Raw genomic sequence first — 112,178 nt, 5'->3', positions numbered from 1 at the left:
GACCCGGCGAGCGGCCGCCATGTCGATGTCGCAGATCGCCAGACGCGCGCCCTCGCGGGCGAAACTCAAGGCGATCTGCCTGCCGATCCCCGATCCGGCGCCCGTGACGACCGCGACATTGCCCTGCATCTGCATGTGATCTCTCCACCGTTGTCGCGGCAGTTAAGAGAGGCAACGCGTGCAGTGCAACACAAACGATCGAACCGTCTTCGGGAAACGTCTCCGACGCCTGAACGCCAGAGCCCGAAGCAGTCTCCTGCTCCGGGCTCCGTCTGCTCGTTTTATGCCGTTCGCATCCGCCCCGGCGCGAAATTCCGCCGGGCCTCGTCGGGTCAGGCTGCTCGGCGGGGCGAAGCCGGGCGGCCCGCATGATGCGTGCGGTCGTCCCACCGGGCGCCGGCATTGCCGGCACTGGTGCGGAACTTCGCCATGGCATGGGCCAGTTCGTCGGTCTCGTTGGCCAGCGTCTGGCTGGCCGCGGTGGCTTCTTCCACCATGGCGGCGTTCTGCTGGGTCACCTTGTCCATCTGGTCGGCAGCGCCCGAGACTTCGCGCAGGCTCGTCGCCTGTTCGCGGGCCGAGGAGGCAATGGTCGAGATGACCTCCGCCATGGCGCTGACTTCGGTCACGATCTCCTCCAGCGACTTGCCGGATGCCGTGACCAGCTCGACGCCGGTGCCGACCTGTTCGCGGGACGTGGCGATCAGGGTCTTGATCTCCTTGGCGGCTTCCGCCGAACGCTGGGCGAGGCCGCGCACTTCCTGGGCGACGACCGCAAAGCCCTTGCCCGCCTCGCCGGCCCGTGCCGCCTCGACGCCGGCATTCAGGGCCAGGAGGTTGGTCTGGAAGGCGATCTCGTCGATGACCGAGATGATCGAGTTGATCTTCTCCGAAGACTGCTCGATCTGGCCCATGGCCGCAACCGCCTTGCCGACGACCTCGCCGCCCTTCTGAGCCTTTTCGCGGGCCCCTGAGGCCACCTGCTGCGCCTTGCCGGCACCCTCGGCGGTCTCGTTGACCGCCTGGGTGACTTCGCCCAATGCCGCGACGGTTTCCTCGAGGCTCGCCGCCTGCTGCTCGGTGCGATGGGCGAGATCGTTCGAGGCCGTGTTGATCTCGCCGAGACCGGTGCGGATCGAGGCGATCGAGGTCACCACGTGGCCGATGGCTTCTTCCAGCGAGGCGACGCTGGCGTTGAACTTGGCGCGGATCGGCTCGAATTCCTCGGCCACTTTGTCCTGCATGCGCACGGTCAGGTCACCGGCCGACAGCCGCTCGAAGCCCACTTCGACGACGCCGACAAAGGCGCGCAGATCCTCGGCCTTGGCGTTGTCGAGCGCGGCGCGCCGGGCTTCCTTCTGGGCGTCGGCGTCGCGCAGTTCGGCCGCCTGCCGGTTCAGCCGCTCGGCTCGTTCCTGCTCCTCGCGGGCCGCGATGCTTGCTGCGGAGACCGCGGCGAACATGCCGCTCACCTTGATCGCCAGCCAGGTGAGGACACCGGCCTCGACCAGGAGGATCACCGCATGCAGGCTGACCCGGCCGAGATCGGTGCCGCCGGGATAGATCGCCGCGGGAAGAAGGAAGTTCAGAAGGATGTGATGCAGTGCCGTCGCCACGGTCGCGCCGGCGATGACCCGCCAGTCGAACAAGGCACCGATCACCGCAAGCCCGGCGAAATAGGCCATGTGCATGTCGACCTGCAGGTAGCTGCCCGACATGGTCGCCACGACGATGGAGATGTTGGCGACCAGCGCCACCGCGACCGCCATGCGGGCGGCTGCCGCAAATTCCGGCCGGGCCGACAGGACGAGGCAGACGATGCCGAGACCCGCCGACGTCAGCGCCGGCATGAAGGCCACACCGCTGCCCGAGGCCAGCGAGATCAGCAGTAGCAGCGGCGCAACCGCCATCTGCACCAGCGCCAGGAGACGGACGAGACGGCTACGATGACGGTCGAGATCGACGAGGGCATCCATCAAAAACTCCTGTTGGGCGGGGGCGCGCAGCCGATCGTGGCGGCGTCGACGAGAAGGATCGCGCCGGCATTTCGCAGGCGGCGCGCAAGATCGGGGTCGGAAAAGGCGAACACGGCGACGGACGACCATCCGCCGACGTCGAGCAGGCTGCCGGCGGAGGCGGCCGTGCGGATGACTCGCGCCTGCGACCACCAGGGCGGGAAGAAGGCCGCAACGCTCCGTGAGCCGGCGAAGCTCGGCTCCGGCAGGCTCGCCACGATGCCGGCCAGCGCGATGACCATCGCCCCGATCCAGACAGTGAGCTGAGAGTTGAGGACCACGACAATGCCCGATCAGGTGCGCGAGGGGCCGTGGCGCGTTCGCCGATGACCGTTGCCGGGACTATGGTGGTGGTCGTTTACGAGACGGTTAAACTACGTGAACCATAGGGTTCACAGGGGCGTGAGACGGTCGCTTCCCGCGACCGGATCGGGCCCCGGCGCGCTGCCGTATCGTCTCGATCCGGCCCCGATCGCGGGCACCCGGACGAACGTCACCCTCAAACAGACATGCCGGCCCGAAGGCCGGCATGATGCATTTTCAGCGTTGGAAGCCGGGATCAGAACTCTTCCCAGCTCTCCTCCTGGGCGCGCGGGGCGCGGGCCGCACCGCCCGCACCGGTCGGGCGAAGCTGGGTCACTGCGGCACTGCGACGCGGCGCCTGCGCAGGGCGGGCCGGGCTGCGATTCAGGTTACCGGCACTGGTGCGGAACTGCGCCATGGCATGGGCGAGTTCGTCGGTCTCGTTGGCCAGCGTCTGGCTGGCCGCCGTCGCCTCTTCCACCATCGCGGCGTTCTGCTGGGTGATCTTGTCCATCTGGTCGGCCGCACCCGACACTTCCCGCAGGCTCGTCGCCTGTTCGCGAGCCGAGGAGGCAATGGTCGAGATGACCTCCGCCATGGCGCTGACTTCCGTGACGATCTCTTCCAGCGACTTGCCGGAGGCGGTGACCAGCTCGACGCCGGTGCCGACCTGCTCGCGGGACGTCGCGATCAGCGTCTTGATCTCCTTGGCGGCTTCCGCCGAGCGCTGGGCGAGGCCGCGCACTTCCTGGGCGACGACCGCAAAGCCCTTGCCTGCCTCGCCGGCCCGTGCCGCCTCGACACCGGCATTCAGCGCCAGCAGGTTGGTCTGGAAGGCGATCTCGTCGATGACCGAGATGATCGAGTTGATCTTCTCCGAAGACTGCTCGATCTGGCCCATGGCCGCAACCGCCTTGCCGACGACCTCGCCGCCCTTCTGGGCCTTCTCACGGGCCCCCGAGGCCACCTGCTGGGCCTTGCCGGCGCCCTCGGCGGTCTCGTTGACGGCCTGGGTCACTTCGCCAAGGGCTGCGACGGTCTCTTCGAGGCTCGCCGCCTGCTGTTCGGTGCGGTGGGCGAGGTCGTTCGACGCCGTGTTGATCTCGCCGAGACCGGTGCGGATCGAGGCGATCGAGGTCACGACATGGCCGATGGCCTCTTCCAGCGAGGCGACGCTGGCGTTGAACTTCGCCCGGATCGGCTCGAATTCCTCGGCCACCTTGTCCTGCATGCGCACGGTGAGGTCACCGGCCGACAGCCGCTCGAAGCCCACTTCGACGACGCCGACAAAGGCGCGCAGATCCTCGGCCTTGGCGTTGTCGAGGGCGGCCTGACGCTTCTTGGCGTCTTCCTGGCTGATACGGGTGGCCTCGGCTTCCTGAGCCAGCTCATCGCGCTCGATCGCGGCCTTCTTGAAGGCCTCGACGGCACCGGCCATCTCGCCGATCTCGTCCTGGCGTCCGGCGCCCGGGATCGCCACGGTCTTGTCGCCGGCGGCGAGCGAACGCATGGCTGCGGTCATCTGGGTCAGCGGACGGGAAATGCTGCGGGCCAGCGGCCAGGCGCAGGCGATCAACAGGCCGAGCAGCGGCAGCGACCAGGCCAGCGACTTGGCGACCTCGCTCATGAAGATCGCGTTGAGATCGTCGACATAGACGCCGGTACCGATCACCCAGCCCCACTGCGGCACGGACGCCGAATAGCTCAGCTTGGCGATCGGCTCCTCGCCCTTGGTGCGCGGCCACAGATAGGGGGTGATGCCGCCGCCCTGGGCGGCCTTGGCGATGATTTCCTGGAACAGCGGGAAGCCGCTCGGGTCGCGGCTGTCCCAGAAGTTCTTGCCGACCAGCGCCGTGTTCGGGTGGACCAGCATGTTGGCCTTGGTATCGGTGACGAAGAAATAGTCGTCCTTGCCGTAACGCATGGACTCGACCACTGCCGCCGCCTGGGCGCGTGCCGCATCCTCGGTGAGGGCGCCATCGGCGACCATCGTCTGGTAGCGCTCGACGATCGCGACGGCCGATTCCACCTGCGTCTTGATGAGTTCGCCGCGTTGGGCTTCCACGACGTTGCGCAGCGACAGGAGCTGCGCGCCGGTAACGACGAGGCAGATGACGATCGACAGCGCGATCAGCGCGGCCAGTTTCTTCGATATGGTCAGAGGCATGTGAACGATCCCAAAAACGTGATCGTTCGAATTGACACGAAATCCTTTAACGGAACCTATCCGTGTGCCGCACGTTCGCGATTTCGCGACATACGCGACCGATATACTTCCATTCCCCTGGCGGAGTTCCCGCCGCCGGCCCGGCGATCGTGAGGACCGGGCCGACGGCGATGGCGATTGCCGCGTAACGACCGCGGCTTAGGGCCGGCCGTAGCCGCCCGGCGTCGGCGTCGTGACGATCACCGCCTCGCCGGCCTGCAGCACGGTCTGGTCGCAGCCTTCGAGCCGTTCGACGCTGCCATCCGCGCGGCGGATCTCGGTCTTGCCCATCTGGCCGTCCTCGCCGCCGGCGATGCCGCGCGGCGGCAGGGTCCGGTGCGAGGACAAGATGGCGCAGTCCATCTCCTGCAGGAAGCGGATGGTGCGTTCGGTGCCGTCGCCGCCGGCCTTCTCGCCGCCGCCGCCGGAGCCGGCCCGGATATGGAAGTCCTCCAGCACGACCGGATAGCGCATCTCCAGGATCTCCGGATCGGTGAGGCGCGAATTGGTCATGTGGACATGCACGCCCGACGTGCCGGCGAAGCTTGTGCCGTCGTTCATGCGACCGGCCGGCGAGCCCGAGCAGATGGTCTCGTAATACTGGTAGCGCGCATCCCCGAAGGTCAGATTGTTCATCGTGCCTTCCGAGTTCGACAGCGCGCCGAAAGCGCCGAACAGCGCATTGGTGACATGCTGCGAGGTCTCGACATTGCCGGCGACGACGGCGGCCGGATAGACCGGCTTGAGCATCGAACCGTCCGGCACGACGATGCGGATCGGGCGCAGGCACCCGGCATTCATCGGGATCGGCTTTTCCACCATCACGCGGAAGACGTAGAGAACCGCGGCCCGCGTCACCGGCTCGGGCGCGTTGAAATTGTTGGCCATGGACGGCGACGTGCCGGTGAAGTCGACGGTCGCCTCGCGGGCCTCCCGGTCGATGGTGATCGCGACCTTGATGATCTGGCCGGAATCGGTCGGATATTCGTAGGAACAATCCTCCAGCCCGTCGATGAGCTGGCGCACCGCCTCGGCGGCGTTGTCCTGGACGAAGCCCATATAGGCGCGGGCCGTGTCGAGGCCGAAGGTCTCGACCATCTTGCGCAGTTCGGCGACGCCCTTCTCGTTGGCCGCGATCTGCGCCTTCAGGTCGGCGACGTTCTGGTCGGGATTGCGGGCCGGATAGGGATGGTCGGTCAGGACCCGGCGCAGTTCCTCCTCCTGGAAGATTCCGCCATCGACGAGGCGCAGATTGTCGATGAGGACGCCCTCCTCGTCGACCCTCGTGGCGCGCGGGGTCATCGAGCCCGGTGCGATGCCGCCGACATCGGCATGGTGGCCGCGCGAGGCGACATAGAAGAGGATCGTCCGCTTCGCGTCGTCGAAGACCGGGGTGACCACGGTGATGTCCGGCAGATGGGTGCCGCCATTATAGGGCGCGTTCAGCGCGAAGACGTCGCCTGGCCGGATCGCGTCCTTGTTCTGGGCGATGATCGTCTCGACCGAGCGGTCCATGGAGCCCAGATGCACCGGCATGTGCGGCGCGTTGGCGACGAGCGCACCAGTGGCGTCGAAGACGGCGCAGGAGAAGTCGAGCCGCTCCTTGATGTTCACCGAGGAGGCGGTGTTCTGCAGCGTCACGCCCATCTGCTCGGCGATCGACATGAACAGGTTGTTGAACACCTCCAGGAGCACCGGATCGGCGCCAGCCTCGCCGGAGCCGGCCCTGGCCGTGCCGAGTGCGGCATGGCGGGCCTTCTTCTCGGTGCGGGTCAGGAGGACGTCGTTGTGAACGGTGATCCCCGCCGACCAGCCGGGCTCGACGACGATGGTCTGGTTCGGCTCGACGATCAGCGCCGGTCCGGCAATGCGGGCGCCCAGTTCCAGCGCCTCGCGGCGGAAGATACCGGCCTCACGCTCGGCCCCGCCGGTGTAGATGCGGCCGGTCTCGGAGGCTTCGGCGTCATAAGCCGCGACATTGCCCTCGCTCGCGTCGACGACCGTCTCGCGGCGCTCGGCGCCCTCGACCGAAACGTTCTCGACGACGATCGGGCGATCCTCGTAGACGAAGCCGAACTGCGCCCGGTGGGCGTCCTCGAAGGCCGTGCGCGCGGCCGCGAAATCGCCGTTATGGACGACCGGCAGCGTCGTGTCGGTGCCGTCATAGCGCAGTTGCAGCAGCAGCGTCGTGTCGACGCTCTCGTCGGCGACGCCCTGGGCGGCGAGTTCGGCGGCCACGGCCTTTCCGAGCTCCGCCGCCAGCGCGTCGATGGCATCGCGGGACGCCTCTTCCAGCGGTGCGACCAGCGCCTGGCTGCGCGAGGAGAACAGCGAGGACAGGCCGATGCCGTAGGCCGACAGGAGGCCGGACATGGGGTGGATCAGCACCCGTTCCATCGACAGGGCGTCGGCGACGAGGCAGGCATGCTGGCCGCCGGCCCCGCCGAAGGAATTCAGAAGGTAGCGCGAGACGTCGTAGCCGCGCTGCACCGAGATCTTCTTGATGGCATTGGCCATGTTCTCGACGGCGATGGTCAGGAAGCCCTCGGCCATCTGCCGCGGATCGCGATCCTCGCCGAGCGTCGCCGCCATGGCCTTGAACTTCTCGGCGACGATACCGGCGTCCAGCGGCTGGTCGCGGCCCGGCCCGAACACCGCCGGGAACAGCTCCGGCTTCAGCTTGCCGAGCATGACATTGGCGTCGGTCACCGTCAGCGGCCCGCCCTTGCCGTAGGCCGCCGGCCCCGGATGCGCGCCGGCCGAATCCGGGCCGACCTGGAAGCGGCCCTGGTCGAGATGCAGGATCGAGCCGCCGCCGGCAGCCACCGTGTGGATGCGCATCATCGGCGCGCGAATGCGCACGCCCGCGACTTCCGAATCCAGCGCCCGCTCATAGGAGCCGGCATAGTGGGTGACATCGGTCGAGGTGCCGCCCATGTCGAAGCCGATGACCTTCTCCTCGCCGGCCAGGCGCGCGGTTTCGGCCATGCCGACGACGCCGCCGGCGGGGCCCGACAGGATCGCGTCCTTGCCCTGGAAGAGATCGGCGGCAGTCAGTCCGCCCGACGACATCATGAACTGCAGGGACGGCGCGGCGGCATCCTCTGTGCTGGCGCCGAGCGCGCCGGCGACGCGGCTGACATAGCGCGAGAGGATCGGCGTCAGATAGGCGTCGACGACCGTGGTGTCGCCGCGCCCGACGATCTTGACCAGCGGCGAGACCTCGTGGCTGACCGAGATCTGCGAGAAACCGGCTTCTTCCGCCAGGGCGCGGGCGCGCTGCTCGTGGGCCGGATAGCGCCAGGAATGCATGAAGACGATGGCGACGGCGTCGATGCCGTCGGCCCTGGCGGCCGCCAGCGCGTCGCGGGTGCCGGCCTCGTCCAGTTCGCGCTCCAGCGTGCCGTCGGCCAGCACCCGCTCGCCGACCTCCGCCACCCGCTCGTAGAGCTGCTCGGGCAGGATGATCTCCTTGGCGAAGATGTCGGGCCGGGCCTGATAGGCGATCTTCAATGCGTCGCGGAAACCGCTTGTGATGAGCAGCAGCGTGCGGTCGCCCTTGCGCTCGAGCAGCGCATTGGTGGCCACCGTCGTACCCATGCGCACCGTGCCGACGCGGTCCGAGACGATCGGCGCGTCGCTGGCCAGGCCAAGAAGGTCGCGGATGCCTTCGAGGGCGGCGTCCTCGTAGACGCCGGGATTTTCGGAGAGCAGCTTGCGCGGATGCAGGCCCCCGTCGGGATCGCGGCCGATGATGTCGGTGAAGGTGCCGCCCCGGTCGATCCAGAAGTCCCACTTGCCGCTGTTGACTGCACTCATCTTCGGCACTCCGCTCAAGAATTCATCTTTATCGGCGATTTATCGACAGATTATCAGTGTGTTTGACGGAGGGCAATTTTCGTGGAAGTCTTTCTTCCGGAAACAGCCATGGAGACTGCGATGAAGCATCTGTCGACGATTACGCTTGCCGCCACTCTGGTTCTGCCGGGCGCGGCCCTTGCCCAGACGGCCTGGGACATGCCGACCCCCTATGCGGAAGGCAATTTCCACGAAAAGAACATCGCCACCTTCATCGAGGAGGTGAACGGCGCCGCCGGCGAGGCGGTCCAGATCACCCAGCACCCGAACCAGTCGCTGATCAAGCATCCGGACATCAAGAACTCGGTCCGCGACGGCATTGTGCCGATCGGCGAGCTGCTGGTCTCGCGGCTCGAGAACGAGAACCCGATCTACGGGGCCGATTCCGTGCCGTTCCTGGCCACCAGCTACGACGAGGCGAAGAAACTCTACGACGCCCAGAAGCCGATGATGGAAGAGGCGCTGGCCAAGGACGGCCTGAAGCTTCTGTTCTCGGTGCCTTGGCCGCCGCAGGGCCTCTACACCAAGCAGGCGGTGGATTCCGTCGCCGAGCTCGGCGGCAAGTCGTTCCGTGCCTACAACACCTCGACCGAGGCGATCGCCAACGAGGCCGGCATGGTGCCGACCCAGATCGAGGCCTCGGACGTGCCGACGGCATTCTCGACCGGCCGCGTCGAGGCGATGATGACCTCGCCCTCCACCGGTGTCGACACCAAGGCCTGGGACTTCCTGTCGAACTACTACGTCCTCAACGCCTGGCTGCCGCGCAACATGGTGATCGTCAACCAGGCCGCCTTCGACGCCCTGCCGCCGGAGGCCCAGACCGCCATCACCGAGGCGGCGGCGGCCGCCGAGACCCGCGGCTGGGAGGCCTCGGTGGCCGAGACCGAAAGCGCCACCAAGACGCTGTCGGAGAACGGCATCACGGTCGAAGAGCCGTCCGAGCAGATGAAGGCGGACTTCCAGAAGATCGGCGAGACGCTGACCGAATCCTGGAAGCAGTCGGCGGGCGAGGCCGGCGCGGCCCTGATCGAGGCCTATCGCAACTGATCATCGCTCCCATGAGACGGGCGGCGGCCATCGCCGCCCGTCGTCTGCCCCGAGCCTGCCCGTCAACCCGCCCGGAGCACCGATGCGTCGCGTTCTCGATACGATCTACAGCGTGGCCGGCGGCATCGCCGCCCTCTGCCTCGTCGCCATTCTTGTCCTCGTCGCACTGCAGGTGGGCGCCCGGCTCCTCGATTTCGTGCTGATCAGCCTCGGTGCGACGCCGACCCGCTTCGCGGTGCCCTCGCTCGCCGAGATCGCCGGCTTCCTCCTGGCGGGCGCCACCTTCCTGGCTCTGGCCGACACGCTGGCCCGGAACGTCCACATCCGCGTCGACCTCGTCACCCAGCGGCTGCCCGAGCGGGCGCGCCAGAATATCGACGGCATCGTCGCGCTGCTCGGCGCCGGGATCGCCCTGTTCGGCGCCTATGCCACCGGCGGACTGGCACTGAAGAGCTTCAGCTACGGCGACGTCTCCTACGGCATGATCGCCGTGCCGCTCGCCTTGCCCCAGGCGACGCTGGCGCTGGGCCTGTTCATCCTCGCCATCGCCCTTGTCGACGAGGCCGTGCTGGCCTTCCGCGGCATGGATCGCATCGCCGGCAGCGGAGGCAGCGTCTGATGGGCGTGTTCGAAGTCTCGCTGCTGCTCGTCGTCGTCCTCTTCGGCGCACTCGCGTCGGGTCTGTGGGTCGCGCTTGCGCTGACGCTGACGGCGCTCGCGGCGCTGCTCACCCGGCCGGCGCTGCCCGACGCACAAATCCTTGCCACCTCCTTCTGGTCGGCGTCGACCTCCTGGGACCTCACCGCCCTGCCGATGTTCATCTGGATGGGCGAGATCCTGTTCCGCTCGAAACTGTCGGAGGACCTCTTTGCCGGGCTCGCGCCGCTGATGCGGCGGCTGCCGGGCCGGCTGATCCACGTCAACATCGTCGGCTGCGCCATCTTCGCTGCGATCTCCGGCTCCTCGGCCGCCACCACCCAGACCATCGGCAAGATTTCGCTGCCGGAACTGAAGGAGCGCGGCTATGACGAGCGCATCGCCATGGGCTCGCTGGCCGGCTCGGGCACTCTGGGCCTGCTGATCCCGCCCTCGATCATCCTCATCGTCTATGGCGCGGCGGTGGAGGAATCCATCGCCCGGCTGTTCATCGCAGGCGTCGTGCCGGGCATCGTGCTGGCGCTGTTGTTCATGGGCTATGTGGCGCTCATCACCACGCTGAAGCCCTCGCTGATCCCGGCCGCGGCCGACGTCATCGTCGAGGAAAGCGCCTTCCGCTCGCTCGGCCGCATCCTGCCGACCATCCTGCTGATCGCCGGCGTCATCGGCTCGATCTATGGCGGCATCGCCTCGCCGACCGAGGCGGCGGTGATCGGCGTCATCCTGGCGCTGGTCATCGCAAGGGCCCAGAACGCGCTGAACTGGCAGAGTTTCCGCGAGGGCCTGATGGCGGCGACGCGGGTGTCGGCGATGATCGCCTTCATCCTCGCCGGCGCGGCGGTGGTCACCACCGCCATGGGCTTCACCGGCCTGCCGCGGGAACTGGCCACCTGGATCGGCTCGCTCGACCTGTCCCCCTTCGCGCTGCTGGCGGCGCTGACGGTGTTCTTCATGGTGCTCGGCTGCTTCCTCGACGGCATCTCCATGGTGGTGCTGACCACTTCGGTGATTATGCCGCTGGTAACCCAGGCCGGCTTCGACCTCGTCTGGTTCGGCATTTATCTCGTCATCGTCGTGGAAATGGCGCAAATCACGCCGCCGGTCGGCTTCAACCTCTTCGTCATCCAGGGCCTGACGGGACAGAACATCTTCAGGATCGCCGCCGCCACGGCGCCCTTCTTCGGGCTCCTGGCGCTGATGGTGGTGCTGCTGGCGGTGTTCCCCGATCTCGCCCTCTACCTGCCCCGCACGATGTTCTCCGGAGGCTGACCATGGCCGGCGGGACCGACGACACCAAACCCGAAGCCCCACTGCCCGCAGGACCGGCAGGATTCGGCCCCATCGTCTCCTCGGCGCATCTGGCCGATGGCGCCATGCCGGCCCTGTCGGAGGTCGAGTTCGGGATGATCCTCGCCAACCATGCCTTCGAGCGCTGGATGATCCGCTGCATGACGGCGGCCGGCCAGCCCGGCCTGACGGCGACGGAGATCCTCGTCCTCCATACGGTGACCCATCGCGGCAAGCCCAAGCGCCTCGCCGACATCTGCCTCGTGCTGGGCATCGAGGACACGCATCTGGCGACCTATGCGATCCGCAAGCTGGAGGCGAAGGGGCTGGTGGCGCGTGAGAAATCCGGCAAGGAACGGCTGATCGCGATCACCCCCGAGGGCGAGACCGCCTGTCGCCTCTACAAGGACCTGCGCGAACGCATCCTCGTCTCCGGCGCCGAGGAACTCGGCATATCGCCTGAGGCCATGACCAACGTCGCCCGCCTCCTGCGCGTCCTGTCGGGCCATTACGACCAGGCCGCCCGCACCGCGGCAAGTTTGTAAGGGACCGAAGACCGGCCTCGGCTCGGCGTTCACCGCTTGCCGATGCGATAGACATCGCCGCCAGACTGGACTGCTCGCGCCGCACCGCGGGACGCGTGCAGCGATGGGGGCCTTTTCCCATCGCTGCCTTCTGCCATAAGAGACCCTGACGGCACCGCGGACAGGAAGGATACGGCACCATGGCCGAAGCACGGCGGATCGACGGCAAGGCGCGCGCGGCGCGGATCATCGAGGAGGTCACTGCGGCAACGACGTCCCTGACCGCCGAGACGGGCCTTCAGCCCGGACTGGCCGTGGTGATCGTCGGCGAGGACCCGGCCAGCCAGGTCTATGTCGGCTCCAAGGCCAGGCGCGCGGTCGAATGCGGCTTCAAGTCGGTCAAGCACGTGCTCGACGCCGACACGTCCGAAGCGGCACTGCTCGAGCTGATCGCCGAGCTCAACGCCGATCCCGAGATCCACGGCATTCTCGTCCAGCTGCCGCTGCCGCAGCAGATCGACGAGGGCAAGGTGATCCAGGCCATCGACGCCGACAAGGACGTCGACGGCTTCCACCTCGTCAATGTCGGGCGGTTGTCCACCGGCGCGATCGACGAGGCTTTCGTGCCGTGCACGCCGGCCGGCTCGATGATCCTGATCCGCGACGTCCTCGGCGACGATCTGTCGGGCCGCAACGCGGTGATCGTCGGCCGCTCCAACATCGTCGGCAAGCCGATGGCGCAGCTTCTCCTCGCCGCCAACGCCACCGTCACCATCGCCCATTCGCGTACGAAGGACCTGCCCGCCCTCTGCCGGAATGCGGATATCCTGGTCGCCGCGGTCGGACGGCCGGAGATGATCGGCGCGGACTATGTGAAGGAGGGGGCCGTGGTCATCGATGTCGGCATCAACCGGATCGACGCCCCCGAGAAGGGTAACAATCCGGACGGCTCGGCGAAGACCCAGCTGGTGGGCGATGTGGCGTTCGAGGCCGCATCGCAGAAGGCCGCGGCGATCACGCCGGTGCCGGGCGGCGTCGGGCCTATGACCATCGCCATGCTGATGGCCAACACGCTGGTGGCGGCCTGCCGCGCCGCCGGTCGTACGCCGCCGCGCTTCTGAGCCGGGCCACCAGGATCAGGCGCGACGCTCTATCCTGTCCGAAATTGGTACGCGGTCAGCGGGGGCCGACAGCCTGATAGACGGTCGGACCGCCTTCGCCGCCGAAGCCGTAGACGTCGTAACGGGCATCCGGATCGTCGCCCATGCCGGGCGAGCCCATCGGCATGCCAGGCGCCGACAGGCCGGCCAGTGCGGGACGCTCGGCGAGGAGCCGGTCGATCGCATCCATGGGCACATGGCCCTCGATGACGTAGCCTTCGATCCTGGCCGTGTGGCAGCCTTCCATCGCCGCCGGCACCTTCGCCGCGCGCTTGATCGGCGTCAGTTCGTCGGTGTTCGTGACCGTGACGTCGAAGCCATGCGCGCGGGCAATGTCCGTCCAGGCCTCGCAGCAACCGCAGGTCGGCGACTTCCAGACCGACATGTGCCGGTCGGCGTGATCGGCCTTCACCGCCAGCGTGCCGAGCACGAGCAGTCCGGCTGAAACCGCGAACGGGAGGATGGTCTTCGTCATAAGTCGCCTGTCCTTGCCTGGCATCCGTATCGCGAACTGGTCCCCGCGATACGGAAAAGCGTCGGCGGGCTTTGTGGCGATCAGATGGTGTCGCCGGCATCCTGCGGGGCGGCGTCCGCCTCGGCCTTGGCGGCAGAGGCCTTCGGCCCGCCCTTGGAGACGCCGACCATGGCCGGGCGCAGCACGCGCTCGCCGATGGCATAGCCCGCCTGCACGACCTGCAGGACGGTGCCGTTCGGCACTTCGGTGTTCGGGATCTCGAACATCGCCTGGTGGAAGTTCGGATCGAAGCGCTGGCCTTCCGGGTCGAGCTTCTTGACGCCGTGCTTCTCCAGCGTGCTGATTAGCGACCGCTCGGTCACCTCGACGCCGTCGATGAGGCCGGCCAGACCACCCTCGCCATCGGCCTTGGCTTCGGCCGGCACCGCTTCCAGCGCGCGGCGCAGATTGTCGGCGACCGACAGGATCTCGCGGGCAAAGCCGGTCACCGCGTAGGTGCGCGCATCCTTGACCTCGCGCTCGGTCCGCCGGCGCAGGTTTTCCATGTCGGCGGCCAGCCGCAGCAGGCGATCCTTGACGTCGGCGTTCTCGGCTTCCAGCGCCGCGATGCGCTCGGCATCGGCGCTGGCCGCCGCATCGGCGTCGGCAAAGCCGCTGGCGGCGTCCGCATAGCCGCTGCCTTCGGCGTTGGCATTGGCCGCCGCGCGCCGCGCCTCGGCCTCGCTCGCCGGGTCGGCGCGATCGCGGGCGGCCGGGTCAGCCGCCCGGTTGCGGGCTTCGTCGTGTTCGCGCTTGCCGGTATCGCTCATGCGTCATCACCTCGTGTCGGGGCCTGGCTGCGCAAGTCCGGCGGTGGGGGTCCCCACGCGAACCGCGCAGCGCGGCGGAAAATCGTTGTCGCGCCGCATATCGAATTGACGGGACGGAAAATCAAGCCTCGCGGGCGGCCGCGCCGGAGGTCAGAAGCCGCGATACGATGCGCGCGGTGTAGTCCACCATCGGCACGATGCGCTTGTAGTTGAGCCGGGTCGGGCCGATCACCCCGACCGCGCCGATGACGCTCTCGCCGCCGCCCTGATAGGGCGCGACCACCAGCGAGGATCCGGACAGCGAGAACAGCTTGTTCTCCGACCCGATGAAGATCCGCACGCCATTGCCCTTCTCGGCAAGGCCCAGAAGCTCGATGATGCCGCTCTTGGTCTCCAGGTCGTCGAAGAGCAGGCGCAGCCGCTCGATGTCCTCGGAGGCGGTGACGTTCTCCAGAAGATTTGCGCGACCGCGCACGATCAGCCGCGCCGGCTGGTCGGCCGAGGCGCCGGACCAGACCGCCAGCCCCTTTTCGACGAGCTGGCGCGACAGGAGATCGAGGGCACTGGACGTGTCGTCCTTCAGCCGGGCGATCTCCTCGCTCGCCTCGCCCAGCGTGCGGCCGACGATATGGGCGTTGAGGAAGTTCCCTGCCTCGACGAGCTGCGAGGCGGTGACGCCGGCCGGCAGGTCGAGAATGCGGTTTTCCACCTCGCCATTGGCGCCGACCAGCACCGCCAGCGCGCGCGTCGGCTCCAGCCGGATGAATTCGATATGCTTGAGGCGCAGATCGGCCTTGGAGGTGAGCACGATGCCGGCGCCGCGCGACAGGCCGGACAAAAGCTGGCTCGCCTCGGTCAGAAGCGATTCGAACGGGCGACCGTCGCCCGACACCCGCACCTTCTCCTCGATCTCCTCGCGCTCGGAGGAGCCGAGATCGCCGACTTCCAGAAAGGCGTCGACGAAGAAGCGCAGGCCCAGTTCGGTCGGCATGCGTCCGGCGCTGACATGCGGCGCATAGATCAGGCCGAGTGCTTCCAGATCGCTCATCACGTTGCGGATCGAGGCCGGCGACAGCGCGTTGGTCAAAAGCCGCGACAGCATGCGCGAGCCCACCGGCTCGCCGATGTCGAGATAGCTTTCGACGATCAGCCGGAAGATTTCCCGCGAGCGCTCGTCCAGCGGCAGTGCTCCGGAAGCCAAATCGCTGACAGGCAAACGGAATTCAGTCATGGCGTCGCATCGTTTCCCGCATGACCGGACTATATCGTTTCCCGCATGACCGGACTATAGGGAATGCTCGGGCCCTCGCCAAGCCGTCCGGCCGCGATAGCCCTCCGCGCGGGCGCCTTTCCGAGCGATCTTCCGCCATCGCGCACCGCCCCGCCATGACAGCGACGCGAAAATCTTTGATCCGCCGGGTCATCGCCGATACAAGCCCGGCGCAACCCGAAGCATCTATTCCCTTCTCCAGGACCGATTGTCAGGACCTCATCATGCGGCCATCCAAACGCGCCTTCGACGAATTGCGGCCCGTCAGCCTCGAGCGGAACTACTCGCGTCATGCCGAGGGCTCGTGCCTCGTCCGGTTCGGCGACACCCATGTCCTGTGCACGGCGAGCCTTGAAGAGCGCGTGCCGGGCTGGCTGAAGAATTCCGGCAAGGGCTGGGTGACGGCCGAATACGGCATGCTGCCGCGCGCCACGGGCGACCGGATGCGCCGCGAGGCGGCGTCCGGCAAGCAGTCGGGCCGCACCCAGGAAATCCCGCGCCTCGTCGGTCGCAGCCTGCGCGCGGTCGTCGACCTGCAGGCGCTGGGCGAGCGCCAGATCACCGTGGATTGCGACGTCATCCAGGCCGATGGCGGCACCCGCACGGCGGCGATCACCGGCGGCTACGTCGCACTGGCCGACTGCCTCGCATGGATGGGCCAGCGCGCCATGGTCGATCCGGCCAAGGTGCTGAAGGACCACGTCGCGGCGATCTCCTGCGGCATCTACAAGGGCGAGCCGGTGCTCGACCTCGACTACCCGGAGGATTCCGCCGCCGAGACCGACGCCAATTTCGTCATGACCGGCTCCGGCGGCATCGTCGAGATCCAGGGCACCGCCGAGGGCACGCCGTTCTCGCAGGACGAGTTCCTCAAGCTCCTCGATCTCGCCCGCAAGGGGATCAACGATCTCGTCGGCATGCAGCGCCAGGCCATCGAGGCCGCGCAATGAAACGTCTCGACCCGAAGGACGGCCCGCTTCTCGTCGCCAGCCACAACATCGGAAAGATCTGGGAAATCCGCGAGCTGATGGAGCCCTTCGGCTTCGAGGTGACCTCGGCGAAGGAAAAGGGCCTCGAGGATCCCGAAGAGACCGGCACGACCTTCGAGGCCAATGCCGAGCTCAAGGCACTGGCCGCCATGCGCGCCACCGGTCTCGTGTCGCTGTCGGACGATTCCGGCATCGCCATCGACGCGCTGAACGGCGATCCCGGCATCTATTCGGCGCGATGGGGCGGCCCGGATCGCGATTTCGCCATGGCAATGCGCAATGTCGAGGAAAAGCTGCAGGCGGCCGGCGCCACGACGCCGGAGCAGCGCCGGGCGAAATTCGTCGCGGTTCTGTGCCTTGCGGATCCGGCCGGCGGCACGCATCTCTTCCGCGGCGAGGTCGAGGGGACCATCGTCTGGCCGCCGCGCGGCGAGCTCGGCTTCGGCTACGATCCGATCTTCCTGCCCGACGGCAGCGACCGGACCTTCGGCGAGATGATGTCGGCGGAAAAACACGCCTGGAAGCCCGGCCAGCCGACCGCCATGTCGCATCGGGCCCGGGCATTCCAGAAATTCGCGCGCGACGCACTCGGAGTCGAATGACGATCCATTCCCGCCCAGGCCGTGACGTTCTCGCCTTCGAGCCGCAATCGCGCGCGCCGGGGTTCGGCGTCTATGTGCATTGGCCGTTCTGCGCGGCCAAATGCCCGTATTGCGACTTCAACAGCCATGTCCGCCATAAGCCGGTGGATCAGGAGCGCTATGCGGCGGCGTTCGAGCGGGAACTGGCCGAGATGGCCCGCCGCTCGGCGGGTGAAACGGTCACCTCGGTCTTCCTCGGCGGTGGTACGCCATCGCTGATGGAGCCGGCGACGGTCGGCCGGATCCTCGATGCCGTGGCCGCCAACTGGACGATCGCCGACGGTGCCGAAATCACGCTGGAGGCCAATCCGTCGAGCGTCGAGGCGGAGCGGTTCCGCGGCTATCGCGAGGCCGGCGTCAACCGGGTGTCGCTCGGCGTGCAGGCCTTGAACGACCGCGACCTTCGGCTTCTCGGCCGGCTGCACAGCGTCGACCAGGCGCTGCACGCCATCGGCCTTGCCCGCGAGATCTTCCCGCGCCTGTCCTTCGACCTGATCTATGCCCGGCCCGACCAGACCGTCGCGGCCTGGGAAAGCGAGCTGAACCAGGCGATCGATCTGGCCGCCGATCATCTGTCGCTCTACCAGCTCACCATCGAGGAGGGCACGCCCTTCTACGCGCTGCACAAGGCGGGCAAGCTGATCGTGCCGGATGGCGACCTGTCGGCCGACCTTTACGAATCCACCCAGCGGATCACCGCCGAACGCGGCCTGCCGGCCTACGAGATCTCCAACCACGCCGTCCCGGGCGCCGAATCCCGCCACAACCTGACCTACTGGCGCTACGGGCTTTATGCCGGTGTCGGCCCCGGCGCCCATGGCCGGCTGATGGGGCCGGGCGGGCGCCACGCCATCTCCAACGAACCATTGCCGGAAACCTGGCTGAAGATGGTCGAATCCTGGGACAGCGGGGCGGTGGTCGACGAATTGCTGAGCCCGACCGAACAGGCCGACGAATTGCTACTGATGGGCCTGCGCCTGACCGAGGGCATCGACCTGAAGCGCTGGCGCAAGCTGACCGGCCGCGACCTCGATCCGGTCAGCGAGGCCGACCTGATGGCCCACGGCATGGTGGAACGCCTCGGCCCCGACCGGCTGCGGGCGACGCCCGCCGGCATGCTCGTCCTCGACGCGGTGGTCGCCGACCTCGCCTGATGCGGATTTCGTTGACGCTCCGGTGCCCTATATAGTGGATGGCGACCGTCACGTGCCGGAGCCGTCGCGCATTGGATTTCGACCCCGCCAAGGATGCCGCGAATATCGCGAAGCACAGCGTCTCTCTGGCAAGAGCGGCAGATATGGATCTGCGGCTGGTCATCAGGGATGACCGCCACGACTATGGCGAGGCGCGGTTCCGTGGTTTCGGATTGATCGACGGCCAGCCTTTCTGTGTTGCCTTCACCGTCCGCGCTGGCGCGGTGCGTCCGATCAGCCTCCGCCGCGCCCATCGAAAGGAGTTCGAACGCTATGTCGGACAATAGCCAAGAGCCCATCATCGATAGCGACAACCCGGAGTGGACCGAGGCGGATTTCCGCCGCGCAAGCGTGCCCGCTTCGAAGCTTCCTGCCGAAATCCTCGCGCAGTTCGCAGGCACCGGTCGCTCGTCGGAAGGGCCCGGCGCTGGAAAAGTGTCGATTTCACTGGAACTGAGCGCCGAAGTGGTCACCCATTTCAAGGCGACCGGGCCGGGCTGGCAAGCGCGGATCGACGAAGCGCTGAAGCGGTCGATCGCCAAGTGATGTCCGAAGAGTTGCAGGCGCACAAAGACGAGCAGGCCACCGCCCGCCGCTATCGCATCCGGGATGTGGCGCACACGGCGCCGAAGCCGGAGCCGGGCCTCTATCTGGTGGCGACGCCGATCGGCAATCTCGGCGACGTGACCCTGCGCGGGCTGGAACTCATCGCCGGGGCCGACCGCCTTGCCTGCGAGGATACGCGCGTCACCGCCAAGCTGCTGCATCGCTTCGGCATCGAGCGGCGGATGTTCGCCTATCACGAGCACAATGCCGAAGACGCCGGCGCCGCGCTCCTCGCCGATTTGCAGGCTGGCCTGTCGGTGGCGCTGGTCTCGGACGCCGGGACGCCGCTGGTGTCGGACCCCGGCTACCGGATCGTGCAGGAGGCGATCGCAGCCGGGATTCCAGTGGTGCCGATCCCCGGCGCCTCGGCGGCCCTTGCCGCGCTGCTCGCCTCGGGCCTCCCGTCGGACGCCTTCTTCTTTGCCGGCTTCCTGCCGCAGAAGGAGCAGGCCCGCGCGCAGCGGCTGGAAGAACTCGCCCGCATTCCCGGCACGCTGGTCTTCTTCGAAGCCCCGCACCGGATCGCCGACAGTCTCGCGGCCATGGACCAGGCCCTCGGCGCACGCCAGGCAGCCGTCTGCCGCGAGCTCACCAAGGCCTACGAGACCATCTATCGCGGCACGCTGGGCGAACTCGCCGCCCAGTTCGCGGCCATGGAACGGGTGCGCGGCGAGATCGTCGTCTGCATCGCACCGCCCGACGCGCCGCCGGTGGCGAGCGGGGCCGACGCCGACGCGATCCTGTCGGGCTTGCTGGCGGAGATGAAGCCGACCAAAGCAGCGCAGGAAGCCGCCAGGCTGACCGGCCTCGGGAGACGCGACCTCTACCAGCGCGCCCTCGCCCTCAAGGACCGGCAGTGACCTCTGCGGACGCGGCCCGCGCCCGGCGACGGCAGGGCTTTCGCAAGGGCCATCGCGGCGAGTGGCTGGCGGCCATGGCGCTGCGGCTGAAGGGCTATCGCATCCTCGCCGTCCGGCACCGCACGAAAGCCGGCGAGATCGACCTGATCGCCCGGCGCGGCGATCTCGTCGCTTTCGTCGAGGTGAAGGCCCGCGCGACGCTTGCCGAGGCGATGGACGCAGTCGGCCCGCAGACCCAGCGCCGGATCGAGGCCGCGGCCGATCTGTGGATTGGGCGCCGGGCCGATTTCGCCCGGCTCTCGCGCCGTTTCGACATCGTCGCCGTGCTGCCGTGGCGCTGGCCGGTCCATGTCACCGGCGCGTGGCAGGGTCGCGGCTAGGCTTCCAGTCATCCGGACCGTTGCCGATCGGCCAGTGCCGACGGATTTCCGACGCGGCGCCCGCCCGGTCCCGATAGGCACCGGGCGCATGAGCCTCTATAGGACGTCGCGATGAGCAAGAAAACGACAGCCGGGCAGGCCGCCGGCGCGACGACGAAGAAGCGGATCTCCCTGAAGGAGCCGGGCGAGCGCGGTCTCGTGCTGCGGCTCCTGAAGCGGATCATCCAGGAGAACGGCCGGCAGTTCCTGCGCCAGTACGTGATGGCGATCGTCTGTCTCGTGCTGGTCGCGGCCTCCACGGCGTTTCTCGCCTGGATCATGCGCAGCGTGATCGACGACATCTTCGTCAACCAGAACCGCGCCGCCATCGTCACGCTGCCGATCGTCGTCTTCCTGGCCTTCGCCACGCGTGGCCTTGCCACCTACGGCCAGGGCGTGATCCTCGCCCGCATCGGCAACCACATCGTGGCGCGCTACCAGCGCCGGCTGTTCGCCCATCTGATGGCTCTGTCGGTGGACTTCTTCGGCGAGAACCGCTCGGCGCATCTCGCCGCCCGGATCAACCAGAATGTCGCCGGCATCCGCGACACGCTGAACCTGACGGTCACCTCGATCGCCCGCGATCTCCTGACGCTGATCTTCCTCGTCTTCGTGATGATCTACCAGGACCCGCTGCTGTCGATGATCGCGCTGATCGCAGGACCGCCGATCGCCCTGATGATCGGCATCCTCGCCCGCAAGCTGCGGGTGGTCACCCGCCAGTCGATCGACCTCAATGCGCGGGTGCTCGGCTCGATCCAGGAAGCGGCGCAGGGCATCACCGTGGTGAAGGCCTTCACCATGGAAAAGCCGCTGCGCGCACGCATCGAGACGCTGATCCTCGGCGCCGAGGAGCGCTCCAACCGCATCGCCGTCATCACCGAGCGCACCACGCCGGTCACCGAGATCGTCGCCGGCCTCGCGATCGCCGGGGTGATCGCCTATTCGGGCTACCGCGCCATCGTCTACGGCTATTCGCCGGGCGCCATGTTCGCCTTCATCACGGCGCTGCTGCTCGCCTATGATCCGGCCCGCCGTCTCGCCAAGTTGCAGGTGCAACTCGAGCGGGCGCTGGTCAACGCCCAGATGATCTACGAGATCCTCGATCTGGAGCCGGGCCAAGCCGACAAGCCGGGCGCGCCGGCGCTGAAGGTCGACCGGGCCGAGATCGTCTTCGAGAATGTCGGCTTCGGCTATCATCCGGGCGAACCCGTCCTGAAGGGCATGAGCTTCACCGCCCGGCCCGGCCGCACCACCGCCCTGATCGGCGCGTCCGGCGGCGGCAAGTCCACCGTGATCTCGCTGCTGCAACGCTTCTACGACGTCTCCGAGGGTGCCATCCGCATCGACGGCCAGGACATCCGCGACGTGGCGACCGCCTCGCTGCGCGCCCAGATCGCCTACGTTCCGCAGACGCCGTATCTCTTCGAGGGCACGATCCGCGAGAACATCCGTCTCGGCCGCCCCGATGCGACCGACGACGAGATCGCCGAGGCCGCGCGGCAGGCGCAGGCCGAGGAATTCATCCTCGCCCAGCCGCAGGGCTACGACACGCCGCTCGGCGAAAACGGCATCTCGCTGTCGGGCGGCCAGCGCCAGCGGCTGTCGATCGCCCGGGCGCTGGTGCGCAACGCCCCGATCCTGCTTCTCGACGAGGCCACATCGGCCCTCGACACGCGCTCCGAGACCCTGGTGCAGGCGGCGCTGGACGAGGCGATGAAGAACCGCACCGTCCTCGTCGTCGCGCACCGCCTGTCGACCATCGTCGGGGCCGACCAGATTCTCGTCGTCGATGGCGGCGAGATCGTCGAGCGCGGCAGCCACGAGGAACTTGTCGGACGCCGCGACGGCCTCTATGCCCGGTTCCACGGCCTGCAGTCGAGCGATCGCCGCAGCGGCACGGCAACGCGGCCCGAGGAAATCGCCGCATCCGTGCGGAGCTGACGCGCCAGGCCGCGCAACGAGGGAGAGACGCGATGGCACCGATGAAGCTGGTCGTCCTGGGCGCTGCCGGTCGCATGGGCCGCACGCTGGTCACCGTGATCGGCGAAACCGAAGGCGCCGTCCTGTCCGGCGCGGTCGAACGCGAGGGCTCGGAGGCGATCGGCCAGGATGCGGGCCTCCTCGCCGGCATCGGGACCTCGGGCGTCATCATCACCGACGATATCGACGGGGCGCTCGCCGGCGCCGACGGCATCATCGACTTCACCGCACCGGCGGCCTCCGTCGCCATGGCCGAACGCGCTGCGAGCGGCTCGCTGGTCCATGTCGTTGGCACCACCGGCTGCTCGCCCGATCAGGACGCGGCGATCGCAGCCAGTGCCGAGCGCACGCCGATCGTCAAATCCGGCAATATGAGCCTCGGCGTCAATCTTCTCGCCGGCCTCGTCGAGAAGGCCGCCCGGGCGCTCGGCCCCGACGCCTTCGACATCGAGATCCTGGAAATGCACCACAAGCACAAGGTGGATGCGCCGTCCGGCACCGCGCTGCTTCTCGGCGAGGCCGCCGCGAAGGGTCGCGGCATTTCGCTCGCCGACAACAGCGTGCGGGTGCGCGACGGCCATACCGGGCCACGCCCTGAGGGCACGATCGGCTTCGCCACGCTGCGCGGCGGTTCGGTGACCGGCGAGCATTCGGTGATCCTGGCCGGCGAAGGCGAGCGCATCGAGATCTCGCATCTGGCGACCGACCGGGCGATCTTCGCCCGCGGCGCCGTCCGCGCCGCCCTCTGGGCGAAGGACCGTGCGCCCGGCCTCTACACCATGGCCAACGTCCTCGGTCTCTGACGGCTGGCCCCCCGCCCGCCCCACACGCTTCATCCGACCCACATGAAAGGTCCGCCGCGATGTCCAGAACCCTCGTCCTCGTCCGCCACGGCCAGAGCGACTGGAACCTTAAGAACCTCTTCACCGGCGGGAAGGACCCCGACCTGACCGAGAAGGGTGTCGAGGAAGCCAAGGATGCGGGGCGCCGCCTGAAGGCCGCGGGCCTGACCTTCGACATCGCCTTCACCAGCGAACTCTCCCGTGCCCAGCGCACGCTGACCCTGGCGCTCGACGAACTCGGCCAGCCGGACCTTCAGACGATCCGCAACGTCGCCCTCAACGAGCGCGACTATGGCGACCTGTCCGGCCTCAACAAGGACGACGCCCGCGCCAAATGGGGCGAGGAGCAGGTACATATCTGGCGCCGCTCCTACGACGTGCCCCCGCCGGGCGGCGAGAGCCTGAAGGACACCGGCGCCCGCGTCTGGCCCTATTACATCCATGATATCCTGCCGAAGGTGATGAACGACGGCACGGTGCTGGTCGCCGCCCACGGCAATTCGCTGCGCGCCATGGTGATGGCGCTGGACGGGCTGACCGGCGAGGAGATCGTCGGCCAGGAGATCGCCACCGGCGTGCCGATCGTCTACCGGCTCAACGCCGATACCAGCGTCGCCGAAAAGACCATCCTCGAAGGCTGACGGCGCTCCGGTTTCGCTTATGCCCGCGCCGGCTTGGCGCGGGTTTGAGTGCGCCGGCGGAAGCTGCTAGGCCGCAGCGGGCGCCGGAAACCAGCGAGAGAATGCCATCATGACCGACCGTATCGTCCTGTGCAGCGGCGAAGCCCTTGTCGCCGGCGGCCCTCCGGGCACCGCCGCCGAACCGGAAGTCGTCATCGGCGAGCTCGACGGGCCGGTCGGCACCGCGCTCGCCACCCTCACCGGCGACCAGGTGAAGGGCCATAGCCGCGTCTTTGCCCTGCTCAACACCGACATCATGGTCCGCCCGGTCACGCTCTGCGTGTCGAAGGTCACCGTCGACGATCCGAAATACACCAATATCCTGATGGGCACGGTGCAGTTCGCCATCGCCAATGGCGTGCTCGACGCCGTGCGCGAGGGCATCCTGCCGAAGGACCGGGTCAACGATCTCGGCATCATCTGCTCGGTGTGGCTCGCCCCGACCATCGTCGACGTGCCGGATCTCGACCACAAGGTGCTCTTCGACATCCATCGCAAGGGCATGACCCAGGCGATCCGCAAGGCGATGGCGAACGAGCCCTCGATCGACTGGCTCCTGGAGAACCAGGACAACATCGTCCACAAATACTACCAGATGGGCCTCGACGGTAAGATCTGAGGCCGACGGGCCGTCGTCGCTTCAGGAGCCGGCGGCGTCCCGGTTGGCGGCGAACCAGAGGCAGAGATCGGTGAGCATGCAGGCCTCGCAGCGGGGCCTGCGCGCCACGCAGACCGCCTTGCCGAACTGGATCAGCCAGAAATGCCCGTCGCCCTGCGCCCAGTCCGGGGCGCGGGCGGCGAGCTGGTCGGCTGTGGCCTCGGCCCCGCGTGCCGCCGTCAGGCCGATGCGGTTGGCAACCCGGTGAACATGGGTGTCGACGGCGATGACGTCCTGTCCGAAGGTGAAGCTGAGGACGATGTCGGCGCATTTGCGCCCGACGCCCGGCAACGCCATCAGCCCGGCCCGATCCTGCGGGACGAGCCCGCCATGGCTCTCCAGCAGCGTGTGGCACAGCCGCGTGAGATTGCGCGCCTTCATGTTGTAGAGGCCGCAGGGTTTGATCGCTCGGGCAATAGCCTCCTCACCCAGCATCAGCATCGCCTGCGGGGTCGTGGCCAGCGCAAACAGCGCCTCGGCCGCCGCGGCCGTGTTGCGGTCGAGGCTCTGGGCCGAGAGGACGCAGGAGACCAGCGAGCGGAACGGGTCGGGCTGATCCTTCGGCCCCTTGGCCGTCGCCGTGCGCCCCGGCATCTCGGCGGCAAGGCGGCGAAACACCGTCTCCACTGCCGCCTCCGGCAGAACCGCCATGTCGCTCATCCGTCCGGCCACCGGCCTCGTCCTCCCCGATCGGGGATTTCAGATAGGTCGGCGTGCGATCCTGCGAATGCGACCGCTTGCCCCGGCACGGGTCATCGCCAGGACAGCGCATGTCATCCGTTGTCGCGGGCCAGAAGTCCGCTTTCCCAGCCCAGCATCGCCCGCTTGCGGGTGATGCCCCAGTGATAGCCGGTGAGCGCCCCGGACTTGCCGACCACCCGGTGGCAGGGCACGACGAAGGAGATCGGGTTGCGCCCGACTGCCGCCCCGACGGCGCGCGCCGCCTTCGGCGCGCCGATGCGCCCGGCGACGCTGGCATAGGTGGTCGCCTGTCCCACCGGGATCGTCAGCAGCGTTTCCCAGACCCGGATCTCGAAATCCGTGCCGATCAGCACCACCCGCAACGGCCGTTCGCTCTCCCAGTGGCCGGGCTCGAAGATGCGCCGGGCGAGCGGGGCGGTCCGGTCGGGCGCCGGCCGGAAGCTCGCCTTCGGCCAGCGCCGGCGCATGTCGTCCAGCGCCGCCGCCTCGCCGCCGTCGCCGGGTTCCGCGAAGCCGATGCCGGCGAGGCCCCGTTCGGTGGCCACGACCAGCGCCAGGCCGAAGGGCGTCGCGTGGAAGCCGTAGTCGAAGGCGATGCCCGCGCCCTTGGCCTTGTAGGCGCCCGGCGACTGGGCCTCGTGCTTGACGAAGAGATCGTGCAGCCGCGAGGGGCCGGAGAGGCCAACCTCGAAGGCGGCATCCAGCAGCGACGCCCCGCCGTCGAGCAGGCGGCGGGCATGGTCCATGGTGACGGCCTGCAGGAACGCCTTCGGCGTCAGCCCGGCCCAGCGGCGGAATACGGCGGTCAGTGCCTCTTCCGAGCGGCCGAGTGCCGCGGCGATCTCGCCGAGGCTCGGCTGCTCGCTGTAATGGGTCGAGATGAACTCGATGGCGCGGCGGACCGTCTCGTAATCGCCAAGGCTCTCCTGGCCGGCGGATGGCGTGATCACGGCGGGGTCGGTTCGGACCGTGTCGGGTACGATCGACAACATGGCAATTCTCCCTTGCTGGCCGATCATCGCCTCCGCGGGCGGCGTCCGCCACCCGTTTTCCGACAATCAGCCCGACGGAGACGCCAGCCGGTCAGCGGCCCTTGGCGGTCAGCAGCGCGCGGTTGAATTCGCGGGCAAAGCTCTCGCGGTCGTCGGGATTGAGAAACCCGCCGATCTCGGTCGAAGCGGCCTTGGAATCGACGCTCATCCGGGTGATGCCGATCTCGTCGTGCCGGTCGACCTTGAACCGCGCCCAGAACGGGTTGTGATGGGTCTCGCGAACCTCGCCGCGCGGCGAGATCTTGCGGATGGCCAGGTCGGTCCGGGACACGGTGACCAGTTCGCGTGCCTTGGCCGAGCGGTAGCTGGCGCGAAACGCCCACCAGATCAGCAGCACGTCGACGCCGAAGAAGCCGAAGACCGGCCAGGCGCCCTTGGCGACGAAGGCGATGCCGGTGACAAGGCTGACCCCGCCGACAAAGGCCATGAGGATGTTGAAGCCGCGCCGGCCGAGCGAGCGGTAGGGCGTCAGCAAGGCCTCGAAGATCGGCCGTTCCGACGCGGCGTCGGCCTGACCTGTGCCATCGCGATTGTCAGTCACGGCGTCGTCTCGCTATAGGGCAACGATGAGCGACAAGATTGGACCATCCGGCCAAGGGGTCAAGCGCGGCAAAAGCGACGCATCGCCTCGCGCGGCCAGTGCCAAGCGTCCGGCCAGGGCGGCGACGCGGCGCCCGGCCCGGCCGCGCCGCGTGAAGATCCCCTATTCGGAAGAGGAGATCACCGAGATCTTCCGGCGCTTCTCGGTGCAGCGGCCGGAGCCCGTGTCAGAGCTCGCCTACACCAATCCGTTCACCCTGCTCGTCGCCGTCGTCCTGTCGGCGCAGGCGACCGATGCCGGCGTCAACAAGGCGACGCGCGAACTGTTTCGCGTCGCCGACAATGCAGCGGCCATGGCGGCGCTGGGCGAGGATGCGATCCGCGAGCATATCCGCACGATCGGGCTCTATCGCAACAAGGCCAAGAACGTCGCCGCCCTCGCCGAAACGCTGGTGGCGCAGCATGGCGGCCAAGTGCCCGGCGAGCGCGCCGCGCTGGAGGCCCTGCCCGGCGTCGGCCGCAAGACCGCCAGCGTCGTTCTCAACGTCGCCTTCGGCGAGGAGACGCTGGCCGTCGACACCCACATCTTCCGGATCGGCAACCGGCTGAAGCTGGCGCCCGGCGCAACGCCCGAGGCGGTGGAGCAGGGACTGTTGCGGATCATTCCGCAGCCCTATCGCCGCCATGCCCATCACTGGCTGATCCTGCACGGCCGCTATGTCTGCAAGGCACGCAAGCCGGACTGCGAGGCCTGCGTCATCGCCGATCTCTGCAAGGCCGAGATCAAGACGAACGACGTTCCGGCGCCGCTGCATCCGATCCCCTGACACGGGGCGCGGTCCGGTCCGCCTGGACCGGCAGGCCGCCGGTCTTCGCCGCGATGCGCTGGTGCAGATGCACCATCAGCGCCGCCGCAAAGAGCGGCGTCAGCAGATTGACGATCGGGATCGCCAGGAAGCCGGCGATCAAAAGGCCCGCCACGAATACCGTGCCGCCATGGCGCGAACGGATCGCCTTGGCCTCGTCCTCCGAACGGTAGCGCATGGCCGCGAACTCGAAATATTCGCGGCCGAGGAGATAGCCGTTGACCAGGAAGAAGGCTGCGATGTTGACGCCGGGCACGAGCAGCAGCACCAGCGCCAGCAGATTGCCGAGGATGACCACGCCGAAGAACTTCACCGACAGGACGAGCCCCGGCAGGAAGGCCATCGCCGTGCCGGTCGGGGCATCCGGGTAGCTCTCGCGCTCGACCACCACCGCCACGTCGTCGAGGAACAGGCTGGCGATGACCGCGCTGATCGGGCCGATCAGGAAGGCCAGGAGCACCGCCAGAAGCAGGCCGGCGGCCCAGCCGGCCAGCGTGCCGGCCTGATCGAGCCAGCTCAGATCGTCCGGAAAGAGGTTGGAGAGGAACGGCACGGCGAAGATCTCGGCGATGGCGCCGATGCCGAACCAGAGCGCCACGAGCACCACGGCCGTCAGCCCCAGGGTCTTCCAGAGGGCGGCCCGGAAGGGCGGCGAGAAGATGTCGGCGAGCGCAAGCCGGGCGGCGGTGAAGATCATCGGGCGTCCTTTCCGTGCAGCCGAGATAGGCACGCCGACGCGCGCCCGCAACGCGGGCCGCGCTTGCCCCGCTGGCCATTTCGGCCTCCGCGGGTTAACCAGACGGCACGCTTCAACGACAGGATGGACCATGGCAGAATACGACGTTCTGACGATCGGCAATGCGATCGTCGACATCATCGCGCGGGCCGACGACGCCTTTCTGGAACGCGAAGGCGTGCAGAAGGCCGGCATGACGCTGATCGACGCCGAACGCGCCGAGCATCTCTACGACGCCATGGGTCCGGGCACTGAGACCTCGGGCGGCAGCGCCGGCAACACCATCGCCGGGCTGGTCAGCCTCGGCGGCACGGGTGCCTATATCGGCAAGGTCGCCAACGACCAGCTCGGCCGGATCTTCACCCACGACATCCGCGCGCTTGGCGTCAAGTTCGACACCACGCCGCTGGACACCACGCCGCCGACGGCGCGCTGCATGGTGCTGGTCACGCCGGATGGCGAGCGCTCGATGAGCACCTTCCTCGGCGCCTGCACCGAGCTCGGGCCGCAGGACATCGACGCTTCGCTCGTGGCCGCCGCCAAGGTCACCTATTTCGAAGGCTATCTGTGGGATCCGCCCCGCGCCAAGGAGGCCATCGTCGCCGCGGCGAAGATCGCCCATGAGAACGGCCGCGAGGTCGCCATGACCCTGTCGGATTCCTTCTGCGTGCATCGCTACCGCGCCGAATTCCTCGACCTGATCCGCTCGGGCACGGTCGACATCGTCTTTGCCAACGAGGCCGAGGCCAAGGCGCTCTACGAGACCGAGGACATGGACGCGGCGATCGACGCGCTGGCCAAGGACGTCAAGCGCTTCGCCGCGGTCACCCGCAGCGAGAAGGGCTGCATCGTGGCCGAAGGCGAGCAGCGGATCACGGTGCCGGCGACGGCGGTCGACAAGGTGGTCGATGCGACCGGTGCGGGCGACCTCTTCGCCGCCGGTTTCCTGCGCGGCTATACGATGGGCCTCGACCACGAGAAATCGGCCCGGCTCGGCGTCGCCTCGGCCGGCCACATCATCGGCCAGATCGGCCCGCGGCCGCAGCTGCCGCTGACCGAGCTGGACGCCGTGAAGGCCGTCCTGAACGGCTGACGGGACCTGCGACCGGCTGTGGCGAGGGGCGGCCGGTCGCGGCAAGGACAATGACGACGAACGACCACAAGGGGGGAACCGGCATGCTGAGATGGGGAATTCTGTCCACCGCCAAGATCGGGCGGGAACATGTGATGCCCGCGATCGCCAAGGCGACCAATGGCCGGCTGGCGGCGATCGCCAGCCGTGACGTGGAGCGGGCGCGCGAAGTCGCCGAGATGTTCAGCATCCCGCGCGCCTATGGCAGCTACAACGAGCTCCTGGCCTCCGACGAGGTCGACGTGATCTACATCCCGCTGCCGACGTCCCAGCACGCCGAATGGACGCTGAAGGCGATCGAGGCCGGCAAGCACGTCCTGTGCGAAAAGCCGATGGGCATGACCGCCGCGGAGATCGCGACGATCGCGGATGCGGCGAAGGCGGCCGGCGTCACGGTGTCCGAGGCCTTCATGGTCACCTACCACCCGCAATGGGCCAAGGTGCAGCAGCTGATCGCCGACGGCGCCATCGGCCGGCTGATGCATATCGAGGCGGCCTTCAGCTACTACAATGTCGACGCCGCCAACATGCGCAACCGGCCCGAGCTGGGCGGCGGCGCGCTGCGCGACATCGGCGTCTATCCCATGGTCACCAGCCGCTTCGCGACCGGCATGGAGCCGGTGCGGGTGCGCGCGAAAGTCGTCACGGATGCCGAGTTCGGCACCGATTCTTTCGTCACCGGCACGGTGGATTTCGGCGACTTCGAGATGAGCCTGTATCTGGGCACCCGTATGGCCAACCGGCAGAGCATCGTCTTCCACGGCCAGGACGGCTTCATCGAGATCGCCGCGCCGTTCAACGCCAGCCTCTATGACGGCGACAAGGTGTTCCTGCACGACCGCACGCACCGCCATACCGAGACCTTCCGCTTTCCCGGCATCGACCAGTACCGGCTGCAGGTGGAGAGCTTCGCCGACGCGATCGCCGGCAAGGGCGCCGAACTGTTCTCGCTGGAATCCAGCCGCCGCAACCAGGCGGCGATCGACGCCCTGTTCGAGGCCGGCCGGACCGGCGACTGGGTCGAGGTTTCCGGCTGACGGCCACGAAAACGGCATAAGCCTGCGGCAGTCTTCGCATGATGATCCGGGCCGGCGTCTCGCCGCGCCCGGACGCCTTCCCGCAAGCCTCGGCCCAACTGCGCCCGATAGGCTCGCGGACGCGACGACGGGGGACGACGAGGCTGATGACGGCAACGGGCAAGACGCGGACACGCACGGCAGCGGGCGCGCTTCTGGTCGCGGCGATGATGGCATGCACGGCCGTCGCGGCCGAGCCGACCGCCAAGCAGATCTTCGGCAGCCAGCATGCGGCGGCGGCCCTGCCCTCGGCGAGCCACGGCTTCTACTCCAAGGGCTGCCTTGCCGGCGCGGCGCAGCTGCCCGCCGACGGCCCGGCATGGCAGGCGATGCGCCTGTCGCGCGATCGCCGCTACGGCCACCCCAACACCATTTCCTTCCTCGAGCGCCTCTCCCGTGAGGCGGCGGCGCGCGGCGTCTGGCCCGGCCTTCTCGTCGGCGACATCTCGCAGGCCCGCGGTGGCCCGATGCCGTCCGGCCATGCCTCGCACCAGATCGGCCTCGACGCCGACATCTGGCTGCAGCCGATGCCGGCCGGCCGGCTGACGCCGGAAGCCCGCGAGAATTTTCCGTTCCGCTCGGTGCTGAAGCCCGGCACCTTCCAGGTCGACGACCGGGTCTGGACCTCGAACTATCGCGACCTCATCCGCATGGCCGCCGAGGACCCCAAGGTGCAGCGCATCTTCGTCCATCCGGGCATCAAGAAGAAGCTGTGCGAGACCTCGGGGCGCGAACGCGCCTGGCTGAACAAGGTCCGCCCCTATTACGGCCATCACGAACATTTTCACGTGCGGCTGTTCTGCCAGCCCGGCTCGCCCGGCTGCACCGCGCAGCGCTCCACCGGCAGCGGCGACGGCTGCGGCGATCTCGACTGGTGGTTCGACGTGGCGTTGCAGCCGCCCAAGCCCGGCGGCAAGCCGGCCAAGCCCAAGCCGCCGATGATGCTCGCCGACATGCCCGACGCCTGCCGTCAGGTCGCCAACGCACCGGCCCGCTTCGACGGCGGCGGCGTGGTGGCCGCCAGCATGGCCGCCCCGGCCGGGGCGCTGGGCTATGCGCCCGAAGTGCGGGTTCCGATCCCGACCAACCGCCCGATCCGCTGACCCGCATCGATCCGTCCTGCGGGCCGCTGCCGGCCCCGCAGGAGGGGGCGGAGCCGGCGCGCGCGGCGGATCGGCGTTTTGCCTTCGTCACGGCAATGGCCTATGTGGCAGTCATACGAATCGATTGAAGCGGGCACTCCCATGGCAGGCAAGCGCGACGAAAACGACGCGTTGAAGTTTCCGGTCCTGATCGGCGATATCGGCGGCACCAATGCGCGCTTTTCCCTGCTGGTCGACGCCTTCGCCGATCCCAAGCCGTTCCCGGTGATCCAGACCGCGGATTTCGAGACCATCGACGATGCGATCCAGGCGACGGTTCTGGACAAGACCTCCATCCAGCCGAAATCGGCGGTCCTGGCGGTCGCCGGCCCGGTGGACGGCGACGAGATCGACCTGACCAACTGTCCCTGGGTGGTGCGGCCCCGCAAGATGCTGGCCGAGCTGGGGATCGAGGAGGTCATCGTCCTCAACGATTTCGAGGCGCAGGCGCTGGCGATCTCCGCACTGGGCGATGCCTCGCGCTCGCAGATCGGTGGCGGCACCGTCCATGAAGGCGCCAGCCGCGCCGTGCTCGGCCCCGGCACCGGCCTCGGCGTCGCCGGGCTGGTGCGCGCCCGCAGCATGTGGATCCCGGTCGCCGGCGAAGGCGGCCATATCGATCTCGGCCCGCGCACGCCCCGCGACTACGCGATCTGGCCGCATCTGAAGACCATCGAGGGACGGGTGTCGGGCGAACAGGTGCTGTGCGGCCGCGGCCTCGTCAATCTCTACGAGGCGATCTGCGCCGCCGACGGCGTCGATCCGGTCCACAGCTCGCCCGCCGAGATCACCGAGGCGGCGGTCAACCGCAAGGACGCGCCGTCGAGCGAGGCCGTCGACCTCTTCGCCACCTATCTCGGCCGCGTCGCCGGCGACATCGCGCTTCTCTTCATGGCCCGCGGCGGCGTCTACATCGCCGGCGGCATCTTCCAGCGCATCATCCCGATCCTGAAGGCCGACCAGGTCCGCGCCGCGTTCGAGGACAAGGCGCCGCACAGCGCGCTGATGCGCGAGATCCCGCTCTTCGTGGTGACCGAGCCGCTGGCCGCGCTGGCCGGCCTCGCCGCCTTTGCCCGCACGCCGCGCTTCTTCGGGCTGGAGACCACCGGACGCCGCTGGGTCGCCTGACCAGGGCCCCGCCCCGGGGCCTTGCCGGCGACGATCCGTCCATTGCCATTGCGCATGCCGCCGCTCGGCGCTACGTCGCAGCGCGGTCGTAACCGTTCCCAGGCGAAGGAAACCCCATGGCGCTCAAAGTCGCGGTCCAGATGGACCATGTCTCCTCGATCTCGATCAAGGGCGATTCCACCTTCGCCCTCTGCCTGGAAGCGCAGAACCGCGGCCACAGCCTGTTCCACTACACGCCCGACCGGCTGTCGCTGCGCGACGGCCGCGCCACGGCCCGCGGCGAGGTGCTGGAACTGCGCGAGGAAGAGGGCAACCATTTCAGCCTCGGGCCCCAGGAAAAGGTCGATCTGGCCGAGATGGACGTCGTCCTTCTGCGCCAGGACCCGCCCTTCGACATGGCCTACATCACCTCGACCCACATTCTCGACCGCATCCATCCGAAGACGCTGGTCGTCAACGACCCGACCTCGGTGCGCAACGCGCCGGAAAAGATCTTCGTCACCGAATTCGCCGATCTGATGCCGGAGACGCTGATCACCAAGGATCCGGAAGAGGTCATGGCCTTCCGCGCCGAATTCGGCGACATTGTCATGAAGCCGCTCTACGGCAATGGCGGCGCCGGCGTCTTCCACATCACCCCGGACGACCGCAACCTGACCTCCTTCCTGGAGACCTTCGGCCTTCTGTTCCGCGAGCCGTTCATCGTGCAGCGCTATCTGAAGGACGTGCGCAAGGGCGACAAGCGGATCATCCTGGTCGATGGCGAGTTCGCCGGTGCGATCAACCGCGTGCCGGCCGAGACCGACACCCGCTCCAACATGCATGTCGGCGGCCAGGCGACCCCGACCGAGCTGACGCCGCGCGAACGCGAGATCTGCGAGCGCATCGGACCGGCGCTGCGCGAGCGCGGCCTGATCTTCGTCGGCATCGACGTGATCGGCGATCTCCTGACCGAGATCAACGTCACCTCCCCGACCGGCATTCGCGAGGTGAAGCGCTTCGGCGGCGCCGATATCGCCGCGGTCCTGTGGGACGCGATCGAGGCGAAGCGCTGACCTTCCTGCCGTTGCGGAAGATGAACGCTGGATAACAGGTGCGTTCGGGAACCGTTCGGACTGACTGTGGCTTACTGCAGCAAGAGAACCGGAGAGGTTCCGGCTCAGTCCGAGGGAACGCCATGAACAAGATGCTCTTTGCAGCGCTCGCGGTCGCGAGCGCCTTCACGCTGCCGGCGAGCGCACAGGCGCAGTCGCGTGCGATCGCCACCACCGACGTCAATCTGCGCGCCGGCCCGTCCACCTCCTATCCCGCCGTCAACGTCGTCGGCGCCGGCGACCGGGTCCGCGTCTTCGGCTGCCTCGACACCCGCGCCTGGTGCGATGTCGGCTATGACGGCCAGCGCGGCTGGATGTCGTCCAACTATCTCGCCGACGCCCGCGAGCGCCGCTATACCGGCCCGCGCTATGTCGACCGGATGGACGCGCCGGTCATCTCCTTCTCGATCGGCCGCTACTGGGACGACCATTATCGCGGCCGCAATTTCTATCGCGACCGGGACCGCTACGACGACCGCCGGGGCCGCGACCGCCGCGACTTCGATCGCCGCGACGACCGGCGTGATGCCCGTCGCGATGCCCGCCGGGACTTCCGCGAAGACCGGCGTGACGACCGGCGCGAATTCCGCGAGGACCGGCGGGACGATCGTCGCAACTATCGCGAGGAGCGCCGCGACGAACGGCCGGTGCCCCTCTACCGGGTGGACTGAGGCCTCCCCACATTGAACGATGATCGAGGCGCGGGCGCCCCCCGCGCCTCGATGCTTTTGCGGCCCGCAGTTCCCGGCCGCCGTGCCGCCGAGGACCGCCTTGCCACCGATCGATCCCACCACCAGCGCCCCTGCCCTGCCGGAGAACGGTGTCGCCATCTGGCTGACCTTCCTGGCCGATATCGGCGACAGCGAGCGCGCTGCCTATCGCAAGCTCCTCGACCCGCATGAGACCGAGCGCCACGACCGCTACAAGGTGGCCGGCGCCCGCGACGAGTTCCTGGTCGGCCGGGCGCTGGTCCGCACCACCCTGTCGCGCTACCGCGACATCGCGCCCGCCGACTGGCGCTTCGAGACCAACCGCCATGGCCGGCCGGCGATCGTCGGCGAGGCGGCGGGCGGCCTCGTGTTCAACCTCTCCCATACCCGCGGCCTCGTCGCGCTGGCCGTCTCCAGGGGCTGCGAGATCGGCGTCGACGTGGAGGCGGTCGGCCGGGAAAGCGCCACCTTCGATCTGGCCGGGCGCTATTTCTCGCCGTCCGAAGCCGAATGGGTGCGCGCGGCGACCGGCCCGGCGCTGGCCGAGCGGTTCTTCGCGGTCTGGACCCTGAAGGAGGCCTATATCAAGGCCCGCGGCATGGGGCTGGCCCTGCCGCTGGACGGCTTCTCCTTCACGCTCGACGACGCCACCGACCGGCCGACCATTGCCTTCCATGAAGGCTGCCCGGACGATCCGGCCCGCTGGGCCTTCCTGCGCCGGAGCGTCTCGGACGACCATCGCCTGGCCTTCGCGGCCTCGCCGCCGGACCGGATCGACAGCGTGCGCTTCCTGCGCACCGTTCCGCTGTCGGACTCCGTCAACGACATCGATGCCACGGACGGCGCATCGTGAAGCTCTTCGCCGTCGCCGACTTGCATCTCGGCCACCCGGCCAATCGCGAGGCGATCCACGAGATTGCCGCGCATCCGGACGACTGGCTGATCCTCGCCGGTGACGTTGGCGAAACCGAGCGCCATCTGGACCTGGCCCTCGACGTCCTGCAGCCGAAATATCGGCAGGTCGTCTGGGTGCCGGGCAATCACGAACTCTGGGCCGTGGCCTCGGAGGGCGTGCCGCTGCGCGGCGAGGCGCGCTATCACCACTTCGTGGAACGCTGCCGGGCCCGCGGCGTGCTGACGCCGGAGGATGATTATCCGGTCGTTGCCATCGACGGACAGGACGTGCGCATCGTGCCGATGTTCCTGCTCTACGACTATTCCTTCCGGCCCTTCGATGTCGCCCATGAGGACGCCGTCGCCTGGGCCCGCGAGGGCGGGCCGGTCTGCTCCGACGAGCAGTTCCTGCCGGCCGATCCCCATGCCAGCCGCAGCGCCTGGTGCGCGGCGCGCGTGTCGGCGACCGCGGCCCGCCTCGACGGGCTCGACGACGGCGTGCCCAACATCCTCGTCAACCACTGGCCGCTACGCCGCGATCTGGCCCGCCTGCCGCGTATTCCGCGCTTCTCGATCTGGTGCGGCACCACCCGCACCGAGGACTGGCACACCCGCTACAACGCCCGGGCCGTGATCTCCGGCCATCTGCACATGCCCTCGTCCAAGACTATCGACGGCGTCGCCTTCGAGGAGGTCTCCTTCGGCTATCCCAAGCAATGGCGCGGTCGCCGCGAACCGGCCGACGCGCTGCGCCGCATCCGGATGTAGCCGGCTCACGAAAGCCTCACGGCGCCCGAGATGATGCGCTTGGCGCGGATCGGCCCTTGCGGGGAACAATCTTCGCCTCCTGCTGCCCGGCGGAGCATGCTGTGCGTCGTCGGTCCCGCAGCCCGACCCTATCTGTCGTCGCAACAGCTTGCATTTCCACGGAGACATCCATGTCGCAGATCACCATGGCGGGCCGCGCCCCCGGCAGCGGCGCCGTGAGCCCGGCCGCCTGGGTCGCGCTCGGCCTCGCCCTCATCGGCGCGCTGGGTCTCGCCTTCGGCCAGAGCCCGCGCATTGCCGCGCTCTTCGTCGTCGGCGGCGCCTTCGGCCTCGTCCTCTACCATGCCGCCTTCGGCTTCACCTCGGCCTGGCGCAACTTCATCCGCGACGGTCGCGGCCGGGGCCTGCGCGCCCAGATGGTGATGCTCGCCATCGCCGTCGCGCTGTTCTTCCCGGCGCTGGCCGCCGGCAGCCTGTTCGGCCAGGAAGTCTCGGGATTCGTCTCGCCGGTCGGCACCTCGGTGCTGGTCGGGGCGTTCATCTTCGGCATCGGCATGCAGCTGGGAGGCGGCTGCGCCTCCGGCACGCTCTACACCGCCGGCGGCGGCAATGCCCGCATGCTGATCACGCTGGCCTTCTTCATCATCGGCTCGCTGCTGGCGACGATCCATTTCGACTGGTGGATGGCGCTGCCGGCCTTCGAACCGGTCTCGGTCGTCGACAGTGTCGGCGCGCCGCTGGGCATCGTTCTGTCCTTCGCCATCTTCGCGGCCATCGCGGTGGTGACGATCCTCGTTGAAAAGCGCCGCCATGGCGGGCTGGAGCAGGCCGACGCCCCGAAGCGCCACGGTCTGGCGCGCTTTGCCCGCGGGCCGTGGCCGCTGGTCGCCGGCGCCATCGCGCTGGCGCTGCTCAACTTCGTCACGCTGGCGCTGGCCGGGCGCCCCTGGGGCATCACCTCGGCCTTCGCCCTGTGGGGCGCCAAGCTGTCGGAACTCGGCGGCGTCGATCCCTCCGCCTGGTCCTACTGGCAGCAGCCGGGCAATGCGACGGCGCTATCCTCCAGCATCTTCGCCGACATCACCTCGGTGATGAATTTCGGCATCATTCTCGGCGCCCTCCTTGCCGCGGCCCTTGCCGGCCGGCTGGCGCCGAACTTCGCCATTCCGCTGCGCTCCATCCTGGCCGCGGCGATCGGCGGACTGATGCTGGGCTATGGCGCGCGAATCGCCTTCGGCTGCAATATCGGCGCCTATTTCGGCGGCATCGCCTCGGGCAGCCTGCATGGCTGGCTGTGGCTGGTCGCGGCCTATGCCGGCTCGGTTCTCGGCGTGCGCCTGCGGCCGTTCTTCTTCGTCGGCGAACGGCCGCACGTCACCAAGGGCGCCTGACCGCACCCACCATCCACAGACCTTTCGAAAGGCCGCCGCGACACCCTCGCGGCGGCCTTTTTGCGTGGTTGTCGCAAGCCAGAGGATTAGGAATCCTGCCCTTTCCGGAAACGGCGCTCGGGCCCTGAGCAGACTCGGCTTGACTCTCCAGGGCCGCTCTGGAATCCATAGGAACATATCAGGAACAAACCTCTTGGTGAGGCGGAGCGATCGCGAATCCCTTGTGATCGAAGGAGAATCCTATGGCCTCGACCGATCCCGCCGCGCTGACCGCCCCCCGGCGCGCGGCCCCGCCCGCGCCCGTTCGCCTGTATGGCACGGACCGGGACTTTGCTAGGAATCGTGCCCTGTCGGAGCTGCGCGAGCGCATCGCGCAGATCGAGGGCGAGCCGGTCTGCCGGCTGGAAAACACCGCTGCGGACACCCGCCGCCAGGGCGACGCGGCAGCCGTGCGGCGCGCGGCGCCGAAGCTCCTGTCGCTCGGCGACGCGGCGGCCGATACGGCGCTCGGCGGCGGCTTTCCGGCGGCGGGACTGGCCGAAATCCATCTCGACGAGACCCGCGACGGCGGCTCGCTCGCCGGCTTCGCGCTGGCGCTGGCGATCCGCTTCGGCGCCCGCCCCGGCCGGCCGCTCCTGTGGATCGGCGACATGATGGCGTTTTCCGAGGCCGGGCTTCCCTATCTGCCGGGGCTCGCGAGCTTCGGCCTCGACCCCGCCGCGCTCTGCCTCGTCAAGACCCGCAAGCTCGACGAGGCGGCCTGGGCCGGCGAGGAGGCCGCCACCTCGCGGGCGCTGGCCATGGCGATCCTGGAAGTGCGCGGCAATCCCGCCCGGCTCGGCCTCGACGGCACCCGGCGACTGCATCTGCGCGCCCGCGACGCCGGCCTGCCCCTGCTGCTCCTGCGCCAGAGCGCCCGTCCCGAGGCCACCGCCGCGCCGCTGCGGCTGCGGATCCGACCGGGGCCGGCGAGCCGCGTCGCCGACCTGGCCGATCGCGACAAGCTCATCGGCCACCCGGTCTTCGACGTCACGGTGGAGAAATCCCGCGACGGTCGCCCGCAGCATGTAGTCCTGGAGTGGAATTCCCATGAGCGACGTTTCGGCCCCCCGGCCCGTTCCGAACCGCTATCTCGCCCTGTCGTTTCCACGGCTGTCGACGGACCGGATCCGGCGCGAGCGGATGGGACGGTCGTGGCGCTCCGACGCGCCTCGTAAGGGAGCGGCCGACGACGACGATGGCGAAAGCGGCCGCCCGGCGCCGCTGGCGCTCTACGAGACCGTCGGCAACGCCAACCGCATCGTGGCGACCTGCGAGGCGGCCGAGGCCATGGGTCTGGCGGCCGGCAGCGGTCTGGCCGAGGCAAAGGCGCGGTTTCCGGACATGGAGGTCATGCTTGCCGACCCGGCCGCCGACCGGCGGCTGCTGGAGGCGGTCGCCGACTGGTGCGACCGCTACACGCCGCTCGTCGCCCTCGACGCGCCGCACGGTCTCGTCCTCGACATTTCCGGCTGCGCCCATCTCTTCGGCGGCGAGAAGGCGCTGATGGACGATCTCCTGGTGCGGCTGTTCCATCAGGGCCTCGCCGCCCTAGCGGCGATCGCCAGCCATGCCGGCACGGCCCTGGCGCTGGTCGGCGGCGGCAGGGGGCGCGGCGGCGCCATCGTCGCCGAGAACGATGAGCTGGCCGCGGTTTCGCCGCTGCCCGTCGCCGCGCTGCGGCTGGAGCCGCCGGTCGCGGCGATGTTTCGCCGCCTCGGCCTGAAGACCATCGACGCGCTGCTGGCGCTGCCCCGCGCCGGGTTGGCGCGGCGCTTCGGCGAAGATCTCCTCGCCCGTCTCGATACCGCGCTCGGCCGCGCCTCCCGGCCGATCAGCCCGCGCCGGCCGGTGCCGGACCTGACCGCCGAGCGGCGATTGTTCGAGCCGATCAGCCTGACCGACGACGTCGAGCGCATCCTCCTGCTGCTGGCTGCGCGCCTGAAGGGCGATCTGGAGCGGCGCGGCGTCGGGGCGCGGCAGCTCGAACTGTCGCTGTTTCGCGTCGACGGCGCGGTCAACCGGCTGGTGGTCGGCGCCTCGCGGCCGGTGCGCGAACCCGCCGCCATCCAGCGCCTGTTCCGCGAGCGCATGAAGGGGCTCGGCGAGGAGTTCGACGCCGGCTTCGGCTACGATCTCGTCAAGCTCGCCATCTACGCCACCGAGCCGATGCCGGACCTGCAGACCGACCTGTCCGGCGAGACAGTCGGCAGCGACGCCTTCGGCAGCCTCGTCGACCGGCTCGGGGCGCGGCTCGGCGAGGCCAGCGTCCTGCGCCTCGACGCCGTCGCCAGCCACTGGCCCGAGCGGGCCGAGCGCTGGCGGCCGATGGCGGCGGGCGCGGCGGCGCTGGCAAGGCCGGCACCGGTCGCCGCGCCGCAGACGGCGCCGCGGCCGCTGCGGCTGCTCGCCATGCCGGAAGCGATCGAGGCGAGCTTCGAGGTGCCGGACGGCGCGCCGCTGAAGTTTCGCTGGCGCCGGGCGCTGCACGTGGTGCGCCGCGCCGAGGGGCCGGAACGCATCGCCGGCGAATGGTGGCGCCAGCCCGACGCGGCGGCCCGCGACTATTATCGGGTCGAGGACGAGGCCGGCCGCCGCTTCTGGCTGTTTCGTGAGGGCTGCGCCGATCCGGCCGTCGACCCCGAACTGCAGGTGCCGGACGGGCGCCCGGCCTGGTTCCTGCACGGCATCTTCGCATGAGGATCGAGCCTTATCGCGAGCCCCGGGCCTTTCCCGAGATCGGCGTCGCCAGCTGCTTTTCCTTCCTTGCCGGCGCATCGCAGCCGGAAGAGCTGGTGGTCACCGCCCACCGCCTGGGGCTTGCCGGTCTCGGCATTGCCGACCGCAACACCGTGGCCGGCGTCGTGCGCGCCCATCAGGCCGCCCGCGAGGCGGAACTGCCCTATGCGCCCGGCGCCCGGCTGGTGTTTTCCGACGCGACGCCCGACATCTTCGCTTATCCGCGCGATCGTGCCGGCTGGGGCCGGCTTTGCCGGTTGCTCAGCCGCGGCAATCTGCGGGCAACCAAAGGAAGCTGCATCCTCACCCTTGCCGACCTTCTGGAATGGGGCGAGGGGCTGAACCTCGCGATGATCGCGCCGCAGGCGCTTGGCTGCGGCCAGGACGGCGATGCCGCGGCAATGGAGGCCGGCCTCGCCGACCCGCTGCACCGGCTACGCGAGGCCTTCGGCGGCGCCGTCCGCCTGGCCGTCGCGCCGGCCCATGACGGGCTCGACCAGCGTCGCATGGCGCGGGCCGCGCATCTGGCCGCGCGCTGCCGCACGCCGATGCTGGCCACCAACGACGCCTTCCACCACGCGCCCGGCCGGCGGCGGCTGCAGGACGTGATGACCGCGATCCGCGAGCATGTGCCGCTGGCCGAGGCCGGCTTCCTTCTGGCGCGCAATGCCGAGCGGCATCTGAAGGCGCCGCACGAGATGGAGCGGCTGTTCCGCCATTATCCCGAAGCGATCGCCGAGACCGGCCGGTTCTTCGCCGAGCTGCAGTTCGACCTGAAGAGCCTTGCCTACGAATATCCCGACGAGGCGCTGAAGCTGTCGCGCTCGCCGGCCGAGGAGTTGCGTCACCTCGCCCATGAGGGCGCCCGCTGGCGCTATCCGGAGGGCGTGCCGGCCAGCGTGACGACGCGGATCGACTACGAGTTGAAGATCATCGGCGAATTGCAGTACGAGCCGTATTTCCTCACCGTCCACCACATCGTGAAGGGCGCTCGCGAGAAGGGCATCCTGTGCCAGGGCCGCGGCTCGGCGGCCAATTCCGTCGTCTGCTTCTGCATCGGCGTCACCGAGGTCTCGCCGGAGCGGGCCGGCCTCCTGTTCGAGCGCTTCATCTCCTCGGACCGGCGCGAGCCGCCGGACATCGACATCGACTTCGAGCACGAGCGCCGCGAGGAGGTGATCCAGTACATCTACGAGCATTACGGCCGCGACAACGCCGCCATCGCCGCCACCGTCATCACCTATCGGGCGCGCTCGGCCGCCCGCGAGGTCGGCAAGGCGTTCGGCCTGTCGGAAGATGCCGTCTCGGCCCTGTCCGGCTCGGTCTGGGGCTATTCCTCCGCCGATCTCGGCGAGCGCGAGGCCGCGGCCGCGGGCCTATCGGCCAAGGACGCCACCACCGCCAACGTCCTGTCCTTTTCCGCCGAGCTTGCCGGCTTTCCCCGGCATCTGTCCCAGCATGTCGGCGGCTTCGTCATCACCAAGGGCCGCATCGACGAGGTGGTCCCGATCCTCAACACCGGCATGGAGGGGCGCACCATCGTCGAGTGGGACAAGGACGATCTCGACGAGCTCGGCATCCTGAAGATCGACATCCTGGCGCTGGGCATGCTGTCCTGCCTGCGCCGGGCCTTCGATCTCCTGCAGCAGCATTACGACCTGCCGCTGACGCTGGCCGATCTGTCGAAGGCCCAGGACGACCAGCCCACCTATGCGATGATCCAGCGCGCCGACACGCTCGGCGTCTTCCAGATCGAGAGCCGGGCGCAGATGACCATGCTGCCCAAGCTGCGGCCCGACTGTTTCTACGATCTGGTCATCGAGGTGGCGATCGTGCGGCCCGGCCCGATCCAGGGCGACATGGTCCACCCCTATCTGCGCCGCAAGATGGGGCTGGAGCCGGTCACCTTCCCCAAGGAGGAACTGCGCGAGGTGCTCGGCCGCACCCTCGGCGTGCCGCTGTTCCAGGAACAGGCGATGAAGATCGCCATCGTCGCGGCGGGCTTCACGCCGAACGAGGCCGACCGGCTGCGCCGCGCCATGGCGACCTTCCGGCGGGTCGGCACCATCCACACCTTCCAGAAGAAGATGGTCGAGGGCATGGTGGCGCGCGGCTACGAGCGCGACTTCGCCGAGCGCTGCTTCAAGCAGATCGAGGGCTTCGGCGAATACGGCTTTCCCGAAAGCCACGCCGCCTCCTTCGCGCTGCTGGTCTATGCTTCCTGCTGGCTGAAATGCCATTATCCGGACGTCTTCGCCGCCGCCCTCTTGAACGCCCAGCCGATGGGCTTCTACGCCCCGGCGCAGATCGTGCGCGACGCCCGCGAGCACGGGGTCGAGATGCGGCCGGTCGACATCAATCGCTCCGACTGGGACCAGACACTGGAGGCTGCCGCCTTCGACCCCGGGCGGATGAAGGCCCGCAATGCCAGCATGCGCGACCATATCCGCACGCGCCATGCGGTCCGTCTCGGCTTCCGGCAGGTGAAGGGCCTCGGCGAGGCCGACATGCGCACGCTGGTGGCTGCGCGGGGCGCGGGCTACGATTCCGTGCGCGATCTGTGGCTGCGCTCGGGGCTGAAACGCGCGACCATCGAGCGGCTGGCCGATGCCGACGCCTTCGCCTCGCTGGGCTACAGCCGCCGCGACGCGCTGTGGGCCTGCCGGGCGCTCGACGCCAAGGGCTCGTCGGAGCGGCTGCCGCTGTTCGAGCAGGCGGCGACCCGCGACCTGCAGGCCGAGCCCGACGCCACGCTGCCGCCGATGCCGGTCGGCGAAGAGGTGATCAACGATTATCGCTTCCTGTCGCTGTCCCTGAAGGCGCATCCGGTGAGCTTCGTGCGCCGCGACCTCGAGGCCCTGCGGGTCATCCCCGACGAACGGCTGGAGCGCCTGCGTTCGGGCAGCTGGGTCACGGTCGCCGGCCTCGTCCTGATCCGCCAGCGGCCCGGCTCGGCCAAGGGCGTCATCTTCATGACCATCGAGGACGAGACCGGCACCGCCAACATCATCGTCTGGCCGAAGGTCTTCGAAAGCCACCGCGCCCTCGTCCTGGGGGCCCGTTTCGTCAAGGTGACCGGCCGGATGCAGTCCGCGTACGGGGTCATCCATGTCGTCGCCCAGACCATCGAGGACCTGACGCCGCTCCTGATGCGCGTTGCCGATGGCGGCGCGACGACGGACTACGCCCTGGCCCCTGCCGATCACGTGAAGAGCCCGTTGCGGCGCCCCTCCAGCCGTCCGGCGGGCCTTGCCCCCGATGCGGCGAAGGCCGGCGACGTGGATGCGGCGGAGCTCGCCGTCTCGCTCGGCGCCGCCCTTGCCCGCGCCGACGAGGTGCGCCGGCCGATCGACGAGAAGCGGCTGGCCCACCGGCACCTGCGCATGGTGGCGGCAAGCGACGGCCCGATCCAGCGCAGCATGGCCGAACGCCAGAGCCGGGAGGTGCTGCCCAAGGGTCGCAATTTCCAATGATCCGGCCTGCTGAGAGCGATGTGGGCCCGGTCGTCACTTTCGTTCTGGCCGAAGCCCGGACGGCGCCTATCTGCCGATAAGGGCGCCACGAGGGGCGTCCGGAAATCCGGCGACCGCGCCATATCGAAAGGATGACGATGCCGGCATCGCGGCCGCTCACGACCGGGACCTCCAGCCGTCGCAGATTGCCCGCCGCCTTGCGGCCGGGCCGGCTCGCGCGTCTCGCCACCCTGGCCGGACTGGCGCTCCTGGCCGGTTGCGCCGGACCGCAATCGGTCTTCGAGGGCGCCGGCGCCGAAGCCACCGACGTCGCCTTCCTGTTCTGGGTCATGCTGGTCGGATCGGTCGCCATCTGGCTGTTCGTCATCGGGCTCGGCATCTACGCCACCAAGACCCGGCCCCGCGCCCATAGCGAGCGCACCGGCCTCTACCTGATCATCTGGGGTGGCGGTGTCTTTCCGGTCGTCGTCCTCGCCGGCCTCCTGATCTGGGGCCTGGCCATGATGCCGGAGCTGCGCCGCCCCGCAAACGGGCCGACCATCGCGGTTTCAGGCGAGCGCTTCTGGTGGCGCATCTCCTATGATGTCGAGGGCGAGCCGGGCGCAGTGCGCAGCTTGCCCGCCGGCGGCGTCGAAAGCGCCAACGAGCTCTGGCTGCCGCTGGGCCGGCGCACGGAGATCCTGCTCGGTAGCCCCGACGTGATCCATTCCTTCTGGGTCCCCGCCATTGCCGGCAAGACCGACGCGATTCCAGGTCGGGTCAACCGGCTGGTGCTCGAGCCGACCCGCGAAGGCATCTACAACGGCGTCTGCGCCGAATTCTGCGGCGACGCCCATACCCAGATGGGCCTGCGCGTCGTGGTGGTGCCGCAGGCCGAATACGACGCGCGCGTCGCGGCCCTGGCCCAGCCGGCCGCCATCACCGACGATCCCGGCGCGGCGCTGTTCCTGAAGAATGGCTGCGGCGCCTGCCATACGGTCCGTGGCACCGAGGCCGACGGCCGCGTCGGCCCGGACCTCACCCATATCGCCTCGCGCCAGACCATCGCCGCCGGCCTGCTGCCGACGAATGTCGCCAATATCGCCCGCTTCATCCACTCCACCGATCACGTCAAGCCGGGCGTCGAGATGCCGTCCTTCGGCGTCCTGCCGGACACCGAGATCGACGCGATCGCCCAATGGCTCGGACGCCTCGAATGAGCGAGATACCCTTCGACAACCCGGCGATCACCGGCGCGAGCGATCGCGACCAGGAGGATCCGGCCGTCCGCCGCGAGCAGGAGGACCGGCTGCGCACGGTCTGGGCCGCCCCCAAGGGCTGGCGCTACTGGTCGGCGGTCAACAACACCGAAGTCGGCATCTGGTACACGGCGACCTCCTTCGCCTTCATGCTGTTTGCCGGCGTTCTCGGCCTGATGATCCGCAGCCAGCTGGCGGTGCCCGACAACGACTTTCTGACCGCGTCCTTCTACAACCAGGTCTACACGCTGCACGGCACCGTGATGATGTTCCTGTTCGCGGTGCCGATCTTCGAGGCCGTGGCGATCATCCTGTTGCCGCAGATGCTGGGGGCGCGCGACCTGCCGTTCCCGCGCCTGTCGGCCTTCGGCTACTGGTGCTTCCTGATCGGCGGCGTCTTCGTCTGCGGCTCGATCTTCTTCGATTCGGCCCCCGAGGGCGGCTGGTTCATGTATCCGCCGCTGACGACGCAGGAGCGGTTCTCGCCCGGCTACGGCCCGGACATCTGGCTCTTGGGCCTGTCCTTCATCGAGGTCGCCTCGATCGCCGCCGCGGTCGAGCTGATCGTCGGCACGCTCAAGTGCCGGCCGCCCGGCATGCGGCTCAACCTGATGCCGCTCTACGGCTGGTACGTGCTGGTCGTCGCCGGGATGATCCTCTTCGCCTTCCCGCCGCTGATTGCCGGCGACATCCTGTTCGAGCTGGAGCGGCTGTTCAACTGGCCCTTCTTCGACCCGACGCGCGGCGGCGACCCGATGCTGTGGCAGCATCTGTTCTGGATCTTCGGCCATCCGGAAGTCTACATCGTCTTCCTGCCGGCCATCGCCCTTCTGGCGATGATCGTGCCGACCTTCGCCCAGCGGCCGATCCTCGGCTATTCCTGGATCGTGCTGGCGGCCGTCGGCACCGGCTTCCTGTCCTTCGGCCTGTGGGTCCACCACATGTACGCCACGGGCTTGCCGTCGATCTCGCTCGGCTTCTTCTCGGCAGCCTCCGAGGCGGTGGCGATCCCCACCGGCGTGCAGATCTTCGTCTTCCTGGCGACGCTCCTGACCGGCCGGGTGATCTATTCGGTGCCGATGCTGTTCGTCTCCGGCTTCCTGGCGATCTTCGTCATCGGCGGGCTGACCGGCGTGATGATCGCGCTGGCCCCCTTCGACTGGCAGGCCCACGATACCTATTTCATCGTCGCCCATCTCCATTACGTGCTGATCGGCGGCATGCTGTTTCCGCTGCTCGCCGGCGTCTATTATTACTGGCCGCTGATCGGTGGGCGAAAGCTGTCCGACCGCTTCGGCAAGATCGCCTTCTGGCTGATGTTCGTCGGCTTCAACGTCGCCTTCATGCCGATGCACTGGTCCGGCCTGATGGGCATGCCGCGACGGGTCTGGACCTATCCGGAGGCGCTGGGCCTCGGAATCCCGAACCTGATCTCGACCATCGGCGCCTTCGTCTTCGCCGCCGGTTTCCTGGTGGTCGTGGCCGATGTCCTGCGGCCGCGCGGCAAGGAGCCCTATGCCAAGCGCAATCCCTGGAACGCCGGCACGCTGGAATGGCTCGGCGAGATGCCCGGCGAAGCCTGGGGCGTGCGCTCGATTCCGCTGGTGCGCACCCGCTATCCGATCTGGGACCAGCCGAACTTCATCGACGACGTCGACAAGGGCCGGTTCTATCTGCCCGACGCCGTCGAGATGAAACGCGAGACCATCGTCACCAGCGTCCTCGACGGCCGGCCGATCCAGTGCCTGCGGGTGCCGGGGCCGACCTTCATGACCTTCTGGGCGGCGATCTTCCTCGGCGCGGTCTTCATCCTCGCCACCTTCCACTACTGGTACGCCACCATCGCCGCGATGGTGCTGGCGACGGCGGCGATCATCCTCTGGCTGTGGCGCGGCACCGCCGTCGTCCCGGAGAAGATGGAGAAGGACGTCGGACGCGGCCTGTCGCTGCCGCTCTATACGTCGGGCCCGCATTCGGTCGGCTGGTGGGCGATGTTCATCACCATGATCGGCGACGGCACCGCCTTTGCCGGGCTCGCCTTCGGCTATTATTTCTTCTTCACCATCCATGCCGACTTCCCGCCGCCGGTCTCGGAAGGCCCGGGACTGCTCTGGCCGCTGGTGTCGCTGGGGCTGTTCGCGGCGGCCTGGATCGGCGCGCAGGCGGCGCTCGTCGCCAACAGCCGCGCCCATGTCGGCCTGTCGCGGCTTCTGATGGGCGGTGCGGCGGCGATCAGCCTGGCGGCCGCGGCGGCCCTGGTCTGGGCGCCCTACGCCACCAACATGGACCCGACGGTCCATGTCCATCCGGCGATCGTCTGGACCCTGGTCATCTGGACCGCTGCCCATGGCGCGGTCGGCGCGCTGATGCTGGCCTACTGCCTTGCCCGTTCGCTGGCCGGCAGGCTGACGCCGGTCTTCGACATCGATATCCACAATGTCGCGCTTTACTGGCACTTCATGGCCGCGACCGCGTTGGCAACCGTGGTGACGATCTCGCTCTTCCCGCTCTTGGTCTAGGAGGCGAACATGTCGGTCGACAAACGCACCTATGACGATCTGTGGACGCTGATCGCGGCACCGCTGGTCTGGGCGCTGCACTTCCTGTTCAGCTACACGGTGGCGGCCTATGCCTGTGCGCCCCAGAGCTGGCTGTTCAAGGATCTTGCGACGGCGCGGATCGCCATCGGCGTCGTCACGCTCCTGTCGCTGCTGGCCATCGCCTACGGCTTTCGCCGCGCCTGGCGGGACTGGTCGGCCGGGGGCGGCGGCCATCGCCACGATCGCGACACGCCGGAGGACCGCGAGCGGTTCCTGGAATTCTCGACGCTGCTGCTCGCCGCCCTGTCCTTCGTCGGCGTCATCTTCGACGTCCTGCCCGTCATCATGATCGCGGACTGCCGGTAATGCGCAAGCGGATCGATTTCATCCTGACCTGGAAGCGGATCGGCGCCGCGGCGGCCGCCGGCGTCGTCGCCGCCTTCGCCCTCGGCTGGTCCGGCATGGTGCCGATCTCCGCCTCCTCCGGGCATTTTCCGCCCTTCGGCTGGTTCCTGCACTGGGTGATGGGCAACGCCGCCGAAAAGCAGTCGCTGGCGGTCAGCGTTCCCGACGATCTCGACCTGTCCGACCCGGCGCTGGTCAAGCGCGGCGCCGGGCATTTCGCGACCGGCTGCGCTGTCTGCCACGGCAGCCCGGTCGAGGCCCAGTCGCCGGTCGTCCTGTCGATGACGCCGCACCCGCCGCGCCTCGAGGGACGTGTGCCCGAATGGTCGGACCGCGAGCTGTTCTGGATCGTCCAGCACGGCATCAAATATACCGGCATGCCGGCCTGGCCGACGCAGGCCCGCGCCGACGAGGTCTGGGCGCAGGTGGCCTTCCTGCGCGCCCTGCCCGGCATGTCGCCCGCCGCCTATGACGATCTGGCGCTGGCGAGCGGCGCAGATGGCGGGCTCGACGGCAGCAATGGCGCGCAGAACGCCATCCTGTCCAACGGCGCCGAACTCGCCTTCGAGGACGCGCTGGCCGATTGCGCCCGCTGCCACGGCCGCGACGGCTATGGCCGCGGACCTGACGGCGCTTTTCCGGTTCTGGCCGGACAGCCGGCGGATTATCTTCTGGCCAGCCTGCAAGCCTATTCCAACGGCGAACGCGCCAGCGGGTTCATGCAGCCGCCGGCCCGGCGCTACGATGCCGAGATGCTGGCGCGTCTCGCCGAGCATTTCGCCGCCGTCGAAGGACCCGGCAGCCCGGCGGCGACGGGTGGGGTCGGAACAGACGCAGCCGCAGCGACGCCACCTGCCGAAGCGCCGAAGACCGAGACCGAACGCGCCGTGCCGGAGGAAGCGGCATCGGGCCCGCCCGACACGCGCGAAGGGCTCCTGGCGCTGGGCCGACGGCTTGCCGAAGACGGCCTGCCGGAGCGCAAGCTGCCGGCCTGCGAAAGCTGCCACGGCGCCGATGGCGCCAATCGTGAGCCTGCCCGCAACGCCGTCTATCCGCGGCTGGCCGGCCAGCCCGAATGGTACCTGAAGACCCAGTTGCATCTGTGGAAGGAGGGGGAGCGCGGCGGCACCGCCTATGCCCATGTCATGACGAACATCGCCAAGCACCTCACCGAGGAGCAGATCGAGGCCGCCGCGGCCTGGTACGGCCAGACCGCGCCCGGCGACGGCCGACATCAGGAGATCCGCCCATGAACGGCGCGACGCCCGCGGATTGGGAAGGGCGGATGGCGCCGGGCCTCGACGTGATCGAGGCCATCGCCATCAAGGCCTATGGCGAGCTGCCGGCCGAGTTCCGGGCCCTGTCGGGCGAGATCCGCTTCCTCATCGCCGAGTTTCCCGACGACGACGTCGTCAAGGAGATGGCGCTCGACAGCCCCTTCGACATTCTCGGCCTGTTCGAGGGCCGCGGCATCGGCGATCTCGGCAGCCCGGTCACCGGTGAACTGCCGAACCGGATCCTGCTCTATCGCCGGCCGATCCTCGATTACTGGGCCGAGCACGAGGAGACGCTCGGCAGCCTCGTCTCACATGTCCTGATCCACGAGATCGGCCATCATCTCGGCCTGTCGGACGAGGACATGGAGGCACTGGAGGATTCGGTCGCCTGACGCCGTCGCCGCTTGCGCCAGCCCAGAAACGCCAGCACCGCCAGGGTGCCGGTGACGATCGAGACGGTCATCGGCATGGCAAGCGCCAGCAGCGCGAAGACCGTCAGGCAGGCGGCGCCGAACAGGCCCAAGGCGGCACAGCCGATGCCGTAGCCGACGGCCGATTCCAGATGGCGTTTCGTTGCGTCCGGCATGGCGGTCCCGCGATCCGGCGATCCCGCCGAACCGCTTCCTTGCAGAATGTCGGTTATTGCTCGCCGAGTTTCATGGCCGGGTCGTAGTCGCGGCCCTCGACGATCTTGGTCACTGCCTGGCCGCAGCGCATCGTGCCCGACGCCGCGTCGAAAGCGTAGGTCGGCGCGCCGTGCAGTTCCCAGCCTTTCGACAGTGCCAGCGAGACCTTGTGGCAGAAGCTGGAATCGTCCGGCCCGGAGAGGAAGCGGTAGAGTTTCATGCCGTCGTCCCGCGTTCGGCGATCTTGTCGCGCATCTGGAGAAGTGCCTGCGCCTGGGTCAGATGCAGCCGTTCGACCATGCGGCCATCGATCTGCAGGACGCCCTTGTCCCGGTTTTCAGGCTCTGCGAAGGCGGCGACCACCCGCTCGGCCCAGACGATCGCCTCCGGATCGGGCGAAAAGGCCTGATTGGCCGCCGCGATCTGGCTCGGGTGGATCAGCGTCTTGCCGTCGAAGCCCATGCGCCGGCCGGCCGCACATTCGGCGGCAAAGCCCTCCGCATTGCGGAAATCGGCATAGACGCCATCGAGAACGGCGAGGTCGTAGGCTTTCGCCGCGACGACGATCTGCATCATCCACGGCATCAGTTCGGCCCGGTCCGGTCCCGGTTCGATGCCCGTCGACAGGGCGATGTCGTTGGGCCCGACGATGAGTGCGCCGAGCCGGTTCCGGCTGCCCTCGCGGGCGATCGTGCCGACGTCGAGAATGCCGAGCGGCGTCTCGATCATCGCCCAGAGCTTCAGCGTCTCCGGTGCGTCGGTTTCGGCCAGCGCGACCGCGGCCTCCCGCAGCATCGCAACGGTTTCGACCTTGGGCAGCAGGATCGCATCGACCCCGGCGCCGCGCGCCATCAGCAGGTCTTCGGTGCCCCATTGCGTGTCGAGCGTGTTGATCCGTACGATCCGCTCGCCCGTGAAGGAGCTGTCCTGCAGATGCGTGCGCAGGCGCTCGCGCGCCGCGTCCTTCTCGTGCGGGGCGGCGGAATCCTCGAGGTCGTAGATCAGGCCGTCGGCGGCGAGACCGTCGGATTTCTCCAGCGCGCGGGCATTGGCGCCGGGGACGAAGAGCAGCGAGCGGCGGGGGCGAAAGGGCGTGGTCATGGCCGATGTCATGGCCGATTCAGCCGCGCGAGGCAATCGCCGGGCCGGCCTGGGCGACGCCTCGGTTTGCGCCTCGGCGGCGCCATGCTATCTCCCCGGGCGAGGAACATCCGCCGACACCATCGGCGAGCCAAGGGGATGGAGCCATGCAGAAATTCGACCGCCTGACCGGGATCGCGGCGCCACTGCCGATCATCAACATCGATACCGACATGATCATCCCCAAGGACTATCTGAAGACGATCAAGCGCACCGGCCTCGGCGCTGGCCTGTTCGCCGAGTCGCGCTTCAACCGGGACGGCTCGGAGAACCCGGACTTCGTCCTCAACAAGCCGGCTTACCGCAATGCTGAGATCCTCGTGGCGGGCGACAATTTCGGCTGCGGCTCGTCGCGCGAGCATGCGCCCTGGGCGCTGCTCGACTTCGGCATTCGCTGCGTGATCTCCACGTCCTTCGCCGACATCTTCTACAACAACTGCTTCAAGAACGGCATTCTGCCCATCAAGGTGACGCCCGAGCAGCTCGAACTCTTGATGGACGACGCCGAGCGCGGCGCCAATGCCCGCCTGACCATCGATCTGGAAGCCCAGACCATCTCCGGCCCCGACGGCGGCGAGATCACCTTCGAGATCGACCCGTTCCGCAAGCACTGCCTGCTCAACGGTCTCGACGACATCGGCCTGACCATGGAGAAGGCCGAGACCATCGGCTCCTACGAACAGGATCTGGCCGAGCGCCGTCCCTGGGCCTGAGCCTGTTCCGCTGTCATCGCGGGGGGCCTTTCCAGCCAGCGGTCGATAGACGGCGGATCATTCGGCTGGTTGCCGCGCGCCACATCCGCGGCAGTTAGGCGGAGCATTGCCGGCGCGATCGCCTTCTGGTCGCCGCAGGCGCAGAACCGGAAGGATCGGCCGGCATGCTCACCTGGATGACCGACAACAGCGGCGCGCTCAACGTCGTCCTGAACGCCGCCATGCTCGGCGTCTGGGGTGTCTATCTGCAGATCATGGTGACCAGCTACCGGCGCCAGCGCCGGTCTTCCATCCTGATCACCCGCGGCGCCGGTCACGGCATCCGCTCGCGCTGCCTGATCACCAATATGGGCGCCGAACAGGTCTATGTGACGAGCCTGCTGGCAACGGTCACCGCGGGCGACGAGACGCGCGAATACACGCTCACCGACCTGCGCGACCTACCGGAAGACCTGGGCGAGGATCCGCACTCCGCCATGCGCCAGGGCAGCCTCGGCACCGGGCGCTACATGGATCTGGGGCATTTCGACGAGTTGCTGAAGGAGATCACCAGCACCGATCCGGAATTCACCCGCAACGCCACGATCGACACCTTCGTGCTGACCGTGGTGGCGCTCTACGGCACCGAGCGGATGCCGGTCGGCGCGACGCGCAGTTTCGCCATCAAGAAGGACGAGGACGGCAACCGGCAGATCGTGCCGCATTCGGTGGAGACGCGGCAGATGCGCGGCCGCCGCGACCGCAAGACGCTGCGCAACAAGCTGATGAAGCACATGTAGACTTCGCCGCCACGGCGCTTTTCAAGGTCCTGAACGAAAAACGGCCGGCCTCTCGCGAGGCCGGCCGTCTTCATGTCGTCGCCGTCTGTTCGACGGGCGGTAAGGTCAGGCCCGGCGTGGTGCCCGGCGGGGCTCTTCGCCGCGGCCGAGGAACTTCTTGGCCACCCAGCCGACGATGACTGCCTTGAGAATGCTCTTGATCATCCTGCGCTCCTGTCGAAGTTATCTTGCGCAAACAACGCAGATGTCCCCGAGCGGTTGCGTCCCGGTCACGCGAGGATGATCGTTCCTGCCGTTGCTGGCCCCGTTCAGGCGGCCTTGGCGAGCGTCTCGCGGAAGCGTGCGGCCACCGCGTCGCCCATCTCCTCGGTGCCGACCTGGCGGCAGCCCTCGCCCATGATGTCGCCAGTGCGCACGCCCGATTCCAGGACGTCGGCGACCGCGCCCTCCAGCGCATCGGCCTCGGCGACCATCTGGAAGGAATAGCGCAGGCACATGGCGAAGGAGGCGATCATCGCCAGCGGGTTGGCGACGCCCTTGCCGGCAATGTCCGGCGCCGAGCCGTGCACCGGCTCGTAGAGCGCCCGGCGCGTGCCGGTCTTCTCGTCGGCGGCGCCCAGCGAGGCCGAGGGCAGCATGCCGAGCGAGCCGGTCAGCATCGCCGCGATGTCGGAGAGCATGTCGCCGAACAGATTGTCGGTGACGATGACGTCGAACTGCTTGGGCGCGCGCACAAGCTGCATGCCGCCGGCGTCAGCCAGCATGTGCTCCAACTCCAGATCGGCATATTCGTCGCGATGGATGCGCGTGACGACCTCGTTCCAGTAGAGGCCCGACTTCATGACGTTGCGCTTTTCCATCGACGTCACCTTGCCGCGACGGGTGCGGGCGAGGTCGAAGGCGGCCCGGGCGATGCGCTCGATCTCGTAGGTATCGTAGACCTGCGTGTCGATGGCGCGCTTCTGGCCGTTGCCCAGGTCGATGATCTCCTTGGGCTCGCCGAAATAGACGCCGCCGGTGAGCTCGCGCAGGATCAGGATGTCGAGACCCTCGATCACCTCGCGCTTCAGCGAGGACGAGCCCGCCAGCGCCGGATAGCAGATCGCAGGGCGCAGATTGGCGAAGAGCTCCATGTCCTTGCGCAGTCGCAGAAGCCCGGCCTCGGGGCGCTTGTCGTAGTCGACGCCATCCCATTTCGGCCCACCGACGGCCCCGAACAGCACCGCGTCGCTGGCCATGGCAAGCTCCATGGTCGCGTCGGAAATCGGCGCGCCTTCCGCATCATAGGCGCAGCCGCCGACAAGCGCGGTCTCGGTCTCGAAGCCGGCGCCGACCATCTCGTTCATCAGGGCGGTGAGCTTCTCCACCTGTGCCGTCGTCTCGGGGCCGATCCCGTCGCCGGGCAAAAGCAGGAGCTTGCGGGTCGTCATCTTGGCGTATCCTCCATGGTGCCATTCATCGTGCCGGCTTTACACCAAAGGACGCCGCTGGACACCCTGCCGATCCGGCGCACGGTCCGCAGATTGTGGCCGAGCCGGCAGGGGCGCCCCGAGAAATGCCGCCAAATGGCCTTGTTCCGTCAAGGCGCCGTTAACCGCGCGGGACCATAAGCGGGCGATACGAAGGAAGCGTCGGCGCATGTCTGGCAGCCGGCCCGCAAGGGCCCGGCCCGGCAACGCCATGGAGAGTTGCGTGCCGTTCTTCATCCCGACCCCGATCGCCGACAATCTGATGTGGAGCCTCGCGATCCTCGTGGCGACATTCGGCCTGCGCTGGGCCGGGGAATGGTTCGCCACCCGCAACACCGATCCGATCGAGGCCCGCCAGCGCCGCTTCACCATCCGCGCCATCACCAACGCCGTCGTTGCCGTGGCGCTGCTCGGTATCTGGCTGAGCGAGATCCAGAACCTCCTGTTCTCGCTGGCCGCCGTCATGGTGGCGCTGGTCGTAGCGACCAAGGAGCTGATCATGTGCATCGCCGGTTCGGTGCTGCGCTTCGGCGGTCATCTCTTCAAGGTCGGCGACCGCATCGACATCAACGGCATCCATGGCGAGGTAATCGATCACGGCCTGTTCTCCACGACGATCATGGAGCTGCCGCCCCATCATCTCGGCCATTCGGGCACCGGCCGCGTGGTGATGCTGCCGAACGCGATCCTTTTGACCGGACCGGTGCGCGTCGGCGCCCAGCCCCGGCACTTCTTCCCGCACCGCTTCACCCTGACGCTCGAAGGCCCGGTGCCGGTGCGCGAGACCAAGGCGCGGATCGAGGCGGCTGCCGAAGCTGCGCTCGCCGACGATCTCGACCGGGCGACGCGCTTCCACCGGCTGGCGGCCGGCAAGGCCGGCGCCGAGATCGCCGGGCCGGGCTACGAGGTGACGGTCGGCACCTCCGACATCGGCAAGTTGCAGTTCCACGTCATGCTCTATTGCCTCGTCCAGGATGCGGGCGCCCTGCAGCAGGCGATCACGCTGGAGGCGCTCGAGGGCCTCGGCGCCGCCCGCACGGTCAAGCCCGGCGAGCAGCGGACCTGGGACGAGATCGCCCGGCAGCTCAGGGAAGCGGCGCGACCGCGCGAGGCCGCCGCCTGAGCGGCGACAAGGCCCTGCCAGGCAGGGGCCGAAGCGTGGTCGGCGGGCCCGAGACCAGGGCGTGTCGGGTGGGCCGAACCCGGCCCGCGCAATTGACAAGCCCCGTGCATCCGCGCATATCGCGCCTCATGTCCGTACGCTGCACCGTCAAACCGTCGACTCTGTGACGCCGCCTGCCCCGCTGGTCTCCCCCGGGGCAGAGACGCGAGCGTGCGAAGATCGAGCGGGGAGAGCGAAGGATTGCATCCCATGGGTTACAAGGTCGCCGTCGTCGGCGCTACCGGCAATGTCGGGCGCGAAATGCTGGAAATCTTGGCCGAGCGCGGATTTCCCGCCGACGAGGTCGTGGCGCTGGCCTCGCGCCGCAGCCAGGGAACCGAGGTCTCGTTCGGCGACAAGACGCTGAAGATCGTCGCGCTGGACCAGTATGATTTCAACGGCACAGACATCTGCCTGATGTCGGCGGGCGGCGACATCTCCAAGGAATGGTCGCCGAAGATCGCCGCCGCCGGCTGCGTCGTCATCGATAATTCCTCGGCCTATCGCTACGATCCGGACGTGCCGCTGGTCGTGCCGGAAGTGAACGCCGATGCCGTCGAGGGCTTCCGCAAGAAGAACATCATCGCCAATCCGAACTGCTCGACGGCGCAGCTCGTCGTGGCGCTGAAGCCGCTGCACGACGTCGCGACGATCAAGCGGATCGTGGTGTCGACCTACCAGTCGGTCTCCGGCGCCGGCAAGGAAGGCATGGACGAGCTGTTCAAGCAGAGCCGCGCGGTCTTCGTCGCCGACGAGATCGAGCGCAAGAAGTTCACCAAGCGCATCGCCTTCAACGTCATCCCCCATATCGACGTCTTCATGGAAGACGGTTCCACCAAGGAAGAGTGGAAGGTGATGGCCGAGACCAAGAAGATGCTCGACCCGAAGATCAAGGTCACCTGCACCGCCGTTCGCGTGCCGGTCTTCATCGGCCATGCCGAAGCGGTGAACATCGAGTTCGAGAAGCCGATCACCGCCGACGAGGCCCGCGACATCCTGCGCGAGGCACCGGGTTGCCTCGTCATCGACAAGCATGAGGACGGTGGCTACATCACCCCCTACGAGTCGGCCGGCGAGGACGCGACCTACATCTCGCGCATCCGCGAGGACCAGACCCTCGACAACGGCCTGAACATCTGGGTCGTCGCCGACAATCTGCGCAAGGGCGCGGCCCTGAACACGGTCCAGATCGCCGAATTGCTGGTCAATCGCGGTCTCCTGAAGCAGCGCGACGCCGCCTGAGGCACCGTTCTGCGATCGCCCGGTCCGCCGGGCGATCGCTGCCGCGCGGCCCTCGTGCCGCGCCCGTTTCGCTCCCCCTTCTTTCCGGTCTGCGTCCGGCTCCGGCGTCTGTGTCGGCAACGCCGCCGCATCTGTGGCCGTGCCGCAACGTTCCAGCCACATTCCAGACATCTGTGCTGTCTAACGGCCATCGGACCGGGACATTTCGTGCGGGCTTCGCCCCGCCTCACACATCTGGACTTTCGCTGATGAAGAAGCTCGCTTTCGTTCTCGCCCTCACCGTGGCCTTCGCCGGCTGCACGACCGATCCCTATACCGGCGAGCAGAAGCTCTCCAATACCGTGGGCGGTGCCGGCATCGGCGCCGGCGTCGGCGCGCTCGGCGGCTATCTGGTCGGCCGCGCCGCCGGCGTGGATTCCGGCCGCGCCGCACTGATCGGCGCCGGTATCGGCACGCTCGGCGGCGGCGCCGTCGGCGCCTATATGGACAACCAGGAAGCCAAGCTGCGCGATCAGCTGCGCGGCACCGGCGTGTCGGTCACCCGCGTCGGCGACCGCATCATCCTGAACATGCCGTCCAACATCACCTTCCCGACCGACCAGTCGTCGATCCTGCCGGCCTTCTACCCGACCCTGAACTCGGTCGCGCTGGTCCTGAAGGAATACGACAAGTCGATCGTCAACGTGTACGGCCACACCGACAGCCAGGGCTCCGACGGCTACAACTTCACCCTGTCGCAGCAGCGCGCCTCCTCGGTCAGCCAGCTTCTGGCGTCCCAGGGCGTCGATCCGCGCCGCCTGAACACCCAGGGCTTCGGCGAGAGCCAGCCAGTCGCCTCCAACGACACCGAGTCCGGCCGCGCCCAGAACCGCCGCGTCGAGATCGCGATCTCGCCGCTCACCGCGGGCTGAACGCGGCGCGCCCATCCGGCGCGACCATCGTCGACGAACATGCAAGGCCGTCCGGGATATCCCGGGCGGCCTTTCCGTCTGTTGGGCGCCTGCGGTGGACCGATGGCAGGCCGCCCGGAATTGTCGCGAACATGGCGTACAAAGCGTTGCGGGAGATCAATCTCCGGTCGCCTTAACCCCATGCAGGATCAGGCTTTCTCGCTCCGGTTGCGGCCGCCGTTCAGCATAAATTAAGAGCCGGCCCCTAACACTTCGCCGGTGTGCCTGAAACCAGCCCGCTGCGGGCGGTAGGATGGATCGATTTGTTCAGGGCCCTGGCCTCCTATCTGATCGACATGGATCGCAAGCCCCGCCGGCTGGAGCTGCAACTTCAGGAGCGGGTCCGCGTCGAGCAGCTGGACTTTGCCCTCCGCCTCGCACCCTTTACCGTCATCACCAGCATCAGCGTCGTCCAGGTCGTCTCCTACCTGTTCTGGCGGCCCGAGCTGGCCGGCTATCTCGTGCTTCTGCAAGGCCTTGCGATCCCCGCGACCGTCATCGCGCTGGAGCGCTGCTGGCGCTGGCGCAGCTCGGCCAAGCCGCAACGGGTCGACAGCAGCTATGTCGAATGGTTCGCCCGGCTGGCGCTGTTCGCCGGCACGCTTCTGGGATCCATTCCGCTGGTGCTGTTCGCGCAGGCCGGCGCCGACGGGCGTCTGCTCATCGCATCGACCTGCGCCGGCCTGATCGCCACGGGTATCGGCCTCGCCGTCGTGCCGCGTGCGGCGATCAGCTTCACCGGCCCGATCGTGGCGGGGAGCTTCGTGGCGCTGGCGACCACCGGCGAAGCCTTCTACATCTTCGTGGCGGTGCTCCTGGCCATCTATTCGGGCTTCATCTTCGCCACGATCGTGCATCTCAGTCGGCTCGTGACCATGCGGGCCGCCTCGCAGGTCGAGCTGGAACGCCAGCAGGAACTGACCAATCTCCTCCTCAACGATTTCGAGGAGAATGCCAGCGACTGGCTGTGGGAGACCGACGGCGATCTGCGGCTGCGCCATGTCTCGGCCCGCTTCGGCGAGGTCGCCAATACCCGCATCGAGGATCTGCAGGACCGCCCGCTCGGCGAATTGCTGCCGCCGCCGGTCCGCACCGGCGAGGCCCATGCGGCGGCCATGCTGTGGTCGTCGATCGGCGCGCGCCTGCCCTTCCACAAGATCGTCCTGCCGGTGGATGTCTCGGGCAGCGACCGCTGGTGGGCGCTGAGCGGCAAGCCGATCATCGACACCGCCGGCCGGTTCTCGGGCTATCGCGGCGTCGGCTCCGACGTGACGCAGAAGAAGACCACCGACGACCGCCTCGCCTATCTGGCCAGTCATGACGCCCTGACCGAGCTGCCCAACCGCTCGCTCTTCCAGGAAAAGCTCGCCGAGGCGCGCAACGGCGATCCGGACCAGGTCCGCTTCGCCGTGCTGCGGCTCGATCTCGATGCGTTCAAGAGCGTCAACGACACCTTCGGCCACGGCATCGGCGACGCGCTGCTGCGCAATGTCGCCGGACGCCTCCTGAGCTTCGCCGACCCGGCCAGGACCATCGCGCGGCTGGCCGGCGACGAATTCGCCATCGTCGCCAATGGCCACGACCGCGAGGCGGCGGCCGAGCTTGCCGGCCACCTGGTGGACCGGATCAGCGCGCCCTACCGGATCGGCGACCTGAGGATCTCCGTCGGCGTCAGCATCGGCATCGCCACCGCCCCGGAGAACGGCTCGGAAGAGGTCATGCGCCGCGCCGACGTCGCGCTCTACCGCATGAAGCAGGAGGGCGGTCGCAGCTTCCGCTTCTACGAAGCGCAGATGGACGAGCAGATCGAGGAATGCCGCGCCCTGACCGGCGAGCTGCGCGGCGCCCTGGAGCGGCGCGAATTCATCCTCCACTTCCAGCCTCTGGTCTCGGCACGGGCCGCGACCATCGAGGGCTTCGAAGTGCTCCTGCGCTGGCAGCACCCGACCCGCGGACTGGTGCCGCCGGACGAGTTCATCCCGCTGGCAGAGCAGAGCGGCGCGATCATCCCGCTGGGCCAGTGGGTGATCCGCGAAGCCTGCCGCATCGCCGCCGCTTGGCCGTCGAAGCTGACGGTCGCCGTCAATCTGTCGCCCATCCAGTTCCGCCACAGCGATGTGGTCGCCATTGTTCGCGACGCGCTGCAGGAGAGCGGGCTCGCCGCCGAGCGGCTGGAACTGGAGATCACCGAATCGGTGTTCCTGGAGGCCACGCAGGAAATCCTCGACATCCTGCGGACCCTGCGCGGCATGGGCGTCAGCCTGTCGCTCGACGATTTCGGCACCGGCTATTCCAGCCTCAGCTATCTGCGCCGCGCGCCCTTCACCAAGATCAAGATCGACCGCAATTTCGTCCGTGACCTGCCCGACGCCAAGACCGACGTCGCCATCGTCCGGGCGGTCGTGCAACTGGGCACCAGCCTCGGCATGACGGTGACGGCCGAAGGGGTCGAGACCCTCGCCCAGCAGACCTGCCTCGCCGAACAGGGCTGCCACCAGTTCCAGGGCTATCTCTACAGCCGCCCGGTCCCGGCCGAAGAGGCCGAGGCCCTGATCCGCAAGCCGCGGCTGAACCTCGTGAACCCGCACGCGGCCTGAGCGCCGCGCGCCTGCGCCGCTCGGTCGCCGTTCAGATGCTGTTCTGGGCGGCCCGTGTGGGCAGGCCGGCGACATCCGGCGTCTCGCCCAGATGCGGCGATTCCTTCGGCCAGTAGGGCAGGAAGCCGCTGATGATGTCGCGCGGAATGTCCAGCGGCCGGTATTGCTCGGTATCGACGAACATCAGCGATTGCTCGCCGCGTCCGAGCAGACCCTGGCTTTCGCTGTGGATCTCGTGGGCGAGCGTCACGAACTTGCGATTGTGGCGGGCGATCCTGATGCGGACGGTCACCGGATCGAACTCGCTCGCCTCGCGGCGGAAGTCGTGGTTGAACGACTTGGTCAGCACGTAATAGTTCGTCGTCTTCAGGTCGAAATCCGGCATGCAGATGTTGAAGAACAGCTCGCGCGCCTTGCCGACCCAGCGCACGTAATTGGCAAAATAGACGTTGCCGACCGAATTGGTGTCGTCATAGGTCGGCATCAGCTTCATCACGAAGGTCTGGCCGTCGAAGCCGTGGGACAGGCTCGTATTCGTCGACGGGCTTGGCAAGTTCTCGTTGCGCGGGACGAGCTCGACCCGCGTCGGGATCGACCCGGACGGCATCGGCGCGAGCCCGGTGGCCACTTCCGGCGGCGCGCCGAAGAGCAATTGCCCCAGCATCGGGAAGGCGCCGATCAGCGCCAGCAACGGCGCCCCGGCAACGAAGGCCGGGATCGGCGCCACATGGCCGATCAGGAAGATCAGCATGGCGGCCAGCCCGATCAGGTAGCACAACACCGGATCGTAGCGCCGTGTCGCCCCCAGCACCTCGCCGACGAGGCAGGCCGCGCCACCCACCAGCAGCGTCGCGAAGGGCAGCATCAGGGCGATCTGGGAGAGCTGCGCCGACAAGGCGAGACCGGCGACGCCGGCGGCCGCCGCCAGAAGCCACAAGGGCGACGACACCAGCCCGGCCGGAACGAAGGCGAGCAGCGGGCTGAGGCTGCGCTCCGTCAGCGCTCCCAGATGCCAGCGCGTTGCCACGTAGAAGCTGTCGATGGTGGTCAGCGCGGCGACCACCGACCAGACCAGATAGGCCAGGATTGCCAGACCCGAGCCGCTGCCGGCCAGCGCCAGCGCCACGGCAGGCTGCGCCTGGGCAACGCCATCGGCCGAGGTGAAGGTGATCAGCCCCGCGGCCCCCGCGAGAACCGCGTTGAGGCACAACAGCCCGAGGAACAGGAGCGATCCCGCACCATAGGCGACGCGCACGGAGCCGCCCTCGCGATGGATTTCCAGAACCCGCTGCCATTGCTGCACATCCATCCACGGCCCGAGCAGGAAGCCGACGAGGGTCGGGATGACAAGGCCGTAGAAGGTGGCATCGAGCGAGGCCAGCGGCACGTCGGGCAGGTTGGCGTTCGCCGGCAGGCCGGTCAGGGCGACGCCGGCCGCGGTTATGCCGACCAGGAGCATCGCCACATGCAGGAGCTTCAGCCGAATGAGCGGCAGGGCGTGGCCGATGGCGCAGCCCATCAAGACGAGCAGCCCCACCATGATCGCCGCATCGCCGCCGAAGAGCGGCTGCCATACATAGGCGACGAAGCCGAAGATGGTCAGCGCCACGGCGCCGAGCTGGCACAGGAGAAAGATGCCGCCATAGGCGCTCTGGACCTGCCGGAAGATGGCGGCGGGGTCCCGGTTCGGCGCGCCGAGCACCCAGCCGAACAGGAACAGTCCGGTGATGTTGGCGGTGGCGAAGGCGGCGAAGGCCAGCCAGCCATGGGTCAGGGTGACGTGGATCGCATAGAAGAAGCCGAGGCCCCACAGCCAGGACATCGCGATGGTCGGCGCCCAGAGAACGGATCTGAGAATCGAAAACTGGGTCATTGCGCACCATGTTCCTGAGTATCGCGGCTGGCGCGACGGCGCCCGGATGTTAACCTTCGATTAACAAAACCCACACTGCAATCAAAGACTACGGACACAAGTCCACGAGGGGCGACGGCGCTACGGCATGTCGCATCCCCAAGCGAAGACGACGCCGTCACAGTCGGCGAAACGACAGATCCATGGCATTTTGTCGCGGGATCGCAGGAAGAAGGATGATGGAGCCGAATGCCAGACGCACATCCCGGCGCCGTCCGCTGGAGCTATTCCGTCAGTGAGCTGCGCGCCGACGCGGCCGTTCACGCCGTCGGCGTCCTCGCGGCGCTGAGCGGCAGCCTCGTCTTCCTGATCGCCATGGTCGGCGAGGTGTCGGCGGGAGTCTTTGCGGCGGTGACGATCTATCTCGCCACGCTGCTGTTCTCGATCGGCATTTCGGCCGCCTACAATGTCTGGCCGGTGTCGCGGATCAAATGGATGCTGCGCCGGCTCGACCATTCGGCGATCTACCTGCTGATCGCCGGCACCTACACGCCCTTCCTGGTGCGCAGCCAGACCTGGTGGCTGCTGACCGGCGTGTGGAGCATCGCGGCGGTGGGCATCACGCTGAAGATCGCCCGGCCGGGACAGTTCGACCGGCTGTCGATCCTCCTCTACCTCGCCATGGGCTGGAGCGGCATCGTCGCCTACGACCATCTGTCGACGCAGCTGCCGCCGCAGGTGCTCTGGCTGATCGTCGCCGGTGGGCTGGTCTATTCGATCGGCGTCATCTTCCATCTGATGGAACGGCTGCGATTCCAGAACGCCATCTGGCACGCCTTCGTCGTGGCCGCTGCGGCGATCCATTTCGTCGCCGTCTGGGATTCCACCCTGATCACCGTCTAGGCGGTCCCGGTCCGCACAGCCGTCCCGTTCGCGCCTGCTAGTGCGCTGCCACGGCCGCGATCTCGGCGGGCAGTTGCAGGGCGCCGTCGGCCGCCGCGACGATCGCCTCGGCATCGATCCCGAAATGGCGGTAGAGATCGCCGATCGTCCCGGTCTGGCCGAAGCGTTCGACGCCGAGGGGGATCGTGCGGTGGCCACCGACGCCGCCGAGCCAGGACAGGGTGGTCGGATGGCCGTCGATGACGGTCACGATCCGGCAATGGCGCGGCAGGCGTGCGAACAGCCGCTCGGCATGGCTGTTCGCCCGGCGATCTCCCTGCCGGCGGGCCCGCTGCGCGGCGCTCCAGCCGGCATGCAGCCGGTCGGCCGAGGTCACTGCCAGGACGCCGATGTCGCGATGGCGCTGGCCGAGCCTGCCGGCGGCGGCGATGGCCTCGTTCGCGACGGCGCCCTGATAGGCGATGACCAGTTCGCAGTTCGGCCCGGGCTTGCGCATCCAGTAGGCACCGTCGACGACGCCCTGTTCGAAATCGGCGCTGGAGCGGCGGCCCGGCTGTTCCAGCGGGTTGGTCGTCAGCCGCAGATAGACCGAACCGCCGGCCGCATCGCCGAGGCTCGTGCGGGGGTCGGGCGTCAGCTCCCCGTCCCGCTGCATATGGGCGAAGCCCCAGCCCATGATGATTGCCAGCTCGTCGACGAAGCCGGGCTCGAAGGCGGCGAGACCATCCTGCGTCATGCCGATCAGCGGCGAACCGATCGACTGGTGGGCGCCGCCCTCGGGCGCCAGGGTCACGCCGGAGGGCGTGCCGACCACCATGAAGCGGGCGTCCTGGTAGCAGGCGTAGTTCAGGGCATCGAGGCCGCGCGCCACGAAGGGATCGTAGACGGTGCCGATCGGCAGCAGGCGCCGGCCGTTCAGCGAATGGGACAGCCCCGCCGCGCCGAGCAGCAGGAAGAGGTTCATCTCGGCAATGCCGAGCTCGATATGCTGGCCCTCCGGCGTGAACTCCCATTTCGCCGTGGACGGAATCTTCTCGGAAATGAAGGTGTCGGTCTGGGCCTTGCGGGCGAACAGCTTGCGCCGGTTCACCCAGGGGCCGAGGCTGGTCGTGCCGGTCACGTCCGGCGACATGGTGACGATGCGCGCGGCCAGCTCGCTGTCGGTCCTGGAGATGTCGTCGAGGATGCGGCCGAAGCCGGCCTGGGTGGACATCTCGCGCTCAGCCCGCGTGGCGATCGCCGGAACGGGAATCGGCCGGTCAGAATGCCGGCGCGTGCCCTCGGCGAAGAACGGCACGTCGGCGAGAAAGGCACGCAGGGCGTCAGGGTCCTCGACGGTGGCGTAGGGGTCCCATTCGGCGCCCTCCGCGACACCCATATGGGCCTGCCATTCGGCCATCTGCGCCTTGTTCATCAGGCCGCCGTGATTGTCCTTGTGGCCGGCAATCGGCGTGCCCCAGCCCTTGATCGTATAGGCGAGGAAACAGACCGGCCGGTCGTGGTCGACCCCGCGGAAGGTCTCGGCCATGGTGTGCACGCAGTTGCCGCCGAGATTTTCCATCAGCTCGGCCAGTTCGTCGTCGCTGCGGCGGTCGATCAGCGCGGTGACGTCGCCCTGGTCGCCGAGCGCGTCCATCAGCCGGGCCCGCCAGACCGCGCCGCCCATGAAGGTCAGCGCCGCATAGAGCTGGTTCGGGCAGGCGTCGATCCACGCCTTCAGCGTCTGGCCGCCCGGCTCCTCGAAGGCGGCGCGCTGCAGCCGGCCATACTTGATCCGCACCACGTCCCAGCCGAAGGCGTCGAAGATCTTCTCGACCCGCTGGAACAGCCCTTCGCGCACGATGCCGTCGAGGGACTGGCGGTTGTAGTCTATGACCCACCAGGTGTTGCGCAGGTCGTTCTTCCAGCCCTCCTGCAGGCATTCATAGACATTGCCCTCGTCGAGCTCGGCGTCGCCGACGAGGGCGATCATCCGGCCGAGGGGGATGTCGGCGCCCCAGGATTTGGCCTGGACATAGTCCTGGACGAGCGAGGCGAAGGAGGTGATGGCGACGCCGAGGCCGACCGAACCGGTGGAGAAGTCGACGTCGTCGACGTCCTTGGTCCGAGACGGATAGGACTGGACGCCGCCATAGCCGCGGAAATTCTCCATCCGCTCGCGGGTCTGGTGGCCCATCAGATACTGCATCGCGTGGAAGACCGGCGAGGCATGGGGCTTGACCGCCACCCGGTCCTGCGGCCGCAGGGCCGAGAAATAGAGCGCCGTCATGATCGAGACGAGCGAGGCCGAGGAGGCCTGGTGGCCGCCGACCTTGATGCCGTCGACCTTCGGCCGGATGTGGTTGGCATGGTGGATCATCCAGTGCGACAGCCACAAGAGGCGCTGCTCGACGGTTTTCAGATGGTCCATTTCGCTCGACATCGGCAGCTCTCCCGGAAGTCTCTCCCTCCCCGGCGGGGCGCAGCGGCGCAGGCCGCGACTGCCGGAGACCCTGCGAACGCTATCACCGGGCGCGAAGCGCTTTCTTGCGAAGACCTGCGTATGAAGGTAGCGATCCAGCAGCTTTCCACTTCGCGAGAGGCTGATCGTGGTGAATACCCCCAAGATCGACGAGATCGACCTGCGCATCCTGCGCGCGCTGCGGGCGGACGGGCGGATGTCGGCGGCCGATCTCAGCCAGCGGGTCGGCCTCAGCGCGACGCCGGTCATCCGCCGGCTGCGCCAGCTCGAGGAGAGCGGGGTGATCACCGGCTATGCGGCGCTGATCGACGAGGTGGCGCTGGGCTTTGCCCTCTCCATCTTCGTCTCGGTCAAGCTCGACCGGCAGGTGGACGTGGCGCTGCGCAGCTTCGAGGCTGCGATCCTGCGCTTTCCCGAGGTCGTTGATTGCTGGCTGATGACCGGCAATCGCGATTATCTGCTGCGCATCGCCGTGACCGGGCTGAAGGAGTTCGAGGCGCTGATGATCGAGCGTCTCGTCAAGATCGACGGCGTTGCGTCGATCGAATCCTCGATCCCGCTGCGGCGCATCAAGTCGGGCATCTCGCGCACGCCCTGACGCGCCGGCTTCTCAGCAGGACGTCAGAAGCCGACGGCCTGCCCGTCCTTGCGCGGGTCGGAGCCGGCGACATAGCCGCCCTCGACCCGGTGGACGAGCTGCGCCCCGCCGAAGCCATAGGAGGTGTCGGGCATCTCGCGGCTGATCCGGTGGCCCATTGCCTCGAGCTGCGCGATCACCGCGTCGCCGGCCGCCGCCTCCACCGCGACGTCCAGCCCCTCGACGATGCGCCAGCGCGGCGCGTCGACGGCGGTCTGCGGGTCCTGGCCCCAGAGCTGGGTCCGCAGCACCATCTGCACATGGCCCTGCGCCTGGATCGGGCCGCCCATCACGCCGAAGCTCATCAGCGGCTGGCCGTCCTTCATCAGGAAGCCGGGGATGATGGTGTGGAAGGGCCGCTTGCCGCCGGCAACCTCGTTGGGATGGCCCTTTTCCAGCGAGAAACCGGCGCCGCGATTCTGCAGGCTGATGCCGGTGCCCGGCACGACGACGCCCGAGCCGAAGCCGGCGTAGTTCGACTGGATGAAGGAGATCATCATGCCATCCGCATCGGCGGCCGACAGATACACCGTGCCGCCCTGCTTCGGCGCGCCGGCCTTGAAGTCCTGCGCCTTCTGCGGATCGACCAGCCTGGCGCGGCTTTCCAGATAGGCCGGATCGAGCAGATGCGTCTCCTCGACCTCGCGCATGTGCTCGCGATCGGCGACGAAGGCCCACATGTCGCGAAAGGCGAGCTTCATCGCCTCGATCTGCAGATGCAGCGCCTCGGCACTGTCCGGCGCGAAGCGTTCGAGCCCGAGATGCTTGAGGATGCCGAGCGCCATCAGCGCCGCGATGCCCTGCCCGTTGGGTGGGATCTCGTGCAGATCGACCCCGCCGTAATCCTGGCTGATGGTGCCGCACCATTCGTTCTCGTGGGCGGCCAGGTCCGCCTCGGTCATGGCGCCGCCGGTCTCGCTGGCAAAGGCGGCGATGCGCGCGGCCAGTTCGCCGCGATAGAAGGCCTCGCCCCGCGTCTCGGCGATCAGGCGCAGCGAGCGGGCGAGATCGGCACTGCGATAGAGCGTGCCGGCGGCGGGCGTCGCGCCACCCGGCATGAAATGCTCGGCGAAACCGGGCTGCGCCGAGAGGATGTCGGCGCCCCGCGCCCACAATTCGGCGATGATCGGCGAGACCAGAAAGCCGTCCTCGGCATAGGCGATGGCGGGCGCGATGAGATCGGCGAAGGGCAGCTTGCCGAAGCGCTCCGACAGGTCGCGCCAGGCGGAGACGGCGCCGGGCACGGTCGCACTGTCCCAGCCGCGCTGGGGCATCGCGGCCTTGCCGGCAAAGCGCTCCGGGCTCCAGGCCATCGGCGCGCGGCCCGAGGCGTTGAGGCCGTGCAGTTCGCTGCCCTCCCAGACGATGGCGAAGGCGTCGCTGCCGAGGCCGTTGCCGGTGGGCTCGACCAGCACCAGCACGGCCGCCGCCGCGATCGCCGCGTCGACGGCATTGCCGCCTTTCGCGATCATCGACAGGCCGGCCTGCGAGGCCAGCGGCTGCGAGGTGGAGACGATGTTGCGGGCGAAGACGGGCGAGCGACGGGACGCGTAGAGCGTGTCGTGACGAAAGTGCATGCGGGACTGTTCCTCCTGAGAACCGGCGAGCCGGACCCCCTCCCGAGTCCTGCGCGGCGAGAATGCGCCGCGTCCGGCACCGATGGCAACCGGCATGCCAGCGCCATGGGATGGACAGACGCCCAACGATCTTTCCGGCCCGCCTCCCGGGCACCGGAGAGACGTCGTCGCAGGTTGCATACAATCATGCAGGGGGCTACGCCGTGTCGGGGGAAATCGCGCGCCGGCCGGTTTCGAGGTCTCGAAACGCCGGCCGCAGACAGCATTCAGGGAGAATCATCGCCGTGCCAGCCACAATGATCGACCGCGACAGTCGCGGCGTCTTCATCATCGCCGCAACGCCCTTCACCGACGACGGCGCGCTCGATCTCGCCAGCACCGACACGCTGGTCGACTTCTATCTCGACAGCGGCGTCAACGGCATGACGATCCTCGGGATCATGGGCGAGTCGAACAAGCTCACCCCCGAGGAATCCCGCACCTTTGCCAAGCGCGTGCTCGACCGGATCGACGGCCGCATCCCGGTGATCGTCGGCGCTTCGGGTGCCGGCATCGACAACATGAAGCGCTCGGTCGATTCCGTCATGGAAATGGGCGCGGCCGGCGTGATGATCGCCCCGACGCCGGGACCGGCGGTCGAGGACCGGATCATCAATTATTTCGGACAGGTCTGCGAGGCGCTCGGCCCCGACGTGCCGATCTGCTTCCAGGACTTCCCGCAGACCACCGGCGTGCCGGTCTCCTCGGCGACGATCCTGACCCTGACCCGCAACCACAAGCAGATCGTCATGCTCAAGCATGAGGATTCGCCCGGCCTCGCCAAGATCACCGCGGTGCGCACCAAGTCCGGCACCGCCGACACGCCGCGCATGTCGATCCTGTGCGGCAATGGCGGGCTCTATTTGCCGCAGGAGCTGCAGCGCGGCGCCGACGGCGCGATGACCGGCTTTGCCTATCCGGAGATGCTCGTCGAGGTGGTGCGACGCCACCATGCCGGCGACGTGGACGGCGCCGAGGACCTGTTCGACGCCTATCTGCCGATCCTGCGCTACGAGCAGCAGCTGGTCTTCGGCCTCGCCGCCCGCAAGGAAGTGCTGCGTCGCCGCGGCGCCATCGCCTCGGCCCGCGTGCGCGCGCCGGGACCCAAACTCTCACCTGCCGATCACACCGATATCGACCGGCTGATGAAACGCACCGAAATCAAACTGGAAAGGCTCGGCCATGGATCTTGATCTCAACGGCAAGCGCGCCCTCGTTCTCGCCTCATCGCGCGGCCTCGGCCTCGGCATCGCCGAGGCGCTGGCGGCCGAAGGCGCCAACGTCCTCCTGTGCGGGCGCAGCGCCGACAAGCTGGCGGCCAATTGCGAGGCGATCAACGCCCGCGGCGCCGGCAAGGCCGACTACATCGCCGCCGACCTCGCCGATGCGAGCTTCGTCGAGACGCTGCATCAGGCCGCCCTCGACAAGCTCGGCGGCATCGACATCCTGGTCAACAACACCGGTGGTCCGCCTCCGGGCGGCGCCGTCGGCATGGATGTCGCCGTGCTCGAGAAGCAGTTCCAGATGATGGTGCAGCGGGTCATCGACCTGACCAACCGCGTGCTTCCGGGCATGCGCGAGGCGGGCTGGGGCCGGATCCTGACCATCGCCTCCTCGGGCGTCATCCAACCGATCCCGAACCTCGCCCTGTCCAACACCCTGCGTTCGGCGCTGGTGGGCTGGTCGAAGTCGCTGTCGAACGAGGTCGCCGGCGACGGCGTCTGCGTGAACATGCTGCTGCCGGGCCGCATCCACACCGAGCGCGTCGACGAACTCGACAACGCCAATGCCTCCAAGTCCGGCAAGGCGGTCGAGGACGTGCGCGAGGCCTCGCGCCTCGCCATTCCGGCCAAGCGCTATGGCGACGTGGCGGAATTCGCCGCGGTGGCGGCGTTCCTCGTCTCCGGCAAGGCCAGCTACGTCACCGGCTCGGTGATCCGCTGCGACGGCGGCGCCACCAAGTCCGTCTGACGCCGATCGGTGTATCGCGGGCGGGGCCGACAGGTCCCGCCCGCCGCGCAACGCCGTCGCATCCCTGCCCGACAGCTCGAAAACTCGTGCCTGCCACCTGTCCGCCGACGGCCCAAAGGGTTGTTGCGGCTGCATTTCCGGCTGCCGCGTTGCATGCGGCGTCGCGACGGGCCATAGACGGTCAGGGACATATCAGGACAGGCAAGGCACGAAATGGCGAGCGAAACGACGACGACGGCCTCTCTTCTGCAGGACGAATTCGAGAAGATCCTCTCCGCCTGGATGAAGGCCCAGGCCAAGGAAGGCGTCAAGCGGACGGACCTGGTCTCGGCGAAAGAGACCGAGCGCCAGAGCCGGGACCTCCTGACCGCGCTGGCACGGTCCAGCCAGACGGCGGCCACCGACGCCAGCTTCGACTTCGCCAATCCGGGCTGGGACCCGGTCCGCGACGCGATCGAGGAGATCACCGAGAGCCGCACCCAGCGCGGCGTGACGCCCTCGGAGATGGGCTGGTTCATCGCCTCCCTGAAGCAGCCGCTGTTCGACCATCTGGCCGCCGATCTGGCCGAAAAGCCGAAGCAGATGAGCGCCGAGCTCTGGAACACCACCCGCATGGTCGACCAGATCGTGCTGCAGGCGATCGAGTCGCTGGTGTCGAAGCGCGAAGCCGTCATCGAGCGCCAGCGCGAGGAGATGACCGAGGTTTCCGCGCCGGTCGTCAAGATCTGGGACCGCATCGTCACGGTGCCGCTGATCGGCACGCTGGATTCCTTCCGCGCCCAGACGGTGATGGAGAACCTCCTCGACGCCATCGTCCAGTGGGAAGCCGAGGTCGCGATCATCGACATCACGGGCGTGTCCACCGTCGACACGCTGGTCGCCCAGCATCTTCTGAAGACCGCCGCGGCCGTCCGCCTGATGGGTGCCCATTGCGTGATCTGCGGCATTCGCCCGAAGATCGCCCAGACGGTCGTCAATCTCGGCGTCGAGCTGCCCAACATCACCACCCGGGTCGATCTGCAGAGCGGACTCGCCTACGCCTTCGAGCGGATCGGCGTCTCCCCCAAGGAGCAGTGACGGGTGGAAGCCTCGGTTGGAACCACCCCGATCGTCACGATCACCGGCTGCGTCATCGTGGCGATCCGCGATGATCTGGACGATCACGACATCCTGGCCCTGCAGGACCAGCTGGTCGAGGAGGTGTCCCGCAAGAACGCCGTCGGCGTGATCATCGACATCGGCAGCCTGGAGATCGTCGACACCTTTGCCGGCCGGATGCTGGGCGCCATGGCGCAGATGGCGCGGATGATGAACGCCCGCACCGTCGTCGTCGGCATGCGTCCGGCGGTCGCCATGACGCTGGTCGAGCTGGGCATGACGCTCGAGGGCGTCGAGACCGCGCTGAACGCCGATCGGGCGATCAACCTGATCCTGGGCGAGCGGAACTAGGCGCCGTTTCTTGGCTGAGAGCGATCTGACCGTCACGCTGTCGCGCCCGAGCGACGTCGCCTACGCGCGCCAGGCCGCGATGCAGGCGATGACGTCGATCGGTGCGAGCGCGATCAAGAGGACGAAATTCGTCACCGCGGTGTCGGAGATCGCGCGCAATGCGATCGTCTACGGTCATGGCGGCAGAATCTCTTTCGAGATCGTGGGGAACGGCTCGCAGCGCCGCGTCGTTGCGGAGTGCACGGACAGGGGGCCCGGCATCGCCGACGTCAATCAAGCTTTGAAAGACGGCTTCAGCACCGGCAAGGGCCTCGGCCTGGGCCTCAGCGGAGCACGGCGCCTGGTCGACCGGTTCAAGATCACGTCGTCGTCCGATACGGGCACGACCGTCATATTGGAGTGCGCGTGTCGATGATCTCACTGCCGATCCTGGAAACCAGTCAGATCGGCGCCGCGCGCAGACGAGCCCTGCAGGAAGCCGAGACAATTGGACTATCGGAGGACGATCGCGACCGGCTGGCGCTGGTCGTGACCGAAGCGGGCACCAATCTCCTGCGCCATGCCACCGGCGGCGAGATCCTCCTGTGCCCGCACCAGGGCAAGACCACGGCCGGCATGGATGTCATCGCCCTCGACGACGGCCCGGGCCTGCCGAATGTCGAAGCGGCCATGGCCGACGGCTTCACCACGGCCGAGGAAGGCGAGCGCAGCCTCGGCAGCGGGCTGGGCGCCATCGCCCGCATGTCGGATGGCCTCGACATCTACAGCGACAGCCGCGGCACCACCCTGACGGTCAGCATCGGCAAGACCGGCCGCCCGGCCAGGGGGCCGATGGAAACCGCCGGCCTGATCGTACCCAAGCCCGGCTTCGACGCCGGCGGCGACATCTACGGCATCCGCAAGGATGGCAGCGCCACGATGATCATGCTGATGGACGTGCTCGGTCACGGACCGACCGCCGCCAAGGACGCCGAGACCGGCCTGGCCGCGTTTCTCGCCGCCAAAGGCAAGTCACTGGAAGACACCGAGATCTTCGTCGCCGACGCCATGGCCGGCAGCCGCGGGGCGGCGTCGCTGATCGTCGAACTGCCCCATGGCGGCGACAGGCTGCGGGCCCTCGGCCTCGGCAACATCAAGGGCGAGATCATCTCGGCCGACGGCAGCCGCCACGGCATCCCCTCCTCGCCCGGTATCGTCGGCGCCTCGACCCGCCGGCCCCGGGTCACCGAACATGCATGGGGAAAGGGCGCCATGCTGCTCCTCACCACCGACGGCCTGAAGGGCGGCGAGCGCTTCCCCGAACCGTCCGCCCTGTTCTTCCGCGACGTCCTGACCATCGCGGCAACGCTCTACAAGCGGCGCCGGCGCGGGAGCGACGACAGCGGTGTCGTCATCGCGCGGGCCCGCCAATGAAAGCCGTCGTCACCTCGATCAATCTCGAGCAGGATGCGGATGTCTCGCATACCCGCCGCACCGCCCGGCTGATCGCCAAGGTCGCCGGGGCGCCGGCCCGCGACCAGATCCGCTTCGCCACCGCCGTCTCCGAGATTTCCCGCAACGCCCTGCAATACGCCAAGGGCGGCGTCACCGAATTCGCCTTCGACCGCAGCGCCAAGATCACGCGGCTGATGGCGCGGGTGCAGGACAAGGGCGGCGGCATCGCCGCGGTCGAGACCATGCTGCGCGGCCGCCACCAGTCCCATACGGGCCTCGGCCTCGGCCTGAGCGGCTCGCAGAAGCTCGTCGACGATTTCGACCTGAAGACGGGCTCGGGCGGCACCGTCATCACGCTGGGGCTGCAGCTCGCCACGACGAAGCGGCCCGAGGAACTGGCGGTGGCCACCGCCTCGGCGCTGGTGGAGGCGAGCCACGGGTCGCCGATGGAGGAACTGGCCGAGCAGAACCGCGCGCTGCGCGATTCTCTGGCCGAGCAGCAGTTCCTGCTGCGCGAACTGCATCACCGCACCAAGAACAATCTCGCCATCATCCAGTCACTGGCGATCATGCAGGCGCGACAGGCGACCACCGAGGAAACGCAGGACGCGCTGTCGGTGCTGACCAACCGCATCCAGGCCTTCGCCAACGCCCACAATTTCCTGCACCGGGCCGAGGACGTCACCCAGGTCGATCTGCAGCAGCATCTGGAAAGCCTGACCGACCGGCTGGCATCAGCGATGGGCGATCACCAGCTCACCATCACCTGTAAGGTCGATGCCGTGCCGGTCGCCTTCGACACGGCCACCGAGCTCGCCCTCATCGTCAACGAGCTGGTCACCAACGTCACCAAGCACGCCATGCAGGCAGGCCAGACCAAGGGGCGCGTCACCATCGAGGCGCATCAGTCGGACGGCACGCTGCATCTGCGGATTGCCGACGACGGCGAGGGACTGGCCGATGCCGAGACGGTGCTGCGCAATTCCAAGTCGCTTGGCTGGCGGATCGTCGAGGGCTGCGTGCGCAAGCTCAACGGCACGATCGACGTCGATGGCAGCGACGGGCTCGCCATCTCCCTGACCTTCCCGATCTGATCCCGCGCCAAGGAACGGGCGGCACGCCGTGTGCCGCCCTGCCCGTCGGTCAGTGCTTGCCGGAATCCGGCAGGTCGATGCCCGGGAACACCTTGATGACCGCGCTGTCGTCCCACTGGCCGTAGCCGGCGTTGCTGGCCGTGGCGAACATCGAATAGGCGGTGGTGGCCAGCGGCAGCGGGAACTTCATCGCCAGGCCGGTCTCGGTGACGAGGCCGAGATCCTTGACGAAGATGTCGACCATCGAGGTCGGGGTGTAGTCGCCATCGACCACGTGGCGCATCCGGTTCTCGAACATCCAGGAATTGCCGGCCGCGTTGGTGACGACGTCGTACATGGTCTCGAGCGGGATATTCGCCTTGGCGGCCAGGGCCATCGCCTCGGCGCCGGCGGCGATGTGCACGCCGGCCAGAAGCTGGTGGATGATCTTCACCGTGGCGCCGTCACCGATCTTCTCGGAAATCCGGTAGACCTTGCCGGCCACCGCATCGAGCACCGGCTGGAGCTGGTCGAAGACGGCAGCCGGACCGGCGGCCATGACCGTCATCTCGCCCGAGGCCGCCTTGGCGGCGCCGCCCGAGACCGGCGCGTCGAGCATGGTCAGGCCGGCGGCCTCCAGTTCGGCGGCGATGGCCTTGGCGTCGGCGACCGAGATCGTGGCGGAGACCATGACCGGCGTTCCGGCCTTCAGATGCGCGGCGAGGCCCTTCTCGCCGAACAGCGCGTCGCGGCACTGGGCGGCGTTGACGGTGAGCAGGATAACGGCATCGAGATCGCCGGCGAAGTCGCGCCCGTCGCTGGCCGCACCGGCTCCGCCAGCCTTGACGAAGGCCTCGCAGGCCGTGTCGCGCGGGTCGATGCCGTAGGTGGTCAGGCCCGCCGCGACGCAGGAGGTCGCCGCGCCCATGCCCATCGAGCCCAGGCCGACCACGGCGACGCGCATCGACCCGCCTGTTGCGCCTGCGGCGGTGTTGTCCTCGTTACCCATCGTCGTCTTCCCCTCTTGGTCGATTCCCGCACGGCGGCGCGTGACATCATCATCGGTCATGCTGACATAGTCGGGCGAGCCCCCGGCAGTCTACCGCCCCGCCCGATCGCGTGCCGCCGGACCACAGGATAGGGGCGCGCTGGCGTGTTCGTGATCGCGGCGGGATTGCCCTGCGGCCAAGGGGATGCTTGGCGACAGATCAGGACCGGGCGGCGGCGCTGCCGCCCTTGCGAACGGAGCCAAGCCCCTGCCCGAGACCCACAGCCGCCGACGCAAGCATCTGGTGCTTCTGGGCGCCGGCCATTCCCATGTGGCAGTCCTGAAAGCGTTCGGCGAGCGGCCGCATCCCGATGTCGACCTGACGCTGGTCACGCGAGACGTCGCCACGCCCTATTCCGGGATGCTGCCGGGCTTCGTGTCCGGGCAATACACCCATGCCGACCTGCATATCGACGCGGGCGGGCTTGCCCGCTTTGCCGGCGCGACGCTGGTGACCGGCGACGCGACGGGCCTCGACACCACCGGCCGGACCCTCAGCATCGCCGGCCGGCCGCCGCTTGCCTACGACCTCCTGTCGATCGACATCGGTTCCGCGCCGAGCCGGCCCGCCGGCATGCCGGGCATTCCGGTCAAGCCGATCGGCGGGTTCGTCGAGCGGCTGGAGAATCTGTCGGCAGAGCTGGCCGCAAACCCGGACCCCGTTCGCATCGCCGTGATCGGCACCGGGCCGGCCGGGGTCGAACTGGCCCTGGCGCTGGAACGTCGCCTGTCGGGCGTCGCCTCGCAGGACAAGGAACGCGGCGCGGCGAAGGTCTCGATCCGATTGCTCGGCCGCGCCGGCACGATTCTTCCCGAACGCAGCCGGCGCACCCAGCGCCGCATCGCCGCCACGCTCGCGCGCCGGGGGATCGACCTGCGGACAGGCTTCGACGTCACCGGCTTCGAGCGCGGTATGGTACGGGCAGCGGACGGCCGTACGGTTGCCGCGGACATGCTGCTCTGGGCTACCAGCAGCGCTGCCGCGCCCTGGCTACGGGAGACGGGCCTTGCCTTGGACGAACAGGGCTTCGTGCGGGTGGATGCCTGCCTGCGAACGCTCTCGCATCCGGAGATCTTCGCCGCCGGCGACATCGCCGCGCTGCCCGATCCCCGGCCCAAGGCCGGTGTCTTCGCCGTCAGGCAAGGCCCGGTGCTGGCAGAGAATTTGCGCCGCGCGATCGACGGCGACGCGCTGCAAGCCTACCGGCCCCAGAAGCACTGGCTGACGCTGCTCTCCACTGCCGACGGCCGGGCGGTCGCCGACAAATGGGGCCTGTCGCTGGAAGGGCGCTGGGTCTGGCGCTGGAAGAACTGGAACGACCGCCGCTTCGTCGACGGCTACAACGCCATCGCCGCATCCGCCGGCCACAAGGCTGGCGATGCCGCCCGCAACAGCGCCCGACGCGACTAGCGGGTCAGGGAGAGACCCGGCAGCCCGGCCATGGCGCCGGATGCGGGGCCGAGATACTGGTCGATCAGCGCCTCGACCCTGGCATTGCGCTCGCGCCCGGTGCGGCCGCCCATCACCACGACGATGATCCGCCGGCCCCGGCGGGTGGCGGTGGCGGCCAGATGGAAGCCGGCGTCGCGGATATAGCCGGTCTTCAGGCCATCGACGCCCTCAACGCTGCCGAGCAGCTTGTTGGTGGCGTTGTAGCGGCGGCCATTATAGTCGAAGCCAGTCCGGGTGAAGAGCGAGGCATAGGCCGGAAAGCGGTTCAGCAGGGCCCGGCCGAGGGTCGCCATGTCGCGGGCCGTCGAGATCTGACCCTCGTCCGGCAGGCCGGAGGCATTGACGAAGCGCGTCCGGCTCATGCCGAGCGCGCGGGCCTTGGCGGTCATGGCATTGGCGAAATTGGCCTCGCTGCCACCGAGGTTCTCCGCGATCACCGTGGCGACGTCATTGGCCGATTTCACCGCGATCGCCTGGGCGGCGTCGGCGACCCGGATCGTTTCGCCGGCCTTGAGGCCGAGCTTGGAGGGCGGCTGCGACGCGGCGTTCTCGCTGACCCGCAACTCGCTGCTCATCGACAGCCGACCGGCCTCGATGGTCTCGAACAGGAGATACAGCGTCATCATCTTGGTGAGCGAGGCGGGATAACGCAGGCCGTCGGCCGCATCCTCGTAGAGCGTGCGGCCGCTGGCAAAATCTAGCACCAGCGTCGATTCCCCGCGCACTTCCGCGATACCCGGCGACGCCGTGGCCGCGCCGACCCGGGCATAGGGCAAGAGCCCGGCGGTCGTCAGCTCGGTCGACTGGCAGGCGACGAGCGTCAGCGCCAGGAGCGCGGCAAGCGCGGCCTTGAGGGATGCGAGCGGGCGAAGCCGGAACGACAGGCGCTGGGTCAAGATCATCTCGTCTGGATCGGATGGCCGAAAGCTAAGTCGTCCCGGCACGGCCCTGTCAAATAACAGTCCCGCCTTCATGATCGCTTAACGCTGGTTGTGCTTTCGCGACCACACCTCCCCGGGGTGGCAGAAGACACGCCGTCCGTGTCGCGGCGCCGCGCCGGGGGTGCAAGGCGGCAGTGGCGTTCCCATGTTGCGGCGGTCTAGAAGGGCCGACAGGTCGCAGACCGACGGCGGCGCCCGGTCGCCCGCCCGTCATCCCCGCCGTGCCCCGTCCCGAACGTCTTCCCGTCGCCCATCCATCCCGGACCCGCCATGACCGAACACGCCTTCATCCTCACCCTGTCCTGCAGCGACCAGCCGGGCATCGTCGCCGCGGTGACGACCGAACTGGCCGATGCCGGCGCCAACATCGCCGAAAGCGCCCAGTTCTGGGATCGCCAGACGGGCCGGTTCTTCCTGCGGATCGCCTTCACGGCGCCGGCGAGCGCCAGCCGCGACGCCCTTGAGCGCCAGCTCGCGCCGGTGGCCGCGCGGTTCGACATGAAGCTCGCCATCACCGACGAGGCACGGGTGCCGAAGATCATCCTGATGGTCTCGAAATTCGACCACGCGCTGCTGCACCTGCTCTACCAGATCAGGGTCGGCTGGCTGCGGGCGGAAGTCGTCGCCATCGTCTCCAACCACGAGGATTCGCGCCGCACGGCCGACCACGAGGGCGTGCCGTTCCACCATTGGCCGGTGACGCGCGAGACCAAGGCCGAACAGGAGGAACGGGTCCTGAAGCTGGTGCGCGACAGCGATGCCGACCTCGTCGTCCTCGCCCGCTACATGCAGGTTTTGTCGGACAATCTCTCGCGGCGGCTGTCGGGGAAGGTGATCAACATCCACCATTCCTTTCTGCCCAGCTTCAAGGGCGCCAAGCCCTACCACCAGGCCCATGAGCGGGGCGTCAAGCTGATCGGCGCCACCGCCCACTACGTCACCGCCGATCTCGACGAGGGCCCGATCATCGAGCAGGAGACCGAGCGGGTCAGCCACGCCATGTCGCCCGACGACTTCGTCGCCGTCGGCCGCGACGTGGAAAGCCGGGTGCTGGCCCGGGCTGTGAAGATGCATCTGGAACGCCGGGTGATGATCAACGACCACCGCACCGTTGTCTTCCGCTGATCGGTGCGGTCATCCTGCTCAGGCGGGCTCGGCTGCCTTTGCCGACGGCGCGTCGTCCGCCTGGAGCGCGAAGACGTCGGCCGGTGAGAAGTGCAGATCGACCCGCGCGCCGCGCGCCGGCGGCGGCGTCGTCGGTCGGTTGAAGGTGTCGGCGAGGACCGTGCCGTCGGCGACATTCAGCTTCAGCCGCACCACCGAGCCGAGGAAATGCGCGTCCTCGACCACGCCGACGAGCCGGTTGGTCCGATCCGGCGACGCCTCCAGTCGCATCGCCTCGGGGCGGAGCGCCAGGGTCACCGGCATACCCGCAGCGCCGGGAAGTGGTTCGGCGAGGATGATCGGGCAGCCCTCGACCATGACCGATCCGTCCGCCGCGACGATCCCCTCGACCCGGCTCAGCGTGCCGACGAACCCCGCGACGAAGCGGCTTTGTGGCCGGTTGTAGATGGCGAAAGGCGCGTCGCACTGTTCGATCCGGCCTTCGCTCATCACCACGATGCGGTCGGACATGGACAGCGCCTCCTCCTGGTCGTGGGTGACGAAGATCGTGGTGATACCGAGTTCGCGTTGCAGCGCGCGGATCTCCTCGCGCAGCGACAGGCGGATCTTGGCGTCGAGGGCAGACAGGGGCTCGTCGAGCAGCAGCACCCGCGGGCTCGGCGCGAGCGCGCGGGCCAGCGCCACACGCTGCTGCTGGCCGCCAGAGAGCTGGTAGGGGTAGCGGTCGCCAAGATGCGGCAGGCCGATCAGCGTGAGCATTTCCTCGACGCGGGCCGAGATCTGCTGCTTCGACCGACCGGCGACCTTCAGGCCGAAGGCGACATTGTCGGCCACCGACAGGTTGGGGAACAGCGCGTAGGCCTGGAACACCATGCCGATCCGCCGCCGGTTCGGCGCCAACGCGGTCACGTCCTCGCTGTCGATGACGATGCGCCCCGCCGAGGGTGTCTCGAAGCCGGCGATCATGCGCAGCATCGTCGTCTTGCCGCAGCCGGACGGGCCGAGGAAGGACACGAACTCGCCCTTCGCCACCTCGAGGGAGAAGTCGCGCACGACGGTGCTCGGCCCGAAGCTCTTCGACACGCCGTGAATTTCCAGAAAGCTCATCGCGCGGCACGCCTTGCAAGCTTGAACAGGGAACGCCCGGATCGCCGCCGCCCCGGCGCGCGGTTGGCGAAGAGCTGCAGGAGACCCATGCAGGCCCAGGTGATGGCGAAGGCGATCATCGCCAGCGCCGCCGGCTCGTAGGCCCGGTTGGCGCCGATCAGGGCGAGATAGGGGCCGAAGCCCGGGCGGTTGAGAAGGCTCGCCAGCACGAACTCCCCGATGACGATGGCGAAGGTCAGGAAGGCGCCGGACAGGACCGCGGCCCGCACATTGGGCAGGATCACTCGGAACAGGATCGTCGCGCGCTTCGCCCCGAGGCTTTCGGCCGCCTCGGTCAGGGTGCGGATGTCGATCGCCGCCATGCCGGTGTCCACGGCCCGGAACATGTAGGGCAGCGACAGGACCACATAGCCGAAGACCAGGAGGAGATTGGTTCCGCCCGCACTGTTGGTGAAGGGCAGCCAGGACGAGGAATTGTAGAGCCGGATATAGCCGAAGACGAGGACGATGGGCGGGATCACCAGCGGCAGCAGGGTGATGAACTCGACCAGCGGCCGCAGCTTCGCAAAGCGCAGGCGGACCCAGTAGGCCGTTGGCACGACGAGCAGCGCGCCGAGCACGATGGTCGCCAGGGCCGCGATGACGGAGAAGCCGAAGGTCGTGCGGAACTGCGGGTCGGCGAAGACCACGCGGTAGGCCTCGAAGCTCCTGATGCCGCGCAGCATCGACAGCGAGAACTCGAAGGTCGCGACCAGCGGCAGGACGAAATAGAGGGCGCCGAGGAAGACGATCACGGCCGGACCGCTGCGCGAGGCGTTCATCGCTGCCACCGTTCGGCGCGCGTGCGCAGCCACAGATAGAGAAGGTTGGAGCAGCCGGTGATGACGATCATGCCGAAGGCCAGCGCGTAGCCGAGATTGGGATTGTAGAGAACGTCGCCGCGGATCTGCGCATAGAGCAGGATCGGCACGATGTTCAGCGACGATCCGGTCAGCGCATAGGCGGTGGCGATGGCGCCGAAGGAATTGGCGAAGAGCAGGAGGAAGCAGCCGAGGATCGACGGCGCCAGCACCGGCAGCGCCACCATCCGCCAATATTGCCAGCGGGTTGCGCCGAGGATCGACGCGGCCTCGCGCCATTCGCCCTTCAGCCCGTCGAGGGCCGGCGTGACGATGAGCACCATCAGCGGGATCTGGAAGTAGAGATAGGTGATCGTCAGGCCCCAGAAGGACAGGAGGTTGAAGCCGAGAGCGTAGATGTTGACGCCTGCCGCCTCCTTCAGGAACAGCGTCACCAGACCGAGCCTGCCGAGGGTGGCCAGGAAGGCGAAAGCCAGCGGAATGCCGGCGAAGTTCGAGGCGACGCCGGAGAAGGTGACCACGGTGGGCCGAATCCAGGCCGGCAGCCGGCCGTGGACGATGGCGTGGGCGAGGAAGAAGCCGATCAGCGCGCCCAGCGCCGCCGAGGCGAGGCTGACCTGGATCGAGATGGCATAGGCCGCCATGATCTGGGGCGTGAACAGGCCGAGAATGTTGTCGAAGGTGAAGGCGCCGCTGCGATCCTGGAAGGCGCCGGCGACGAGGTAGAGCGTCGGCCCGATCAGGAACAGGATGGCGAAGCCGAAGAAGGGCGCGAGGCCCAGCCAGGCAAAGGAACGCGATGGCCGGCGCGACGGCGCCGCGCCCGTTCTGCCGTGGGCGGCCCCAGCCGTGGCTGCGTCGATGGCTGCGCCCATGATCCCCCGCTGCTGACAAATCCGGACGGAAGGGGCGGCAAACGGGCCGCCCCTTCCGAAATCGCTGTGTTGTTACTGGACGGTGGCGCCGACGACGCTGTCCCACTTGGCGGCGATCTCGGCCTTGGCGGCGTTCTGATCGTCGAGGGTCGGGAACACGGCCTTCTCGTAGGCTTCGGCCGGCGGCAGCTTGTCGAGCAGGTCCTGCGGGATCTTGCCGGCCTTCGACATGGCGTTGAAGCGGATCGGGTGGCAGTAGCCCTTCAGCCAGGTCAGCTGGCCCTCGTCGGAATACAGATACTCCATCCAGAGCTTGGCGGCGTTCGGATGCGGCGCGTAGGCGCTGATTGCCTGGACGTAGACGCCGGCGACGACGCCGTCGGACGGCACCACGACCTCGATCGGCGGGTTGCCGTTGAGATTGTCGCGCATCGACAGGAGGTTGTAGTCCCAGTTCATGGCGACCGGCGTGGTGCCCTGGGCGATCGGAGCCGCCTCGGCGTCGACGGTCACGAAATTACCGGCTTCGTTGAGTTCCTTGAAGAACTCGAGACCGGCCGTCGCGGCCTCCATGCCGGTCTTGCCGCCCCGGGCGATGCCGGCTGCATAGAGCGACATGATGGCGTTGTTGGCGCTGCGCGGATCACCGGCAAGGGCGACCGAATTGGCGTAGTCGGACTTGAGGAGATCCTCGAAGCTCTGCGGCGCGGTGTCGATGACGTCTTTGTTGATGCCGAAGGCCAGCACGCCGTAATAATCGCCGTACCAATAACCGTCGGCATCCTTGGCGTCGTCCGGAATCTCGTCCCAGGTCGCGACCTTGTAGGGCATCAGCAGGTCTTCGGCCTTGGCAGACGGGCCGAATGACAGGCCGACATCGATGACGTCGGGTGCCTGCGGGCCGGTGTTGCCCTTGTTGGCCTTGATCGCCTCGATCTCGTCGCCCGAGCCCGCATTCGGGTTCAGCTCGTTGATCTCGATGCCGTACTTGGCCTTGAAGCCCTCGATCATCTCGCCGTAATTGCACCAGTCGTGCGGCAGCGCGATCGTGGTCAGCTGGCCTTCCTTCTTGGCGGCGGCCACGAGATCGTCCATCGACATCTCGCCGGACTGGGCGAAGGCGAGGCTGGTGGACAGCGACAGGACCGTCGCCAGTGCCGTCGTGGACATGCGGGAAATCTTCATGGGTCACCCTCTGGGGAGCCGCGGCCATTGACGGCGCGGGCGAAAAACCGGATTGCGCCTCCGTTGCGGGGAAGCGCCAGTCCGGTAGCACCGGCCCATGACAGTTGCGTGTCGCATGCATCGCCAGGGCCACTGGCGCACAGGGCTTGCCGGTGTCATCAAGCGGACAGGCGCGGGCGCTAGAAGCGGTCGCGATCCGCGCCGGTCCCCGCTGTCGCGGCAACCTTCGGGTGCCGTGCGACACCTCCGCAGGGTGGCCGGATCGAAATGCCGCTTATATCCCCCGCGGACCCACCCTCTCCCGCGACCAAGCCGAGCGCGAGCGTCGCCGACTGACATGCCCTTCCGCTGCCCTCCAGTCCCAGGACCCTGACCATGCGCGCCGCGATCTATTTCACGCCCCCCGCCGGCGCGCCGCTGACCCGCACCGCCGCCGAATGGCTGGGTCGCAGCGCCTTCGACGGCGAGCCGACCCGAGACTCCGATCCGGCCGTCGATCCGCTCGTCGCATCACCGGCGCGCTACGGCTTTCATGCGACCATGCGCGCGCCGTTCCGGCTCGCCGAGGGCGTCGATCTGTCCGAGGTAGATGCGCGGCTGGCGGCCTTCTGCGCCTCGCGCGACCCGGTGCGGATCGCAGAGCTTGTGCTGGCGAGGCTCGGACCGTTCTTCGCGCTGGTGCCCGAGAGCGCGCCGCCGGCCCTCGGCGAACTGGAATCGGCCGTCGTCCGCAGCTTCGAGCCGCTGCGCGCCCCCGCCACGGCCGAGGAGATCGCGCGCCGCAAGCCGCACAAGCTGACCGAACGCCAGCGCGACTATCTGGAGAAATGGGGCTATCCTCACGTCTTCGAGGAATTCCGCTTCCACATGACCCTGACCGGCAAGGTTCCGGCCGCCGAGCGCAAGCCCGTCGAAGCGCGGCTGCGCGACAGATTCGCCCCATTCGATGGCGCCCCGCTTGCCATCGACCATCTGGCTCTCTTCATAGAGCCGGAGCCGGGCGCACCGTTCCGCGTCCATTCGGTCCATCCGTTCCGCCGCCCTTCGGAAGAAGCCTGACATGCCCGACGAGACCATCCTCACCAATGCCCGCATCGTCACGCCGGAGGCGGTGATCGACGGCCATGTGGTGCTGCGCGACGGCGTGATCGCCGGCTTCGACGAAGGCCCGGCCAGCGGCGAGGACATGGGCGGCGACATCCTCATTCCCGGCCTCGTCGAACTGCACACCGACCATATCGAGGGCCATTTCAATCCGCGGCCGCGGGTGATGTGGAACAAGATGGCCGCCATCCAGGCGCACGACAACCAGATCGCCGGCTCCGGCATCACCACCGTCTTCGACGCGCTCAGGGTCGGCACCGAGGAGAACGGCACGCTGACCGCCGACGACATGGCGGAGATGGGCCGGACCATCGACCGCGCCGTCACCGAGGGGCGGGTTCGGGCCGACCATTACATCCATCTGCGCTGCGAGGTCTCGGCTGCGGACGTGGTCGAGGGCTTCGACAAGATCGCCGCCAATCCGCGGCTGAAGCTGGTATCGCTGATGGATCATGCGCCCGGCCAGCGCCAGTTCGCCGACATGGACGCCTATCGCGCCTATTTCCAGAAGAAGCTGAACCTGTCGGATGCCGATTTCGACGCCTTCAGCGCCCGCCGGCTCGCCGAATCCGAGCGCCATGCGCCGCCCGCCCGGCGGGCCATCGCCGGGGTCTGCCGGGAGCGCGGCATCGCTGTCGCCTCCCATGACGACGCCACCGCGGCCCATGTCGCCGAAGCCATCGAGCTGGGCACCCGCATCGCCGAGTTCCCGACGACGGTCGAGGCGGCCGCCGCTTCGCGCGATGCCGGGCTGCACGTCCTGATGGGCGCGCCCAACATCGTGCGCGGCGGCTCGCATTCCGGCAACGTCTCGGCGATCGAGCTCCTGCGCCGGGGCACCCTGGATATCCTGTCCTCGGACTATGTCCCCTTCTCCATGCTGCAGGCGGTGTTCGCTTTGGCCGAAAGCGGCGAATGCGACCTTCCGGCGGCGATCCGGCTGGTCACCGCCAATCCCGCCGCCGCCGTCGGCCTCGCGGATCGCGGCGCCATCGCCGAAGGGCTGCGCGGCGATCTGGTGCGGGTTTCCACCAGCGCCGGCGATCCGCCGGTGGTGCGCGCGGTCTGGCGGGAGGGCCGGCGTGTCGCCTGATCCCGCACGCAGCGCAGGCGGAACGGCCCCGAGCGGCCCCGGCCTGTTCGTCGCCGTGGTCGGCCCGAGCGGCGCCGGCAAGGACACGCTGCTGGCGCTGGCGGCGGAAGATCTGGCGAAGACACAGGGCATTGTCTTTGCCCGGCGGATCGTGACCCGGGACGCCATCGCGGCCATCGAGGATCACGACGTGATGAGCCCTGCCGACTTCGCCGCGGCGGAGGCGTCGGGAGCGTTCTGCCTGTCGTGGCGGGCGCACGGTCTCGCCTATGGTTTGCCGGCGTATCTGAAGACCGCGCTGACGGACGGAACCACTGTCGTCGCCAATGTCTCGCGCCGGGTCCTCGCCCAGGCCGCAGAGCGCTTCGCACGGCTCGCCATCGTCGAGATCACCGCGCCGCCCGCCGTGCTCGTCGCCCGCATCGCCGCGCGCGGCCGCGAAACGCCGGAGGAGATTTCCGCCCGCATCGCCCGGCAGGTGGAACTGAGCGTGCCGCCCGGCGCCGAGGCGCATCATCGCATCGTCAATGATGGCAGCCCGCAGGACGGCCGCCGCAAGCTCCTCGAGATCCTGCGCGCCGCAAGCTGACCGTCCTCGCAGGCCAAGGCTCGACAGGGGCGGCCGGCCAAGTCATCTTCGGCCCCGATTTGCGGCGGCGCGCGTCCGCCGCGCTGCGGCTGCCGAGCCGCCAAGAGGACAATCCGGACCCAGCATCATGCGCGACGCCGACATATCCGTCAGCCTCTATTCGAACATCGCCTGCCGGCTCGGCGAAGGCCCGACCTACGATCCGGCGACGGACACCGCCTTCTGGTTCGACATCGAGGGCCGGATGCTGCTGGAAAAGCGCGGCGATGCGGCCGAGGCGACGGCGCACCCGCTGCCGGTGATGGCCAGCGCGCTGCAGGTAATCGACGGCGAGAGGCAGATGATCGCCGCCGAGGACGGGCTGTATATCCGGGAGACCGCCACCGGCCGCCTGTCCCTGCACACACCGCTGGAAGCCGACAACCCGGTCACCCGCTCCAATGACGGCCGCGTCCATCCCTCCGGTGCCTTGTGGATCGGCACCATGGGCAAGCACGCCGAGCCGCAGGCCGGGGCGATCTACTGGTATCGCGCCGGCGAGCTGAAACGCCTCTATGCCGGGATCGGCATTCCGAACTCGATCTGCTTTTCGCCCGACGGCGCCATCGCCTATTTCGTCGACACGCAGGCAAACCGCCTGATGCGCGTCGCGGTCGATCCGGCCAGCGGCCTGCCGGTCGCCGACCCGGTGCTCTTCCACGACCATTCCGGCGGCGACGGCGGCCTCGACGGTTCGGTCTGCGACGCCGACGGCACGCTCTGGAATGCCCGCTGGGGCAGTGGCACGCTCGACGCCTATTCGCCGGACGGCGTGCGCGTCCGGAGCGTCGCGCTCGGGGCGCGGCAGGTCACCTGCCCGTCCTTCGTCGGCCCGAATGCCGACCGGATGATCGTCACCTCGGCCTGGACGGGCCTCGACGAGGCCGGACGGCGCGCCGATCCCGATGCCGGCAAGACCTTCCTCGTCGATCTGCCGGTGCGCGGCCGGCTCGAACCGAAGCTGGTGCTGTGATGGAAACCGTCCGGCTTTGCGAAACCGCCCCTTACGAGCGCGAGCGCTGACATGCCGACGCTCCTGAAGAACAACACCTCGCCCTTCGCCCGGATCGCCCATGCCGCGCTGATCGACGCGGCGGTGCCCGATCTGACTGTCCAGATCGCCGACCAGTGGAACGACGATCCGGCACTGCTGGCCGTCAACAGCGCCGGCCGCGTGCCCTGCCTCGTCCTCAACGACGGCACGGCGATTGCCGAATGCCTGCTGATCGCACGCTACGCCGACAACGTGGGGGCGGCGCCGGCGCCCGGGAACGACGCTCCGCGGATCCTGTCGATCGCCGGCCTGGCGCTGGGGGTCTGCGACGCCGCGGTGCAGACGCTGGTCGGCCGCAAGATCGTCAGCGGCGATTTCGCCGACACGACCTTCGACGCCAGCCCGATCGGCCGCAAGCGCCGTCGCACGATGGCGGACGGGCTGGCCGAACTCGACGCCCGGATCGACGCGGCGCCCGGCGAACGGCTCGATCTGGCAAAAATCGCCGCGGTCACGGCGCTCGACTATGTGGCGCTGCGGTTTCGCGGCGCCGACTGGGTTCCCGAGACGCTGCGGCTGAAGGCCCTGCGCGCGACGACAGCGGACCGACCGGCGTTTCGCGACACGCGGCCATTCCTATGACGGGCTTACTTCCGCTATAGCTCGTTCGCGGGTCGCGCGCGGCCCTCCCATTCCACTTCGCCGGCGCCGCCGGCCATCGCAGCCAGAACGAGGTCTCCATGTCATCCAACGCGCTCAGGATCGCGGTCATCGCCGGCGACGGCATCGGCAAGGAAGTCGTTCCGGAAGGATTGCGGGTCCTCGAAGCGACTGCCGCGAAATTCGACCTGGCGCTGGAGTTCGACGAATTCGACTTCGCTTCCTGCGACTATTTCGCCAAGCATGGCGAGATGATGCCGGGCGACTGGAAGGCGCAGATCGGCGGCCATGACGCGATCTATTTCGGCGCCGTCGGCTGGCCGGAGACCGTGCCCGACCACATCTCGCTCTGGGGCTCGCTGCTGAAGTTCCGCCGCGAGTTCGACCAGTACGTCAATCTGCGCCCGGTCAAGCTGATGCCCGGCGTCAAGAGCCCGCTGGCCGGCCGCGAGCCGGGCGACATCGACTTCTTCGTGGTGCGCGAGAACACCGAGGGTGAGTATTCCTCGGTCGGCGGCCGGATGTTCGAGGGCACCGACCGCGAATTCGTGCTGCAGGAGACGGTGATGACGCGGACCGGCGTCGACCGCATCCTGCGCTACGCCTTCGATCTCGCCCAGACCCGCGAGAAGAAGCACCTGACCTCGGCGACCAAGTCCAACGGCATCTCGATCAGCATGCCCTATTGGGACGAGCGGGTGGAGGAGATGGCGAAATCCTATCCCGACATCGCCTGGGACAAGTACCATATCGACATCCTGACCGCCCATTTCGTGCTGAATCCGGACCGGTTCGACGTCGTCGTCGCCTCGAACCTGTTCGGCGACATCCTCTCCGATCTCGGCCCGGCCTGCACCGGCACGATCGGCATCGCGCCGTCAGGCAACATCAATCCCGAGCGCGACTTCCCCTCGCTGTTCGAGCCAGTCCACGGCTCGGCGCCGGACATTGCCGGCAAGGGCGTCGCCAATCCGGTCGGCCAGATATGGGCCGGCGCGATGATGCTCGACCATCTCGGCCACAAGGACGCCGGTGCGGCGATCGTTCGGGCGATCGAGACCGTGCTGGCGGAAGACAAGCTGCGCACCGGCGATCTCGGCGGCCCGCTCGGCACGGTCGATTGCGGCAAGGCCATCGCCGACGCGCTCGGCTGAGACCACGCATGAAAACGGCCGGCCCCGAAGGGCCGGCCGCCTGTCGTTCGTCAGGAGATGACAGGATCAGCCGCGGTCGGGGCGCTGCTTGCCACCGCCGTGGTGACGCTCATGACGGCGTTCGCCGCCATCGCGCTTGTCGCCGCCGTGATGCCGGCGATGCATCTCGCCATGGTCACGGCCACCGCCGCGCTCCATCCGGCCGTGATGTCCGCCGCGCTCGCCGCCGCGACCACCGCGCATTTCCATGCGGGCATCGCGCATCATCGAGCGCACGATCTTGCGGGCCGTGGTGACCTGCTCCGGCGTCAGCGTCGTCTGCAGATCGGCCAGCGCGCTCTTCAGCGTCTCGGCCTTGTCGCCGCGCTCGATGGCGCGGTCGGCCATGCGGTCCAGCATCCGGAAGGCGCGGTCGCCCCGCGCGGCCGCGTCGTCACCGGCCTCGGGCGCATCGGCCTCGGCCATGGTGTCCGCCTCTTCCGTCTCGTCCGCATCGATCGTGGTCTGATCGTCGGCGGCCTCGTCATCGGCGGCATCGGCCGGGCCGGCGTCGTCATTCGGCATCATCCGCATGCCGCCACGGTCGTTGCCCCGGCCCATGCGCGGCGGCTGCGAGGCGTCGGCGAAGTCCACCAGCGCCGCAGTGAAGGCGCGCCAGCTTTCCATCTGGTCGGGCCGCACGCCGATGCCGGTCTCGATCGCGGCGAGCGCGCCGGCGACCTTGGCCGGGGTGAACATGCGGTGCATGGCGTGATGTCCGCCACGGCCCCCACGGCCGGCCCGATGATGCTTGCCGCCGCGCTCGCGCCGATGCTCGGCGACCCGCTTGTTGTCGCCGCGCTGGCCGGCATTTTCGGAAGCGGCTGTGGCTGCGGCCGGCGCGGCGGGTGCCGGCGTCGTCTGGGCGAAGGCCGAGGTGGCGGCGGCGCTGGCGAGGAGCGCGGCGCCGGCGAGACCCAGAAGGCGGTGCGAACGGCGGGTGTTCGTCTGGCTGTGCTTGGAGGTCATGGAGATTTCCTTCCCTTGGTGACTACCGAAACCGAAGCTAGTGCGCCGATGTTGCGAGGATGCGGCAGAATGTTGCGAAGCGTGTCGCCGACACGGAAACTTGTTACGCAATGTTGCGGGCCGCGGTTCCTGCAACGCGCCGTTACAAGAATGGTCTCGCGTCCCGCGCGCAGCCCGGTCACAAAAGGGCGAGAGCCATCATTCGAGAGCCCCGCATGAGCCAGCCCCACATCCTCGTCGTCGACGACGACCCCGAGATCGGACGCCTGCTCGGCAAATATCTGGAGAGCCAGGGCTTCCGTTGCACCATCGCCGCCAGCCGGCGGGCCTGCGAACAGAAGATCGCCGACGCCCGCATTGATCTCGTCGTGCTCGACGTGATGCTGCCCGACGGCTCGGGTCTCGACATCTGCCGCGACCTGAAGGACCGGCGGCCGGAGATCGCCATCATCCTCCTGACCGCGCTGAAGGAAGACGTCGACCGGATCATCGGGCTGGAGATCGGCGCCGACGACTATCTGGGCAAGCCGTTCAATCCGCGCGAACTGGCCGCGCGCATCCGCGCCGTGCTGCGCCGTGGCGGCGGCGGAGACGCCGCCCCGGGCGAGGCCGCACCGACGCGCTTCACCTTCGAAGGCTTCACCGTCGATCCCGAGCGGCGCCTCGCCACCGACCCGAACGGGGCCGAAGTGGTCCTGACCGGGGCCGAGTTCGATCTCCTGATGATCTTCCTGGAGCGGCCGGGCCGGGTCCTGTCCCGCGACATTTTAATGGATCTCCTGCACGGGCGCACCGCCGACCCCTTCGACCGCTCGGTCGACGTGACGATGAGCCGACTGCGGCGCAAGTTCAACGATGGCGGCGTGTTCCGGCTGTTCAAGACGGTGCGCAATGGCGGCTACCAGTTCGCCGCCCGGGTGGAGCGGAGCGAAGCCGCCACGGGCACCGGGGATGGCCAGCCATGAGATCGCTGCGCTCGCGCCTGGCGCTGCTCCTGGTCCTCGCCATTGTCGGGGTCGTGGCTGTCGCCTCGCTGGTCTCCATCGTCGTCCTGGAACGGCCGGACCGCGACAGTTTTCGCGAGGTCTTCGCCGAGGAGGTACGTATCGTCGCCGCCCTGCTGGTCGAGGACCCGGCGGCCGCCGACAGGCTCGGCATCGAGGTCGGTCCGGAGCCGGTGCGCGAAGACGACATGCGGGTGCGCGACGCCCGCGGCATCGCCAGCGCCGTGGCGGCCAAGGGCTTGTCGATCCCGGTACGGGTCGTCGGCGACCCGGCCGCGCGCACCCGGCAACTGGCGCTGGAGTTTGCGCCGGGCCGCTGGGCCTATCTGCCCTATACCGGGTTTCCGCCCCGCAACTGGCCGATCTTCGTCTTCTACATGACGCTGGTCGTCGTCGGCGCCGCCGCGGTCTCGATCTTCGTCGCCACCAAGATGACCCGCCCCTTGCGCATTCTCGACCAGGCGGTCTCCACCGTCGGCCGCGACGGCCTGCCCGCCCATATTCCCGAGGATGGGCCGGCCGAAGTACGGGCCACCGCCGCCGCGCTCAACCGGCTGACGACACGGGTGCGCGAGGCGGTGGAAAGCCGCATGCGTCTCGTCGCGGCCGCCGGCCACGATCTGCGCACGCCGATGACGCGGATGCGGCTGCGCGCCGAGTTCCTGCCCGACGAGGACCGGGAGGTCTGGCTGAAGGACCTGGCCGAGCTCGACCGCATCGCCGACAGCGCGATCCGGCTGGTGCGCGAGGAAGTGGATGCAGGTTCGCTCGAAGAAGTGCGGCTCGATCGCCTGCTCACCGAGATCATCGCCGAGCTGCGCGAGATCGGTCGGCCGGTGGAGCCGCCCCGTCTCGATGGGCCGGCGCTGTCGATCCGGGCCCGGCCGCTGGCGGTCAAGCGGGCGCTGCGCAACCTCGGCGACAACGCCGCCGTGCATGGCGGGGGCGCCCGGGTTGCGCTGGCCCGCGACGGGCAGGACGCCGTGGTCAGCCTCGCCGACGACGGGCCGGGCATTCCCGAAGAGCTGCTCGGACGCGCCTTCGAGCCGTTCTTCCGGGTCGATCTCGGCCGCCGCCAGTTCAAGCCGGGTGCCGGTCTGGGCATGGCCATCGCCAAGGAGATCATCGATCAGACCGGCGGCTCGATCGTGGTCGCCAACCGCGCCGGCGGCGGTCTCGACCAGACCATCCGGCTGCCGCTGGCGGACTGACGCCTACGGCCTCGCGGGGCTCGCCTGGGTTTTGGAAGACGTCTTGTCGGCAGGACCGGTCGCCTTGCGGCGCTGCGGCCGCGAGGCCAGCATCTCGTCCAGCGTGACCGGCCGGAAGTCCCAGGCATCGACGCCCACATCGAACTGACGGGTCATCTTCTTCAGCCGTCCGTGGGAATGGCCATGCAGGTCGATGGCGCCCTTGCCCATGCCGTTCCACGTCCGGAAGGCGTAATGGCACAGCACGACGCGGCGGTCGTCGATGGTGAGTTCGCGATAGGCCTGGACGGTTTCCCAGCCGGGCGCGGCGATCGTGTCGGCATCGTCGTTGTTGCCGGTGACGAGCTGCTTGCGACCATTGAGGCGGGACAGAAGCGCGGCCTTGGCGGCGGCATCGCCGCGCGCGAAATCGCCGAGATGCCAGACGATGTCGTCCGGCCCCACGACGGCGTTCCAGCGATCGATCAGCGCGGCATCATGGTCGGCAAGATCGGCAAAGGGGCGCCGGTCGATCCGCAGGACGCGTGGATCGTTGAAATGCGTGTCGGCCGTGACGAACATCGATCGGTCTCGTTGCCGTGCCGGGCCTCAGGAAGGTCCGGCACGGTCGTGTCTGCCACCCGCGGCGGGCATCCGGGCGATCGCTTCGGCCAGGCCGGTGCAGCGATCGAGCCCGTCTGCGGGCAGGTCGATCAGCGGGCGTTTCGGCGCCTGCCGGAAACCGTCTCGCGACGGGGCCCGACGGGGAGCGGACGAAACGGTCCTTGCTGGCCGAATTATGCGGGCTGAATGTTGACCGCCTTGGGGCCCTTGCCGCGCGGATCGGGTTCCGTGTCGAAGGAAACCTTCTGATTCTCCGTGAGGGAAGTCATGCCGGAGCGCTCGACGGACGAGATGTGCACGAACACATCGCTTCCGCCCGCATCCGGACTAATGAAGCCGAAGCCCTTGTCCATGTTGAAGAACTTCACCGTACCAGTCTGAGCCATTTTACTACCTGTTTTTCCAGTCGGCGCCGGACGTACCGCCCGCGCGCCGGCACAGAATGGTGGGCAATGACGCGCGATGCAAGCGGGGGCTGTCCCGGAATGACGATATTCCGCTGCGGCAGTGCACAGTGCATGCACCATCGGGACCGCGATCGCCGCGCAAAAACTGCCGGCGCGGGCGGCCCGGACAGCACCGTCAGGCGCCGTTTCGGTTGAGCCGCGGCCCTGCCTGTGCAATAGGGGGCGCGGCTGGGCGGAAATGCCGCCACTCGCGCGCGTGCTCGTTGCCGCCGCCACTGCCGATACCCAAGGATTACCAGATGCCGTTTCGCACGACGAGCACGCCACTCGCTCACGCGCTCGCAGAGCGCGGTTACGTCGACCCGACCCCCGTCCAGGACGCCGTCCTGGAGCCGCAGGCGGCCGACCGCGACCTCCTCGTCTCCGCCCAGACCGGTTCGGGCAAGACCATTGCCTACGGGCTCGCCCTCGCCCCCACCCTGCTCGGCGAGGCCGAGCGCTTCGGCCCGGCCGGCGCGCCCATGGCGCTGATCGTCGCGCCGACGCGCGAACTTGCCATGCAGGTAACGACCGAACTCGCCTGGCTCTACGCCCAGACCGGCGCCGAAATGGTGACCTGCGTCGGCGGCATGGATCCGCGCGCCGAAAAGCGCAAGCTGGCCCAGGGCGCGCATATCGTCGTCGGCACGCCCGGCCGCCTGCGCGATCATCTCGAACGCGGCGCCCTGCAGATCGGCGGCCTGAAGGCGCTGGTGCTCGACGAAGCCGACGAGATGCTCAATCTCGGCTTCCGCGAGGATCTGGAGTTCCTGCTGGAGGCCACCCCGCGCGAGCGCCGCACGCTGCTGTTCTCGGCGACGCTGCCGAAGCTGATCTCGTCCATGGCCAAGCGCTACCAGCGCGACGCCCTGCGCATCGAGGCGACGCGCAGCAGCGAAGCCCATGCCGACATCGAATACAAGGCGATCCGGATCGCGCCGAACGAGCTGGAACACGCCGTCGTCAACGTCCTGCGCTTCAATGATGCACCGAGCGCGATCGTGTTCTGCAACACCCGCGAGGCGGTACGGCATCTGTCGTCGGGCCTTCTGGAGCGCGGCTTCTCGGCGGTGACGCTGTCGGGCGAACTCGGCCAGGCCGAGCGCAACCAGGCCATGCAGGCGCTGCGCGACGGCCGTGCCCGGGTATGCGTGGCGACCGACGTCGCCGCGCGCGGCATCGACCTGCCGGGCCTCGCGCTGGTCATTCACGCCGATCTGCCGAGCGACGCCGAAACCCTGCAGCACCGCAGCGGCCGCACCGGCCGCGCCGGGCGCAAGGGCATCTCGGTTCTGCTGGTGCCGATCTCGCGCCGGCGCAAGGCCGAGCGGCTTCTGGCCGAAGCGCGGATCCGGGCCGAATGGGGCGGCACGCCCTCGGCCGACGCCATCCGCAAGCTCGACGAGGACCGGCTCCTGACCGATCCGGTGCTTGCGCAGGAGCCCGGCGAGGACGATCTCGCCGCCGCCCGCAGCCTCCTGGAGAAGCATTCGCCGGAAACCATCGCCGCGGCACTGGCAAGGCTCTATCGCTCGCGCCTGCCGGCGCCCGAGGACGTCTTCGATCCCGGCTTCGGCCCCGACCCGAAGGCCGGCAAGGATTTCGCCGGCAAGGAACGCACGCCGCGCAAGGAGCGCGATCAGGCCAGCGGCCCGATGGTGTGGTTCCACATGGATGTCGGCCGGCGCAACAATGCCGATCCGAAGTGGATCCTGCCGCTGCTGTGCCGTCGCGGCAAGATCACCCGGCAGGAGATCGGCATGATCAAGATCTTCGATCGCGAGACGAAGTTCGAGATCTCCGAGAGCGTCGCCAAGCGTTTTGCCGACGCCGCCGAAGTCAGCGACGGCGACGACATCACCATCTCCCCGACGGGCGCACCGGGCGGGGGCGATGCCGACCGCAAGGGCGGCTTCAGCAAGAAGCCGTTCAACCGCAAGGGCGGCACCGGTCCCGGCAGCGCCAAGCCGCGCCGCCCGCGGCCCAAGCCGAAGGGCTGATCCAGCCAATGACGGCCGGGCGCCCGGCGCCCGGTTCGTCAATCCTCGATAACCTCCCGAGCGAGGCGTTGCGCCTTTCGGCTCAATAGGCCTCTTCGAGCAGTTTCAGGAAGTCGGCCGTGACGGCCGGGCGCGGATTGGTGGCCGTCGAATGGTCGCGCTCGGCCCCCTCGGCAACGAGGCCGAAGCAGTCGCGCGGCACGTTCATTTCCGAGAGGGTCGTCGGCATGGCGAGATCGCGGTTCAGCGCGGTGATCGCCGCGGCCAGATCGGCGTCCGCCTCCAGCCCCATCGCACCGGCCAGCGCCCGGTATTTCTCCTCGGCGGACGGCGCGTTGTAGCGCAGCACCGCCGGCAGCAGGATGGCGTTGATCGTGCCGTGATGCAGGCGCACGCTCTTCAGTCCGCCGAGCGGATGCGACAGCGAGTGGACCGCGCCGAGCCCCTTCTGGAAGGTCATGCCACCCTGCAGCGCCGCCATCATCATCTCGCTGCGCGCGGTGATGTCGTCTCCTGCTTCCGTCGCCCGGCGGATCCAGCGCATGGCGCGGGCCAGCCCGTCCAGCGCGATCGCCTCGGCCGGCGGATTGTAGCGCGGCGACAGATAGGTCTCGATGCAGTGGGTGACGGCGTCCATGCCGGTCGCGGCGGTCAGTCCCGAGGGCAGGCCGACGGTCAGTTCCGGATCGCAGATCGCCACGCTCGGGATCATGTGCGGCGAGATGAAGCCGAGTTTGCGGCCGTCGTCGAGCGTGACGAGCGCGGCGCGCCCGACCTCGCTGCCGGTGCCCGCGGTCGTCGGAATGGCGATCAGCGGCGGCTTGTTCGCAGTGATCTTCGGAATGCCGCCGAGGATCGCGGCGTATTGTTCCAGCGGTCCGGCATGGGTGGCCAGCAGCGACACCGCCTTGGCCAGGTCGATGGGCGAGCCGCCGCCGATCGCCACGAGGCTGTCGCAGCCATGCTCGCGATAGAGCGCCAGCGCCGCGTTGACCGCCGCTTCGGTCGGGTTCTCGGGCGTGCCGTCGAAGACCACCGTGTCCGCGGGGAGGCCGCCGGCCGACAGCACCCGCTCCACCAGCCCCGCTGCGACGATCCCCTTGTCGGCAACGATCATCGGCGTGCGCACGCCCAGGTCGCGCAGTTCCGCGCCGAGCAGGCTGGCGGCGCCGACCTCGAACTGGATCTTCGTCAGATAGGTGATCAAGGCCATGCGATTCTCCCCAATGGCATTTTGGCGCGCGGGCCCCTTGCCCCTCCGGCGGACGCGCACAGGGGACATGTCCTAATCCTTGCGAACGATTTTGGGAATGCCGCCGCGGCTTGCGCAGGCCAACGCTGCGCGGTTCGCACGTTGCAGCCGGAATCTAGCTGACAGTCGCCAACAGGCGCACGACGTGCGTCAGAACACGGTCGTTACAGCCGCCAGACCGAGTTTTTCCACTGTCATCGAACCTTCATGCTTGTGTCACCGATCGGTTTTGAAGCACTCCTAGAGAAGCGGCTTGCAACGAGCTCGGCAACAGGGCCCGAGAGTCGCATCAAGGGTGAGGAAACATGATGAACCGCAAAATTCTGGGCGCCGCCGTCGCGCTGGGCGCGCTGGTCGCTGGCGCAGGTCAGGCCGTCGCCGTGACCGAGCTGCAGTGGTGGCACGCGATGTCGGGCGCCAACAACGAAGTCGTCGACACGCTCGCCAAGGAATTCAACGAGAGCCAGGACGCCTACAAGATCACCCCCGTCTTCAAGGGCACCTATCCCGAGACGCTGAACGCCGGCATCGCCGCCTTCCGCGCCAAGCAGCCGCCGGCGATCATCCAGGTCTTCGACGTGGGCACCGGCGTGATGATGGGTGCCGAGGGTGCGGTCATGCCGGTCGCCGACGTCCTGGAAGCCGGCGGCTATACCTTCGACAAGTCGAACTACCTGCCCGGCATCGTCGCCTATTACTCCAAGCCGGACGGCACGATGCTGTCCTTCCCGTACAATTCCTCGTCGCCGATCCTGTACTACAACAAGGACATCTTCGAGAAGGCCGGCCTCGACGTCGACAGCCCGCCGGAGACCTGGCAGGACGTGTTCGCCGCGGCCCGCACCATCAAGGAATCGGGCGCGGCCGAGTGCGGCTACACCTCGACCTGGCTGACCTGGATCCACCTCGAGAACTTCGCGGCGTGGAACAACGTGGCCTATGGCACCAATGAGAACGGCCTGGCCGGCACCGACGTCGAGCTGAAGCTCAACGAGCCGCTCTATGTCGAGCATTTCCAGGACATCGCCGATCTCGCCAAGGACGGCGTCTTCCGCTACGGCGGCCGCACCTCGGAAGCCAAGCAGCTCTTCCTGTCGGGCGAATGCGGGATCCTGACGGAATCCTCCGGCGGTCTCGGCGACATCGTCAAGTCGGGCATGAACTACGGCATCGGCCAGCTTCCCTATGACGCCAATGCCGAGGGCGCGCCGCAGAACACCATCCCGGGCGGCGCCAGCCTCTGGGTCTTCGGCGGCAAGTCCGACGAGGAGTACAAGGGCATCGCGGAGTTCTTCAACTTCCTGTCCCAGACCGAGATCCAGTCGCGCCTGCACCAGGTGTCGGGTTACCTGCCGGTGACCATGGACGCCTACAAGGCGACCAAGGATTCGGGCTTCTACGAGGAGAACCCGGGCCGCGAGACCCCGATCCTGCAGATGATGGGCAAGGAGCCGACCGAGAACTCCAAGGGCGTGCGCCTGCCCAACCTGCCGCAGCTTCGCGACATCGAGAACGAGCAGTTCGAGCTGATGCTGTCGGGCCAGCAGGACGCCCAGGCCGCGCTCGACAAGATCGTCGAACTCGGTAACGAGGCGATCGCCGAAGCGCAGTAAGCGCCATCGTCACCGACGCCGGGCGGTCCGACCGCCCGGCGTTGTTCTGCCTGCCGCCCTTTTCCCGTCGCTACGCGCCACGCGCGGCGGCCCAGTCCCAGAGACGCCGTGTCGAAAGCCGTCTTTCCCAACAAATGGCTGCCCTATCTGCTGCTCGCGCCGCAGGTGGCCATCACGCTGGTGTTCTTCTACTGGCCGGCCAGCCAGGCGCTCTACCAGTCGGTGCTGCGCCAGGACCCGTTCGGGCTGAAGACGACCTTCGTCGGCCTCGCCAATTTCCGCTCGGTGCTGAGCGATCCCGGCTATCTCAATGCGGTGAAGGTCACGGCGATCTTCTCCTTCTCCACCGCGATCCTCGCCATGGCGCTGGCGCTGCTGCTGGCGTCGGCGGCCGAGAAAGTGGTGCGCGGCAAGGGCTTCTATCGCACCCTGCTGATCTGGCCCTATGCGGTGGCGCCCGCCGTCGCCGGCATGCTGTGGCTGTTCATGTTCAACCCCGCCATGGGCACCTTCGCCTACATGCTGCGCCGCTCCGGCTACAACTGGGACCCGCTCTTGAACGGTGACCAGGCGATGCTGCTGGTGGTGGTGGCGGCCGCCTGGAAGCAGATCAGCTACAATTTCCTATTCTTCGTCGCGGCGCTGCAGTCGATCCCGAAATCCCTGACCGAGGCCGCCGCCATCGACGGCGCCGGCTCGACCAAGCGGTTCTGGACCATCGTCTTCCCGCTGATCGCGCCGACGACCTTCTTCCTGCTCGTCGTCAACACGGTCTACGCCTTCTTCGACACTTTCGGCATCATCGACGCGGTCACCGCCGGCGGTCCGGCGCGGGCCACCGAGACGCTGGTCTACAAGGTCTATATCGACGGCTTCGTGAATCTCGACCTCGGCAGCTCGGCAGCCCAGTCGGTGATCCTGATGGCGATCGTCATCGCCCTGACGGCGGTGCAGTTCCGCTACGTGGAACGGCGGGTGCACTATGGCTGAGCCCCGGAACAACCGCCCATGATCGAGCGCAGCCCCATCGGCCGGCCGGTCGCCCATGTGCTTCTCGTGCTGGGCCTGGCGATCGTCGCCTTCCCGATCTACTACACCTTCGTCGCCTCGACGCAGACGCTGCAGACCATCCTGCGGCCGCCGCTGCCGCTGGTGCCGGGCGACCAGTTCCTCGACAATTACGGCGAGGCGCTGTTCGGCGGCGTCGACCGGATCGGCGGCGTCAGCGTCTGGACCCTGCTGTTCAACACCTCGGTGATGGCGCTGGGCATCGCGGTCGGCAAGATCGTCATCTCGATCCTGTCGGCCTTCGCGATCGTGTTCTTCCGCTTCCCGCTGCGCATGACCTTCTTCTGGCTGATCTTCATTACGCTGATGCTGCCGGTCGAGGTGCGCATCCTGCCGACCTACAAGGTGATGGTCGATCTTGGCATGATCGACACCTATGCCGGCCTGATCCTGCCGCTGATCGCCTCGGCCACCGCGACGCTCCTGTTCCGGCAGTTCTTCATGACCATCCCGTCCGAACTGGTGGAGGCGGCGCGGGTCGACGCGGCCGGGCCGATGCGCTTCTTCCGCGACATCCTGCTGCCGCTCTCCAAGACCAACATCGCGGCCTTGTTCGTGATCCTCTTCATCTATGGCTGGACGCAGTATCTGTGGCCGCTGCTCGTCACCAACGACAACCAGATGAACACGATCGTCATCGCCCTGAAGAAGATGGTGTCCTTCGCCGACGCCGATACGCCGTGGCATCTGGTCATGGTGACGGCGATCCTGGCGATCGCGCCCCCCGTCCTGGTCGTCGTCCTGATGCAGCGCTGGTTCGTGCGCGGCCTCGTCGAAGCGGAGAAGTAAACTTGGCAGGCATCGAACTGAGGGACGTGCGCAAGGTCTATGCCGGCAATGTGGAGGCCGTGAAGGGCGTCTCGCTGGATATTCCCGATGGCGAGTTCGTCGTCCTCGTCGGCCCGTCCGGCTGCGGAAAGTCGACGCTCTTGCGCATGGTGGCCGGGCTGGAAGCGATCTCCTCCGGCACGATCACCATCGGCGACCGGGTGGTCAACGACCTGGAGCCGGCCCAGCGCGACATCGCCATGGTGTTCCAGAACTACGCGCTCTATCCGCATATGAGCGTGCGCCAGAACCTCGAATACGGCCTGAAGAACCGCAAGATGGCAAAGGACGAGATCGCCCGGCGCGTCGAGGAGGCCTCGAAGGTGCTGGAGATTGCGCCGCTCCTGTCGCGCAAGCCCGGCCAGCTCTCCGGCGGCCAGCGCCAGCGCGTCGCCATGGGCCGCGCCATCGTGCGCGAGCCGGCGGCCTTCCTGTTCGACGAGCCGCTGTCCAATCTCGACGCCAAGCTGCGGGTCCAGATGCGCGCCGAGATCCGGCGTTTGCAGCGCCAGTTCGCCACCACCAGCCTCTACGTGACCCACGACCAGCTCGAGGCGATGACGCTGGCCGACCGGCTGGTCGTGCTGAATGCCGGCCGCATCGAGCAGGCCGGCTCGCCGATGGACATCTACGAGCGTCCCGCAAGCCTGTTCGTCGCCACCTTCATCGGCTCGCCGGCGATGAACCTCGTGCCGATCGGCCGCGAGGCCGCGCACGTGGCCGGCATCAGCGGCCTTGATGACGCTGGTGCCAGAACCGCGTCCGGCGTGACGCTCGGCATCCGCCCCGAGCACATGCGGCTTCTCGCCGACGCGCCAGCCGCGCCCGGCGAGTTCGTCTGCGACCTCACCGTCAGCGGCGTCGAGGTGGTCGGCGCCGAGAGCTATGTCTATGGCGCGCTGCCGGACAAGGGTCCGGAGATCGCCGTGCGGGTGGCCGGCTACAGCCATCTGGAGCCGGGCACGAAGGTCCGCGCCGCCGCGCCGGTCTCGGCGCTGCACCGCTTCGACACGGCGAGCGGCCTGCGCATCGACTGAGGCGGGCCGTCAGCGAGCCACCAACCGCGAGGCGTATACCCGCGCTGCCGACATGGCTGGCCATGCGCCGACGCCGATACGTGGCCGCTTGCCGGCGCCCCGCGAAAGGCATAGGATAAGTGCACAGACGCTAGCGGGAGAGACCGGCCGCAAGGCCGGCGCCGAAGGAGCAACCGCCCCGGAAACTCTCAGGCAAAAGGACCGCCTGCGTCTCTGCAAATTCCGAAGAGCGACGGCCATTCATCGGGCGTCCGCCGAAGGAGAAAGTGGCTGCCGGAAATTCCTCCGCGGCCGCGAAGCTCTCAGGCTCATGACGGGAGGGGCATGAACGACGCCCCCGCTGCGGCGGGGCGAAAGGATCGTCATGACCTCCATCGCCGTCATCGGCGCCGGCATCACCGGTGTCACCACTGCCTATCAGCTCGTCCAGCGCGGCTTCGACGTGACCGTCTTCGACCGTCATGCCCATGCCGCCATGGAAACCTCCTTCGCCAATGGCGGCCAGCTTTCGGCCTCCAACGCCGAGGTCTGGAACCAGCCGAGCACCTTCCTCAAGGGCCTGAAATGGATGCTGCGCAAGGATGCGCCGCTGCTCGTCCATCCCTCGCCCTCCTGGCACAAGCTGTCCTGGATGATGGAATTTGTCCTCGCCGCCCGCAGCTACGAGGCCAACACCATCGCCACCACCCGGCTGGCGATCGCGGCGCGCCGGCATCTGCTGGACGCGGCCGAGCGCGAGGGCTTCGACTTCGACGCCGAGAAGCGCGGCATCCTGCATGTCTATGAAAGCCGCGTGGAGATGGCCCATGCCGCCGGGGTGAACCGGCTCCTGGCCGAGGGCGGCCTGCGCCGCGACGCGGTGACGCCGGCCGAGATCGCCGCCATCGAGCCGACCATCCGCGGGGATTTCGTCGGCGGCTTCTTCACCGAATCCGACTTCACCGGCGACATCCACAAATACACCCGCCATCTCGCCGAGGCCTGCCGGCGGAAGGGCGCGACCTTCGCCTTCGATGCCGACGTGCGCAAGCTCGCCTCGCGCGGCGCCGACGGCGTCGACGTGACCTGGAAGGATGGCCGCCGGCCCCAGGACGCGCCGCGCCGGCAGCGCTTCGACGGCATCGTCGTCTGCGCCGGCGTCGCCAGCCGCGCATTCGCCCGCCAGCTCGGCGACCGGGTCAACATCTACCCGGTGAAGGGCTATTCGGTGACGGTGAACCTCACCGACGAGGCGAGCCGGGCCGGCGCGCCCTGGGTGAGCCTTCTCGACGACCACGCAAAGGTCGTCACCAGCCGCCTCGGCGCCGACCGGCTGCGCATCGCCGGCACTGCGGAGTTCGCAGGCGAGAACCGCGACATCAAGGCGGCCCGCATCCGGCCGCTGGTCGAGTGGTGCCGCACGCGCTTCCCGGAGATCGCGACGGATTCGGTCGTGCCCTGGGCAGGCCTGCGCCCGATGATGCCGAACATGATGCCGCGGGTCGGCGCCGGCCGGGCGGCCGGGGTGTTCTACAACACCGGCCACGGCCATCTCGGCTGGACCCTGTCGGCGGTGACGGCGGACATGATCGCCGGCGAGGTCGAGGCCCGCTATGCGCGCCCGCGTGCCGCCGGTTTCCGGCAGATGCCGGCCGACACGGACCTGCCGGCCGCCGCCTGAGCTGCCGGCTTCGCATCCATCCACCCCGCCCATGTCGGCCGTCCCTCGCCTGAGGGGCGGCCGTTGTTTTCTCCCCGCCCGCTTTGATGCGGCGACACTGATCGTGGTGACGGGACGGAGGGAGCGATGAGGGTGGATCGGGCGGTTCTCGGCGCAGCGCGCCATGTATCGAAGACGAGCGGCATCGACGCGGCGGTGCTGGTCGCCGTCGCGCTGGTGGAAACCAACGCGGTGGCGTTCGCGCGTATCGGCGATCGCCGCGAACCGCTGATCCGCTTCGAGGGCCATTATTTCGACCGGCTGCTGTCGGGGGCGGCGCGGCAGCGCGCCCGGGCGGCGGGGCTGGCCGATCCGCGGGCCGGGCGTATCCGCAATCCCGCCTCCCAGAGCGCGCGCTGGAAGCTCTTCGACTCGGCGGCCGCGATCGATGCGGCGGCGGCCGCCGCGTCGGTCTCCTGGGGCCTTTGCCAGGTGATGGGCTCGCACTGGAAGGCGCTCGGCTATGGCGATGCCGCCGATCTCGCGGCCTCGGCGCGCGCCTCGGCCGAAGGGCAGTTCGAGATCGCGGCGCGGTTTCTCGCCGCCGGACGGCTCGCCGATCGCCTCGTCAACGGCGACGTCGCCGGCTTTGCCCGCCGCTACAACGGCCCGGCCTATCGCCGCAACCGCTATGACGAGAAGATCGCCGCCGCCCTGCGCAAGGCGAGAGGCCTGCTGGGTACGGACCCGGCGACCGGCGAGTTGCACCGCGGAGCGCGGGGCGACCGCGTCCGCCGGCTGCAGGGCGCCCTGGTCGCGCATGGCCATCGCCTCGTCGTCGACGGCATCTTCGGCCCCGGCACCGAGGCCGCGCTGACGAGTTTTCAGGCGGCCCACGGCCTGCCGGTCTCGGCGGTGGCGGACGCCGCGACCATGGCGCGGCTGGGCGTTTCTGCAAAGCCCTGCGCCAAGGCCCGCTAGCCGACGGAGCGGCGATCCGCGCCCGGCGTCACTCCGCCGGCGCATGCGGTCGGGGAGAAACCGGTCGACTTTCGTATCGATCCTGTGGCCGCGGGCGTTCCGGATGCTATGTAGTCCAACCGAGATGGTACAAGAATCCGCATTCCCCCCCGCCCTCGACACGACCCGTCACGCCGTCTTTCTGGACTTCGACGGGACGCTGGTCGAGCTCGTCGACGATCCGCAGGCCGTGGCGATGCAGCCCGCTGCCCAACGGGAGCTGGCCGGCCTTGCCCGGAAGCTGGACGGCGCGCTCGCCGTCGTCAGCGGCCGCCGCATCGCCGATCTCGACCGCTTCCTGTCGCCCGACCGCTTTGCCGCGGCCGGCGTCCACGGGCTGGAGCGTCGGCGCAGCCCCGACGGCGCGGTGGAGATGCTGGCCGGCCCGGAGACCCTCGACCCGGTACGTGACCGCATCGCCAGCGCGGTCGAATCCGCCCGGCGCCTGCATCTGGAGGACAAGGACACCGCCCTCGTCCTGCATTACCGCACGGCTCCGGACCTTCAGGATCTGGCCGAGCGCATCATGGCGCAGGCCACCGAAGGTCGCGACGACCTCGTCGTCATGCACGGCGACTGCATCGTCGAGGTGCATCCCGCCGGCATGGACAAGGGCAAGGCCGTCGCCGCGATGATGGAGGATGCGCCCTTTGCCGGCCGCATTCCCGTCTATGTCGGCGACGACACGACGGATGAATTCGCGTTGCGCCACGTGCGCAACCAGGGCGGCGTCTCCATCAAGGTGGGCGGCGCCGAGAAGACCAGCGTGGCGGAGTTCCGGCTGCCGGACATCGCCGCCGTTCACGCCTGGATCGCCGCGGCCTCCTGAGGGAGCGCCGGAGGCTGGACCATACGGCAATCACGACGACGAAGCCGAAGGCGGCTTTGCAACAGGAGACGGGAGACGATGGCGGACGGGCAGCGGCGACTGGTGGCGGTGTCGAACAGGGTCGGCCCCCTCAATGACGAGGGCAAGGCCGGCGGTCTGGCGGTCGGGCTGTCGGACGCGCTGAAGCGGCGCGGTGGCCTGTGGTTCGGCTGGAGCGGCGACACGTCGGAACAGGGAACCTTCAGCGAAGCCCATACCGAGGTCCAGGACAGCGTGTCGATGACCACCATCGACATGAACCAGGAAGAGCTCGAGGGCTTCTATTTCGGCTATGCCAACCGCTCGCTCTGGCCGCTGCTGCACTACCGGCTCGACCTCGCCCAGTTCGACCGGCAGTCGGAACGCGTCTACCGCTCGGTGAACCAGCGTTTCGCCGCCCGGCTGGCGCCCATGCTGGACGACGACGACATCGTCTGGGTCCACGACTATCATTTCTTCTTCCTCGGCTCCGAACTGCGCCAGTGCGGCTTTGAGGGCCGCATCGGCTTCTTCCTGCACATCCCCTTCTGCCCGCCGGAGATCTTCACGGCGCTGCCGGCCAGCCACGACATCGTCCGGGCGATGCTCGCCTACGATCTCGTCGGCTTCCAGACCGACACCGACCGGCGCAATTTCCTCGCCTTCTGCATCCGCGAGCTGGGCGGCCAGAAGCTGTCGGACAATCGCATCCGGGTCGGTGACCGGGTGGTGACGGCGCGGGTCTTCCCGATCGGCATCGACGCGCCGGGCTACGAGCGCTTTGCCGTCTCGCCGGAGGCCGGTGAGCACGAGGAGATGCTGCGCGACATGGCCGGCGAACGGCTGCAGATCGTCGGCGTCGACCGGATGGACTATTCCAAGGGCCTGGTGGAGCGCTTCCGCGGCTTCGAGCGGCTGCTGGAGGATTATCCGGAAAACCGCGGCAACGTGCAGTTCCTGCAGGTGGCGCCGCTGTCGCGGTCGGAGCTCGGCGCCTATGTCGAGCTGCGGCGCGAGCTGGAGGAACTGGCCGGCCACATCAACGGCCGCTTTGCCACCCTCGACTGGACGCCGATCCAGATCATGACCCGCGGCTTCACCCGCCGGGCGCTGGCCGGCATCTACCGCGCGGCAAGGGTCTGCCTGGTCACGCCGCTGCGCGACGGCATGAACCTCGTCGCCAAGGAATTCGTCGCCGCGCAGGACCCCGACGATCCGGGCGTTCTGGTGCTGTCACGCTTTGCCGGAGCGCGGGCCGAGCTGCCCGATGCGCTGATCGTCAATCCCTACTCCACCGACGACGTCGCGCGCGCGCTGCAGCGGGCCCTGACCATGCCCTTCGACGAGCGCAAGCGGCGCTGGGAGGGCATGCGCGAGGCGGTCTTCGCCGGCACGTCGGAAATCTGGTGCGACACCTTCATCGAGGCGCTGGAAAACGCCGACGCCAGCCTGCCGGAAGACGCGCCGCAGCCCTGACCTGCACCCGGGGGATGATGACGGGTCAGACGGTGGCGGGCCGCATCCGGATCGCCACCGCCAGCGCCACCAGGCCGATCCCGAGCACGGCGGCCGACCCGGCCAGCGCCATGTCGTAATTGCCGTCGCCCGCGACGAGGAAGCCGGCGATCAGCGGGCCGAGCATCTGGCCGAGGCCGAAGCCGGCCGTCAGGACGGCAAAGCCGCGACCGCCGAGACCGTGCCGTCCCAGCGGAATGGTCAGCAGCGTAATGGCCATGAAGGTGCCGCCGAAGAGCACCGCGGCGACGAGCGCCGCAGCGCCCGAGTCCGAGACGACCGGCAGCAGGACGCCGACGATCTGCGCCGCATAGGCCGCCATCAGCGCGGCGGAGAAGCCGAAGCGTTCGGCCATGCGCGACCAGAACAGGCAGCTCGGCAGGCCGGCCAGCCCGGCGATGATCCACACCCAGTCGCCCATGCCCTCCAGCCCCGGCCGCGACTTGACGATCGCCACGATGAAGGTGGCGAAGACCGAATAGCCGAGCCCTTCGCAGCTGTAGTTCAGCATCAGCGGCCAGAACGGCAACGGTCGCGGCACGCGGCGGCGCGGATCGGGCGCCCGCAGGGTCGCAGGCAGGTCGCGCTCGCCGATCTCGATGAAGACGATGGGCGCCAGGATCGCCGTCAAGAGGCCGGCCGCCATCCACAGCCCGGCCGAATCGATGAAGGGCGCGGCGAAATGCACCAGCAGCCCCGATCCGGCAATGCCGATGCCAACCCCGCCGAACATCCAGCTCAGCCGGGCTTCGGCGCCGATCGCGGCGAGGGCTTCGGCGACCATGCCGGCCGCGGCGATCATGGCGAAGGCGCTGGCGAGGCCCGAGACGGTGCGCAGGACCAGCCAGAGCGCCAGATCGTCGGTCAGCCCCATGGCGAAGGTGGTGACGATGCTGGCGACGATGCCGATCCGGAAGGCGGCGAGCCGCGGGCCGCCCCGGCTGATGAAGGTCGCCATCAGCGAGCCGGCGAGATAGCCGGCAAAGTTCGCCGCGGCGACGATGCCGGCGATGTCCGGTCCGAAGCCGTAATCGCGCTGCATCAGGGGCAGCAACGGCGTGTAGTAGAAGCGGCCGACGCCCATGACGATGGCCAGCGTCAGGAAACCGCCGAGGAGCATTCGATTGGTCGGGTGCATGGCACGCACTGGTCGTCGGGGGTGAGCATGGCGCTCGGTTCGCCGCTTGTAGGCCATATGGCCGGCTGACGATATGCCCGCCGGCGCATGCCCCCCTCGCCGCCGCTGCATGGGCGTCTTCCGGGCGGGCGGTATTGAATTCGTCCCGCCTCGTCGGAATTCTATCCCTGCGCCCTAGATGCGGGCGTTACAGATACTGATGCGAGGACGGCATGGACGATCAGAGCGGCAAGCGGCGCCTCGAAGCGCTCGACATGAGCGCCAAGCTGGGCAGCAAGGAATACGACGCCCGGCTCGAGGCCGTGCAGCTTCGCTTCCGACAGATCCAGCAGGCCTATCTGAACAGCAAGGAGAAGGCCGTCGTCGTCTTCGAGGGCTGGGACGCGGCCGGCAAGGGCGGCGCGATCCGCCGGATGGCGGCCGTCATGGATCCGCGCGGCTTCAAGGTCTGGCCGATCGCCGCCCCGACGCCGACCGAATTGTCGCATCATTATCTGGCACGGTTCTGGTCGCGCCTGCCGGCCAAGGGCGAGATCGCTGTCTTCGACCGCTCCTGGTACGGTCGCGTGCTGGTCGAGCGGGTTGAGGGTTTTGCCAGCGAGCCGGAATGGCGTCGGGCCTATGACGAGATCAACGGCTTCGAGAAGCTGCTGGTCGACGACGGCGTGAAGATCGCCAAGATCTTCCTCTATATCGACCGCGACGAGCAGCTCGACCGCTTCGAGCGGCGCCTGCACGACCCGTTGAAGCGCTGGAAGCTGTCCTACGAGGATTTCCGCAATCGCGACAAATGGGACGAGTATCTGACGGTGGCCGACGACATGCTGGATCGGACCGATACGGCCGCCGCGCCCTGGACGGTGATTGCCGCCAACAGCAAGAAATATGCGCGGGTCACCGCTCTGGAGACCATCGCGGACCGGCTGTCGGCGGGGGTGAACCTCGCACCGGCCGAGCTCGACCCGGAGCTTGAGAAGCGCTTCACCGCCGAGATTGCGGCGGCGAAGCCCGGCTGACCGGGTAAGCGGATGACGACGCGAGCGGCGTCTAGGGCAGGATCTTCTTCAGCGCCTGATCGATCAGCGCGTTGGCGATCTGCATCCGGGTCGTCGCCTGGACGGGAAAGTCGTGGCCGTAGCCGTCGGGATGATTGCGCCGGGCAAAGCTGCGGCGCACGCCCTGCAGTTCGGCGGCCGTCATGCCCGGGCGCAGCCCGAGTTCGTCGAGGATCACAGCCGGATCGACGCTCGGCGGCTGCGCCGCGTCGGGCAGATCCATCGGCTCCGGCGTCACCGGCTTCTTGCGGGCGCCCCCGGCCGTGGCCGAGCGGGGCGGAACGATGCGGGCGAAGGCCGACCAGAATCCCGGCGAACTGCGAGGACCCGCGCCATTCTGGGCCAGTGCGGCTTCGGCGGTCGCGACCTCGTCGAGGATCTGTTCAAAACTTGGGGCGGGCATGGTCGGTCACTCGGTTCATTGCGTGCCGATCGTCGCCGGAACCGATGAAGCGCCCGTTAAGTGGGCGATACCCGTGTCCCGTAATGGTTATCGGGACCTGTTCCGCCGATCGTCAAAGACGAAACACGCGGCGGCGACGGAAGTTGCGACATTCCCTCAATGCCGCGGCAATAGCCGGCAACATGGTTACCGCCGGGTTCACGGATTCGCACATGAGCGCGCATGCGCGCGGAACCGGACCGCGGGGTCCGGCGTTGCTGCCTGCCTTCTTACCCAGGAAACCAGATTCATGATCGACTCGCCCAGGCAGTCCGCCCCGCAAGTGCAGCAACGCGCCGTGGTCCGCGAAGGGCGGCCCTTCCCCTTGGGCGCCACGTGGGATGGTCTCGGCGTCAACTTCGCCATCTTCTCGGCCAACGCCACCAAGGTCGAGCTCTGCCTGTTCGACGACGACGGTGTCACCGAGCGCGAGCGGATCGAACTGCCCGAATATACCGACGAGGTATGGCACGGCTATCTGCCGGAAGCGCGGCCGGGCACCGTCTACGGCTTCCGCGTCCACGGCCCCTACGAGCCCGAGGCCGGCCACCGCTTCAACGCCAACAAGCTGCTGATCGACCCCTATGCCAAGCAGCTGGTGGGCAATCTGGAATGGGGCCCGGAGCTGTTCGGCTACCAGCTCGACCATGCCGACAAGGACCTGTCCTTCAATGACCAGGACAGCGCGCATCTGATGCCCAAATGCCGGGTCATCGATCCGGCCTTCACCTGGGGCTCGGCGACCCATCCCATGGTGCCGTGGGAGCGCACGATTACCTATGAAATGCATGTGAAGGGCTTCACCAAGCTCAACACCCGCATCCCCGAAGCCGAGCGCGGCACCTTCGCCGGTCTCGCCCATGCCCGCGTCGCCGAATATTTGCGGGCGCTCGGCGTCACCTCGGCCGAGCTCCTGCCGATCCACGCCTTCGTCGACGACAGCTATCTGATCGAGAAGGGGCTGAAGAACTACTGGGGCTACAACAGCCTCGCCTTCTTCGCCCCGGCACCGCGCTATCTCCAGACGCCGTTCGTCAACGAGTTCAAGGAGATGATCAACCAGTTCCACAATGCCGGCATCGAGGTGATCCTCGACGTGGTCTACAACCACACCGCCGAAGGCAACGAGCTGGGCCCCACGCTCTCCCAGAAGGGCATCGACAACGCCAATTACTACCGGCTGCTGCCCGATCAGAAGCGCTACTACATCAACGACACCGGCACCGGAAACACGGTGAACCTGTCGCATCCGCGGGTGCTGCAGATGGTGGCGGATTCGCTGCGCTACTGGGTCAACGAAATGCGCGTCGACGGCTTCCGCTTCGACCTCGCCACGATCCTCGCCCGCGAGCCGCACGGCTTCGACGAGGGCGGCGGCTTCCTCGACGTGTGCCGCCAGGACCCGGTGCTGAGCCGCGTCAAGCTGATCGCCGAGCCGTGGGACATCGGCCCGGGCGGCTATCAGGTCGGCCAGTTCCCGCCGGGCTGGGCCGAGTGGAACGACAAGTTCCGCGACACGGTCCGCTCCTACTGGAAGGGCGACGACGGCGTGCTGCCGGAGTTCGCCCGCCGCATCTCGGGTTCGGGCGACCTGTTCAACAGCCGCGGCCGCAAGCCGTGGGCGAGCGTCAACTTCATCACCGCCCATGACGGCTTCAACCTGAACGACCTCGTCTCCTACAACGACAAGCACAACGAGGCGAATGGCGAGGACAACAACGACGGCCATTCCAACAACCATTCCTGGAACCACGGCGTCGAGGGTCCGACCGACGATCCGGAGATCCAGGAGCTGCGCGAGCGCCAGAAGCGCAACATGCTGGCGACGCTGCTCCTGTCCCAGGGCACGCCGATGATCCTGGCGGGCGACGAGTTCGGCCACACCCAGGACGGCAACAACAATTCCTACGCCCAGGACAACGAGATCAACTGGCTGGACTGGAACAACATCAGCAAGGACGGCCGGGCGCTGCAGGAGTTCACGCGCAAGCTGATCGCCGTGCGCCGCGCCTATCCGATCCTGCATCGCGGCCGCTTCCTCGTCGGCGAGTACAACGAGGAACTGGACGTCAAGGACGTGACCTGGCTGTCGCCGACCGGCGACGAGATGGCGCAGGAGCAGTGGGACGAGGAGGGCGCGAAATGCTTCGGCATGCTGCTCGACGGCCGTGCCCAGCCGACCGGCATCAAGAAGCGCGGCGACGACGCCACGCTGCTGATCATCACCAATTCCTACCACGACGTGGTGGAGTTCACCCTGCCCGAGGTGCCGGAAGGCAAGCGCTGGGTCTGCCTGATCGACACCAACACGCCGGATCGCACCGACGTGCCGTCCTTCAAGTTCGGCGAGGTCTTCGAGGTGACCGGGCGGTCGCTGCTCGTCTTCGTTCTCAGCCAGGAAGACCGGCAGCCGAAGAACCTGCGCGAGGCGATCGGCGCCATCCTCGACATCAAGGAGCGGCCGCTGGACATCTCGCGGCCCTGAGGGCGGCGCGGGCCACGGCTCGTCGCATCATCAATCCGGCTCGTTCGCGCCTTCCGGCGCGTGCGGGCCGGTGTCGTTCTTGGCGCCCTTTGCGGCGTTCGGATCGTAGGTGACGAAGAAGGTCCAGATCGCCCAGACCGCCGCGGCGGCGGTGACGATGCCCCAGAAGGACGCGGCGTGGAACCACTCCAGCGCCGACCAGCCGATCAGCGACGCGACCAGGCAGACCCGTACCCAGAGCGGGCGATAGAACGGGTGCGCGGCCTCGTTGCTGCTCATCATCTGCGTGAAGTCCTCATCGTCGCTGCATCGTGACAGGAGGCCGGTCACACCGGCCCCGCGTCATCCACCATAGCCGAGCGCCGCCGGCAGGGCGAGGGTGAGCTGGGGAACGTAGGTCACCAGCAGCAGCACCACGACCAGCGGAATGAAGAACGGCACCAGTGCGCGGGCGAGCTGCGTGACCGGCAGCTTGGCGACATCCGCCACCACGAAGAGGCACAGCCCGACCGGGGGCGTGATCAGGCCGATCATCAGGTTCAGCACCATGACGACGCCGAGATGCAGCGGGTCGATGCCGAGCAGCGTCGCCGAGGGCAGCAGCACCGGCGCGAGCATGATGATCACCGGCGCCGAGGCCATGAAGCAGCCGAGGCCGAACAGGATAAGGTTCACCAGCAGCAGGAAGACCCAGGGTTCGGCGGAAAAGCCGATGATCGATTCGGCCAGATGGATCGGAACCTGCTCGGCGGTCAGGATCCAGCCGAGCAACGCGCTGGCGGCGATGATGAACAGGACGTTGGCCGAGCTGCGGGCGGTTTCCATCACCAGTTCCGGCACGTCGCTCCAGCGCACGGTGCGATAGACGAACTTGCCGAGGATGAAGGCGTAGAGGACCGCGAAGGCCCCCGCTTCGGTCGGGGTGAAGACGCCGCCCAGAATGCCGCCGATGATGATCACCGGGGTCATCAAAGCGAGGAAGGCGTGGATGAAGGACGCGCCGAGCTCGCCGAAGCCGAAGGGCTGCGAGCGGCCATAGCCCCGCTTCATCGAATAGAAGGCGACCATCACCATCAGCGCGCCGCCCATCATCAGGCCGGGCACCAGCCCGGCGGCGAAGAGCCCGCCGATCGAGACGCCGGCGGTCAGGCCGTAGATGACGAAGGAGATGCTGGGCGGGATGATCGGCCCGATGGTCGAGGAGGCGGCGGTCAGGGCGGCGGCGAATTCGACGTCGTAGCCGTCCTCCTTCATCGCCTTGATCTCGATCTTGCCGAGCCCGCCGGCGTCCGCCACTGCCGAGCCGGACATGCCGGCAAACAGCATGCTGGCGACGACGTTCACATGGCCGAGGCCGCCGGGCACGGCGCCGACGATCGCCTTGGCGAGGCGGAAGATGCGGTCGGTGATGCCGGCATGGTTCATCAGCTCGGCCGCCAGCATGAAGAACGGGATTGCCAGCAGCGGGAAGGAATCGATGCCGGTCGCCACGCGCTGGGCCGCGATCAGCGGGTCCATGCCCATGACCAGCACCACGTAGCCGAGGCCGACGACCACCATGACGGCGGCGATCGGCATGCCGGCCGCCAGCAGCAGGAAGAAGACGAGAAGATAGGTCATTACTGATCCCTCAGATCGCGGGACGCGGTCGGATCGTCGGGGCGGACTTCGCCACGCAGGGCGTAGCGGGCGTCGTGGACCGCGTGGATCACGAGGTGCAGGACGAGGATGCCGACGCCGGCCGGCAAGCTGAGATAGATCGCCGAATAGGGGATCTTCAGTGCCGTCGAGGTCTGGTTGGCCGCCAGCCCCATCAGCCGGATGCCGAGCCAGGCGAGATAGGCGAAGCCGAGCGCCGCGATCAGCTGCATCAGCGCCGAGAGCGCAAGGCGCAGGCGCGGCGGGGCGAGGACGAGAAAGGCATCGACCTTCATCAGGCGGCGCCCGGCGGCCAGATGCGCCGCCGTCATGAAGGTCACCCAGAACAGCGAGATCTGGGCGACCTCCTCGGTCCAGCCGAGGGAATAGCCGAAGAAATAGCGCGAGATGACCTGCAGCCAGGCCGACGAGACCATGGCGAGAAAGGCGAGGATGATGACGAACGCGACCAGCCGGTTGAGCACGGCGAGCGCGCGCGCCGGGCCCGGCCGGTCGGCAGTGGACAGGGACATGGTTCGCCTCTCAAGCGGTCGCGGATATGTCTCGGACAAGCATTCGGCGGCGCGCGGCCGGCCAGGGC

The 112,178-nt window shown here is 68.3% G+C and carries 103 protein-coding genes, 1 pseudogene and 1 riboswitch (1 of these 105 running past the window's edge); of the genes and pseudogenes, 70 read left to right on the top strand and 34 right to left on the bottom strand.

Annotation, left to right across the window (positions count from 1 at the left end):
- The 5 genes and pseudogenes from ACEQX1_RS08925 to ACEQX1_RS08905 form a co-directional block, all read right to left on the bottom strand.
- Positions 1-135, bottom strand: the beginning of a protein-coding gene (locus ACEQX1_RS08925) for a 3-hydroxybutyrate dehydrogenase (RefSeq protein ID WP_370195766.1). Its footprint begins 645 nt before the window's first position; 135 of the gene's 780 nt are visible here — the first part of the coding sequence; the start codon lies at positions 133-135; the stop codon falls past the left edge of the window.
- 197 nt (positions 136-332) lie between these two features.
- Positions 333-1,463 (bottom strand): annotated as a pseudogene (locus ACEQX1_RS08920) (methyl-accepting chemotaxis protein); the annotation flags it as partial.
- A 512-nt stretch (positions 1,464-1,975) separates the two neighbouring features.
- Positions 1,976-2,296 (bottom strand): hypothetical protein, encoded by a 321-nt coding sequence (locus tag ACEQX1_RS08915; RefSeq protein WP_155898396.1) that lies wholly within the window; start codon positions 2,294-2,296, stop codon positions 1,976-1,978.
- 278 nt (positions 2,297-2,574) lie between these two features.
- Positions 2,575-4,485: a methyl-accepting chemotaxis protein gene (locus tag ACEQX1_RS08910; RefSeq protein WP_370196739.1), complete on the bottom strand. Its 1,911-nt coding sequence runs from the start codon at positions 4,483-4,485 to the stop codon at positions 2,575-2,577.
- 198 nt (positions 4,486-4,683) lie between these two features.
- Positions 4,684-8,343, bottom strand: a complete 3,660-nt coding sequence (locus tag ACEQX1_RS08905) for a hydantoinase B/oxoprolinase family protein (protein WP_370192527.1) — start codon at positions 8,341-8,343, stop codon at positions 4,684-4,686.
- 120 nt (positions 8,344-8,463) lie between these two features.
- On the opposite strand from ACEQX1_RS08905, the gene ACEQX1_RS08900 reads away from it, so the two are divergent.
- From ACEQX1_RS08900 to folD, 5 genes are all read left to right on the top strand, one after another.
- Positions 8,464-9,432 (top strand): TRAP transporter substrate-binding protein, encoded by a 969-nt coding sequence (locus tag ACEQX1_RS08900; protein ID WP_370192525.1) that lies wholly within the window; start codon positions 8,464-8,466, stop codon positions 9,430-9,432.
- Positions 9,433-9,514: 82 nt separating this feature from the next.
- Entirely contained in the window at positions 9,515-10,051 is a 537-nt protein-coding gene (locus ACEQX1_RS08895) for a TRAP transporter small permease (RefSeq protein ID WP_370192523.1), read from the top strand.
- Complete coding sequence (locus ACEQX1_RS08890; protein ID WP_024349405.1) at positions 10,051-11,358, top strand: TRAP transporter large permease; 1,308 nt, start codon at positions 10,051-10,053, stop codon at positions 11,356-11,358. Before ACEQX1_RS08895 ends, ACEQX1_RS08890 begins: the two co-directional genes overlap by 1 nt.
- Before the next feature lie 2 nt (positions 11,359-11,360).
- A complete protein-coding gene (locus ACEQX1_RS08885; protein WP_370192521.1) occupies positions 11,361-11,921 on the top strand; it encodes a winged helix DNA-binding protein in 561 nt (186 codons plus the stop codon).
- 179 nt (positions 11,922-12,100) lie between these two features.
- On the top strand, positions 12,101-13,021 hold the full coding sequence (gene folD, locus ACEQX1_RS08880; protein ID WP_370192519.1) for a bifunctional methylenetetrahydrofolate dehydrogenase/methenyltetrahydrofolate cyclohydrolase FolD: 921 nt from the start codon (positions 12,101-12,103) through the stop codon (positions 13,019-13,021).
- A 55-nt stretch (positions 13,022-13,076) separates the two neighbouring features.
- On the opposite strand, the gene ACEQX1_RS08875 is transcribed toward folD, so the two are convergent.
- From ACEQX1_RS08875 to hrcA, 3 genes are all read right to left on the bottom strand, one after another.
- Positions 13,077-13,535, bottom strand: coding sequence for a DUF411 domain-containing protein (locus ACEQX1_RS08875; RefSeq protein WP_370192517.1), 459 nt, complete (start codon positions 13,533-13,535; stop codon positions 13,077-13,079).
- A gap of 80 nt (positions 13,536-13,615) precedes the next feature.
- Positions 13,616-14,344 carry a nucleotide exchange factor GrpE gene (grpE, locus tag ACEQX1_RS08870; protein ID WP_370196738.1) on the bottom strand — a complete coding sequence of 243 codons (729 nt, stop codon included), beginning with the start codon at positions 14,342-14,344 and terminating at the stop codon, positions 13,616-13,618.
- Positions 14,345-14,465: 121 nt separating this feature from the next.
- Positions 14,466-15,575, bottom strand: a complete 1,110-nt coding sequence (gene hrcA / locus ACEQX1_RS08865; protein WP_024349400.1) for a heat-inducible transcriptional repressor HrcA — start codon at positions 15,573-15,575, stop codon at positions 14,466-14,468.
- A 263-nt stretch (positions 15,576-15,838) separates the two neighbouring features.
- On the opposite strand from hrcA, the gene rph reads away from it, so the two are divergent.
- The 11 genes from rph (at position 15,839) to ACEQX1_RS08810 (ending at position 24,446) form a co-directional block, all read left to right on the top strand.
- Positions 15,839-16,564, top strand: coding sequence for a ribonuclease PH (rph, locus tag ACEQX1_RS08860; protein WP_370196737.1), 726 nt, complete (start codon positions 15,839-15,841; stop codon positions 16,562-16,564).
- On the top strand, positions 16,561-17,205 hold the full coding sequence (gene rdgB, locus ACEQX1_RS08855; RefSeq protein ID WP_370192510.1) for an RdgB/HAM1 family non-canonical purine NTP pyrophosphatase: 645 nt from the start codon (positions 16,561-16,563) through the stop codon (positions 17,203-17,205). The genes rph and rdgB overlap by 4 nt, the downstream gene beginning before the upstream one ends.
- The gene (hemW, locus tag ACEQX1_RS08850) at positions 17,202-18,398 is read left to right on the top strand and encodes a radical SAM family heme chaperone HemW (RefSeq protein ID WP_024349397.1); all 1,197 of its coding nucleotides are present in this window, start codon (positions 17,202-17,204) and stop codon (positions 18,396-18,398) included. The genes rdgB and hemW overlap by 4 nt, the downstream gene beginning before the upstream one ends.
- A gap of 71 nt (positions 18,399-18,469) precedes the next feature.
- Entirely contained in the window at positions 18,470-18,724 is a 255-nt protein-coding gene (locus ACEQX1_RS08845; protein WP_370192508.1) for a BrnT family toxin, read from the top strand.
- Positions 18,711-18,983, top strand: a complete 273-nt coding sequence (locus ACEQX1_RS08840) for a BrnA antitoxin family protein (protein ID WP_370192506.1) — start codon at positions 18,711-18,713, stop codon at positions 18,981-18,983. The genes ACEQX1_RS08845 and ACEQX1_RS08840 overlap by 14 nt, the downstream gene beginning before the upstream one ends.
- The gene (rsmI, locus tag ACEQX1_RS08835) at positions 18,983-19,903 is read left to right on the top strand and encodes a 16S rRNA (cytidine(1402)-2'-O)-methyltransferase (protein ID WP_370192504.1); all 921 of its coding nucleotides are present in this window, start codon (positions 18,983-18,985) and stop codon (positions 19,901-19,903) included. The genes ACEQX1_RS08840 and rsmI overlap by 1 nt, the downstream gene beginning before the upstream one ends.
- Positions 19,900-20,283, top strand: a complete 384-nt coding sequence (locus ACEQX1_RS08830) for a YraN family protein (RefSeq protein WP_228239194.1) — start codon at positions 19,900-19,902, stop codon at positions 20,281-20,283. Before rsmI ends, ACEQX1_RS08830 begins: the two co-directional genes overlap by 4 nt.
- 111 nt (positions 20,284-20,394) lie before the next feature.
- Positions 20,395-22,266, top strand: a complete 1,872-nt coding sequence (locus tag ACEQX1_RS08825) for an ABC transporter ATP-binding protein (protein ID WP_230787681.1) — start codon at positions 20,395-20,397, stop codon at positions 22,264-22,266.
- Positions 22,267-22,298: 32 nt separating this feature from the next.
- Positions 22,299-23,108 carry a 4-hydroxy-tetrahydrodipicolinate reductase gene (dapB, locus tag ACEQX1_RS08820; RefSeq protein WP_370192498.1) on the top strand — a complete coding sequence of 270 codons (810 nt, stop codon included), beginning with the start codon at positions 22,299-22,301 and terminating at the stop codon, positions 23,106-23,108.
- A gap of 59 nt (positions 23,109-23,167) precedes the next feature.
- Positions 23,168-23,788 (top strand): 2,3-bisphosphoglycerate-dependent phosphoglycerate mutase, encoded by a 621-nt coding sequence (locus tag ACEQX1_RS08815; RefSeq protein ID WP_370192496.1) that lies wholly within the window; start codon positions 23,168-23,170, stop codon positions 23,786-23,788.
- Positions 23,789-23,897: 109 nt separating this feature from the next.
- The gene (locus tag ACEQX1_RS08810; protein ID WP_370192494.1) at positions 23,898-24,446 is read left to right on the top strand and encodes a formaldehyde-activating enzyme; all 549 of its coding nucleotides are present in this window, start codon (positions 23,898-23,900) and stop codon (positions 24,444-24,446) included.
- Between the two features lie 21 nt (positions 24,447-24,467).
- Here ACEQX1_RS08810 and nth (ACEQX1_RS08805) read toward each other — a convergent pair whose 3' ends face one another.
- The 3 genes from nth (ACEQX1_RS08805) to ACEQX1_RS08795 form a co-directional block, all read right to left on the bottom strand.
- The gene (gene nth, locus ACEQX1_RS08805) at positions 24,468-25,136 is read right to left on the bottom strand and encodes an endonuclease III (protein WP_370196736.1); all 669 of its coding nucleotides are present in this window, start codon (positions 25,134-25,136) and stop codon (positions 24,468-24,470) included.
- A 122-nt stretch (positions 25,137-25,258) separates the two neighbouring features.
- On the bottom strand, positions 25,259-26,179 hold the full coding sequence (locus ACEQX1_RS08800; protein ID WP_370194184.1) for a methylated-DNA--[protein]-cysteine S-methyltransferase: 921 nt from the start codon (positions 26,177-26,179) through the stop codon (positions 25,259-25,261).
- Between the two features lie 91 nt (positions 26,180-26,270).
- A complete protein-coding gene (locus tag ACEQX1_RS08795) occupies positions 26,271-26,780 on the bottom strand; it encodes a DUF2244 domain-containing protein (RefSeq protein ID WP_370194185.1) in 510 nt (169 codons plus the stop codon).
- Between the two features lie 25 nt (positions 26,781-26,805).
- Here ACEQX1_RS08795 and nth (ACEQX1_RS08790) point away from each other — a divergent pair, with 25 nt between their 5' ends.
- Complete coding sequence (gene nth / locus ACEQX1_RS08790; protein WP_370194186.1) at positions 26,806-27,606, top strand: endonuclease III; 801 nt, start codon at positions 26,806-26,808, stop codon at positions 27,604-27,606.
- Here nth (ACEQX1_RS08790) and ACEQX1_RS08785 read toward each other — a convergent pair.
- Positions 27,563-28,342, bottom strand: coding sequence for a sulfate transporter family protein (locus ACEQX1_RS08785; RefSeq protein WP_370194187.1), 780 nt, complete (start codon positions 28,340-28,342; stop codon positions 27,563-27,565). The two genes, nth (ACEQX1_RS08790) and ACEQX1_RS08785, sit on opposite strands and share 44 nt — an antisense overlap.
- A gap of 130 nt (positions 28,343-28,472) precedes the next feature.
- Here ACEQX1_RS08785 and ACEQX1_RS08780 point away from each other — a divergent pair, with 130 nt between their 5' ends.
- From ACEQX1_RS08780 to ACEQX1_RS08700, 17 genes are all read left to right on the top strand, one after another.
- On the top strand, positions 28,473-29,474 hold the full coding sequence (locus tag ACEQX1_RS08780) for an adenosine kinase (protein ID WP_370194188.1): 1,002 nt from the start codon (positions 28,473-28,475) through the stop codon (positions 29,472-29,474).
- An 83-nt stretch (positions 29,475-29,557) separates the two neighbouring features.
- Positions 29,558-30,550 carry a Gfo/Idh/MocA family protein gene (locus ACEQX1_RS08775; protein WP_370194189.1) on the top strand — a complete coding sequence of 331 codons (993 nt, stop codon included), beginning with the start codon at positions 29,558-29,560 and terminating at the stop codon, positions 30,548-30,550.
- Positions 30,551-30,696: 146 nt separating this feature from the next.
- On the top strand, positions 30,697-31,692 hold the full coding sequence (gene mepA / locus ACEQX1_RS08770) for a penicillin-insensitive murein endopeptidase (RefSeq protein WP_370196735.1): 996 nt from the start codon (positions 30,697-30,699) through the stop codon (positions 31,690-31,692).
- 141 nt (positions 31,693-31,833) lie between these two features.
- Positions 31,834-32,859, top strand: coding sequence for a glucokinase (locus tag ACEQX1_RS08765; RefSeq protein WP_024349380.1), 1,026 nt, complete (start codon positions 31,834-31,836; stop codon positions 32,857-32,859).
- A gap of 116 nt (positions 32,860-32,975) precedes the next feature.
- Positions 32,976-33,914, top strand: coding sequence for a glutathione synthase (gene gshB / locus ACEQX1_RS08760; protein ID WP_024349379.1), 939 nt, complete (start codon positions 32,976-32,978; stop codon positions 33,912-33,914).
- 122 nt (positions 33,915-34,036) lie between these two features.
- Positions 34,037-34,624 carry an SH3 domain-containing protein gene (locus tag ACEQX1_RS08755; protein WP_228239208.1) on the top strand — a complete coding sequence of 196 codons (588 nt, stop codon included), beginning with the start codon at positions 34,037-34,039 and terminating at the stop codon, positions 34,622-34,624.
- A gap of 100 nt (positions 34,625-34,724) precedes the next feature.
- Positions 34,725-35,516, top strand: a complete 792-nt coding sequence (locus ACEQX1_RS08750; RefSeq protein ID WP_370195493.1) for a 4'-phosphopantetheinyl transferase superfamily protein — start codon at positions 34,725-34,727, stop codon at positions 35,514-35,516.
- A complete protein-coding gene (locus ACEQX1_RS08745; RefSeq protein ID WP_370195494.1) occupies positions 35,513-36,325 on the top strand; it encodes a metallophosphoesterase in 813 nt (270 codons plus the stop codon). The genes ACEQX1_RS08750 and ACEQX1_RS08745 overlap by 4 nt, the downstream gene beginning before the upstream one ends.
- Before the next feature lie 170 nt (positions 36,326-36,495).
- Positions 36,496-37,716, top strand: coding sequence for a YeeE/YedE family protein (locus ACEQX1_RS08740; RefSeq protein WP_370195495.1), 1,221 nt, complete (start codon positions 36,496-36,498; stop codon positions 37,714-37,716).
- 242 nt (positions 37,717-37,958) lie between these two features.
- Entirely contained in the window at positions 37,959-38,933 is a 975-nt protein-coding gene (locus tag ACEQX1_RS08735; RefSeq protein WP_370195496.1) for an ImuA family protein, read from the top strand.
- On the top strand, positions 38,899-40,455 hold the full coding sequence (locus tag ACEQX1_RS08730) for a DNA polymerase Y family protein (protein WP_370195508.1): 1,557 nt from the start codon (positions 38,899-38,901) through the stop codon (positions 40,453-40,455). Before ACEQX1_RS08735 ends, ACEQX1_RS08730 begins: the two co-directional genes overlap by 35 nt.
- Positions 40,452-43,967: an error-prone DNA polymerase gene (locus ACEQX1_RS08725; RefSeq protein ID WP_370196734.1), complete on the top strand. Its 3,516-nt coding sequence runs from the start codon at positions 40,452-40,454 to the stop codon at positions 43,965-43,967. The genes ACEQX1_RS08730 and ACEQX1_RS08725 overlap by 4 nt, the downstream gene beginning before the upstream one ends.
- 185 nt (positions 43,968-44,152) lie before the next feature.
- Positions 44,153-45,166, top strand: coding sequence for a cytochrome c oxidase subunit II (gene coxB / locus ACEQX1_RS08720; RefSeq protein ID WP_370196733.1), 1,014 nt, complete (start codon positions 44,153-44,155; stop codon positions 45,164-45,166).
- The gene (gene ctaD / locus ACEQX1_RS08715; protein ID WP_370196732.1) at positions 45,163-47,724 is read left to right on the top strand and encodes a cytochrome c oxidase subunit I; all 2,562 of its coding nucleotides are present in this window, start codon (positions 45,163-45,165) and stop codon (positions 47,722-47,724) included. Before coxB ends, ctaD begins: the two co-directional genes overlap by 4 nt.
- 9 nt (positions 47,725-47,733) lie before the next feature.
- Positions 47,734-48,111 (top strand): hypothetical protein, encoded by a 378-nt coding sequence (locus ACEQX1_RS08710; RefSeq protein WP_009211180.1) that lies wholly within the window; start codon positions 47,734-47,736, stop codon positions 48,109-48,111.
- Positions 48,111-49,403, top strand: a complete 1,293-nt coding sequence (locus tag ACEQX1_RS08705) for a c-type cytochrome (RefSeq protein ID WP_370195500.1) — start codon at positions 48,111-48,113, stop codon at positions 49,401-49,403. Before ACEQX1_RS08710 ends, ACEQX1_RS08705 begins: the two co-directional genes overlap by 1 nt.
- Positions 49,400-49,819 (top strand): metallopeptidase family protein, encoded by a 420-nt coding sequence (locus tag ACEQX1_RS08700; protein WP_370195501.1) that lies wholly within the window; start codon positions 49,400-49,402, stop codon positions 49,817-49,819. The genes ACEQX1_RS08705 and ACEQX1_RS08700 overlap by 4 nt, the downstream gene beginning before the upstream one ends.
- Here ACEQX1_RS08700 and ACEQX1_RS08695 read toward each other — a convergent pair.
- From ACEQX1_RS08695 to ACEQX1_RS08685, 3 genes are read right to left on the bottom strand one after another with little or no spacing between them, the layout of a single operon-like run.
- Positions 49,765-50,013 carry a hypothetical protein gene (locus ACEQX1_RS08695; RefSeq protein WP_370195502.1) on the bottom strand — a complete coding sequence of 83 codons (249 nt, stop codon included), beginning with the start codon at positions 50,011-50,013 and terminating at the stop codon, positions 49,765-49,767. The two genes, ACEQX1_RS08700 and ACEQX1_RS08695, sit on opposite strands and share 55 nt — an antisense overlap.
- Positions 50,014-50,066: 53 nt before the next feature.
- The gene (locus tag ACEQX1_RS08690) at positions 50,067-50,273 is read right to left on the bottom strand and encodes a DUF1737 domain-containing protein (protein ID WP_370195503.1); all 207 of its coding nucleotides are present in this window, start codon (positions 50,271-50,273) and stop codon (positions 50,067-50,069) included.
- Complete coding sequence (locus ACEQX1_RS08685) at positions 50,270-51,154, bottom strand: CoA ester lyase (RefSeq protein ID WP_370196731.1); 885 nt, start codon at positions 51,152-51,154, stop codon at positions 50,270-50,272. The genes ACEQX1_RS08690 and ACEQX1_RS08685 overlap by 4 nt, the downstream gene beginning before the upstream one ends.
- Before the next feature lie 146 nt (positions 51,155-51,300).
- On the opposite strand from ACEQX1_RS08685, the gene leuD reads away from it, so the two are divergent.
- Positions 51,301-51,906: a 3-isopropylmalate dehydratase small subunit gene (leuD, locus tag ACEQX1_RS08680; RefSeq protein WP_024349365.1), complete on the top strand. Its 606-nt coding sequence runs from the start codon at positions 51,301-51,303 to the stop codon at positions 51,904-51,906.
- A 164-nt stretch (positions 51,907-52,070) separates the two neighbouring features.
- On the top strand, positions 52,071-52,685 hold the full coding sequence (locus ACEQX1_RS08675) for a hypothetical protein (protein WP_370195505.1): 615 nt from the start codon (positions 52,071-52,073) through the stop codon (positions 52,683-52,685).
- 308 nt (positions 52,686-52,993) lie between these two features.
- Here the strand turns inward: ACEQX1_RS08675 and leuB are convergent, their stop codons facing one another.
- Positions 52,994-54,115 (bottom strand): 3-isopropylmalate dehydrogenase, encoded by a 1,122-nt coding sequence (leuB, locus tag ACEQX1_RS08670; protein WP_230787750.1) that lies wholly within the window; start codon positions 54,113-54,115, stop codon positions 52,994-52,996.
- Between the two features lie 208 nt (positions 54,116-54,323).
- Here leuB and ACEQX1_RS08665 point away from each other — a divergent pair, with 208 nt between their 5' ends.
- From ACEQX1_RS08665 to ACEQX1_RS08650, 4 genes are all read left to right on the top strand, one after another.
- On the top strand, positions 54,324-55,277 hold the full coding sequence (locus ACEQX1_RS08665; protein ID WP_370195506.1) for a mechanosensitive ion channel domain-containing protein: 954 nt from the start codon (positions 54,324-54,326) through the stop codon (positions 55,275-55,277).
- A 249-nt stretch (positions 55,278-55,526) separates the two neighbouring features.
- Complete coding sequence (locus ACEQX1_RS08660) at positions 55,527-56,558, top strand: aspartate-semialdehyde dehydrogenase (RefSeq protein ID WP_228239223.1); 1,032 nt, start codon at positions 55,527-55,529, stop codon at positions 56,556-56,558.
- A 245-nt stretch (positions 56,559-56,803) separates the two neighbouring features.
- Positions 56,804-57,469 (top strand): OmpA family protein, encoded by a 666-nt coding sequence (locus ACEQX1_RS08655; protein WP_024349360.1) that lies wholly within the window; start codon positions 56,804-56,806, stop codon positions 57,467-57,469.
- Positions 57,470-57,771: 302 nt separating this feature from the next.
- Complete coding sequence (locus tag ACEQX1_RS08650) at positions 57,772-60,105, top strand: putative bifunctional diguanylate cyclase/phosphodiesterase (RefSeq protein WP_370196730.1); 2,334 nt, start codon at positions 57,772-57,774, stop codon at positions 60,103-60,105.
- A 31-nt stretch (positions 60,106-60,136) separates the two neighbouring features.
- On the opposite strand, the gene ACEQX1_RS08645 is transcribed toward ACEQX1_RS08650, so the two are convergent.
- Positions 60,137-61,978: an acyl-CoA thioesterase gene (locus ACEQX1_RS08645; RefSeq protein WP_370193519.1), complete on the bottom strand. Its 1,842-nt coding sequence runs from the start codon at positions 61,976-61,978 to the stop codon at positions 60,137-60,139.
- 228 nt (positions 61,979-62,206) lie between these two features.
- On the opposite strand from ACEQX1_RS08645, the gene ACEQX1_RS08640 reads away from it, so the two are divergent.
- Positions 62,207-62,860, top strand: coding sequence for a hemolysin III family protein (locus tag ACEQX1_RS08640; RefSeq protein ID WP_024349357.1), 654 nt, complete (start codon positions 62,207-62,209; stop codon positions 62,858-62,860).
- A 37-nt stretch (positions 62,861-62,897) separates the two neighbouring features.
- Here ACEQX1_RS08640 and ACEQX1_RS08635 read toward each other — a convergent pair whose 3' ends face one another.
- Complete coding sequence (locus tag ACEQX1_RS08635; protein ID WP_370196729.1) at positions 62,898-65,282, bottom strand: transketolase; 2,385 nt, start codon at positions 65,280-65,282, stop codon at positions 62,898-62,900.
- A 166-nt stretch (positions 65,283-65,448) separates the two neighbouring features.
- On the opposite strand from ACEQX1_RS08635, the gene ACEQX1_RS08630 reads away from it, so the two are divergent.
- Positions 65,449-65,919, top strand: a complete 471-nt coding sequence (locus ACEQX1_RS08630) for an Lrp/AsnC family transcriptional regulator (protein WP_370196728.1) — start codon at positions 65,449-65,451, stop codon at positions 65,917-65,919.
- Positions 65,920-65,942: 23 nt separating this feature from the next.
- On the opposite strand, the gene ACEQX1_RS08625 is transcribed toward ACEQX1_RS08630, so the two are convergent.
- Positions 65,943-67,535 (bottom strand): gamma-glutamyltransferase family protein, encoded by a 1,593-nt coding sequence (locus ACEQX1_RS08625; RefSeq protein ID WP_370193516.1) that lies wholly within the window; start codon positions 67,533-67,535, stop codon positions 65,943-65,945.
- 296 nt (positions 67,536-67,831) lie between these two features.
- On the opposite strand from ACEQX1_RS08625, the gene ACEQX1_RS08620 reads away from it, so the two are divergent.
- The 7 genes from ACEQX1_RS08620 to ACEQX1_RS08590 all read left to right on the top strand — a co-directional run bounded on the left by ACEQX1_RS08620 (position 67,832) and on the right by ACEQX1_RS08590 (position 73,522).
- Positions 67,832-68,767 (top strand): dihydrodipicolinate synthase family protein, encoded by a 936-nt coding sequence (locus ACEQX1_RS08620; RefSeq protein WP_188075501.1) that lies wholly within the window; start codon positions 67,832-67,834, stop codon positions 68,765-68,767.
- Positions 68,757-69,545: an SDR family oxidoreductase gene (locus ACEQX1_RS08615; protein WP_188075271.1), complete on the top strand. Its 789-nt coding sequence runs from the start codon at positions 68,757-68,759 to the stop codon at positions 69,543-69,545. The genes ACEQX1_RS08620 and ACEQX1_RS08615 overlap by 11 nt, the downstream gene beginning before the upstream one ends.
- Positions 69,546-69,758: 213 nt before the next feature.
- Positions 69,759-70,622: an STAS domain-containing protein gene (locus ACEQX1_RS08610; protein WP_029702750.1), complete on the top strand. Its 864-nt coding sequence runs from the start codon at positions 69,759-69,761 to the stop codon at positions 70,620-70,622.
- A 3-nt stretch (positions 70,623-70,625) separates the two neighbouring features.
- Entirely contained in the window at positions 70,626-70,994 is a 369-nt protein-coding gene (locus tag ACEQX1_RS08605) for an STAS domain-containing protein (RefSeq protein ID WP_029702749.1), read from the top strand.
- Positions 70,995-71,004: 10 nt separating this feature from the next.
- Positions 71,005-71,409, top strand: a complete 405-nt coding sequence (locus ACEQX1_RS08600) for an ATP-binding protein (protein WP_210310069.1) — start codon at positions 71,005-71,007, stop codon at positions 71,407-71,409.
- Positions 71,406-72,407 carry an ATP-binding protein gene (locus ACEQX1_RS08595; protein WP_370193521.1) on the top strand — a complete coding sequence of 334 codons (1,002 nt, stop codon included), beginning with the start codon at positions 71,406-71,408 and terminating at the stop codon, positions 72,405-72,407. Before ACEQX1_RS08600 ends, ACEQX1_RS08595 begins: the two co-directional genes overlap by 4 nt.
- Positions 72,404-73,522 (top strand): ATP-binding protein, encoded by a 1,119-nt coding sequence (locus ACEQX1_RS08590; protein ID WP_024349350.1) that lies wholly within the window; start codon positions 72,404-72,406, stop codon positions 73,520-73,522. Before ACEQX1_RS08595 ends, ACEQX1_RS08590 begins: the two co-directional genes overlap by 4 nt.
- Before the next feature lie 49 nt (positions 73,523-73,571).
- On the opposite strand, the gene ltnD is transcribed toward ACEQX1_RS08590, so the two are convergent.
- Positions 73,572-74,465 (bottom strand): L-threonate dehydrogenase, encoded by an 894-nt coding sequence (gene ltnD, locus ACEQX1_RS08585; protein WP_024349349.1) that lies wholly within the window; start codon positions 74,463-74,465, stop codon positions 73,572-73,574.
- Between the two features lie 229 nt (positions 74,466-74,694).
- On the opposite strand from ltnD, the gene ACEQX1_RS08580 reads away from it, so the two are divergent.
- Positions 74,695-75,960, top strand: coding sequence for an FAD-dependent oxidoreductase (locus tag ACEQX1_RS08580; RefSeq protein ID WP_370193514.1), 1,266 nt, complete (start codon positions 74,695-74,697; stop codon positions 75,958-75,960).
- Here ACEQX1_RS08580 and ACEQX1_RS08575 read toward each other — a convergent pair.
- Complete coding sequence (locus ACEQX1_RS08575) at positions 75,957-76,904, bottom strand: D-alanyl-D-alanine carboxypeptidase family protein (protein WP_370193513.1); 948 nt, start codon at positions 76,902-76,904, stop codon at positions 75,957-75,959. The two genes, ACEQX1_RS08580 and ACEQX1_RS08575, sit on opposite strands and share 4 nt — an antisense overlap.
- A 309-nt stretch (positions 76,905-77,213) precedes the next feature.
- Between ACEQX1_RS08575 and purU the strand changes: the two genes are divergently transcribed.
- The gene (gene purU / locus ACEQX1_RS08570) at positions 77,214-78,068 is read left to right on the top strand and encodes a formyltetrahydrofolate deformylase (protein ID WP_024350696.1); all 855 of its coding nucleotides are present in this window, start codon (positions 77,214-77,216) and stop codon (positions 78,066-78,068) included.
- Between the two features lie 18 nt (positions 78,069-78,086).
- On the opposite strand, the gene ACEQX1_RS08565 is transcribed toward purU, so the two are convergent.
- The 4 genes from ACEQX1_RS08565 to ACEQX1_RS08550 all read right to left on the bottom strand — a co-directional run bounded on the left by ACEQX1_RS08565 (position 78,087) and on the right by ACEQX1_RS08550 (position 82,080).
- Positions 78,087-79,175: an ABC transporter ATP-binding protein gene (locus ACEQX1_RS08565; RefSeq protein WP_370193511.1), complete on the bottom strand. Its 1,089-nt coding sequence runs from the start codon at positions 79,173-79,175 to the stop codon at positions 78,087-78,089.
- Entirely contained in the window at positions 79,172-79,996 is an 825-nt protein-coding gene (locus ACEQX1_RS08560; protein ID WP_370193510.1) for an ABC transporter permease, read from the bottom strand. Before ACEQX1_RS08560 ends, ACEQX1_RS08565 begins: the two co-directional genes overlap by 4 nt.
- Positions 79,993-80,910 (bottom strand): ABC transporter permease, encoded by a 918-nt coding sequence (locus ACEQX1_RS08555; protein WP_370193509.1) that lies wholly within the window; start codon positions 80,908-80,910, stop codon positions 79,993-79,995. Before ACEQX1_RS08555 ends, ACEQX1_RS08560 begins: the two co-directional genes overlap by 4 nt.
- Positions 80,911-80,982: 72 nt before the next feature.
- Complete coding sequence (locus ACEQX1_RS08550; protein WP_370193508.1) at positions 80,983-82,080, bottom strand: ABC transporter substrate-binding protein; 1,098 nt, start codon at positions 82,078-82,080, stop codon at positions 80,983-80,985.
- 390 nt (positions 82,081-82,470) lie between these two features.
- Here ACEQX1_RS08550 and ACEQX1_RS08545 point away from each other — a divergent pair, with 390 nt between their 5' ends.
- The 6 genes from ACEQX1_RS08545 (at position 82,471) to ACEQX1_RS08520 (ending at position 87,728) form a co-directional block, all read left to right on the top strand.
- Complete coding sequence (locus ACEQX1_RS08545; RefSeq protein WP_370193507.1) at positions 82,471-83,154, top strand: DUF1045 domain-containing protein; 684 nt, start codon at positions 82,471-82,473, stop codon at positions 83,152-83,154.
- A gap of 1 nt (position 83,155) precedes the next feature.
- Complete coding sequence (locus tag ACEQX1_RS08540; protein ID WP_370193506.1) at positions 83,156-84,292, top strand: alpha-D-ribose 1-methylphosphonate 5-triphosphate diphosphatase; 1,137 nt, start codon at positions 83,156-83,158, stop codon at positions 84,290-84,292.
- On the top strand, positions 84,282-84,881 hold the full coding sequence (gene phnN / locus ACEQX1_RS08535; protein WP_370193505.1) for a phosphonate metabolism protein/1,5-bisphosphokinase (PRPP-forming) PhnN: 600 nt from the start codon (positions 84,282-84,284) through the stop codon (positions 84,879-84,881). The genes ACEQX1_RS08540 and phnN overlap by 11 nt, the downstream gene beginning before the upstream one ends.
- Before the next feature lie 127 nt (positions 84,882-85,008).
- Positions 85,009-85,893, top strand: a complete 885-nt coding sequence (locus tag ACEQX1_RS08530) for an SMP-30/gluconolactonase/LRE family protein (protein WP_370193504.1) — start codon at positions 85,009-85,011, stop codon at positions 85,891-85,893.
- A gap of 51 nt (positions 85,894-85,944) precedes the next feature.
- Positions 85,945-86,556 carry a glutathione S-transferase family protein gene (locus ACEQX1_RS08525; RefSeq protein WP_370193503.1) on the top strand — a complete coding sequence of 204 codons (612 nt, stop codon included), beginning with the start codon at positions 85,945-85,947 and terminating at the stop codon, positions 86,554-86,556.
- Between the two features lie 98 nt (positions 86,557-86,654).
- Positions 86,655-87,728, top strand: a complete 1,074-nt coding sequence (locus tag ACEQX1_RS08520; protein ID WP_370193502.1) for a tartrate dehydrogenase — start codon at positions 86,655-86,657, stop codon at positions 87,726-87,728.
- 66 nt (positions 87,729-87,794) lie between these two features.
- Here the strand turns inward: ACEQX1_RS08520 and ACEQX1_RS08515 are convergent, their stop codons facing one another.
- Positions 87,795-88,736, bottom strand: a complete 942-nt coding sequence (locus tag ACEQX1_RS08515) for a hypothetical protein (protein ID WP_370193501.1) — start codon at positions 88,734-88,736, stop codon at positions 87,795-87,797.
- Between the two features lie 215 nt (positions 88,737-88,951).
- Here ACEQX1_RS08515 and ACEQX1_RS08510 point away from each other — a divergent pair, with 215 nt between their 5' ends.
- Positions 88,952-89,701 (top strand): response regulator transcription factor, encoded by a 750-nt coding sequence (locus ACEQX1_RS08510; RefSeq protein WP_370193500.1) that lies wholly within the window; start codon positions 88,952-88,954, stop codon positions 89,699-89,701.
- Positions 89,698-90,951, top strand: a complete 1,254-nt coding sequence (locus ACEQX1_RS08505; protein ID WP_370196727.1) for an ATP-binding protein — start codon at positions 89,698-89,700, stop codon at positions 90,949-90,951. The genes ACEQX1_RS08510 and ACEQX1_RS08505 overlap by 4 nt, the downstream gene beginning before the upstream one ends.
- Before the next feature lie 3 nt (positions 90,952-90,954).
- Here the strand turns inward: ACEQX1_RS08505 and ACEQX1_RS08500 are convergent, their stop codons facing one another.
- A complete protein-coding gene (locus ACEQX1_RS08500; protein WP_370196726.1) occupies positions 90,955-91,512 on the bottom strand; it encodes a metallophosphoesterase family protein in 558 nt (185 codons plus the stop codon).
- A gap of 215 nt (positions 91,513-91,727) precedes the next feature.
- Positions 91,728-91,940 (bottom strand): cold-shock protein, encoded by a 213-nt coding sequence (locus ACEQX1_RS08495; RefSeq protein WP_009211216.1) that lies wholly within the window; start codon positions 91,938-91,940, stop codon positions 91,728-91,730.
- Positions 91,941-92,260: 320 nt separating this feature from the next.
- On the opposite strand from ACEQX1_RS08495, the gene ACEQX1_RS08490 reads away from it, so the two are divergent.
- Positions 92,261-94,000, top strand: coding sequence for a DEAD/DEAH box helicase (locus ACEQX1_RS08490; protein ID WP_188075289.1), 1,740 nt, complete (start codon positions 92,261-92,263; stop codon positions 93,998-94,000).
- Between the two features lie 82 nt (positions 94,001-94,082).
- Here the strand turns inward: ACEQX1_RS08490 and ACEQX1_RS08485 are convergent, their stop codons facing one another.
- Positions 94,083-95,213, bottom strand: coding sequence for an iron-containing alcohol dehydrogenase (locus tag ACEQX1_RS08485; RefSeq protein ID WP_370192952.1), 1,131 nt, complete (start codon positions 95,211-95,213; stop codon positions 94,083-94,085).
- A 344-nt stretch (positions 95,214-95,557) separates the two neighbouring features.
- On the opposite strand from ACEQX1_RS08485, the gene ugpB reads away from it, so the two are divergent.
- The 8 genes from ugpB (at position 95,558) to ACEQX1_RS08445 (ending at position 104,780) form a co-directional block, all read left to right on the top strand.
- Entirely contained in the window at positions 95,558-96,865 is a 1,308-nt protein-coding gene (gene ugpB, locus ACEQX1_RS08480; protein ID WP_370192950.1) for a sn-glycerol-3-phosphate ABC transporter substrate-binding protein UgpB, read from the top strand.
- 108 nt (positions 96,866-96,973) lie between these two features.
- The gene (gene ugpA, locus ACEQX1_RS08475) at positions 96,974-97,855 is read left to right on the top strand and encodes a sn-glycerol-3-phosphate ABC transporter permease UgpA (RefSeq protein ID WP_009211220.1); all 882 of its coding nucleotides are present in this window, start codon (positions 96,974-96,976) and stop codon (positions 97,853-97,855) included.
- An 18-nt stretch (positions 97,856-97,873) separates the two neighbouring features.
- Positions 97,874-98,722: a sn-glycerol-3-phosphate ABC transporter permease UgpE gene (gene ugpE / locus ACEQX1_RS08470; RefSeq protein ID WP_009211221.1), complete on the top strand. Its 849-nt coding sequence runs from the start codon at positions 97,874-97,876 to the stop codon at positions 98,720-98,722.
- Positions 98,723-98,724: 2 nt separating this feature from the next.
- The gene (locus ACEQX1_RS08465; protein WP_370192947.1) at positions 98,725-99,798 is read left to right on the top strand and encodes a sn-glycerol-3-phosphate import ATP-binding protein UgpC; all 1,074 of its coding nucleotides are present in this window, start codon (positions 98,725-98,727) and stop codon (positions 99,796-99,798) included.
- Between the two features lie 124 nt (positions 99,799-99,922).
- A riboswitch (glycine riboswitch) is annotated at positions 99,923-100,012 on the top strand.
- A gap of 150 nt (positions 100,013-100,162) precedes the next feature.
- Positions 100,163-101,458 carry a D-amino acid dehydrogenase gene (locus ACEQX1_RS08460; RefSeq protein WP_370192945.1) on the top strand — a complete coding sequence of 432 codons (1,296 nt, stop codon included), beginning with the start codon at positions 100,163-100,165 and terminating at the stop codon, positions 101,456-101,458.
- A 126-nt stretch (positions 101,459-101,584) separates the two neighbouring features.
- Positions 101,585-102,418, top strand: a complete 834-nt coding sequence (locus tag ACEQX1_RS08455) for an N-acetylmuramidase domain-containing protein (protein WP_370192943.1) — start codon at positions 101,585-101,587, stop codon at positions 102,416-102,418.
- A gap of 124 nt (positions 102,419-102,542) precedes the next feature.
- Positions 102,543-103,286 carry a trehalose-phosphatase gene (otsB, locus tag ACEQX1_RS08450; protein ID WP_228239250.1) on the top strand — a complete coding sequence of 248 codons (744 nt, stop codon included), beginning with the start codon at positions 102,543-102,545 and terminating at the stop codon, positions 103,284-103,286.
- Between the two features lie 78 nt (positions 103,287-103,364).
- On the top strand, positions 103,365-104,780 hold the full coding sequence (locus ACEQX1_RS08445; protein ID WP_024350717.1) for a trehalose-6-phosphate synthase: 1,416 nt from the start codon (positions 103,365-103,367) through the stop codon (positions 104,778-104,780).
- Positions 104,781-104,805: 25 nt separating this feature from the next.
- On the opposite strand, the gene ACEQX1_RS08440 is transcribed toward ACEQX1_RS08445, so the two are convergent.
- A complete protein-coding gene (locus ACEQX1_RS08440; protein ID WP_370192938.1) occupies positions 104,806-105,939 on the bottom strand; it encodes a YbfB/YjiJ family MFS transporter in 1,134 nt (377 codons plus the stop codon).
- A gap of 230 nt (positions 105,940-106,169) precedes the next feature.
- On the opposite strand from ACEQX1_RS08440, the gene ACEQX1_RS08435 reads away from it, so the two are divergent.
- The gene (locus ACEQX1_RS08435; protein WP_230787842.1) at positions 106,170-106,973 is read left to right on the top strand and encodes a polyphosphate kinase 2 family protein; all 804 of its coding nucleotides are present in this window, start codon (positions 106,170-106,172) and stop codon (positions 106,971-106,973) included.
- Positions 106,974-107,004: 31 nt separating this feature from the next.
- Here the strand turns inward: ACEQX1_RS08435 and ACEQX1_RS08430 are convergent, their stop codons facing one another.
- Positions 107,005-107,415: a hypothetical protein gene (locus tag ACEQX1_RS08430; RefSeq protein ID WP_370196724.1), complete on the bottom strand. Its 411-nt coding sequence runs from the start codon at positions 107,413-107,415 to the stop codon at positions 107,005-107,007.
- Between the two features lie 289 nt (positions 107,416-107,704).
- Here ACEQX1_RS08430 and glgX point away from each other — a divergent pair, with 289 nt between their 5' ends.
- The gene (glgX, locus tag ACEQX1_RS08425; RefSeq protein WP_024350721.1) at positions 107,705-109,939 is read left to right on the top strand and encodes a glycogen debranching protein GlgX; all 2,235 of its coding nucleotides are present in this window, start codon (positions 107,705-107,707) and stop codon (positions 109,937-109,939) included.
- 30 nt (positions 109,940-109,969) lie between these two features.
- Here the strand turns inward: glgX and ACEQX1_RS08420 are convergent, their stop codons facing one another.
- Genes ACEQX1_RS08420 through ACEQX1_RS08410 form a run of 3 tightly spaced genes read right to left on the bottom strand, consistent with a single transcriptional unit; the run spans position 109,970 to position 112,110 of the window.
- A complete protein-coding gene (locus ACEQX1_RS08420; RefSeq protein WP_187390057.1) occupies positions 109,970-110,221 on the bottom strand; it encodes a DUF3329 domain-containing protein in 252 nt (83 codons plus the stop codon).
- A gap of 60 nt (positions 110,222-110,281) precedes the next feature.
- Positions 110,282-111,559 (bottom strand): TRAP transporter large permease, encoded by a 1,278-nt coding sequence (locus ACEQX1_RS08415; RefSeq protein WP_370192936.1) that lies wholly within the window; start codon positions 111,557-111,559, stop codon positions 110,282-110,284.
- On the bottom strand, positions 111,559-112,110 hold the full coding sequence (locus ACEQX1_RS08410) for a TRAP transporter small permease (protein ID WP_370192935.1): 552 nt from the start codon (positions 112,108-112,110) through the stop codon (positions 111,559-111,561). Before ACEQX1_RS08410 ends, ACEQX1_RS08415 begins: the two co-directional genes overlap by 1 nt.
- Positions 112,111-112,178 lie beyond the last annotated feature (68 nt).

This window comes from Aurantimonas sp. (assembly GCF_964217435.1).
Lineage (GTDB): Bacteria > Pseudomonadota > Alphaproteobacteria > Rhizobiales > Rhizobiaceae > Aurantimonas > Aurantimonas coralicida.
The sequence above is the reverse complement of the archived record's forward strand: the minus strand, read 5'-3'. Positions and strand labels throughout refer to the sequence as shown.

What these genes read in the sequence shown, in the direction of transcription:
- ACEQX1_RS08590 (WP_024349350.1), top strand. Translation starts at nt 72,404, where the DNA reads ATGAAAGCCGTCGTCACCTCGATCAATCTCGAGCAGGATGCGGATGTC.
- ACEQX1_RS08765 (WP_024349380.1), top strand. Translation starts at nt 31,834, where the DNA reads ATGGCAGGCAAGCGCGACGAAAACGACGCGTTGAAGTTTCCGGTCCTG.
- nth (WP_370194186.1), top strand. Translation starts at nt 26,806, where the DNA reads ATGAGCGACAAGATTGGACCATCCGGCCAAGGGGTCAAGCGCGGCAAA.
- ACEQX1_RS08780 (WP_370194188.1), top strand. Translation starts at nt 28,473, where the DNA reads ATGGCAGAATACGACGTTCTGACGATCGGCAATGCGATCGTCGACATC.
- folD (WP_370192519.1), top strand. Translation starts at nt 12,101, where the DNA reads ATGGCCGAAGCACGGCGGATCGACGGCAAGGCGCGCGCGGCGCGGATC.
- ACEQX1_RS08735 (WP_370195496.1), top strand. Translation starts at nt 37,959, where the DNA reads ATGGCCTCGACCGATCCCGCCGCGCTGACCGCCCCCCGGCGCGCGGCC.
- ACEQX1_RS08505 (WP_370196727.1), top strand. Translation starts at nt 89,698, where the DNA reads ATGAGATCGCTGCGCTCGCGCCTGGCGCTGCTCCTGGTCCTCGCCATT.
- ACEQX1_RS08690 (WP_370195503.1), bottom strand. Translation starts at nt 50,273, where the DNA reads ATGAAACTCTACCGCTTCCTCTCCGGGCCGGACGATTCCAGCTTCTGC.
- grpE (WP_370196738.1), bottom strand. Translation starts at nt 14,344, where the DNA reads ATGAGCGATACCGGCAAGCGCGAACACGACGAAGCCCGCAACCGGGCG.
- ACEQX1_RS08530 (WP_370193504.1), top strand. Translation starts at nt 85,009, where the DNA reads ATGCGCGACGCCGACATATCCGTCAGCCTCTATTCGAACATCGCCTGC.
- ACEQX1_RS08485 (WP_370192952.1), bottom strand. Translation starts at nt 95,213, where the DNA reads ATGGCCTTGATCACCTATCTGACGAAGATCCAGTTCGAGGTCGGCGCC.
- ACEQX1_RS08785 (WP_370194187.1), bottom strand. Translation starts at nt 28,342, where the DNA reads ATGATCTTCACCGCCGCCCGGCTTGCGCTCGCCGACATCTTCTCGCCG.
- ACEQX1_RS08705 (WP_370195500.1), top strand. Translation starts at nt 48,111, where the DNA reads ATGCGCAAGCGGATCGATTTCATCCTGACCTGGAAGCGGATCGGCGCC.
- ACEQX1_RS08565 (WP_370193511.1), bottom strand. Translation starts at nt 79,175, where the DNA reads ATGAGCTTTCTGGAAATTCACGGCGTGTCGAAGAGCTTCGGGCCGAGC.
- ACEQX1_RS08460 (WP_370192945.1), top strand. Translation starts at nt 100,163, where the DNA reads ATGACCTCCATCGCCGTCATCGGCGCCGGCATCACCGGTGTCACCACT.
- ACEQX1_RS08440 (WP_370192938.1), bottom strand. Translation starts at nt 105,939, where the DNA reads ATGCTCCTCGGCGGTTTCCTGACGCTGGCCATCGTCATGGGCGTCGGC.
- ACEQX1_RS08620 (WP_188075501.1), top strand. Translation starts at nt 67,832, where the DNA reads ATGATCGACCGCGACAGTCGCGGCGTCTTCATCATCGCCGCAACGCCC.
- ACEQX1_RS08730 (WP_370195508.1), top strand. Translation starts at nt 38,899, where the DNA reads ATGGGACGGTCGTGGCGCTCCGACGCGCCTCGTAAGGGAGCGGCCGAC.
- ACEQX1_RS08560 (WP_370193510.1), bottom strand. Translation starts at nt 79,996, where the DNA reads ATGAACGCCTCGCGCAGCGGTCCGGCCGTGATCGTCTTCCTCGGCGCC.
- ACEQX1_RS08685 (WP_370196731.1), bottom strand. Translation starts at nt 51,154, where the DNA reads ATGACCACGCCCTTTCGCCCCCGCCGCTCGCTGCTCTTCGTCCCCGGC.
- ACEQX1_RS08800 (WP_370194184.1), bottom strand. Translation starts at nt 26,179, where the DNA reads ATGTTGTCGATCGTACCCGACACGGTCCGAACCGACCCCGCCGTGATC.
- ACEQX1_RS08895 (WP_370192523.1), top strand. Translation starts at nt 9,515, where the DNA reads ATGCGTCGCGTTCTCGATACGATCTACAGCGTGGCCGGCGGCATCGCC.
- gshB (WP_024349379.1), top strand. Translation starts at nt 32,976, where the DNA reads ATGGCGCTCAAAGTCGCGGTCCAGATGGACCATGTCTCCTCGATCTCG.
- ACEQX1_RS08610 (WP_029702750.1), top strand. Translation starts at nt 69,759, where the DNA reads ATGGCGAGCGAAACGACGACGACGGCCTCTCTTCTGCAGGACGAATTC.
- ACEQX1_RS08640 (WP_024349357.1), top strand. Translation starts at nt 62,207, where the DNA reads ATGCCAGACGCACATCCCGGCGCCGTCCGCTGGAGCTATTCCGTCAGT.
- glgX (WP_024350721.1), top strand. Translation starts at nt 107,705, where the DNA reads ATGATCGACTCGCCCAGGCAGTCCGCCCCGCAAGTGCAGCAACGCGCC.
- ACEQX1_RS08635 (WP_370196729.1), bottom strand. Translation starts at nt 65,282, where the DNA reads ATGTCGAGCGAAATGGACCATCTGAAAACCGTCGAGCAGCGCCTCTTG.
- ACEQX1_RS08625 (WP_370193516.1), bottom strand. Translation starts at nt 67,535, where the DNA reads ATGCACTTTCGTCACGACACGCTCTACGCGTCCCGTCGCTCGCCCGTC.
- ACEQX1_RS08430 (WP_370196724.1), bottom strand. Translation starts at nt 107,415, where the DNA reads ATGCCCGCCCCAAGTTTTGAACAGATCCTCGACGAGGTCGCGACCGCC.
- ACEQX1_RS08575 (WP_370193513.1), bottom strand. Translation starts at nt 76,904, where the DNA reads ATGATCTTGACCCAGCGCCTGTCGTTCCGGCTTCGCCCGCTCGCATCC.
- ACEQX1_RS08525 (WP_370193503.1), top strand. Translation starts at nt 85,945, where the DNA reads ATGCCGACGCTCCTGAAGAACAACACCTCGCCCTTCGCCCGGATCGCC.
- ACEQX1_RS08675 (WP_370195505.1), top strand. Translation starts at nt 52,071, where the DNA reads ATGCTCACCTGGATGACCGACAACAGCGGCGCGCTCAACGTCGTCCTG.
- ACEQX1_RS08415 (WP_370192936.1), bottom strand. Translation starts at nt 111,559, where the DNA reads ATGACCTATCTTCTCGTCTTCTTCCTGCTGCTGGCGGCCGGCATGCCG.
- ACEQX1_RS08840 (WP_370192506.1), top strand. Translation starts at nt 18,711, where the DNA reads ATGTCGGACAATAGCCAAGAGCCCATCATCGATAGCGACAACCCGGAG.
- ACEQX1_RS08410 (WP_370192935.1), bottom strand. Translation starts at nt 112,110, where the DNA reads ATGTCCCTGTCCACTGCCGACCGGCCGGGCCCGGCGCGCGCGCTCGCC.
- ACEQX1_RS08515 (WP_370193501.1), bottom strand. Translation starts at nt 88,736, where the DNA reads ATGACCTCCAAGCACAGCCAGACGAACACCCGCCGTTCGCACCGCCTT.
- ACEQX1_RS08540 (WP_370193506.1), top strand. Translation starts at nt 83,156, where the DNA reads ATGCCCGACGAGACCATCCTCACCAATGCCCGCATCGTCACGCCGGAG.
- ACEQX1_RS08755 (WP_228239208.1), top strand. Translation starts at nt 34,037, where the DNA reads ATGAACAAGATGCTCTTTGCAGCGCTCGCGGTCGCGAGCGCCTTCACG.
- ACEQX1_RS08775 (WP_370194189.1), top strand. Translation starts at nt 29,558, where the DNA reads ATGCTGAGATGGGGAATTCTGTCCACCGCCAAGATCGGGCGGGAACAT.
- ACEQX1_RS08615 (WP_188075271.1), top strand. Translation starts at nt 68,757, where the DNA reads ATGGATCTTGATCTCAACGGCAAGCGCGCCCTCGTTCTCGCCTCATCG.
- rph (WP_370196737.1), top strand. Translation starts at nt 15,839, where the DNA reads ATGCGGCCATCCAAACGCGCCTTCGACGAATTGCGGCCCGTCAGCCTC.
- ctaD (WP_370196732.1), top strand. Translation starts at nt 45,163, where the DNA reads ATGAGCGAGATACCCTTCGACAACCCGGCGATCACCGGCGCGAGCGAT.
- ACEQX1_RS08545 (WP_370193507.1), top strand. Translation starts at nt 82,471, where the DNA reads ATGCGCGCCGCGATCTATTTCACGCCCCCCGCCGGCGCGCCGCTGACC.
- rsmI (WP_370192504.1), top strand. Translation starts at nt 18,983, where the DNA reads ATGTCCGAAGAGTTGCAGGCGCACAAAGACGAGCAGGCCACCGCCCGC.
- hrcA (WP_024349400.1), bottom strand. Translation starts at nt 15,575, where the DNA reads ATGACTGAATTCCGTTTGCCTGTCAGCGATTTGGCTTCCGGAGCACTG.
- ugpE (WP_009211221.1), top strand. Translation starts at nt 97,874, where the DNA reads ATGATCGAGCGCAGCCCCATCGGCCGGCCGGTCGCCCATGTGCTTCTC.
- ACEQX1_RS08695 (WP_370195502.1), bottom strand. Translation starts at nt 50,013, where the DNA reads ATGCCGGACGCAACGAAACGCCATCTGGAATCGGCCGTCGGCTACGGC.
- ACEQX1_RS08885 (WP_370192521.1), top strand. Translation starts at nt 11,361, where the DNA reads ATGGCCGGCGGGACCGACGACACCAAACCCGAAGCCCCACTGCCCGCA.
- nth (WP_370196736.1), bottom strand. Translation starts at nt 25,136, where the DNA reads ATGGCGGTTCTGCCGGAGGCGGCAGTGGAGACGGTGTTTCGCCGCCTT.
- ACEQX1_RS08455 (WP_370192943.1), top strand. Translation starts at nt 101,585, where the DNA reads ATGAGGGTGGATCGGGCGGTTCTCGGCGCAGCGCGCCATGTATCGAAG.
- ACEQX1_RS08550 (WP_370193508.1), bottom strand. Translation starts at nt 82,080, where the DNA reads ATGTCCACGACGGCACTGGCGACGGTCCTGTCGCTGTCCACCAGCCTC.
- leuB (WP_230787750.1), bottom strand. Translation starts at nt 54,115, where the DNA reads ATGACGACCCGCAAGCTCCTGCTTTTGCCCGGCGACGGGATCGGCCCC.
- ACEQX1_RS08725 (WP_370196734.1), top strand. Translation starts at nt 40,452, where the DNA reads ATGAGGATCGAGCCTTATCGCGAGCCCCGGGCCTTTCCCGAGATCGGC.
- leuD (WP_024349365.1), top strand. Translation starts at nt 51,301, where the DNA reads ATGCAGAAATTCGACCGCCTGACCGGGATCGCGGCGCCACTGCCGATC.
- ACEQX1_RS08810 (WP_370192494.1), top strand. Translation starts at nt 23,898, where the DNA reads ATGACCGACCGTATCGTCCTGTGCAGCGGCGAAGCCCTTGTCGCCGGC.
- ACEQX1_RS08815 (WP_370192496.1), top strand. Translation starts at nt 23,168, where the DNA reads ATGTCCAGAACCCTCGTCCTCGTCCGCCACGGCCAGAGCGACTGGAAC.
- ACEQX1_RS08740 (WP_370195495.1), top strand. Translation starts at nt 36,496, where the DNA reads ATGTCGCAGATCACCATGGCGGGCCGCGCCCCCGGCAGCGGCGCCGTG.
- ACEQX1_RS08900 (WP_370192525.1), top strand. Translation starts at nt 8,464, where the DNA reads ATGAAGCATCTGTCGACGATTACGCTTGCCGCCACTCTGGTTCTGCCG.
- ACEQX1_RS08665 (WP_370195506.1), top strand. Translation starts at nt 54,324, where the DNA reads ATGTCTGGCAGCCGGCCCGCAAGGGCCCGGCCCGGCAACGCCATGGAG.
- ACEQX1_RS08435 (WP_230787842.1), top strand. Translation starts at nt 106,170, where the DNA reads ATGGACGATCAGAGCGGCAAGCGGCGCCTCGAAGCGCTCGACATGAGC.
- rdgB (WP_370192510.1), top strand. Translation starts at nt 16,561, where the DNA reads ATGAAACGTCTCGACCCGAAGGACGGCCCGCTTCTCGTCGCCAGCCAC.
- ACEQX1_RS08500 (WP_370196726.1), bottom strand. Translation starts at nt 91,512, where the DNA reads ATGTTCGTCACGGCCGACACGCATTTCAACGATCCACGCGTCCTGCGG.
- ACEQX1_RS08595 (WP_370193521.1), top strand. Translation starts at nt 71,406, where the DNA reads ATGATCTCACTGCCGATCCTGGAAACCAGTCAGATCGGCGCCGCGCGC.
- ACEQX1_RS08660 (WP_228239223.1), top strand. Translation starts at nt 55,527, where the DNA reads ATGGGTTACAAGGTCGCCGTCGTCGGCGCTACCGGCAATGTCGGGCGC.
- ACEQX1_RS08700 (WP_370195501.1), top strand. Translation starts at nt 49,400, where the DNA reads ATGAACGGCGCGACGCCCGCGGATTGGGAAGGGCGGATGGCGCCGGGC.
- ltnD (WP_024349349.1), bottom strand. Translation starts at nt 74,465, where the DNA reads ATGCGCGTCGCCGTGGTCGGCCTGGGCTCGATGGGCATGGGCGCGGCG.
- ACEQX1_RS08890 (WP_024349405.1), top strand. Translation starts at nt 10,051, where the DNA reads ATGGGCGTGTTCGAAGTCTCGCTGCTGCTCGTCGTCGTCCTCTTCGGC.
- ACEQX1_RS08825 (WP_230787681.1), top strand. Translation starts at nt 20,395, where the DNA reads ATGAGCAAGAAAACGACAGCCGGGCAGGCCGCCGGCGCGACGACGAAG.
- ACEQX1_RS08420 (WP_187390057.1), bottom strand. Translation starts at nt 110,221, where the DNA reads ATGATGAGCAGCAACGAGGCCGCGCACCCGTTCTATCGCCCGCTCTGG.
- mepA (WP_370196735.1), top strand. Translation starts at nt 30,697, where the DNA reads ATGACGGCAACGGGCAAGACGCGGACACGCACGGCAGCGGGCGCGCTT.
- hemW (WP_024349397.1), top strand. Translation starts at nt 17,202, where the DNA reads ATGACGATCCATTCCCGCCCAGGCCGTGACGTTCTCGCCTTCGAGCCG.
- ACEQX1_RS08710 (WP_009211180.1), top strand. Translation starts at nt 47,734, where the DNA reads ATGTCGGTCGACAAACGCACCTATGACGATCTGTGGACGCTGATCGCG.
- ACEQX1_RS08555 (WP_370193509.1), bottom strand. Translation starts at nt 80,910, where the DNA reads ATGGGCGCAGCCATCGACGCAGCCACGGCTGGGGCCGCCCACGGCAGA.
- ACEQX1_RS08580 (WP_370193514.1), top strand. Translation starts at nt 74,695, where the DNA reads ATGCTTGGCGACAGATCAGGACCGGGCGGCGGCGCTGCCGCCCTTGCG.
- ACEQX1_RS08445 (WP_024350717.1), top strand. Translation starts at nt 103,365, where the DNA reads ATGGCGGACGGGCAGCGGCGACTGGTGGCGGTGTCGAACAGGGTCGGC.
- otsB (WP_228239250.1), top strand. Translation starts at nt 102,543, where the DNA reads ATGGTACAAGAATCCGCATTCCCCCCCGCCCTCGACACGACCCGTCAC.
- ACEQX1_RS08520 (WP_370193502.1), top strand. Translation starts at nt 86,655, where the DNA reads ATGTCATCCAACGCGCTCAGGATCGCGGTCATCGCCGGCGACGGCATC.
- ACEQX1_RS08875 (WP_370192517.1), bottom strand. Translation starts at nt 13,535, where the DNA reads ATGACGAAGACCATCCTCCCGTTCGCGGTTTCAGCCGGACTGCTCGTG.
- dapB (WP_370192498.1), top strand. Translation starts at nt 22,299, where the DNA reads ATGGCACCGATGAAGCTGGTCGTCCTGGGCGCTGCCGGTCGCATGGGC.
- ACEQX1_RS08490 (WP_188075289.1), top strand. Translation starts at nt 92,261, where the DNA reads ATGCCGTTTCGCACGACGAGCACGCCACTCGCTCACGCGCTCGCAGAG.
- ugpB (WP_370192950.1), top strand. Translation starts at nt 95,558, where the DNA reads ATGATGAACCGCAAAATTCTGGGCGCCGCCGTCGCGCTGGGCGCGCTG.
- ACEQX1_RS08910 (WP_370196739.1), bottom strand. Translation starts at nt 4,485, where the DNA reads ATGCCTCTGACCATATCGAAGAAACTGGCCGCGCTGATCGCGCTGTCG.
- ACEQX1_RS08645 (WP_370193519.1), bottom strand. Translation starts at nt 61,978, where the DNA reads ATGACCCAGTTTTCGATTCTCAGATCCGTTCTCTGGGCGCCGACCATC.
- ACEQX1_RS08495 (WP_009211216.1), bottom strand. Translation starts at nt 91,940, where the DNA reads ATGGCTCAGACTGGTACGGTGAAGTTCTTCAACATGGACAAGGGCTTC.
- purU (WP_024350696.1), top strand. Translation starts at nt 77,214, where the DNA reads ATGACCGAACACGCCTTCATCCTCACCCTGTCCTGCAGCGACCAGCCG.
- ACEQX1_RS08905 (WP_370192527.1), bottom strand. Translation starts at nt 8,343, where the DNA reads ATGAGTGCAGTCAACAGCGGCAAGTGGGACTTCTGGATCGACCGGGGC.
- ACEQX1_RS08510 (WP_370193500.1), top strand. Translation starts at nt 88,952, where the DNA reads ATGAGCCAGCCCCACATCCTCGTCGTCGACGACGACCCCGAGATCGGA.